The organism is Pseudomonas sp. CAN1 (genome assembly GCF_030462585.1).
In the GTDB taxonomy this organism is placed as follows: domain Bacteria; phylum Pseudomonadota; class Gammaproteobacteria; order Pseudomonadales; family Pseudomonadaceae; genus Pseudomonas.
In genome coordinates, this window is sequence record NZ_JASMRU010000008.1 from 1 (window position 1) to 113,945 (window position 113,945).

104 protein-coding genes, 1 tRNA gene and 1 pseudogene are annotated in these 113,945 nt (G+C 65.8%); 39 read left to right on the forward strand and 67 right to left on the reverse strand.

Annotated features, from left to right (window positions below):
* From QO207_RS13325 to QO207_RS13335, 3 genes and pseudogenes are all read left to right on the forward strand, one after another.
* A pseudogene (locus QO207_RS13325) lies at positions 1-286 on the forward strand (hypothetical protein); the annotation flags it as partial.
* A gap of 272 nt (positions 287-558) precedes the next feature.
* Positions 559-1,932 carry an MFS transporter gene (locus QO207_RS13330; RefSeq protein WP_301532868.1) on the forward strand — a complete coding sequence of 458 codons (1,374 nt, stop codon included), beginning with the start codon at positions 559-561 and terminating at the stop codon, positions 1,930-1,932.
* Between the two features lie 79 nt (positions 1,933-2,011).
* Entirely contained in the window at positions 2,012-3,250 is a 1,239-nt protein-coding gene (locus QO207_RS13335; protein ID WP_301532869.1) for an OprD family porin, read from the forward strand.
* Positions 3,251-3,298: 48 nt separating this feature from the next.
* On the opposite strand, the gene QO207_RS13340 is transcribed toward QO207_RS13335, so the two are convergent.
* Entirely contained in the window at positions 3,299-3,631 is a 333-nt protein-coding gene (locus QO207_RS13340) for a DUF5629 family protein (protein WP_301532870.1), read from the reverse strand.
* Between the two features lie 166 nt (positions 3,632-3,797).
* Here QO207_RS13340 and QO207_RS13345 point away from each other — a divergent pair, with 166 nt between their 5' ends.
* Together QO207_RS13345 and QO207_RS13350 are read left to right on the forward strand one after the other, a co-directional pair.
* On the forward strand, positions 3,798-4,751 hold the full coding sequence (locus tag QO207_RS13345) for an aldo/keto reductase (RefSeq protein WP_301532871.1): 954 nt from the start codon (positions 3,798-3,800) through the stop codon (positions 4,749-4,751).
* A gap of 181 nt (positions 4,752-4,932) precedes the next feature.
* The gene (locus QO207_RS13350) at positions 4,933-5,898 is read left to right on the forward strand and encodes a sulfotransferase (protein ID WP_301532872.1); all 966 of its coding nucleotides are present in this window, start codon (positions 4,933-4,935) and stop codon (positions 5,896-5,898) included.
* 5 nt (positions 5,899-5,903) lie between these two features.
* On the opposite strand, the gene QO207_RS13355 is transcribed toward QO207_RS13350, so the two are convergent.
* From QO207_RS13355 to trmJ, 21 genes are all read right to left on the reverse strand, one after another.
* Positions 5,904-6,698 carry an amidohydrolase gene (locus QO207_RS13355; protein ID WP_301532873.1) on the reverse strand — a complete coding sequence of 265 codons (795 nt, stop codon included), beginning with the start codon at positions 6,696-6,698 and terminating at the stop codon, positions 5,904-5,906.
* Positions 6,686-7,834: a pyridoxal phosphate-dependent aminotransferase gene (locus QO207_RS13360; RefSeq protein WP_301532874.1), complete on the reverse strand. Its 1,149-nt coding sequence runs from the start codon at positions 7,832-7,834 to the stop codon at positions 6,686-6,688. Before QO207_RS13360 ends, QO207_RS13355 begins: the two co-directional genes overlap by 13 nt.
* Positions 7,835-7,914: 80 nt before the next feature.
* Positions 7,915-9,402: a ribosome biogenesis GTPase Der gene (gene der, locus QO207_RS13365; protein WP_045210518.1), complete on the reverse strand. Its 1,488-nt coding sequence runs from the start codon at positions 9,400-9,402 to the stop codon at positions 7,915-7,917.
* An 83-nt stretch (positions 9,403-9,485) separates the two neighbouring features.
* A complete protein-coding gene (gene bamB, locus QO207_RS13370; RefSeq protein WP_301532875.1) occupies positions 9,486-10,628 on the reverse strand; it encodes an outer membrane protein assembly factor BamB in 1,143 nt (380 codons plus the stop codon).
* A gap of 1 nt (position 10,629) precedes the next feature.
* Positions 10,630-11,274 (reverse strand): tetratricopeptide repeat protein, encoded by a 645-nt coding sequence (locus tag QO207_RS13375; RefSeq protein WP_301532876.1) that lies wholly within the window; start codon positions 11,272-11,274, stop codon positions 10,630-10,632.
* 23 nt (positions 11,275-11,297) lie between these two features.
* Positions 11,298-12,587 (reverse strand): histidine--tRNA ligase, encoded by a 1,290-nt coding sequence (hisS, locus tag QO207_RS13380; RefSeq protein ID WP_301532877.1) that lies wholly within the window; start codon positions 12,585-12,587, stop codon positions 11,298-11,300.
* An 18-nt stretch (positions 12,588-12,605) separates the two neighbouring features.
* Positions 12,606-13,718, reverse strand: coding sequence for a flavodoxin-dependent (E)-4-hydroxy-3-methylbut-2-enyl-diphosphate synthase (ispG, locus tag QO207_RS13385; protein WP_301532878.1), 1,113 nt, complete (start codon positions 13,716-13,718; stop codon positions 12,606-12,608).
* A gap of 1 nt (position 13,719) precedes the next feature.
* The gene (locus QO207_RS13390) at positions 13,720-14,742 is read right to left on the reverse strand and encodes a RodZ family helix-turn-helix domain-containing protein (RefSeq protein ID WP_301532879.1); all 1,023 of its coding nucleotides are present in this window, start codon (positions 14,740-14,742) and stop codon (positions 13,720-13,722) included.
* A complete protein-coding gene (pilW, locus tag QO207_RS13395; RefSeq protein ID WP_301532880.1) occupies positions 14,739-15,497 on the reverse strand; it encodes a type IV pilus biogenesis/stability protein PilW in 759 nt (252 codons plus the stop codon). Before pilW ends, QO207_RS13390 begins: the two co-directional genes overlap by 4 nt.
* Positions 15,498-15,513: 16 nt before the next feature.
* A complete protein-coding gene (gene rlmN / locus QO207_RS13400) occupies positions 15,514-16,662 on the reverse strand; it encodes a 23S rRNA (adenine(2503)-C(2))-methyltransferase RlmN (protein ID WP_301532881.1) in 1,149 nt (382 codons plus the stop codon).
* 27 nt (positions 16,663-16,689) lie between these two features.
* A complete protein-coding gene (gene ndk, locus QO207_RS13405; protein WP_024762960.1) occupies positions 16,690-17,121 on the reverse strand; it encodes a nucleoside-diphosphate kinase in 432 nt (143 codons plus the stop codon).
* A gap of 249 nt (positions 17,122-17,370) precedes the next feature.
* Positions 17,371-17,571 carry a Fe-S cluster assembly protein IscX gene (gene iscX, locus QO207_RS13410; RefSeq protein WP_296283592.1) on the reverse strand — a complete coding sequence of 67 codons (201 nt, stop codon included), beginning with the start codon at positions 17,569-17,571 and terminating at the stop codon, positions 17,371-17,373.
* A gap of 14 nt (positions 17,572-17,585) precedes the next feature.
* Positions 17,586-17,924, reverse strand: coding sequence for an ISC system 2Fe-2S type ferredoxin (gene fdx, locus QO207_RS13415; protein WP_253444818.1), 339 nt, complete (start codon positions 17,922-17,924; stop codon positions 17,586-17,588).
* Between the two features lie 6 nt (positions 17,925-17,930).
* Positions 17,931-19,790: a Fe-S protein assembly chaperone HscA gene (gene hscA / locus QO207_RS13420; RefSeq protein ID WP_301532882.1), complete on the reverse strand. Its 1,860-nt coding sequence runs from the start codon at positions 19,788-19,790 to the stop codon at positions 17,931-17,933.
* Between the two features lie 44 nt (positions 19,791-19,834).
* Positions 19,835-20,356, reverse strand: a complete 522-nt coding sequence (gene hscB, locus QO207_RS13425; protein WP_301532883.1) for a co-chaperone HscB — start codon at positions 20,354-20,356, stop codon at positions 19,835-19,837.
* Between the two features lie 8 nt (positions 20,357-20,364).
* Entirely contained in the window at positions 20,365-20,688 is a 324-nt protein-coding gene (gene iscA / locus QO207_RS13430; RefSeq protein WP_184591201.1) for an iron-sulfur cluster assembly protein IscA, read from the reverse strand.
* Positions 20,689-20,714: 26 nt separating this feature from the next.
* Positions 20,715-21,101, reverse strand: coding sequence for a Fe-S cluster assembly scaffold IscU (gene iscU / locus QO207_RS13435; RefSeq protein ID WP_192435189.1), 387 nt, complete (start codon positions 21,099-21,101; stop codon positions 20,715-20,717).
* Between the two features lie 27 nt (positions 21,102-21,128).
* Complete coding sequence (locus tag QO207_RS13440; RefSeq protein ID WP_169937046.1) at positions 21,129-22,343, reverse strand: IscS subfamily cysteine desulfurase; 1,215 nt, start codon at positions 22,341-22,343, stop codon at positions 21,129-21,131.
* A 28-nt stretch (positions 22,344-22,371) separates the two neighbouring features.
* Positions 22,372-22,866: a Fe-S cluster assembly transcriptional regulator IscR gene (gene iscR, locus QO207_RS13445; RefSeq protein ID WP_088419609.1), complete on the reverse strand. Its 495-nt coding sequence runs from the start codon at positions 22,864-22,866 to the stop codon at positions 22,372-22,374.
* Positions 22,867-23,006: 140 nt separating this feature from the next.
* Entirely contained in the window at positions 23,007-23,786 is a 780-nt protein-coding gene (gene cysE, locus QO207_RS13450; RefSeq protein ID WP_301532884.1) for a serine O-acetyltransferase, read from the reverse strand.
* Complete coding sequence (gene trmJ / locus QO207_RS13455; RefSeq protein WP_301532885.1) at positions 23,779-24,558, reverse strand: tRNA (cytosine(32)/uridine(32)-2'-O)-methyltransferase TrmJ; 780 nt, start codon at positions 24,556-24,558, stop codon at positions 23,779-23,781. The genes cysE and trmJ overlap by 8 nt, the downstream gene beginning before the upstream one ends.
* Before the next feature lie 146 nt (positions 24,559-24,704).
* On the opposite strand from trmJ, the gene suhB reads away from it, so the two are divergent.
* Entirely contained in the window at positions 24,705-25,520 is an 816-nt protein-coding gene (gene suhB, locus QO207_RS13460; RefSeq protein WP_301532886.1) for an inositol-phosphate phosphatase, read from the forward strand.
* A gap of 219 nt (positions 25,521-25,739) precedes the next feature.
* On the opposite strand, the gene QO207_RS13465 is transcribed toward suhB, so the two are convergent.
* The 6 genes from QO207_RS13465 to queA all read right to left on the reverse strand — a co-directional run bounded on the left by QO207_RS13465 (position 25,740) and on the right by queA (position 31,844).
* Positions 25,740-26,276 (reverse strand): glycine zipper 2TM domain-containing protein, encoded by a 537-nt coding sequence (locus QO207_RS13465; RefSeq protein ID WP_301532887.1) that lies wholly within the window; start codon positions 26,274-26,276, stop codon positions 25,740-25,742.
* 158 nt (positions 26,277-26,434) lie between these two features.
* A complete protein-coding gene (gene secF / locus QO207_RS13470; protein ID WP_301532888.1) occupies positions 26,435-27,352 on the reverse strand; it encodes a protein translocase subunit SecF in 918 nt (305 codons plus the stop codon).
* Between the two features lie 10 nt (positions 27,353-27,362).
* A complete protein-coding gene (gene secD, locus QO207_RS13475; protein WP_301532889.1) occupies positions 27,363-29,225 on the reverse strand; it encodes a protein translocase subunit SecD in 1,863 nt (620 codons plus the stop codon).
* 64 nt (positions 29,226-29,289) lie between these two features.
* On the reverse strand, positions 29,290-29,631 hold the full coding sequence (yajC, locus tag QO207_RS13480) for a preprotein translocase subunit YajC (RefSeq protein ID WP_017522301.1): 342 nt from the start codon (positions 29,629-29,631) through the stop codon (positions 29,290-29,292).
* Between the two features lie 38 nt (positions 29,632-29,669).
* Positions 29,670-30,788, reverse strand: a complete 1,119-nt coding sequence (gene tgt / locus QO207_RS13485; RefSeq protein ID WP_301533073.1) for a tRNA guanosine(34) transglycosylase Tgt — start codon at positions 30,786-30,788, stop codon at positions 29,670-29,672.
* Between the two features lie 12 nt (positions 30,789-30,800).
* Positions 30,801-31,844 carry a tRNA preQ1(34) S-adenosylmethionine ribosyltransferase-isomerase QueA gene (gene queA, locus QO207_RS13490; protein WP_301532890.1) on the reverse strand — a complete coding sequence of 348 codons (1,044 nt, stop codon included), beginning with the start codon at positions 31,842-31,844 and terminating at the stop codon, positions 30,801-30,803.
* A 105-nt stretch (positions 31,845-31,949) separates the two neighbouring features.
* Here queA and QO207_RS13495 point away from each other — a divergent pair.
* Positions 31,950-32,035: transfer RNA gene (locus QO207_RS13495), tRNA-Leu, on the forward strand.
* A 44-nt stretch (positions 32,036-32,079) separates the two neighbouring features.
* Here the strand turns inward: QO207_RS13495 and QO207_RS13500 are convergent.
* Positions 32,080-33,630, reverse strand: a complete 1,551-nt coding sequence (locus QO207_RS13500) for an EAL domain-containing protein (protein ID WP_301532891.1) — start codon at positions 33,628-33,630, stop codon at positions 32,080-32,082.
* Between the two features lie 193 nt (positions 33,631-33,823).
* Between QO207_RS13500 and QO207_RS13505 the strand changes: the two genes are divergently transcribed.
* Positions 33,824-34,339 (forward strand): RDD family protein, encoded by a 516-nt coding sequence (locus tag QO207_RS13505; RefSeq protein ID WP_301532892.1) that lies wholly within the window; start codon positions 33,824-33,826, stop codon positions 34,337-34,339.
* A gap of 93 nt (positions 34,340-34,432) precedes the next feature.
* On the opposite strand, the gene lptG is transcribed toward QO207_RS13505, so the two are convergent.
* Positions 34,433-35,500 carry an LPS export ABC transporter permease LptG gene (lptG, locus tag QO207_RS13510; RefSeq protein ID WP_301532893.1) on the reverse strand — a complete coding sequence of 356 codons (1,068 nt, stop codon included), beginning with the start codon at positions 35,498-35,500 and terminating at the stop codon, positions 34,433-34,435.
* Entirely contained in the window at positions 35,493-36,617 is a 1,125-nt protein-coding gene (gene lptF, locus QO207_RS13515; protein ID WP_301532894.1) for an LPS export ABC transporter permease LptF, read from the reverse strand. Before lptF ends, lptG begins: the two co-directional genes overlap by 8 nt.
* A gap of 190 nt (positions 36,618-36,807) precedes the next feature.
* Between lptF and QO207_RS13520 the strand changes: the two genes are divergently transcribed.
* From QO207_RS13520 to rlmF, 11 genes are all read left to right on the forward strand, one after another.
* Complete coding sequence (locus tag QO207_RS13520) at positions 36,808-38,298, forward strand: leucyl aminopeptidase (protein WP_301532895.1); 1,491 nt, start codon at positions 36,808-36,810, stop codon at positions 38,296-38,298.
* Between the two features lie 34 nt (positions 38,299-38,332).
* Positions 38,333-38,761, forward strand: coding sequence for a DNA polymerase III subunit chi (locus QO207_RS13525; protein WP_024762886.1), 429 nt, complete (start codon positions 38,333-38,335; stop codon positions 38,759-38,761).
* A 19-nt stretch (positions 38,762-38,780) separates the two neighbouring features.
* Positions 38,781-39,152 (forward strand): DNA polymerase III subunit chi, encoded by a 372-nt coding sequence (locus tag QO207_RS13530; RefSeq protein ID WP_301532896.1) that lies wholly within the window; start codon positions 38,781-38,783, stop codon positions 39,150-39,152.
* A 792-nt stretch (positions 39,153-39,944) separates the two neighbouring features.
* Positions 39,945-42,794 (forward strand): valine--tRNA ligase, encoded by a 2,850-nt coding sequence (locus QO207_RS13535; protein WP_301532897.1) that lies wholly within the window; start codon positions 39,945-39,947, stop codon positions 42,792-42,794.
* A gap of 84 nt (positions 42,795-42,878) precedes the next feature.
* Positions 42,879-43,169, forward strand: a complete 291-nt coding sequence (locus QO207_RS13540) for a nucleotidyltransferase family protein (protein ID WP_253444882.1) — start codon at positions 42,879-42,881, stop codon at positions 43,167-43,169.
* Positions 43,162-43,524, forward strand: a complete 363-nt coding sequence (locus QO207_RS13545) for a DUF86 domain-containing protein (RefSeq protein WP_301532898.1) — start codon at positions 43,162-43,164, stop codon at positions 43,522-43,524. Before QO207_RS13540 ends, QO207_RS13545 begins: the two co-directional genes overlap by 8 nt.
* A 128-nt stretch (positions 43,525-43,652) precedes the next feature.
* Positions 43,653-45,308: a thiamine pyrophosphate-binding protein gene (locus QO207_RS13550; protein WP_301532899.1), complete on the forward strand. Its 1,656-nt coding sequence runs from the start codon at positions 43,653-43,655 to the stop codon at positions 45,306-45,308.
* A 111-nt stretch (positions 45,309-45,419) separates the two neighbouring features.
* The gene (locus tag QO207_RS13555) at positions 45,420-47,249 is read left to right on the forward strand and encodes an SLC13 family permease (RefSeq protein ID WP_301532900.1); all 1,830 of its coding nucleotides are present in this window, start codon (positions 45,420-45,422) and stop codon (positions 47,247-47,249) included.
* A 34-nt stretch (positions 47,250-47,283) separates the two neighbouring features.
* Complete coding sequence (locus QO207_RS13560; RefSeq protein WP_301532901.1) at positions 47,284-47,580, forward strand: winged helix-turn-helix domain-containing protein; 297 nt, start codon at positions 47,284-47,286, stop codon at positions 47,578-47,580.
* A 10-nt stretch (positions 47,581-47,590) separates the two neighbouring features.
* Positions 47,591-48,169 carry a VTT domain-containing protein gene (locus tag QO207_RS13565; RefSeq protein WP_301532902.1) on the forward strand — a complete coding sequence of 193 codons (579 nt, stop codon included), beginning with the start codon at positions 47,591-47,593 and terminating at the stop codon, positions 48,167-48,169.
* Positions 48,170-48,221: 52 nt separating this feature from the next.
* Positions 48,222-49,223, forward strand: a complete 1,002-nt coding sequence (gene rlmF, locus QO207_RS13570) for a 23S rRNA (adenine(1618)-N(6))-methyltransferase RlmF (RefSeq protein WP_301532903.1) — start codon at positions 48,222-48,224, stop codon at positions 49,221-49,223.
* A 133-nt stretch (positions 49,224-49,356) separates the two neighbouring features.
* Here rlmF and QO207_RS13575 read toward each other — a convergent pair whose 3' ends face one another.
* Positions 49,357-50,880 (reverse strand): MFS transporter, encoded by a 1,524-nt coding sequence (locus QO207_RS13575; protein ID WP_301532904.1) that lies wholly within the window; start codon positions 50,878-50,880, stop codon positions 49,357-49,359.
* Between the two features lie 158 nt (positions 50,881-51,038).
* Between QO207_RS13575 and QO207_RS13580 the strand changes: the two genes are divergently transcribed.
* The gene (locus QO207_RS13580) at positions 51,039-51,929 is read left to right on the forward strand and encodes a LysR family transcriptional regulator (protein WP_301532905.1); all 891 of its coding nucleotides are present in this window, start codon (positions 51,039-51,041) and stop codon (positions 51,927-51,929) included.
* A 19-nt stretch (positions 51,930-51,948) separates the two neighbouring features.
* On the opposite strand, the gene QO207_RS13585 is transcribed toward QO207_RS13580, so the two are convergent.
* The gene (locus QO207_RS13585; RefSeq protein ID WP_301532906.1) at positions 51,949-52,491 is read right to left on the reverse strand and encodes a hydrolase; all 543 of its coding nucleotides are present in this window, start codon (positions 52,489-52,491) and stop codon (positions 51,949-51,951) included.
* Between the two features lie 37 nt (positions 52,492-52,528).
* A complete protein-coding gene (locus QO207_RS13590; protein WP_301532907.1) occupies positions 52,529-53,251 on the reverse strand; it encodes an energy transducer TonB in 723 nt (240 codons plus the stop codon).
* Between the two features lie 158 nt (positions 53,252-53,409).
* Between QO207_RS13590 and QO207_RS13595 the strand changes: the two genes are divergently transcribed.
* Entirely contained in the window at positions 53,410-54,645 is a 1,236-nt protein-coding gene (locus QO207_RS13595) for a dienelactone hydrolase family protein (RefSeq protein ID WP_301532908.1), read from the forward strand.
* A gap of 29 nt (positions 54,646-54,674) precedes the next feature.
* Positions 54,675-55,484 carry a hypothetical protein gene (locus tag QO207_RS13600; protein WP_301532909.1) on the forward strand — a complete coding sequence of 270 codons (810 nt, stop codon included), beginning with the start codon at positions 54,675-54,677 and terminating at the stop codon, positions 55,482-55,484.
* A gap of 116 nt (positions 55,485-55,600) precedes the next feature.
* Here the strand turns inward: QO207_RS13600 and QO207_RS13605 are convergent, their stop codons facing one another.
* The 4 genes from QO207_RS13605 to sbcD form a co-directional block, all read right to left on the reverse strand.
* Complete coding sequence (locus QO207_RS13605) at positions 55,601-56,353, reverse strand: Dps family protein (RefSeq protein WP_301532910.1); 753 nt, start codon at positions 56,351-56,353, stop codon at positions 55,601-55,603.
* Between the two features lie 138 nt (positions 56,354-56,491).
* Positions 56,492-56,947 (reverse strand): aminoglycoside 6'-N-acetyltransferase, encoded by a 456-nt coding sequence (gene aac(6') / locus QO207_RS13610; RefSeq protein WP_301532911.1) that lies wholly within the window; start codon positions 56,945-56,947, stop codon positions 56,492-56,494.
* A complete protein-coding gene (locus tag QO207_RS13615; protein ID WP_301532912.1) occupies positions 56,947-60,411 on the reverse strand; it encodes an SbcC/MukB-like Walker B domain-containing protein in 3,465 nt (1,154 codons plus the stop codon). Before QO207_RS13615 ends, aac(6') begins: the two co-directional genes overlap by 1 nt.
* On the reverse strand, positions 60,408-61,628 hold the full coding sequence (gene sbcD / locus QO207_RS13620) for an exonuclease subunit SbcD (protein ID WP_301532913.1): 1,221 nt from the start codon (positions 61,626-61,628) through the stop codon (positions 60,408-60,410). Before sbcD ends, QO207_RS13615 begins: the two co-directional genes overlap by 4 nt.
* Before the next feature lie 133 nt (positions 61,629-61,761).
* Here sbcD and QO207_RS13625 point away from each other — a divergent pair, with 133 nt between their 5' ends.
* The 4 genes from QO207_RS13625 (at position 61,762) to yejK (ending at position 64,874) form a co-directional block, all read left to right on the forward strand.
* The gene (locus QO207_RS13625; protein ID WP_301532914.1) at positions 61,762-63,123 is read left to right on the forward strand and encodes a TAXI family TRAP transporter solute-binding subunit; all 1,362 of its coding nucleotides are present in this window, start codon (positions 61,762-61,764) and stop codon (positions 63,121-63,123) included.
* 117 nt (positions 63,124-63,240) lie between these two features.
* Positions 63,241-63,480, forward strand: coding sequence for a CopG family ribbon-helix-helix protein (locus QO207_RS13630; protein ID WP_301532915.1), 240 nt, complete (start codon positions 63,241-63,243; stop codon positions 63,478-63,480).
* Positions 63,470-63,754, forward strand: a complete 285-nt coding sequence (locus tag QO207_RS13635; RefSeq protein WP_301532916.1) for a type II toxin-antitoxin system RelE/ParE family toxin — start codon at positions 63,470-63,472, stop codon at positions 63,752-63,754. Before QO207_RS13630 ends, QO207_RS13635 begins: the two co-directional genes overlap by 11 nt.
* Before the next feature lie 112 nt (positions 63,755-63,866).
* Positions 63,867-64,874 (forward strand): nucleoid-associated protein YejK, encoded by a 1,008-nt coding sequence (yejK, locus tag QO207_RS13640; protein ID WP_138216162.1) that lies wholly within the window; start codon positions 63,867-63,869, stop codon positions 64,872-64,874.
* Positions 64,875-65,031: 157 nt separating this feature from the next.
* On the opposite strand, the gene QO207_RS13645 is transcribed toward yejK, so the two are convergent.
* From QO207_RS13645 to QO207_RS13670, 6 genes are all read right to left on the reverse strand, one after another.
* Entirely contained in the window at positions 65,032-65,940 is a 909-nt protein-coding gene (locus tag QO207_RS13645; protein ID WP_301532917.1) for a hypothetical protein, read from the reverse strand.
* Between the two features lie 125 nt (positions 65,941-66,065).
* Positions 66,066-67,001, reverse strand: coding sequence for a glutathione S-transferase family protein (locus QO207_RS13650; protein ID WP_301532918.1), 936 nt, complete (start codon positions 66,999-67,001; stop codon positions 66,066-66,068).
* 92 nt (positions 67,002-67,093) lie between these two features.
* Positions 67,094-67,783: a CatB-related O-acetyltransferase gene (locus tag QO207_RS13655; RefSeq protein ID WP_301532919.1), complete on the reverse strand. Its 690-nt coding sequence runs from the start codon at positions 67,781-67,783 to the stop codon at positions 67,094-67,096.
* 160 nt (positions 67,784-67,943) lie between these two features.
* Positions 67,944-68,243 (reverse strand): GIY-YIG nuclease family protein, encoded by a 300-nt coding sequence (locus QO207_RS13660; protein WP_301532920.1) that lies wholly within the window; start codon positions 68,241-68,243, stop codon positions 67,944-67,946.
* The gene (locus QO207_RS13665; protein WP_301532921.1) at positions 68,240-68,941 is read right to left on the reverse strand and encodes a glutathione S-transferase C-terminal domain-containing protein; all 702 of its coding nucleotides are present in this window, start codon (positions 68,939-68,941) and stop codon (positions 68,240-68,242) included. Before QO207_RS13665 ends, QO207_RS13660 begins: the two co-directional genes overlap by 4 nt.
* 72 nt (positions 68,942-69,013) lie before the next feature.
* Positions 69,014-69,496: a nuclear transport factor 2 family protein gene (locus QO207_RS13670; RefSeq protein ID WP_301532922.1), complete on the reverse strand. Its 483-nt coding sequence runs from the start codon at positions 69,494-69,496 to the stop codon at positions 69,014-69,016.
* A gap of 124 nt (positions 69,497-69,620) precedes the next feature.
* Here QO207_RS13670 and QO207_RS13675 point away from each other — a divergent pair, with 124 nt between their 5' ends.
* Entirely contained in the window at positions 69,621-70,577 is a 957-nt protein-coding gene (locus QO207_RS13675; RefSeq protein WP_301532923.1) for a GlxA family transcriptional regulator, read from the forward strand.
* A gap of 124 nt (positions 70,578-70,701) precedes the next feature.
* Here QO207_RS13675 and pcsA read toward each other — a convergent pair whose 3' ends face one another.
* The 5 genes from pcsA to QO207_RS13700 all read right to left on the reverse strand — a co-directional run bounded on the left by pcsA (position 70,702) and on the right by QO207_RS13700 (position 75,962).
* Positions 70,702-71,418, reverse strand: a complete 717-nt coding sequence (gene pcsA, locus QO207_RS13680; RefSeq protein WP_301532924.1) for a phosphatidylcholine synthase — start codon at positions 71,416-71,418, stop codon at positions 70,702-70,704.
* A 318-nt stretch (positions 71,419-71,736) separates the two neighbouring features.
* Positions 71,737-72,513, reverse strand: a complete 777-nt coding sequence (locus tag QO207_RS13685; protein ID WP_301532925.1) for an amino acid ABC transporter ATP-binding protein — start codon at positions 72,511-72,513, stop codon at positions 71,737-71,739.
* Between the two features lie 12 nt (positions 72,514-72,525).
* A complete protein-coding gene (locus QO207_RS13690; RefSeq protein ID WP_192435276.1) occupies positions 72,526-73,623 on the reverse strand; it encodes an amino acid ABC transporter permease in 1,098 nt (365 codons plus the stop codon).
* 7 nt (positions 73,624-73,630) lie between these two features.
* On the reverse strand, positions 73,631-74,815 hold the full coding sequence (locus QO207_RS13695) for an amino acid ABC transporter permease (RefSeq protein ID WP_301532926.1): 1,185 nt from the start codon (positions 74,813-74,815) through the stop codon (positions 73,631-73,633).
* Positions 74,816-74,933: 118 nt separating this feature from the next.
* Positions 74,934-75,962, reverse strand: a complete 1,029-nt coding sequence (locus tag QO207_RS13700; protein ID WP_301532927.1) for an amino acid ABC transporter substrate-binding protein — start codon at positions 75,960-75,962, stop codon at positions 74,934-74,936.
* Between the two features lie 525 nt (positions 75,963-76,487).
* Here QO207_RS13700 and QO207_RS13705 point away from each other — a divergent pair.
* From QO207_RS13705 to QO207_RS13745, 9 genes are all read left to right on the forward strand, one after another.
* A complete protein-coding gene (locus QO207_RS13705; RefSeq protein WP_301532928.1) occupies positions 76,488-77,141 on the forward strand; it encodes an alpha/beta hydrolase in 654 nt (217 codons plus the stop codon).
* 31 nt (positions 77,142-77,172) lie between these two features.
* Positions 77,173-79,065: an acyl-CoA synthetase gene (locus QO207_RS13710; protein WP_301532929.1), complete on the forward strand. Its 1,893-nt coding sequence runs from the start codon at positions 77,173-77,175 to the stop codon at positions 79,063-79,065.
* 151 nt (positions 79,066-79,216) lie between these two features.
* Positions 79,217-80,155 (forward strand): GGDEF domain-containing protein, encoded by a 939-nt coding sequence (locus tag QO207_RS13715; protein WP_301532930.1) that lies wholly within the window; start codon positions 79,217-79,219, stop codon positions 80,153-80,155.
* 90 nt (positions 80,156-80,245) lie between these two features.
* Positions 80,246-81,403 carry a dipeptidase gene (locus QO207_RS13720; RefSeq protein ID WP_301532931.1) on the forward strand — a complete coding sequence of 386 codons (1,158 nt, stop codon included), beginning with the start codon at positions 80,246-80,248 and terminating at the stop codon, positions 81,401-81,403.
* 96 nt (positions 81,404-81,499) lie between these two features.
* Positions 81,500-83,068, forward strand: coding sequence for an ATP-dependent RNA helicase RhlB (gene rhlB, locus QO207_RS13725; RefSeq protein WP_301532932.1), 1,569 nt, complete (start codon positions 81,500-81,502; stop codon positions 83,066-83,068).
* 321 nt (positions 83,069-83,389) lie between these two features.
* Positions 83,390-85,348, forward strand: coding sequence for a methyl-accepting chemotaxis protein (locus QO207_RS13730; protein ID WP_301532933.1), 1,959 nt, complete (start codon positions 83,390-83,392; stop codon positions 85,346-85,348).
* Positions 85,349-85,559: 211 nt separating this feature from the next.
* On the forward strand, positions 85,560-86,507 hold the full coding sequence (locus tag QO207_RS13735) for an ornithine cyclodeaminase family protein (RefSeq protein ID WP_301532934.1): 948 nt from the start codon (positions 85,560-85,562) through the stop codon (positions 86,505-86,507).
* 13 nt (positions 86,508-86,520) lie between these two features.
* Entirely contained in the window at positions 86,521-87,651 is a 1,131-nt protein-coding gene (locus QO207_RS13740) for an FAD-binding oxidoreductase (RefSeq protein ID WP_301532935.1), read from the forward strand.
* A gap of 89 nt (positions 87,652-87,740) precedes the next feature.
* Positions 87,741-88,364 (forward strand): transcriptional regulator, encoded by a 624-nt coding sequence (locus tag QO207_RS13745; protein ID WP_301532936.1) that lies wholly within the window; start codon positions 87,741-87,743, stop codon positions 88,362-88,364.
* Between the two features lie 887 nt (positions 88,365-89,251).
* Here the strand turns inward: QO207_RS13745 and QO207_RS13750 are convergent.
* The 9 genes from QO207_RS13750 to QO207_RS13790 form a co-directional block, all read right to left on the reverse strand.
* A complete protein-coding gene (locus QO207_RS13750; protein ID WP_301532937.1) occupies positions 89,252-90,028 on the reverse strand; it encodes an ABC transporter substrate-binding protein in 777 nt (258 codons plus the stop codon).
* A gap of 750 nt (positions 90,029-90,778) precedes the next feature.
* Complete coding sequence (gene moaA / locus QO207_RS13755; protein WP_301532938.1) at positions 90,779-91,765, reverse strand: GTP 3',8-cyclase MoaA; 987 nt, start codon at positions 91,763-91,765, stop codon at positions 90,779-90,781.
* A gap of 116 nt (positions 91,766-91,881) precedes the next feature.
* Positions 91,882-92,700 (reverse strand): peptidylprolyl isomerase, encoded by an 819-nt coding sequence (locus QO207_RS13760; protein ID WP_301532939.1) that lies wholly within the window; start codon positions 92,698-92,700, stop codon positions 91,882-91,884.
* A gap of 103 nt (positions 92,701-92,803) precedes the next feature.
* Positions 92,804-93,490 (reverse strand): respiratory nitrate reductase subunit gamma, encoded by a 687-nt coding sequence (gene narI, locus QO207_RS13765; protein ID WP_301532940.1) that lies wholly within the window; start codon positions 93,488-93,490, stop codon positions 92,804-92,806.
* A gap of 2 nt (positions 93,491-93,492) precedes the next feature.
* Positions 93,493-94,233: a nitrate reductase molybdenum cofactor assembly chaperone gene (narJ, locus tag QO207_RS13770; protein ID WP_301532941.1), complete on the reverse strand. Its 741-nt coding sequence runs from the start codon at positions 94,231-94,233 to the stop codon at positions 93,493-93,495.
* Positions 94,234-94,238: 5 nt separating this feature from the next.
* Positions 94,239-95,774 (reverse strand): nitrate reductase subunit beta, encoded by a 1,536-nt coding sequence (gene narH / locus QO207_RS13775; protein ID WP_301532942.1) that lies wholly within the window; start codon positions 95,772-95,774, stop codon positions 94,239-94,241.
* A gap of 11 nt (positions 95,775-95,785) precedes the next feature.
* Positions 95,786-99,565 (reverse strand): nitrate reductase subunit alpha, encoded by a 3,780-nt coding sequence (locus QO207_RS13780; protein ID WP_301532943.1) that lies wholly within the window; start codon positions 99,563-99,565, stop codon positions 95,786-95,788.
* A gap of 96 nt (positions 99,566-99,661) precedes the next feature.
* Entirely contained in the window at positions 99,662-101,065 is a 1,404-nt protein-coding gene (locus tag QO207_RS13785) for a NarK family nitrate/nitrite MFS transporter (RefSeq protein ID WP_301532944.1), read from the reverse strand.
* Between the two features lie 12 nt (positions 101,066-101,077).
* The gene (locus QO207_RS13790; protein ID WP_301532945.1) at positions 101,078-102,379 is read right to left on the reverse strand and encodes a NarK/NasA family nitrate transporter; all 1,302 of its coding nucleotides are present in this window, start codon (positions 102,377-102,379) and stop codon (positions 101,078-101,080) included.
* Between the two features lie 173 nt (positions 102,380-102,552).
* Between QO207_RS13790 and QO207_RS13795 the strand changes: the two genes are divergently transcribed.
* From QO207_RS13795 to QO207_RS13805, 3 genes are all read left to right on the forward strand, one after another.
* Positions 102,553-104,415, forward strand: a complete 1,863-nt coding sequence (locus QO207_RS13795; RefSeq protein ID WP_301532946.1) for a histidine kinase — start codon at positions 102,553-102,555, stop codon at positions 104,413-104,415.
* Complete coding sequence (narL, locus tag QO207_RS13800; protein ID WP_301532947.1) at positions 104,412-105,065, forward strand: two-component system response regulator NarL; 654 nt, start codon at positions 104,412-104,414, stop codon at positions 105,063-105,065. Before QO207_RS13795 ends, narL begins: the two co-directional genes overlap by 4 nt.
* Before the next feature lie 336 nt (positions 105,066-105,401).
* Positions 105,402-105,770 carry a putative zinc-binding protein gene (locus QO207_RS13805; protein ID WP_301532948.1) on the forward strand — a complete coding sequence of 123 codons (369 nt, stop codon included), beginning with the start codon at positions 105,402-105,404 and terminating at the stop codon, positions 105,768-105,770.
* 139 nt (positions 105,771-105,909) lie between these two features.
* Here QO207_RS13805 and QO207_RS13810 read toward each other — a convergent pair whose 3' ends face one another.
* From QO207_RS13810 to QO207_RS13850, 9 genes are all read right to left on the reverse strand, one after another.
* Positions 105,910-106,383: an SCP2 domain-containing protein gene (locus tag QO207_RS13810; RefSeq protein WP_301532949.1), complete on the reverse strand. Its 474-nt coding sequence runs from the start codon at positions 106,381-106,383 to the stop codon at positions 105,910-105,912.
* The gene (locus QO207_RS13815) at positions 106,377-107,267 is read right to left on the reverse strand and encodes a U32 family peptidase (protein WP_301532950.1); all 891 of its coding nucleotides are present in this window, start codon (positions 107,265-107,267) and stop codon (positions 106,377-106,379) included. The genes QO207_RS13810 and QO207_RS13815 overlap by 7 nt, the downstream gene beginning before the upstream one ends.
* Positions 107,268-107,277: 10 nt before the next feature.
* Positions 107,278-108,273: a peptidase U32 family protein gene (locus tag QO207_RS13820; protein WP_301532951.1), complete on the reverse strand. Its 996-nt coding sequence runs from the start codon at positions 108,271-108,273 to the stop codon at positions 107,278-107,280.
* Between the two features lie 55 nt (positions 108,274-108,328).
* Positions 108,329-109,564, reverse strand: coding sequence for a gephyrin-like molybdotransferase Glp (glp, locus tag QO207_RS13825; protein WP_301532952.1), 1,236 nt, complete (start codon positions 109,562-109,564; stop codon positions 108,329-108,331).
* On the reverse strand, positions 109,561-110,115 hold the full coding sequence (moaB, locus tag QO207_RS13830) for a molybdenum cofactor biosynthesis protein B (protein ID WP_301532953.1): 555 nt from the start codon (positions 110,113-110,115) through the stop codon (positions 109,561-109,563). Before moaB ends, glp begins: the two co-directional genes overlap by 4 nt.
* Before the next feature lie 518 nt (positions 110,116-110,633).
* Positions 110,634-111,086: a molybdopterin synthase catalytic subunit MoaE gene (moaE, locus tag QO207_RS13835; RefSeq protein WP_301532954.1), complete on the reverse strand. Its 453-nt coding sequence runs from the start codon at positions 111,084-111,086 to the stop codon at positions 110,634-110,636.
* A 4-nt stretch (positions 111,087-111,090) separates the two neighbouring features.
* A complete protein-coding gene (locus QO207_RS13840; RefSeq protein WP_301532955.1) occupies positions 111,091-111,339 on the reverse strand; it encodes a MoaD/ThiS family protein in 249 nt (82 codons plus the stop codon).
* Complete coding sequence (moaC, locus tag QO207_RS13845; RefSeq protein WP_301532956.1) at positions 111,336-111,827, reverse strand: cyclic pyranopterin monophosphate synthase MoaC; 492 nt, start codon at positions 111,825-111,827, stop codon at positions 111,336-111,338. Before moaC ends, QO207_RS13840 begins: the two co-directional genes overlap by 4 nt.
* 427 nt (positions 111,828-112,254) lie before the next feature.
* Positions 112,255-113,646 carry a PhoH family protein gene (locus tag QO207_RS13850; protein WP_301532957.1) on the reverse strand — a complete coding sequence of 464 codons (1,392 nt, stop codon included), beginning with the start codon at positions 113,644-113,646 and terminating at the stop codon, positions 112,255-112,257.
* Positions 113,647-113,945: the final 299 nt, after the last annotated feature.

Below are 113,945 nucleotides of genomic sequence, written 5' to 3' on the forward strand. Positions count from 1 at the left end.
GCCGAAAGCCTGGATGGTCGGCATCGGCCTCACTCTGCTGATCTTCGTCCTGGCCTGGTTCCTGCCGGACAACTTCCCCGCCGCACCGATCAACATCGCCGCGGTCTTCGCCATGCACCAGTACGCCAAGCAGAACACCAGCGACGCGCTCGACCGCCACGCCGCGGCCGGCGGCGGCTACCTGTCCAACTGGCGCGCCTTCGGCGTCAGCCTGCTGTTCCTGATCGTCATCATGGCCCTGGTCTTCGCCGTCGCCTTCCTGCTGGCCCTGACCGGCCACGCCTGATCCCGCTGCGTCCTCCCGCCTAAAGATTCCCCCTAGGTTGCTAGGGGGAAGTCTCCGCAATGCTGGTACTCGCCCCGATTACCCCTGCCTCTGCCCTTCCCTAGTCTTGCGTGCACTGCCGTGAAAGCGGCAGGCAAACAAAAAACCGTGTCACGCAATCAGACACATTCGGCTGCCCCTGCCTTGCGTACAGAGGCGCCTGGTTACCTACAACAACAACGAGCTCGACGTGCTTGGCCATCTGCCGTCACCCGCTTCAGGAGCCAGTAACCGTGAACCCGCAATCCCACCCGAAATCCGTCCAGACCTCGCGTTATTCCTGGTATGTCGTCGTGCTGTGCATGGTGGCGTACATCTTCTCCTTCGTTGACCGGCAGATACTCTCGCTGATGATCGAGCCGATCAAAGCCGACCTGCAGATCAGCGATACCCAGTTCAGCCTGCTCAGCGGGCTGGCCTTCTCGCTGTTCTACGCCTTCATGGGCCTGCCCATCGCCTATCTCGCCGACCGCTCCTCGCGGGTGAAGATCATCGCCATCGGCGTGGCCTTCTGGAGCATCGCCACCGCCGCGTGCGGGCTGTCGAAGAACTTCCTGCAGATGTTCCTGGCGCGCATGAGTGTCGGCGTCGGCGAGGCCGCGCTGACGCCAGCGACCTACTCGATGCTCGCCGACCTGTTCCCCAGGGAGAAACTCGGCCGCGCGCTCGGGCTGTACTCCATGGGCGCCTTCCTCGGCGGTGGCCTGGCCTTCCTGGTCGGCGGATACGTGATCGAGGCGCTGCGCGACGTGCCGGCCATCGACCTGGGCTGGCTGGGCCAGGTGCGTTCCTGGCAGATCGCCTTCTTCATCGTCGGCCTGCCCGGCGTACTGGTGGCGCTGCTGATCGCGCTGACCATCCGCGACCCGGCGCGCAAGGAAGCGAACCCGCAGCACAAGGCAACCATCGGCGACGGCCTGCACTTCCTGCGCCGCCACCGCGCGACCTTCACCTGCCACTACCTGGGCTTCTCCTTCTTCGCCATGTGCCAGTACGCGCTGATGGGCTGGGCGCCGGCCATGTACATCCGCCAGTACGGCCTGACGCCGCTGGAGGTCGGCTATATCCTCGGTGGCATCCTGCTGGTGCTCAATACCGCCGGGGTGTTCTGCGCCGGCTGGCTGGTGGACGTGCTGCAGAAGCGCGGGCGCAGCGACGCCGCGATGATCAGCGGCATGCTCGGCGCGGCCTGCACCATTCCCTTCGTCATCGGCTCGGTGACGGCCGGCAGCCTGCAGCTGTCGGTGCTGCTGATGGGCCCGGCGATGTTCTTCTGCGCGTTCTGCATCTCCACCTCGGCGGCCGCCATGCAGGTGCTCACGCCCAACCGCCTGCGCGCGCAGGTCTCGGCGCTGTTCCTGCTGGTCTCCAACCTGATCGGCCTGGGCGTCGGCACCACCCTGGTGGCACTGCTCACCGACCAGTACTTCAAGGACCCGAAAGCCGTCGGCTCGTCCATCGGCATCATCGTCACCCTCGCCGGGCTGCTCTGCCTGTGGCTGCTGGGCAACGGGCGCAAGCACTTCCGCCGCAGCCTGGGCGAGGAGCAGCAAGCCTCGCCCGAAGCCGCTGCGCCTCTTGGCAGCAACACCGCCACCGCGAACTGACCGCCCGCCTCGACAAGACGTAAGCCCGTTCGCCGGCGTGGCGCCCCGCGCCCCGGCGAACGCTGGCCAGGAGATGACGATGTTCCGTATTCGCTTCACCGGTGCGCTGCTCTGCGGCGCGCTGATGCCCCTCTGCGCCCAGGCCGAGTTGATCGACGACAGCCGCCTGGACACCACCCTGCGCAACTTCTACATGCTGCGCGACTATCGCCAGGACAACGCCGCGCAATCCCAGGCCGGCAGCTGGTCCCAGGCCGTGCTGGCCAGGTTCAGTTCGGGCTTCAGCGAAGGCACCATCGGTGTCGGCGTGGACTTCACCGGCTTCTATGCCCTGAAGCTGGACGGCGGCGCCGGCACCAGCAACGACAGCAACCTGCCCTATGACCGCAGCAGCGGCGAGCCGATGGATGACTTCAGCCGCGGCGGCGCCACGCTCAAGCTGCGCTATTCGAAGACGACGTTGAAGGTCGGCCTGCTGGAACCGCGCCTGCCGGTGATATTCCAGGATGATGTGCGCGTGCTGCCGCAGACCTTCCAGGGCGTGATGCTGGAATCGAAGGAATCGGAGCGCTTCAAGTTCACCGCCGCGCAGCTGTGGAACACCAGTACCCGCGCCTCCAGCGACCGCGAGTCGTTCTACCTGGCCACCCGTCCCGCCAGCCAGGACAGCAACAAGCTCAACCTGGGCGGCGTCGATGCGCAGTGGACGCCCGGCCTGTCCACCAGCTACTACTTCGCCCAGCTGGAAGACATCTACGACCAGCACTACGTCGGCGCCAACTTCAAGCAGCCGCTGGGCGAGAACACCGCGCTGCTGGGTACCCTGAGCTACTTCCACAACGAGGAATCCGGGCAGACGCTGGCTGGGCGCATCGACAACCGCGCCTATGGCGCACGGCTCGGCGTCAAGCATGGCGGCCACACGCTATCGGCCACCTACCAGCGCATGCTCGGCGAGGACATGTTCCCCATGCTGCTGGGCAACACACCGCAGCCGTACCTGGTCAACTGGGTCACCAATGGCGGCTTCTTCTGGGCGCAGGAGCGCTCCTACCAGCTGCGCTACGACTACGACTTCGCCAGCCTCGGCCTGCCCGGCCTGACCCTGATGACGCGCTACACCAAGGGCACCGACATCTCGCGGCCAGGCCGGAGCGACGGCCATGAATACGAGCGTGATACCGATGTCGGCTACACCGTGCAGAGCGGGCCGCTGAAGACACTGTCGTTCCTGATGCGCACCTCCACGGTCCGCAGCAGCTACTCCAGCGACTACGACGAGGTGCGTTTCATCACCAGCTATCCGCTGGCGTTCTGAGCAATGAAAAAGGCCCCTCGCGGGGCCTTCTTCGTTGTCAGGGGGCGCTTACTCGTCGTCGCCGCTGGCGGCGACTGCGCCAAGGCAGCAGAGCCGGTGCTGCTGGTCACCGGCCTGGAGCAGCCAGGTCTCGTCGTCGGCCTGGTAGCTGGCCTCCATGACCTGGTTGTAGCTGAAGCGCCACTCCCGGCGATCGCGGCCGTCGATGGACTCGATCTGCAGTACCACGTCCTCGCTGGCGAACGGCTGGTCGGCGTGGGCCGCGGCGTCGGCCTGGTCCAGCAGTGCCTCGTTGAGCTCGAACTGCCAGGCGTGCAGACCGTCGATCAACAGCATGTCGGCGGTTTCCAGCTGGTCCAGCAGGTAGGGAGTCGTGGTCATGACGGGCACTCGGCAATAGGGCAGGCCGCCATGATAGACCAGCTGGCGTGCGGTTGCCGGCCAATCCGCCCCGCGGCAAGCGGCAGCCCGTCTACACTGAGGGTTCCCGCACATCCCCTGAGCCGTACATTCCCTGACCCGTACATCCCTTGAGGAGTCAAAGCAGATGCGTACACGCGAACTCGGACATTCAGGCCTGAAGATTCCCGCGCTGGTGTTCGGCGGCAATGTGTTCGGCTGGTCTGCCGACGAGGCCACTTCCTTTCGCTTGCTGGACGCGCTGCTGGACGCCGGGCTCAACTGCATCGACACCGCCGACGTCTACTCGCGCTGGGCGCCGGGGCACGAGGGCGGCGAGTCGGAAACCCTGATCGGCAAATGGCTGAAGAAGAGCGGCAAGCGCAACCAGGTGGTCATCGCCACCAAGGTCGGCATGGACATGGGCAACGGCCACAAGGGGCTGTCGGCGGTGTACATCGAACAGGCCCTGGAGCGCTCGCTCAAGCGCCTGCAGACCGACTACATCGACCTCTACCAGTCCCACTGCGACGACCCGCATACCTCGCTGGAGGAAACCATGGGTGCCTTCGCCGAAGCCGTGGAGCGCGGCAAGGTACGGGTGATCGGCGCCTCCAACTTCGACGCCAAGCGCCTGCGCGAAGCCCATGAACTCTGCACCCGGCTGAAGCTGCCGCAGTACCAGAGCCTGCAGCCCAACTACAACCTGTATGACCGCGCCAACTACGAGACCCAGCTGGAACCGACGGTGCAGCAACTGGGCCTGGGGGTGATCAACTTCTACTCCCTGGCCGCCGGCTTCCTCACCGGCAAGTACCGCCGCGAGGACGACCTGGGCAAGAGCAGCGTGCGCGGCTACAAGGTGAAGAACTTCATGAACGAGCGCGGCTTCGCCATCCTCGACGCGCTGGAGGAAGTGGCCGGCGAACTGCGCGCCACGCCGACCCAGGTCGCCCTGGCCTGGCTGATGGCCCGCCCGAGCATCACCGCGCCGATTGCCAGTGCGTCGAAGCTGGAGCAGTTGCCGGACCTGATCGCGGCCGTGGAGTTGAAGCTCGGTGACGAGGCGATACAGCGGTTGAATACAGCCAGCGCTTACTGAGAACACCGCCTGAAGGATGGGTGTAGCCGGACTTTCCGGCGCACAGGCTCGAGGACAACGCCAGCTGCATCCATCCTGCGAATGAGCCTACCTGTTTGAGGGCAGCGCGTGCCGGCGCTGCTTGCTCCCGTGAAGTGATCCCCCCTAATCTTCGGCTACCGGACAACTGGATGGGGGAAAGATGGAACGTAGCAGCGTATCCGCTCCGCGCCGCATTTGGCAGGCACTGAAACCGCGACCGCAGAATCTCGGGACAGAACAAGAACAGGACCAGGTAAAGCCATCGGAACAACCACTCTCGATGGTGGCTCTGGATCAACAGGGATTGTTCGTCATTGGCGCCGCCAGAAGCGGCACGACGGTCTTCCAGAATGCGCTGAACAGTTCATCGGAGATCTTTCTGCTCGGCGAGCCCGTCCTGCAGAAGGACCCCGGTACTGCAGACTTCGCCGCACGCTACAACGCCATGCACAGGTCCTGGGGCAACCAGGAGAACAAGAGCAGCTTCTGCCCGCCTCTGCTCACCGCTGACGGCACGTGGCAGGACTACCTCACGCAGCTGGCGACCCTCTATCGCTATGTCGGCAGCAAGATCGTGGTGAATCCCGAGCACGCCAGGCAGACCTGCCAGGAGCTGTTCGAATTCCACTGCCGACACTTCTACCGCTCGCACTACGTCTTCACTTTCCGCAATCCCATCGATGTGCTCATGTCGACCCGAGGGCTGGCAGAGCTCCTGGGCAGCAAGGCGGAAAGCTACGAAGTCGTGCTCAAGAGTTTCCTGCACGTCATTGCGCTGTACATCCGCTTCCTGCGCAACCTGCCCAATGTCGCCGCCGTCTTCCATGAAGACATCGGCCAAGAGGTTTTCCAGCGCACCGGAGAATGGCTGGGGGCAGACCTGGACAATGCGTCGGAGTACTACGATCAAACCCGTGTCAGGCACTACACCCTGGAAGAAGTACCCGAGCACTCGCGCGAATTGGCCATCAGCGTCATTGAAATCTACCAGGACCTGCGCGGGCAGAATGCGGAAGGGGTTCGGCTAGTACAGCTCGAACAGAATTCCAACCACATCCTGGCCACGCACTTCACCCCGCTGGGCGCCCTGCACAAGCGAATCGAGCAGATCCTCGGCACGCCCTGAGTGCATCAGGGCTGGATGCTGAACTCGTCCGCGTCGAGATTCGCCGGGAAGCGCTCGCGGTAAGCCGCCAGCTCCGTAGCGCTCAGGGCGATCTGGAACACGCCGTCGGCGCTGCCGGCGGCCAGCAGGTTGTCGCCCTGGAAGTCCAGCACCTGGCTGTCGCCGGAATAGGCGTGGCCCTTGCCGTCTTCGCCCACGCGGTTGACCGCCGCGACATAGCAGAGGTTTTCGATGGCACGCGCCGGCAGCAGGCGGTTCCAGTGCTGGCGGCGCGCGGCCGGCCAGTTGGCGGTGTAGAGCAGCAGGTCGGTGTCCTGGGCATCGCGGCTCCACACCGGGAAGCGCAGGTCGTAGCAGACCAGCGGGCGAATCCGCCAACCCTTCCACTCCAGCAGAACCTGCTGCTCGCCCGGCGTGTAGTGCTTGTGCTCGCCGGCCATGCGGAACAGGTGGCGCTTGTCGTAGTGCTGCATCTCGCCGTCCGGGCGCGCCCAGAGCAGGCGGTTGCGGTGGCTGCCATCGGCGGTGCGGATGATCACGCTGCCGCAGATGACCGCATCCAGTTTCGCCGCCTGCTCGCGCAGCCAGGCGTAGGTCGCGCCCTCCTCCGCTTCGGCCAGCGCTTCGGAATCCATGGAGAAGCCGGTGGTGAACATCTCCGGCAGGATCACCACGTCCGCGCCACGGGCGCTTTCCAGCAGCGCGTCGAAGCGCTCACGGTTGGCCTTGGCGTCGTGCCAGACCAGGGTGGTCTGCACGAGTGCCAGCTTGAGGTCGGCCAGTTTGCTCAGATCGCGCATAGTCGTTCCGCTGCCTGACGCAGCGTCTCCTCTTTCTTGGCGAAGCAGAAGCGCACCAGGCGCATGTCCGCTGGCGGCTGCTGGTAGAAGACCGAGACCGGAATGGCGGCCACACCGTGCTCGGTGGTCAGCCATTCGGACATGGCGACGTCATCGAGGTCCGGGCGGATCGCCGAGTAGTCGACCACCTGGAAGTAGGTGCCGGAGGCGCGCTGGAAGGTGAAGCGCGAGCCCTCCAGCAGGTCGCAGAACAGGTCGCGCTTGGCCTGGTAGAACGCCGGCAGCTCGCGCAGGTGTTCGGGATGCGCGGCCATGAAGTCAGCCAGCGCATACTGCAGCGGGGTCACACCGCAGAAGTTCACGTACTGGTGAATCTTGCGCATCTCCGCCGACAGCTCAGGCGGCGCCACCACGTAGCCGGTCTTCCAGCCGGTGACGTGGTAGGTCTTGCCGAAGGAGCTGATGACGAAGGCGCGCGGGTACAGCTCGTCATGGGCCAGCACGCTGGCGTGCTGTACGCCGTCGTAGATCAGGTGCTCGTAGACCTCGTCGCTGATCACGTAGATCTCGCGGTCGCGGATCAGCTCGGCGAGGCGATCCAGATCGGCGCGGTCGATCAGTGCGCCACTGGGGTTGTGCGGGCTGTTGAGGAAGATCAGCCGCGTGCGCGGGGTGATGGCGTCGGCCAGGCGCTGCCAGTCGATGCGGAAGTCCGGCTGGCTCAGCGCGACATGCACGCAGCGGCCGCCGGCCAGCTCCACCGAGGGCTCGTAGCTGTCGTAGCAGGGGTCGAGGACGATGGCTTCGTCGCCGGCGCGGATCAGCGCCTGCACCGCACAGAAGATGCCCTCGGTGGCGCCGGGAACGATGGTCACTTCGGCGTCAGCACTGACATTGCGGCCATACAGGCTGGCCACCTTGAGCGCGACCTGTTCACGCAGCGCCGGCAGGCCGGTCATCGGACAATACTGGTTGTGCCCGGCCATCACGTGGCGACCGACGGCTTCGAGCAACGGGGCCGGGCCGGGGAAGTCCGGGAAGCCCTGGGAGAGATTCAGCGCTCCGCTTTGCGCGGCGAGCTGGGACATGCGGGTGAAGATGGTGGTGCCGACATTCGGCAGTTTGCTGGTAAGCATGGCGTGACTACAGGCTGCAGGCGATGAGAGGGAGTCCCTACTCTATCGCCTGCGGCTTGCGGTCTAAAGCCTGACAGACGTTATTTACGCTTGTCCTTCTTCTTCTTCTCGGCCTTCTTGTGGTGCGACATCAGGCGGCGCTTCTTGTTGACCTGGCGATCGGTGAGCTGGGTCTTCTTGCCCTCGAACGGGTTGTCACCGCCCTTGTACTCGATGCGGATCGGCGTACCGACCAGCTTCAGCACACGGCGGAAGGTCTTCTCCAGATAGCGCGTGTAAGCCTTGGGCACCGCGTCCACCTGGTTGCCGTGGATCACGATCAGCGGCGGGTTGGCCCCGCCCAGGTGCGCGTAGCGCAGCTTGATGCGACGGCCATTGACCATCGGCGGCTGGTGGACCTGGATGGCGTCTTCGAGAATCTGCGTGAGCTTGCTGGTGGGCCAGCGGGTCACGGCGGAACGGAAGGAGTCCTGCACCGACTTGTACAGGTGGCCGACGCCGGTGCCGTGCAGCGCGGAAATGAAGTGGATGTCGGCGAAGTCGGCGAACATTAGCCGGCGTTCCAGCTCGGTCTTCACGTAGTCGCGCTCGGCCGATTCCATGCCGTCCCACTTGTTCAGCGCGATGACCAGCGCGCGGCCGGTCTCCAGCACGAAGCCGAGCAGGTTGAGGTCGTGCTCGACCACGCCTTCGCGGGCGTCCATGACGAAGATGACCACGTTGGCGTCCTGGATCGCCTGCAGGGTCTTCACCACGGAGAACTTTTCCACCGCCTCGAAGATCTTGCCGCGGCGACGCACGCCGGCGGTATCGATCAGGGTGTACTTCTCTTCGTTGCGCTCGAAGGGAATGTAGATGCTGTCGCGGGTGGTGCCGGCCTGATCGTAGACGATCACCCGCTCTTCACCGAGCATGCGGTTCACCAGCGTGGACTTGCCGACGTTGGGGCGACCGATGATGGCGATCTTGATGCCATCCTTCTCGCTCGGGCCGGGGATGCGCTTGGCCTCCTCGCCTTCAGCGACCTCTTCCAGCTCGCTGGGCAGGTCGTTGTCTTCGGGCGCTTCCGGCTCGGGGGCGAACATCTCGCCCAGGGCTTCCTGGAGCATCTGGGTGATGCCACGGCCGTGGGCGGCGGCGATCGGGATCGCGTGGCCCAGGGCCAGCGGGCTGAACTCGGCGCGAGCGATGTCCGGGTCGACGGTATCGACCTTGTTCGCCACCAGGTAGGTGCGCTTGTTCTTCTTGCGCAGGTGCTCGCCGATCATCTCGTCGGCGGCGGTCAGGCCGGCGCGGGAGTCGACCATGAACAGTACGGCATCGGCTTCTTCGATGGCCTGCAGGGACTGCTCCGCCATCTTCGCATCGATGCCTTCCTCGTCACCGGAGATACCACCGGTATCGATGACGATGAATTTCTTGCCCTGCCACTTGGCCTCGCCGTACTGGCGGTCTCGGGTCAGCCCGGCGTACTCGGCGACGATGGCGTCGCGGGTGCGGGTCAGGCGGTTGAACAGGGTGGACTTGCCGACGTTCGGGCGGCCCACCAGGGCTATAACGGGAACCATGAGGCTCTCCAGGAAATTTGATTTTCAGAAAACACGACGGCCGCTGCCGTTTTTCACGGCAGCGGCCGGCAGTAACACTCAGCTTAGCGGAGCGTGTAGGCGACCAGCTTGCCGCTGTTGCCGAACACGTACATCCAGTTGCCGACTACCAGCGGGCGAACCCGTACACCATCGCCATCGACCTTCTCGCGGCCAACGAAGCGACCGTCCACCTGGCTGAGCAGGTGCACGTAACCTTCCAGGTCACCGACGACCACGTTGCTCGACAGCACGGCCGGGGCGGACAGCTGGCGGCGGGCCAGGGCGTCGTTGCTCCACAGCGAGGACGAACCACGGGAATCGAGGCTTTCCACGGTACCGCTGGCCTGGCTGATGAACACGCTGCCAGTACCTTCGGCGACGCCGACGTAGCTGGAAGCTTCACGCTGCCACAGCACGCGACCGCTGCTCACGTCCAGCGCGGCAGCGCGGCCCTGATAGCTGGCCACATAGAGAACGTTGTCGATCAGCAGCAGGCCGCCGTCGATGTCGACCACGCGATCCAGTTCGGAACGGCCTTGCGGAATGGCGACGCGGGTTTCCCAGGCCGGCAGACCACGCTCGACGTCCACGGCAACGACCTTGCCGCTGGCCAGACCGGCCAGCGCCAGGCGGCCGGCGATCAGCGGAGCGCCGGTACCGCGCAGGGTCAGTACCGGTACGGTGCCTTCGTAGATCCAGCGCTGGTTGCCGGAGGAGGCGTCGAAGCCGATCAGCTTGTCGTCCTGGGTCTGCACCACCACCACGTCACCGTTGGTGGCCGGGGCGGCGAGGACTTCGCTGCTGACCTTGGAACGCCACTTCTGCTCGCCGGTGCCGGAGTCCAGGGCGATCACGTCGCCACGCAGGGTGCCCAGCAGGACCATGCCGTTACCCACGCCAACGGCGCCGGAGACCGGCAGGTCGAGGTCTTTCTTCCACAGCACTTCGCCGCTTTCGCGCTGGATGGCCATGACGCGGCCTTCGGCGGACGCGGCGTAGATGGTCTGGCCATCCACGGCGGGCTCGAGCAGGTTGTACAGGTCGCCCTGGCCATCACCGACCGAACGGCTCCACTGCTTCTCCAGGCGAACCTCTTCCTTGAAATCGGTGAGTTCAGCCGGCGGCAGTTCTTTCTTGCTATTGCTGCTGCAACCCACAGCCAACAGGGTCAGTGCCAGCAGTGCAACGTGTTTCCAACGCAACATCTCAGGCGTCTCCCTTGGCCAGGTCGTCGAGCTTCATCTGCAGGGCGCCGACAGCGGCGTCTTCGGGCAGTGCAGCCTTGGCTTTTTCGTAGGCGGTACGGGCATCGTCGGCACGCTTGAGCTGCACCAGCAGGTCGCCGCGCAGTTCTTCGCGAGTGGCCACATAGGCCTTGTCGACATTGCCGTCGAGCAGCTTCAGACCGTCTTCGGCCTTGCCCTGGGCAGCCAGGACACGGGCGAGGCGCTGGCGAGCCAGCTCACCGAGGGTGGCGTCCACCGGCTTGTCGACGATGGCCTTGAGTTCGAGAGCGGCGTCGTCCAGCTTGCCGCTGTCCACCGCGACCTTGGCGACGAACAGGCGGCCGTACTGGGCGTACGGGGTGCCGGCGTATTCGCTGGTCAGCTTGCCGGCGAGCTCGGCTACCTTGGCGGTATCCGGCTGGCCGGCCGGGTTCAGTGCGGTTTCCAGCAGGGCCTGGTAAATGATGGAAGCACCCTGGGACTGGTTGTTCTGGTACTTCTTCCAGGCCTGCCAGCCAAACACCACGATCAGCGCCAGAGCGGCACCGGTCAGCAGGGGCATGCCGTTACGCTGCCACCAGTCCTTGATGTCGGCGATCTGTTCTTCTTCGGTACGGTTACTCACCCCAATACTCCTATCCGCTCGATTCAGGCCTGCTTGAGGCAGGCAGCCAGGTGCTCGGGCAGAGCATCCCAGGCGATATTCTGTTGTTCGCCCTCGCCACGCAGGGGTTTGAAACCTACCACGCGGTTGGTCACTTCGTCGTCACCCAGAATCATGGCGAATTGTGCGCCACTCTTGTCGGCCTTCTTGAACTGACTCTTGAAGCTGCCGGCGCCGGCGTTGACCAGCAGGCGAATGCCCGGAATGGCCTCGCGCAGCTGCTCGGCCAGGGTCAGCGCGGCCAGCTCGGCGGTCTCGCCGAAGGCACAGACGAAGAGGTCGGCCGGGCGGTTCAGTTCGGCCGGCACCACACCCAGGGTTTCCAGCAGCAGCACCAGGCGTTCGACGCCCATGGCGAAGCCCACGCCCGGAGTCGGCTTGCCGCCGAACTGGCTGACCAGGCCGTCGTAGCGGCCCCCGCCGCAGACGGTGCCCTGGGCGCCGAGCTTGTCGGTGACCCATTCGAAAGCGGTGCGGCAGTAGTAGTCCAGGCCACGCACCAGCTTCTGGTTGATCTCATAGCGCAGGCCGACAGCATCCAGACGAGCCTTCAGGCCCTCGAAGTGGGCGAGCGACTCTTCGTCCAGGTAGTCGTGCAGGCTCGGCGCGCCGACCAGCAGGGCCTGGGTAGCCTCTACCTTGCTGTCGAGGATGCGCAACGGGTTGGTGGTCATGCGGCGCTGGCTGTCTTCGTCCAGCTGGTCGAAGCGCTCCTGCAGGTAGGCCACCAGGTCGTCACGGTAGCGCGCACGCGCTTCGCTGGAGCCCAGGGTGTTCAGCTGCAGGGTCACGGCGTCGGCCATGCCGAGCTTCTGCCACAGGCGCCAGGTGAGGATGATCAACTCGGCGTCGATGTCCGGGCCGGGCAGGTTGAAGACTTCCACGCCAATCTGGTGGAACTGGCGGTAGCGGCCCTTCTGCGGCTTCTCGTAGCGGAACATCGGGCCGGTGTACCAGAGTTTCTGCACCTGGCCGCCACCGGAAAGACCGTGCTCCAGCACGGCGCGCACGCAACCTGCGGTGCCTTCCGGACGCATGGTCAGGGATTCGCCGTTGCGGTCGAGGAAGGTGTACATCTCCTTGTCGACCACGTCGGTGCCTTCGCCGATACCACGGGCGAAGAGTTCGGTGAACTCGAGGATCGGCAGGCGGATCTCGCTGTAGCCATAACCGTCCAGCAGGCCGGCGAAGGTGCGTTCCAGATAGCGCCAGGCCGGGGTCTGGTCCGGCAGGATGTCGTTCATGCCACGGATGGCTTGCAGGGACTTGCTCACTTAGGATCCTTGTTGCGGTCAGCCGCGCACGATCAATGCGGCGTCGGCTTCGGCCTTCTCGGCCGCTTTTTCGCGGATCAGCCGTTCCAGCTCATCCACCAGGTTATCGTTCTGCAGTTTCTGCGCCGGCTTGCCGTCGATGTAGATCAGGTTGCTCGGGGAGCCGCCGGTGAGGCCGATGTGCGCCTCCTTGGCTTCGCCCGGACCGTTGACCACGCAGCCGATCACGGCGACGTCCAGCGGTACCAGCAGGTCTTCGAGGCGGCCTTCCAGCTCGTTCATGGTCTTCACCACATCGAAGTTCTGCCGCGAGCAGCTCGGGCAGGCGATGAAGTTGATGCCACGGGAGCGCAGGCGCAGCGACTTGAGGATGTCGAAGCCGACCTTGATCTCTTCCACCGGGTCGGCGGCCAGCGAGATGCGGATGGTGTCGCCGATGCCTTCGGCGAGCAGCATCCCTAAGCCCACGGCCGACTTCACGGTGCCCGAACGCAGGCCTCCGGCTTCGGTGATGCCCAGGTGAAGAGGCTGTTCGATCTGCTTGGCCAGCAGGCGGTAGGCGGCCACCGCCATGAACACGTCGGAGGCCTTCACACTGACCTTGAAGTTCTGGAAGTCCAGGCGGTCGAGGTGATCGACGTGGCGCATGGCCGACTCCAGCAGGGCCTCGGGGGTCGGCTCGCCGTACTTCTTCTGCAGGTCCTTCTCCAGCGAGCCGGCGTTGACGCCGATGCGGATCGGGATATTGCGCTCGCGGGCGGCGTCCACCACGGCCTTCACGCGGTCTTCGCGACCGATGTTGCCGGGGTTGATACGCAGGCAATCGACGCCCAGTTCGGCGACGCGCAGGGCGATCTTGTAGTCGAAGTGGATATCGGCCACCAGCGGGACTTTCACCTGCTGCTTGATCTTGCCGAAGGCTTCGGCGGCGTCCATGTCCGGCACGGAGACGCGCACGATGTCGGCGCCGGCGTCTTCCAGGCGACGGATCTGCGCGACGGTGGCGGCCACGTCGAGGGTATCGGTGTTGGTCATGCTCTGCACGGCGATGGGGGCATCCCCACCCACCGGCACGTTACCGACCCAGATCTTGCGGGACAGGCGACGTTTGATCGGAGACTCGCAATGCATCTTACTGTCCACCCAACTTCAGGCGTGCGGTACCACCGCGCGCCGGCGTGACTTCGACGGGCTGGCCGTTGTAGCTGACCTGGGCGCCCTGGGCGAAGCCCAGGCGCAGCTGGACCGGCGCCTTGGCCGCGACTTCCAGCGAATCACCCTTGCGCTTGAGACCCTCCAGCACGACCTTGCCATCGGCATCGGTCACCTGGGTCCAGCAATCGGCGACGAATTGAACCTTGACCACGCCCTGTCCGGCGGAAGCGACCACTGGAGCGGCCGGAGCCTCGACCGGGGCTGCCGGAGCGGCAGGCGCCACGGACGGCTGCACAGCCGGTTGCTGGCCAGCAGGGGCCTGGGTCGGAGCGGTTTCGGCCACGACAGGAGCACCCGGAACAGCAGGCGCAGCCGGGTTGCTGGCGGCAGGCGGAGTACCCTCGGCCGGCGCCTCGGTAGCGGCGTTATCACCGACCGGCTCGGACGGTACGGCCRGGGTGTTGGCCTGGTCCTCGGCGACAGCCTGGTCTTCCGGCTCGTCGAGGGTGTGGATCTCGGTGGTGCCGTCGGCGCTCTCGACCTCGACGTGCTCCATGTTCAGGCTGCCKGTCTCGGCCGGGCGCGAAGCGCGCTCCTGCCACCAGAAGTAGCCAAAGCCCATCAGCACGGCCAGCAGGACCAGGCTGAACAGGCGCAGCAAGTTGCGCGACAGGCGTACCGGCTCGACCACGCGGCCGAGTGCCTGGACATTGCTGCCACTGGCGTCGGTGCCGGTGTACTGGTCGAAGGCGGTGACCATCTGGGCCTGGTCCATGCCCAGCAGCTTGGCGTAGGCGCGGATATAGCCGCGGGCGAAGGTGTGCCCCGGCAACTGCTCGAAGGAACCCTGCTCCAGCGAACGCAGGGCGTTCTCGGTCAGGTTCAGCTGGCCGGCGACCTGCGTGGTGCTCCAGCCCTTGTTCTCGCGCGCCTGGCGCAGCGTTTCGCCAGGGTTGGCGCGGGTCGTGCCGATGATCTCGGGCTGCGACGTATTCATCATTTTTCCGCCTGGTATGCCTGGTATTCGGGAGAAGCGGGATACAGGCGCTTCAGCTGCAGGCCGAAGCTCGCTGCGGTATCCCGGTCTTCGAAGATCTTCGCCAGTCGAATCCCCAGCAGCAGGCTGCGCGCGGTCTGCGGGCCCTGCTTGAGGTATTCCTCGTAGAAGGTGCGCGACGGTACGTATTCGCGATCCTGGTAGTTCAGGTCAGCCAGCTCGATCAGCGCGACCGGGGCATTGCGATTCAGACGCACGGCCTTCTCGAAGAATTCCTTGGCCTGGGCACGATTGTTGAGCTTCATGCTCACCAGACCGAGGTTCTCGAAGATGCGCGAGCGCTCGGAGTAAAGGCCGTCTTCAGTGGCCTTCATGTAAGTGTCGTAGGCTTCCTGATAGCGCTTCTGCTCGAACAGGAAGCTGGCATAGTTGTTCAGGATGCGCGCATCGCCGGAACGGGCGGACAGCGCCTTGCGGTACTCGCTCTCGGCGAGCTTGGGCTCCATCTCGGTCTGGTAGACCACGGCCAGGGCGGCGTGGGCGTCGGCGCTGGAGGAATCCAGTTCGAGCGCCTGGCGCAGCGGCACCTTGGCCTGCTCGGTGTTGCCCATCTGCAGGTAACCGATGCCGAGCTGGATGTAGGCGTCACGCGCCTCGTTCCGGCCCTTGTCGGTCTTCAGGGGATCCTGTTTACCAGTCGTCACGCAACCCGTCAGCACGGTTGCCAACAGTACGAACAGCGCGGCGCGCAGGGTCATCGGAATCCTCCCTAGTTCAGTTTCGATTGCCAGTGGGCGCGGCCTGATCGGCATCGGCGGCCAACTGACGTACGGCAATATAGCGTTCGCTGCGGCGGGTGCGGTCCATCACCTGGCCGACCAGCTGACCACAGGCGGCGTCGATATCGTCGCCACGGGTGGTACGAACGGTCACGTTGAAGCCGCTCTTGTGCAGCATGTCCTGGAAACGGCGGATGGCATTGTTGCTCGGCCGCTCGTAGCCGGAGTGCGGGAACGGATTAAACGGAATCAGGTTGATCTTGCAAGGGAAATCCTTGAGCAGTGCGATCAGTTGCTCAGCATGCTCGGGCTGGTCGTTGATGCCGGCCAGCAGGGTGTACTCGATCGTCAGCACGCGTTCCTTCCCCAGGCGCGTGATGTAGCGATAGCAGGAATCGAGCAGCATCTCGAGCGGGTACTTCTTGTTGATCGGTACCAGCTTGTTGCGCAGTTCGTCGTTGGGTGCGTGCAGCGACAGGGCCAGGGACACGTCGGTGACCTCGGCGAGCTTGTCGATCATCGGCACCACGCCGGAGGTGGACAGGGTCACCTTGCGCTTGGAAATACCGTAGCCGAGGTCTTCCATCATGATGCTCATGGCGCTCACGACGTTGTCGAAGTTCAGCAGCGGCTCGCCCATGCCCATCATCACCACGTTGGTGATGGCACGGTCGATCTTGCCCGGGATAGTCCCGAACGACTGGTTGGCGATCCACACCTGGCCGATGATCTCGGCGGAGGTCAGGTCGCTGTTGAAGCCTTGCTTGCCGGTGGAGCAGAAGCTGCAGTCCAGCGCGCAACCGGCCTGGGACGACACGCACAGGGTGCCGCGGCCGCCCTGCGGGATGTACACGGTCTCGACGCAACTGCCCGAGGCCACGCGCACCACCCACTTGCGGGTACCGTCAGCCGAGATGTCCTGGCTGACGATCTCCGGGGGACGAATTTCGGCAACGGCCTCGAGCTTTTCGCGTAAGGCCTTGCCGACGTTCGTCATGGCGCCGAATTCAAGGGCACCAAAGTGGTGAATCCATTGCATCACCTGGCCGGCGCGGAAGCGCTTTTCACCGATGGACTCGAAGAATTCCTCGAGCTGGGGCTTGGTCATGCCCAGCAGGTTGGCCTTTACAGCGGTATCAGTCATGGATTCACCCTCGCTCATTCGCCTGGATCAGCGAATGCGCTCGCACACCTCGGTGCTGGAGAAGAAGTAAGCGATTTCGCGGGCAGCCGAAGCTTCCGAGTCGGAACCGTGTACGGCGTTCTCGTCGATGGAAACGGCGAAGTCGGCGCGGATGGTGCCAGCGTCGGCTTTCTTCGGATCGGTGGCGCCCATCAGTTCACGGTTGCGCAGGATGGCGTCTTCGCCTTCCAGAACCTGAACAACGACCGGGCCGGAGGTCATGAAGGAAACCAGGTCCTTGAAGAAGGGACGCTCTTTGTGCTCGGCGTAGAAACCGCCAGCTTCGCGCTCGGACAGCTGAACCATCTTCGAAGCGACAACGCGCAGGCCGGCTTTTTCGAAGCGGGTCAGGATTTCGCCGATGACGTTCTTGGAAACGGCGTCGGGCTTGATGATGGAGAAGGTACGTTGCAGGGCCATGGAAATAACTCCGAAAAGCAAGGTTGGTAATGCCAAGAAGCCCCTGGCGTGGCCAGGAGCTCCTGCGATTCTAGGGTTTGCCGCGCTGCGCCACGGTGGACGAAAGCCGCGAAACCGGCCCGACTGCGACAGGGCCGACGGCTGGAAAATTCCCCTGGGGAAATTTTCGACAGCTCACCTAAAGATAAAACCCGCGAATTATACGCGGGTTCATGACAAATGGGTACGCGGCTCTAGCGAGCCGCGCCCTCAGTCGGCTTCTTCGATCCAGGCGGCCTGAATGGCCTCCAGGACCTTTTCCCCACCACGGGAAGGATCGTCGCTGAACTCCGGCAATGCCAGCACCCAGCGGTGCAGATCGACGAAATTCACGTAGCGCGGATCGACGTCCGGCTTGGTTTCGGTCAGCTGGATGGCGATTTCGAGCACATCAACCCATTTCAGACTCATGCGAGCGCTCCGCTTCAGTGACCTTCGGACACCTGGTTGATGGTGTATTTCGGGATTTCCACCACCAGATCGGTGTCACCGACCACGGCCTGGCAGGACAGGCGCGAATCCGGCTCCAGGCCCCAGGCCTTGTCCAGCATGTCGTCTTCCAGCTCGTCGGAGGCCTCCATGGAGTTGAAGCCTTCGCGCACCACCACGTGGCAGGTGGTGCAGGCGCAGGACATCTCGCAGGCATGTTCGATCTCGATGCCGTTGCGCAGCGCCGCCTTCATGATGGTTTCGCCCGGCTGGGCTTCGATCACCGCGCCTTCGGGGCAGTGTTCGGCGTGGGGCAGAAAGACAATCTGCGGCATCTTCGCTTATTCCTCGATTTCGTTGAGCCGGCGACCGGCCAGTGCGGCTTTGACGGTGGCGTCCATACGGCGCGCGGCAAAGGCGTCGGTCAGCTGGGACAGACGCTTGATCTGTAGTTCGATGGCAGTGGCATCGCTGCCGGTGGCCAGCTCGCGCAGCGAGTCCATGCCGGCATCGATAACCAGGCGCTCGTCTTCGTCGAGCAGGCGCTCACCGTCGGCGTCCAGCGCGGACTGCACGGCCTCCAGCAGACGCTGGGCCTCGACCTGCTGCTCGCGCAGGGTACGGGCGGCCATGTCATCACCGGCGTACTGGAAGGAATCCTGCAGCATGCGGGCGATTTCGCCATCGGTCAGGCCGTAGGACGGCTTGACCTGGATGCTCGCCTCGACACCCGAGGACAGCTCGCGGGCGGAAACGCCCAGCAGGCCGTCGGCATCGACCTGGAAGCTGACGCGGATCTTCGCCGCGCCCGCCACCATCGGCGGAATGCCGCGCAGCTCGAAGCGCGCCAGGGACCGGCAGTCCTTGACCAGCTCACGCTCGCCTTGCAGCACGTGAATCATCATGGCCGTCTGGCCATCCTTGTAGGTGGTGAACTCCTGGGCGCGAGCCACCGGAATGGTGGTGTTGCGCGGAATCACCTTCTCCATCAGCCCGCCCATGGTTTCCAGGCCGAGCGACAGGGGAATCACGTCCAGCAGCAGCAGCTCTTCACCGCGCTGGTTGCCGGCCAGGGCATCGGCTTGAATGGCAGCGCCGATGGCAACTACCTGATCCGGGTCGATATCGGTCAGCGGCTCGCGACCGAAAAGGCCGCCCACCAGCTCGCGCACGCGCGGCACGCGGGTGGAACCGCCAACCATGACCACGGCACTGACCTCTTCCAGCTCGACGCCGGAATCACGCACTGCGCGGCGGCAGGACTTGAGGCTGCGCTGGATCAGCGGATCGATCAGGGCCTCCAGCTGCGCGCGGGTCAGCTCGCCGGCCCAGCTGTCGTAGGCAACGGCAGCGCTGGCGCTGTCGGTCAGGGCTTCCTTGGCCGCGCAGGCAGTCTGCAGCAGGCGGCGCTGGGCACCCGGGTCGAGGTCGGCCGAGATACCGGCCTGCTCGATGATCCAGCCAGCGATGGCATGGTCGAAATCGTCACCACCCAGGGCGGTATCGCCACCGGTGGCCAGAACTTCGAAGACGCCACGAGTCAGGCGCAGGATGGAAATATCGAAGGTACCGCCGCCCAGGTCGTAGATGGCGACCAGGCCTTCGGCGTCCTTGTCCAGGCCGTAGGCCACGGCAGCGGCGGTCGGCTCGTTGAGCAGACGCAGCACATGCAGGCCGGCCAGACGCGCAGCGTCCTTGGTGGCCTGGCGCTGGGCGTCGTCGAAATAGGCGGGAACGGTGATCACCGCGCCCACCAGCTCGCCACCCAGGGTGGATTCGGCGCGCTGGCGCAGGACACGGAGGATTTCTGCCGAGACTTCCACCGGGCTCTTGGCGCCCTGGACAGTCTCGATGAAGGGCATGTGCGATTCGCCCTGGGTGAAGCGGTACGGCAGTTGGCCGCCCAGTTGCTTCACGTCTTCCAGGCCACGGCCCATGAAGCGTTTGACCGAGATGATGGAGTTCAGCGGGTCCTGCGCGGCGGTGGCGCGAACGCTCTCGCCTACCTCGATGCGGTCGGCGAGGTAACGCACCGCCGAGGGCAGGATCACTTCGCCGCGCTCATCCCGCAAGGGTGCTGCGACGCCGCTGCGCACGGCAGCGACCAGGGAATTCGTGGTGCCCAGGTCGATCCCCACGGCCAGGCGACGCTGGTGTGGCTGGGGAGTCTGTCCGGGCTCGGCGATCTGCAGTAGGGCCATGCGGTTTCTAATCAGGCTATCGGGCGCGGCAGCTGCCACGCGGATTAATCGTCGAGTCGCTCTTCCAGCTGCCGCACTTCCTGCGCCAGCTTGTCGAGGAACTGCATGCGACGCACCAGGCGTTCGGCCAGCTCGCGGCGGGCGGCATCATCCCAGCAATCGGCGAAATCCGCTTCCAGCTGCTGCTGGGCGGACTTCAGCTGACGCTTGAACTGCGCCACGCCATCGAGATCGGCGCTGTCCTGCAGGTCTTCCAGGTCCTCGCGCAGCTGCATCTGCTGCAGGAGGAACTCCGGGTCCTGCACCGTGGCTTCCAGCGGCAGCGAGTCACCGCGCAGGGCCAGCAGGTACAGGGCACGCCGCGGGACGCTCTTCAGCGTCTGGTAGGCATCGTTGAGCTCGGCGGCCTTGGCCTGCGCCAGTCGCTGCTCGCGCTCGGAAGCATCGGCGAAACGGTCCGGGTGGACGGTACGCACCAGCTCGCGGTAGCGATTGCCGAGGGCTTCCAGATCGATCCGGAAGCCCGGCTGCAGGTCGAACAGCGCGAAGTGACAGGGACTACCCACACCCGGCCTCAGACGTTGAAGCTTTCGCCGCAGCCACACTCACCGCGCACGTTCGGGTTGTTGAACTTGAAGCCCTCGTTGAGGCCTTCCTTGGTGAAGTCCAACTCGGTGCCGTCGAGGTAGACCAGGCTTTTCGGGTCGATGATGACCTTCACGCCGTGGCTCTCGAAGACCTGGTCCTCGGCTGCCAGTTCGTCGACGAACTCCAGCACGTAGGCCAGCCCGGAACACCCGGTGGTACGCACACCAAGACGAATGCCCTCGCCCTTGCCGCGCCCGTCGAGAGAGCGGCGAACGTGGTTGGCGGCGGCTTCGGTCATGCTGATGGCCATGGGAACTCCTTACTCAACGAATCGCTTCAGAGCAGACCTTTCTTCTGCTTGTAGTCGCGCACGGCCGCCTTGATGGCGTCCTCCGCGAGTACCGAGCAGTGGATCTTCACCGGCGGCAGGGCCAGTTCTTCGGCGATAGTGGTGTTCTTGATGGATTCGGCTTCGTCCAGGGTCTTGCCCTTCATCCACTCGGTGGCGAGGGAGCTGGAGGCGATGGCCGAACCGCAACCATAGGTCTTGAACTTGGCGTCTTCGATGACGCCCTGCTCGTTGACCTTGATCTGCAGGCGCATCACGTCGCCGCAGGCCGGCGCGCCGACCATGCCGGTGCCGACGTCCGGGTCTTCGGCATTGAGCTTGCCGACGTTGCGCGGGTTTTCGTAGTGGTCGATGACCTTTTCACTGTAAGCCATGGCTAATCCTCACTTCTACGGGGCGGGTCAGTGGGCCTGCCATTCGACCTTGGACAGGTCGACACCCTCTTTGAACATATCCCACAGCGGCGAGAGTTCACGCAGCTTGGAAACGGCTTCCACCACCTTCTTGGCGGCGTAATCGACCTCTTCTTCGGTGGTGAAGCGACCGAAGCTGAAACGGATGGAGCTGTGCGCCAGTTCGTCGTTGCGACCCAGGGCGCGGAGCACGTAGGACGGCTCCAGCGAGGCCGAGGTGCAGGCGGAACCGGACGAGACGGCCAGGTCCTTGAGCGACATCATCAGCGACTCGCCTTCGACGTAGTTGAAGCTGACGTTGAGGATGTTCGGCGCGTAGGAAACCGGGCTGCCATTGAGGTACAGCTCTTCCAGGTCCTGTACCTGATCAAAGAAGCGCTTGCGCAGGCCTTCGATGCGGGCCATTTCCTGGTGCATTTCTTCCTTGGCGATGCGGAAGGCTTCGCCCATGCCGACGATCTGGTGGGTCGCCAGGGTGCCCGAACGCATGCCGCGCTCGTGGCCGCCACCGTGCATCTGGGCTTCCAGGCGTACACGCGGCTTGCGGCGCACGTACAGCGCGCCCATGCCCTTGGGACCGTAGACCTTGTGGGCAGAGAAGGACATCAGGTCGACCTTGAGTTTCTCCAGGTCGATATCCACCTTGCCGGCCGACTGTGCAGCGTCGACGTGCAGCAGGATGCCGCGCGAGCGGGTCAGCTCGCCGATGGCGGCGATGTCGTTGATGCTGCCGACTTCGTTGTTCACGTGCATGACCGAGACCAGGATGGTGTCGTCACGCAGGGCGGCCTCGACCATCGCCGGGGTGATGATGCCCTCGGGGGTCGGTTCCAGGTAGGTCACTTCGAAACCTTCGCGCTCCAGCTGGCGGCAGGTATCCAGGACCGCCTTGTGCTCGATCTTCGAGGTGATGATGTGCTTGCCCTTGGTCGCGTAGAAGTGCGCGACGCCCTTCACGGCCAGGTTGTCGGACTCGGTGGCACCGGAAGTCCAGACAATCTCGCGGGGGTCGGCATTGACCAGCTCGGCGACCTGGCGACGGGCGTTCTCGGCCGCTTCCTCGGCCTTCCAGCCGAAGAGGTGGGAGCGCGAGGCCGGGTTGCCGAAGTTGCCGTCAACCAGCAGGCAGTCGGCCATTTTCTGAGCGACACGCGGATCCACCGGGGTGGTGGCGGAGTAGTCGAGGTAAATCGGCAATCTCATCAGGTAACTCCTACAGGCGGGCGTTCGCTCAGTCGATGGCGGACGCTTCAATCTTGTCGAGGCGCAGCGGCTTGCTGCCCGAGCAGCGACGCTCGTCCTGGCGCTGGGCGACCTCTTGAACTTCGCGGCGCTCGACCAGGTCGGCCAGGCTGATGCCGCTGAGGAACTCGTGAATCTGCTGGCTGAGGTCGCACCACAGGTGGTGGGTCAGGCAGGTATCGCCGGAGTGGCAGTCGCCCTGACCCTGGCAGCGGGTGGCGTCGACCGACTCGTTGACCGCATCGATCACCTGGGCGACGTGGATGCCGGTCATGTCGCGCGACAGCTGGTAGCCGCCGCCCGGACCACGCACGCTGACCACCAGGTTGCCACGGCGCAACTTGGCGAACAGCTGTTCCAGGTAGGACAGGGAGATACCCTGGCGCTCGGAGATATCGGCGAGAGAAACCGGGCCACGCTGGGCGTGCAACGCCAGATCGAGCATGGCGGTGACGGCATAGCGGCCTTTGGTGGTCAATCGCATGGGAACATCCGGAAGAATCGCTGGTATGGCGGAAGTATGCTCTTTTCCGACTATTTAAGTCAACTATAAGACCTATTACTTTAGTCGGATTTAGCCAGCGAGCGGCGCCGTATTCTAGCAGCAATGCTGGCGTCGGCGCATCACTGCACCGACTTGCTGCTCTCTTCGTCCTTGACCCCGGCGAAGTCCTCTTCCCGCAGAACAGGAAGATCTTTCGCACAGTAATCACTGCCCAGAGCTGTCAGCGCCTTGCACATGCCCTCCAGCCGACCATCGACCGCCTGCAGGTGGTCGAGCAGTTGGCCGATGGCGCGAGCCACCGGGTCGGGCATGTCCTGGCTGACGCCATAGGCATCGAACCCGAGCTTTTCTGCCATGGCCTGGCGCTTGGCGGCCTGATCCGCGTCATCCTTGACGATGATGCGACCGGGGATACCCACAACGGTGGCACCGGGCGGTACCTCCTTGGTCACCACCGCGTTGGAGCCGACCTTGGCGCCGGCACCCACGGTGAACGGGCCGAGCACCTTGGCACCCGCCCCCACCACCACACCATCAGCGAGGGTCGGGTGGCGCTTGCCCTTGTTCCAGCTGGTGCCACCCAGGGTCACGCCCTGGTAGATGGTCACGTCATCGCCGATCTCGGCGGTCTCGCCGATGACGATACCCAGGCCGTGATCGATGAAGAAACGCCGGCCAATCTTCGCGCCCGGATGGATCTCGATACCGGTCATCCAGCGACCGAAGTTCGACACCATGCGCGCCAACCACTTCCAGCCGGACGTCCACAGGGCATGCCCCAGGCGATGCAGCCAGACGGCATGCAGGCCCGGATAGCAGGTGAGCACCTCGAAGGCGTTGCGCGCCGCAGGATCTCGATGGAATACGCTTTGAATGTCTTCGCGTACACGCTCAAACATCTTCATCACTCCGCTTGGAAAGCTCCCCGCGGGCAGCTTTCTGTGTCTCGGTGAGAATACCCCGCAGGATATTCATCTCCAGCTTGCTGATACCGCTGCGGCCATACAGGCGGCGCAGGCGCGACATCAGGTGGCGCGGTTTCTGCGGGTCGAGGAAGTCGATATCGACGAGGGTCGCCTCCAGGTGCGCATAGAAGCGCTCCAGCTCATCGGAGGTCACCGGAACGCTGTTGAGCATCGCGGTCGACTCGACCTTCTCCTGCTTGGTCGGCTGCCCCTGAACGGCCAGCCAGGCCATGCGTACCTCGTAGACCAGCACCTGCACTGCCGTCGCCAGGTTCAGCGAGCTGAACTCGGGATTGGCCGGGATGTGCACGTGGAATTGACATCGCTGCAGCTCTTCATTGGTCAGGCCGGCGTATTCACGACCGAACACCAGCGCGACCTCACCACCCTGCTGGACATGCTCCAGACTGGTGGTGGCGCACTCGCGGGGATCGAGCAGCGGCCAGGGGATGCGGCGGTCGCGCGCGCTGGTGCCGAGCACCAGGCTGCAGCCGGCCAGGGCATCTTCCAGGGTCGGCACGACCACGGCGGCATCGAGGATGTCATCGGCGCCGGAGGCGCGGGCGCGGGCCTCGCTGCTGGGGAAATCCATCGGATCGACCAGCACCAGGCGCGACAGACCCATGTTCTTCATCGCACGGGCGGTACCGCCGATATTGCCGGGATGGCTGGTGTTGACCAGCACCACGCGAATTTTGTCGAGCAACGCGCGACTCCACACAAAAGCGAAAAAGGGAGGGAATCCTACCGCAGCAGTGGGGCTTGCGCCACGCAGGCGACAAGGCGCTCTATGAACGCCGTGGCTTTCTGCTAGAATGTTCGGCTTTCTTTAACGACCCAGGTGACCTCTCCATGCAGCCTATGCTGAATATCGCCCTGCGCGCCGCTCGCAGCGCCGGTGAACTGATCTTCCGCTCCATCGAACGCCTGGATACCCTGTCGGTCAACGAGAAAGAAGCCAACGACTACGTCACCGAAGTCGATCGCGCCGCTGAACTCTCCATCGTCACCGCCCTGCGCAAGGCCTACCCGAACCACGGGATCATGGGCGAAGAAGGCGGCATGCTCGAAGGCAGCGGCGAAGGCGCCGATTACCTGTGGATCATCGATCCGCTGGACGGCACCACCAACTTCATCCACGGCGTTCCGCACTACGCCGTCAGCATCGCCTGCAAATACCGCGGCCGCCTCGAGCATGCCGTGGTCCTCGACCCGATCCGCCAGGAAGAATTCACCGCCAGCCGTGGCCGTGGCGCCGCCCTGAACGGCCGCCGCCTGCGCGTCAGCAACCGCAAGAGCCTGGAAGGCGCCCTGCTCGGCACCGGCTTCCCGTTCCGCGACAGCCAGATGGACAACCTGGACGCTTACCTGGGCATGTTCCGCAGCCTGGTCGGCCAGACCGCCGGCATCCGCCGCGCCGGTGCCGCCAGCCTGGACCTGGCCTACGTCGCCGCCGGTCGCTACGACGCCTTCTGGGAGTTCGGCCTGTCCGAGTGGGACATGGCAGCGGGCGCCCTGCTGATCCAGGAAGCGGGCGGCCTGGTGAGCGATTTCACCGGCAGCCACGAATTCCTCGAGAAGGGCCAGATCGTCGCCGGCAACACCAAGTGCTTCAAGGCCCTGCTGACCAGCATCCAGCCGCACCTGCCGACCTCGCTCAAGCGCTGAGCCTGAGCCTGTGAAAAAGCCCGGCGATGCCGGGCTTTTTTGTGCTTGCCAGAAAGCCCCCTGCCCCGCCCTTTGTAGGAGCGAGCTTGCTCGCGAACCGCCCGAGCGGGGGACTCCAGGATGAAGAGCTTCGCGAGCAAGCTCGCTCCTACGAAAAGCTTCAGAGCAAAAGAAAAAGGCGCCCACTGGGCGCCTTTTCCATTCACTCCTGGCGACTGCTTAGTTCTGACCCAGGATCAGGCGGCCGCTCTTGTCGACCGGAATCTGCGAGCCCGGATCGCGATCCATGCGGACCTGCCCGGCCTTGCCGTCAAGCATGTATTTCACGTCATAGCCGACCACCTTCTCGCTGGTGTCGTTGACGGTGCTGCAGCGCGTTTCGTTGGTGGTGTAGGTGTCACGCTCCTGCATGCCTTCCTGCACCTTGTTGCCGGCGTAGCCACCGCCGATGGCGCCGGCCACGGTGGCGATCTTCTTGCCGTTGCCGCCGCCGATCTGGTTGCCCAGCAGGCCGCCAGCGATAGCGCCAATGGCGGTACCGGCGATCTGGTGGGTGTCCTTGACCGGACGCTGGTGGGTCACTGCCACGTCCTTGCAGACCTGACGCGGATTCTTGATGGTTTCCTTGACCGGCTGAACAGCGAGCACCTCGGCGTATTCGGGCCCGCGATCCACCAGACTGTAGGTAGCCACGGCGCCACCGGCAGTCACGCCCACAGCGCCCAGCACGGTACCGATTAGCAACGATTTGTTCATACGACTCTCCTGGACTTTCTTCTCATTCGGGCTTTGCCCTTTACCCTGCCTTGGAAGGGGAATTTCTCCAGAAAGTTCCCACAACTTCGCGCTACAGATCACACAAACGAAAACTCCCGCCGAAGCGGGAGTTTTCTCTGGACGCTGCGAACGCTCTATTACGGGCGCTCGTCGGCTTCCTTGCTCGGCGGAGGAATCAGGTCCTCGCTGGACAGGTTCAGCCAGATCAGCACCACGTTGGCGATGTAGATCGACGAGTAGGTACCCGCCATCACGCCGACGAACAGGGCGATGGAGAAGCCGAACAGGTTGTCGCCGCCGAAGAACAGCAGCGCAGCGATCGCCAGCAGGGTCGACACCGAGGTGGCGATGGTCCGCAGCAGGGTCTGGCTGGTCGAGATGTTGATGTTGTCGATCAGGCTGGCCTTGCGCAGCACGCGGAAGTTCTCGCGCACCCGGTCGAAGATCACGATGGTGTCGTTCAGCGAGTAGCCCACCACCGCCAGCACCGCAGCAAGCACGGTCAGGTCGAAGGTGATCTGGAAGAACGACAGCACGCCCATCACGATGATGGCATCGTGGATCAGCGAGAGGATCGCCCCCAGGGCGAACTTCCACTGGAAGCGGAAGCCGACGTACAGGAGGATGCCGCCCAGCGCCAGGAGCATGCCGAGGCCGCCCTGGTCGCGCAGCTCTTCACCCACCTGCGGGCCGACGTACTCGACGCCATTGACCTTGGCCGGGTTGGAAGTGTCGGCCTTCTGCAGCGCAGCAGCGACCTTCTTGCCCAGCTCCGGGTCTTCGCTGGGCATACGCACCAGCACATCCTTCGTATCACCGAAGCTCTGCACCACGGCTTCGTGGTAGCCGGCAGCGACCAGTTGCTCGCGTACCTTGGCCAGGTCCGCAGGCTGCTCGTAGCTCAGCTTGATCGACGTACCGCCGGTGAAGTCGAGGCCGAAGTTGATGCCCTTGACGAACCAGCTGCCGAGGGCGATCAGGGTCAGGATCAGGGTGGCGGCGAACGCAATATTGCGAACGCCCATGAAGTTGATAGTACCGATCTTGATATTCATCTCTGGCCCCTTAGATCCACAGCTTCTTCACGTCGCGACCGCCGTAGATCAGGTTCACCATTGCGCGGGTGACCATGATGGCGGTGAACATCGAGGTGAGAATACCCAGGGACATGGTCACGGCGAAGCCCTTCACCGGGCCGGTGCCCATGGCGTAAAGGATGCCGCCGACCAGCAGCGAGGTCAGGTTGGCGTCAATGATCGCGGTGAAGGCGCGGTTGAAGCCTTCGTGGATCGCGCGCTGGGTCGACATGCCTGATGCCAGCTCTTCCCTTATTCGGGAGAAGATCAGCACGTTGGCGTCCACCGCCATACCCATGGTCAGTACGATACCCGCGATACCCGGCAGGGTCAGGGTCGCACCGAGGATCGACATCAGCGCCACCAGCATGACCATGTTGAAGGCCAGGGCGACGGTGGCGATCACGCCGAAGAAGCGGTAGATGACGATGATGAACAGGGAAACGAAGACCATGCCCCACAGGGATGCATCGATACCCTTGGCGATGTTGTCCGCACCCAGGCTCGGGCCGATGGTGCGCTCTTCGGCGAAGTACATCGGCGCGGCCAGACCACCGGCGCGCAGCAGCAGGGCCAGTTCCGAGGACTCGCCCGGAGCATCCAGGCCGGTGATGCGGAACTGGTTGCCCAGCGGCGACTGGATGGTCGCCAGGCTGATGATCTGCTTCTCTTCCTTGAACGCCGGAACCGCGACTTCCTGCTCGACGCCATCGACTACCTGCTTGGCGTAGCGGGTGATCGGCTTCTGCTCGATGAACACCACGGCCATGCTGCGGCCGACGTTGTTGCGGGTCGCACGGTTCATCAGCTCGCCGCCGTGGCCATCCAGACGGATGTTCACCTGCGGGCGGCCGTTCTCGTCGAAGCTGGCGCTGGCGTCGGTGACCTGGTCACCGGTGATGATCACGCCACGCTCCAGCATCGCCGGCGGACGGCGCGGCTCACGGAACTCGAGGGTTTCGGTGGTGGACTTGAGTGCGTCCGGCTCGGCGGCCAGGCGGAACTCCAGGTTGGCGGTCTTGCCGAGGATACGCTTGGCTTCGGCGGTGTCCTGCACGCCCGGCAGCTCGACGACGATGCGGTTGGCGCCCTGGCGCTGCACCAGCGGCTCGGAAACGCCCAGCTCGTTCACGCGGTTGCGGACGGTGGTGAGGTTCTGCTTGATCGAGTATTCGCGGATTTCCGCCAGCTTGGTCGCGGTCATGGTCAGGCGCAGGACCTGCATGCCGTTGCGCTCGCTCTGGTTGACCTCGAAATCGCGGTAGTCCTTGGCGATGATCGCCTTGGACTTGTCCAGGTCGGCCTCTTCAGTGAAGCCCAACTGGATGCCGCCRTCCTGCACCGGCAGGCTGCGGTAGCGCACGCGCTCTTTACGCAGCGCGCTCTTGATCTCGCTTTCGTAGACCTTCATGCGGGCGTCGACGGCCTTGTCCATGTCCACTTCCAACAGGAAGTGCACACCACCGGACAGGTCGAGACCCAGCTTCATCGGGTGGGCAGCGATATTGCGCAGCCAGTTCGGGGTGGTCTGGGCCAGGTTCAGGGCGACTACGTAGTCGTCACCCAGCGCGCGGCGGACGATGTCCTTGGCCGGCAGCTGGTCTTCCTGCTTCACCAGGCGGATCAGGCCGCTGTTCTTGCCCAGCGAGCCGGCCTTCACGGCGATGCCCGCGTCGGCCAGCGCCTTGCTGGCCTTGTCGACGTCGGCCTGGGAAATCTGCAGCGCGGTGCTCGCGCCGCTGATCTGGACGGCCGGATCGTCCGGATAGAGGTTGGGTGCGGAATAGATGAAACCGACGGCCAGGACCGCCAGGATCAGCAGATACTTCCACAGGGGATACTTGTTGAGCATGACACCGCCCGTTATGACGCGGGGCGCATCTTGCGCCCCGTCGGTTGGGTTTCTAGGTGGAGGATCAGATCGCCTTCAGGGTGCCTTTCGGCAGGGTGGCGGCGATCGCGGCCTTCTGGAACTTCAGCTCGACGTTGTCGGAAACCTCGACGACGACGAAGTCCTCGGCGACCTTGGTCACCTTGCCGGCGATACCGGCGGAAGTGACGACTTCATCGCCCTTCTGCAGGCCGGACAGCAGGTTCTTGTGCTCTTTCGAGCGCTTGGCCTGGGGACGCCAGATCATCAGGTAGAAGATGACCAGGAAACCGACCAGGAAAATCCACTCGAAACCGGTGCCGGCGGGGCCTGCAGCAGCGGCGGGGGCTGCGGCGTCAGCGTAGGCAGCGGGGATCAGAAAACTCATTGGAAACTCCTGTCACAAAGCTTTTTCGATAGGAAAGGTCAGTCCGCCAGCGGCGGCACGGGAAGGCCGCGCTTGGCGTAGAAGGCGTCGACAAAGTTCGCCAATGTACCCTGTTGGATTGCCTCGCGCAAACCAGCCATAAGCCGCTGATAATGCCGCAAGTTGTGGATGGTATTGAGCATGCTGCCGAGCATTTCGCCGCACTTGTCCAGGTGGTAGAGGTAGGCGCGGGAGAAGTGCTTGCAGGTGTAGCAATCGCAGCTCGGGTCCAGCGGAGACTCGTCGTGCTTGTGCACCGCGTTGCGAATCTTGATCACCCCGGTGTCAACGAAAAGGTGGCCATTGCGCGCGTTTCGGGTGGGCATGACGCAGTCGAACATGTCGACGCCGCGGCGCACACCTTCCACGAGGTCTTCGGGTTTGCCCACACCCATCAGGTAACGAGGTTTGTCAGCCGGCATGTGCTGCGGCAGGAAGTCCAGCACGCGGATCATCTCTTCCTTGGGCTCGCCCACCGACAGGCCGCCAATGGCCAGGCCGTCGAAGCCGATTTCCTGCAGGCCTTCGAGGGAGCGCATGCGCAGCTCTTCGTGCATGCCGCCTTGGACGATGCCAAACAGCGCCGACGGGCTGTCGCCGTGGGCGGTCTTCGAGCGCTTGGCCCAGCGCAGCGACAGTTCCATGGAACGCTTGGCCACGTCGAATTCCGCCGGGTACGGGGTGCACTCGTCGAAGATCATCACGATGTCGGAGCCCAGCGCACGCTGCACGGCCATGGACTCTTCCGGGCCCATGAAGACCTTGGCGCCGTCCACCGGCGAGGCGAAGTACACGCCCTCCTCCTTGATCTTGCGCAGCGCGCCCAGGCTGAACACCTGGAAGCCGCCCGAGTCGGTGAGGATCGGTCCTTTCCACTGCATGAAGTCATGCAGGTCGCCGTGCTTCTGGATCACTTCGGTGCCCGGACGCAGCCACAGGTGGAAGGTGTTGCCGAGGATGATCTGCGCGCCGATGCCCTCGATGTCGTGCGGGAGCATGCCCTTCACCGTGCCGTAGGTGCCCACCGGCATGAAAGCCGGCGTTTCCACCACGCCGCGGGGGAAGGTCAGGCGGCCGCGACGGGCCTTGCCTTCGGTGGCCAGCAGTTCGAATTTCATGAAGCTCATGGATCAGTCCTCGGGGCCGCGCGGTGCCGGATTGCGGGTGATGAACATGGCGTCGCCGTAACTGAAGAAGCGATAGCCCTGCTCCACCGCGGCCGCGTAGGCAGCCATGGTCTCCGGGTAGCCGGCGAAGGCCGAAACCAGCATCAGCAGCGTGGATTCGGGCAGGTGGAAGTTGGTGACCAGGGCGTCGACCACGTGGAACGGCCGCCCGGGGAAGATGAAGATGTCGGTGTCGCCACTGAACGGCTTGAGCACGCCATCGCGGGCGGCGCTTTCCAGCGAACGCACGCTGGTGGTGCCGACGGCGACCACCCGGCCACCGCGCGCCTTGCAGGCGGCCACGGCGTCGACCACGTCCTGGCTGACTTCCAGCCATTCGTTGTGCATGTGGTGGTCTTCGATGCGCTCCACGCGCACCGGCTGGAAGGTGCCGGCGCCGACGTGCAGGGTGACGAAGGCGGTGTCCACGCCCTTGGCGCGGATCGACTCCAGCAGCGCTTCGTCGAAGTGCAGCCCGGCGGTCGGTGCCGCCACGGCGCCGGCACGCTCGGCGTAAACGGTCTGGTAGCGCTCGCGGTCGGCGTCTTCATCCGGACGATCTATATAGGGCGGCAGCGGCATGTGGCCGACGCGCTCCAGCAGCGGCAGCACGTCTTCGCTGAAGCCCAGCTCGAACAGCGCATCGTGGCGCTGCAGCATCTCGGCCTCGCCGCCACCGTCGATGAGGATCTTCGATCCCGGCTTGGGCGACTTGCTGGAACGCACATGGGCCAGCACGCGATGGCTGTCCAGCACACGCTCCACAAGGATTTCCAGCTTGCCGCCAGAAGCTTTCTGGCCGAACAGGCGGGCAGGAATCACCCGGGTGTTGTTGAACACCATCAGGTCACCCGGCTTGAGGAAGCCGAGGATGTCAGCGAATTGCCGATGGCTGAGCTCGCCGCTCGGACCGTCCAGCACCAGCAGACGGCTGGAGCTGCGTTCAGGTAGCGGATGGCGGGCGATCAGCGCCTCGGGCAGGTCGAAATGAAAGTCAGCGACGCGCATGGGGGAGCTTTCTCGAAGGGGCGCACATCTTACTGGATATGCCGATTTCTGACCATGCAAGCCGATTGACCGGCGCAGAGCGCCTCCCTATACTGCCGCGCCATTGCCTCGGTGGCGGAATGGTAGACGCGGCGGATTCAAAATCCGTTTCTGGCGACAGAGTGAGAGTTCGAGTCTCTCCCGGGGCACCATCCTTCCTCTTCTATGCGGAAGGACCACCTTGAAAGCCCGCTGCTCAGCGGGCTTTTTCGTTTCTGGCGGCCAGGGCCTCGATGAAGGCCGGCAACGCCATCGGCCTGCCGAACAGGTAGCCCTGCAGCACGTCCACCCCGCGCTGCGCCAGGTAATCCCACTGCTCCTGCGTCTCCACCCCCTCAGCAACGATGCGCAGCTCCAGCTTTCCGCACAGCTCGACGATGCTGTCGAGGATGTGCAGGGACAGGGCATCCACGCCGATCATCGCGACAAAGCTCTTGTCGATCTTCAGCGCATCCACCTGGAAGCGGTGCAGGTAGGCGAGGCTGGAATTGCCGGTGCCGAAATCGTCGATGGCCAGGTAGACGCCCAGCGAGTGCAGCTTGTCGAACAGTTCGTCGGTCACGGTGCTGGAGTCGATCAGCTCGCGTTCGGTCAGCTCCAGGGTCAGCTCCGGGCGATGCGGCAGGAAACGCGCCTGGAATTCCCGGCAATCGTCGAACAGGCCCGGCTCGGCGCAATGCCGCGCGCTGATGTTGAAGCCCAGGTGGAAGCCCTCGCCGAGCAATTGACCGTGAGGGGCCAGCGCATCGGCGACCTGGTGCATCAGGTCGCGGGTCATCGGCACGATCAGCCCGGAGCGCTCCGCCAGAGGGATGAACAGGTCCGGACCGACCATGCCTTCGCGCGGATGTATCCAGCGCATCAGCACTTCCGCGCCGATCCAGTGGCCATCGAGCGCATCCACCAGCGGTTGCAGGTAGGGCACGAATTCGCCAGCGAGCAGCGCGCGCTCCAGCTCCAGGCTCGGCGTGGCGGAACGCCCCCAGAGCCAGAAGCAGGCGTAGCCGGAGACGCCGCCGAGCATCAGCATCAGCGCCACCAGCGGCAAGGCGTCCTCGCGGATGTGCTGCCACTGCGCGCCGGCCGGGAAGCCGCCTATCACCGAATAGGGGTACTTCTGCGAATGGGCCTCGACATGCCCCAGCGGCAGTGCCGCCGGCTTGCCGTCGAAGACCCTGCCCTCCTCGTCCATCCACTGTCGCCCTACCTGCAACTGCAGGTCGCTGCGCTGGTCGACCAGTTGCAGGGTATTGCTCAGGTAACGGCCATCCACCGTCGCCAGCGCCGCATGGTTGCCCAGCACACGACGCAGCACCAGTAGCGCGGAATCCGGGGTCACGCTGTTGCCGGCCATCAGCCGCAACCGCCCCTCGGCGTAAAGCGACGGGTCCAGCCGCTCCTCGAACTCGCCGAACAGGGAAGTGCAATAGATGTCGTCGTCACGGGTCAGGTTGACCGAGCGGACGAACGGCACCACCGCCACCTGCTCGCGCAATACCTGGGTGGCCTGGTCGCAAGGCTCCTCGGCGTGCAGCAACGCCACCTGGGCGGCACCACGGGCGTTGTCGAGCATCACGTCGAACAGCCGCAAAGCCTCGTTGGACGCTGTCTGGGCTTCGGCAGTCAGCGCGCGCAGGGCCTGCCAGTAGATGATCAGGCTGCCCAGAACCAGCGGCAGTGCTGCCATGGAGAGCGCGAACACCAGGCGAGGCAACAGCCGGCGTCGGGTATAACTGCGTAACGGCATCCTTGATCCCTGCTCGACGGGCGCCGCGACCTGCGACGCATTGCCACTCCCCCGCGGGCAGCCGGCCCCTTCAGCTTAGAACAGCGTCCGCCGGGGCACGCCCGAAGTGCGGAATCCGTATAATCCCCGCCCCATCGCTCCGCCCATTACAGAAACCACCCGCCACAGAAACTGTCCGCCACAGAAGAAGCCCATGCCCAAGCCGCAGCAGCTCCAGCCCGCGGGAAACTTCCCGCCCGCCACGCTCATCCGCCGTTTCGCCGCGATGTTCTATGACTTCCTGCTCTGCGTGGCGTTGATGATGGTGGTGACCCTGGTCTACCAGCAGGGCCTGCTGCGCCTGATCTACGGTAGCGAGAAACTGCGCCTGCTCGCCGACCAGGGCGGGCTGATCGGCGACCCGCTGCTGTCGAGCCTGCTGTTCATCAGCGTGTTCGCCTTTTTCGGCAAGTTCTGGACCCACAACGGCCAGACCCTGGGCATGCAGGTCTGGGGCATCCGCGTGCAGAACGCCAATGGCTCGCACATCAGCCTGATGCAGGCACTGCTGCGCTTCGTCATCGCCATCGGCTCCTGGGCCTGCCTGGGACTGGGCTTCCTCTGGATGCTCTGGGACAAGGACAAGCGCACCTGGCAGGACCGCTACTCGGAGAGTGTGGTGGTGCAGATTCCCAAGGATGTGCGCAAGGCGACACAGGGCCGGAGCTGACTCCCGAGTTCCAGGCACAAAAAAGCCGGCGATTGCCGGCTTTTTTGTTTTTAGTAGGAGCGAGCTTGCTCGCGAACCCATCCGGATCAGGCCCTAGCCCGCCCGTCGCAACAGCCACATACCGAGCACCGCGCAGATCGCCGCCGGCACCACCACCGCCAGCAGCGGCGGGAAGTTGAACACCTGGCTGGACGGGCCGAGCAGGTCCTGGGCGATGCGGAAGGTGAAGCCGACCAGCACGCCGGTGAACACCCGCTGGCCGAGGGTCACGCTGCGCAGCGGGCCGAAGATGAAGGAGATCGCCATCAGCACCAGCGCGGCGGTCACCAGCGGCTGCAGGATCTTGGTCCAGAACGCCAGCCAGTAACGGTTGGAGCTCAGCCCCTGGTCCTGCAGGTAGTGGATGTAGCTCCACAGACCGGTGATCGACAGGGCGTCGGGCTCCATCACCACGGTATTGAGCAATTGCGGGGTGAGCTGGATATTCCATGCCTCACTGGCCTGAGTAACCACTTCGCTGCGCTTTTCCGCACTATGCAGCACGGTGGTCGTCACATCCTGAAGGACCCACTGACCTTCCTGGAACACGGCCTGGCGGGCGAAGCTGGCGGTCTGCAGGCGACGACTGTCGTCGAAGTCGTAGCGGGTCACGCCCAGCAGCACGCCGTCCGGGCGCACCACGTTGATATGGATGAACTCGCGACCCTGGCGATGCCAAAGGCCGGATTTGGAGCTCTGCGCGCCGTTGCCGCTCTGGGCCAGAGCGCGGCCACTCTGGGCCATGGTCTCGGTCACCGGCACCACGTACTCACCGACCAGGATGCCGGCAAACATCAGCACCAGCATCGGTTTCATCACCGCCCAGACAATGCGCTGCAGGGAAACACCCGCCGCGCGCATGATGGTCAGCTCGCTGTTGCTCGCCAGGGTGCCAAGGCCGACCAGGCAGCCGATCAGCGCGGCCATCGGCAGCATGTCGTAGCCGCGGCTCGGGGCGGTCAGCAGGACGAACTTGAGCGCCTCCATCAGGGTATAGCTGTCGTCGAGCTGCCCCAGCTGGTCGACGAAGGCGAACAGCTCGGCCAACCCGAGAATGACCCCGAGCACGGCAAGAATGGAGATGAAAACGGTAGTGCCGATGTAACGGTCCAGCTTACGCATGCTTCGGCACTCCGCCCGATTTAGCCCGTCGGGCGGCCAGCTTCAGCCGTAACGGCTCCCAGTACAGCAACAGCAGGCCGATGGCCAGGAAGATCCCGTGGATCCACCACAGGCCAAGGGCCATGGGCACCTTGCCCTTGTCGAGCATGCCGCGACCGGCGATCAGCAGGGCCAGGTAGGCCATGTACAGCAACACGGCCGGCAGCAGCTTGAGGAAGCGCCCCTGGCGCGGGTTGACCCGCGACAGCGGCACGGCGAGGAAGGTCACCACGAACACCAGCAGCGGAATGGAGATGCGCCACTGCAGCTCCGACTGCATGCGCGGGTCCTTGCTGCCGATCAGCTCAGAGGTGGGAATGGCGTCACGATCGTCGATCTCGCTGCTCACTTCCGGCTTGGGCAGCAGCACGCCATAGGTGTCGTACTTGATTTCGCGGTAGTCCGCCTGGCCCGGCGTACCGTCATAGCGGTAGCCGTCCTTGAGGATCAGGTAGCGGCTGCCATCCGGATGGATTTCCTGCACGCCGGTTTGTCCGACCAGCACCGAGGTGCCGCCGTCCTTGCCGTTGCGCGGGCGGTTCTTGTCGGAGATGAACACCCCGCCCAGCTCGGTCCGCTCGTTGGCCAACGTCTCGGTGTAGGTCACCCGCGTGCCGTCGCGCATCGACTGGAAGCGCCCCGGCGCCAGGGTGTCGAATTCGGTCATGGCGTCCTGCTTGTTCAGCAGCAGCTGCATCTGGGTGATGCCCTGGGGCGCCAGCCAGAAGCTCAGCCAGGCCACCAGCAGGGCGATGAACAGCGCCGGCGCCAGGGTGATGGCCAGCAGGCGCTGCTGGCTCATGCCGGTGGCGGTGAGCACGGTCATCTCGCTGTCCAGGTACAGGCGGCCATAGGCCAGCAGGATGCCGAGGAACAGGCCCAGCGGCAGGATCAGCTGCAGGAAGCCCGGCAGGCGCACGCCCATGATCATGAACAGCGAACCCGGATCGAGCAGCCCTTGGGCCGCCTGCGCCAGGTACTTGATGAAACGGCCGCTCATGATGATGACCAGCAGCACGGCGCTTACCGCACTCATGGTGATCAGCACTTCACGGGACAGGTAACGGAAGACAATCAAACCGGACACTCCAGGGTTGTCACGCTCAGGCGGCTACGCTCAAACTAGCCGCCGTGAAGCATTGCCGGGTGCGCGCGGACGCGACCCAGCGCAAATAGCCGGCATTATCCTGCGATTCGCCAGGCCTGTCACTGCGCAGTCCACCTTCATTCGCAGACCATTCTGCTCTTTGTCCCGGGGACACTCAGTCATGGAATTCCTTGTAAAAAGCGTAGGTCCGGAAACTCTCAAGACCGCCACCCTGGTCATCGCCGTAGGCGAAGGCCGCAAGCTCGGCGCTACTGCCAAGGCCGTCGACGATGCCACCGGCGGTGCCATCGCCAATCTGCTCAAGCGTGGCGACCTGGCGGGCAAGGTCGGCCAGACGCTACTCCTGCAAGATTTACCCAACCTTAAGGCCGAGCGCGTCCTGCTGGTCGGCGCCGGCAAGGAGCGCGAACTCTCCGACCGCGCCTACCGCAAACTGGTTTCCGCCGTCCTCAACAATCTGAAGAACCTGGGTGGCGCCGACGCCGTCCTGACCCTGGGCGACCTGGCCGTGAAAGGCCGCAATGCCCACGGCAAGGCCCGCCTGCAGGTGGAAACCCTGGCCGACGGCACCTACGTCTTCGACCGCTTCAAGAGCCAGAAGGCCGAAGCGCCGAAGCTGAAAAAGATCACCCTGCTCGCCGCCAAGGCCGACGCCGCAGCCGTCGAGCTGGGCGCCAAGGAAGCCCAGGCCATCGCCAACGGCATGGCCCTGACCCGCGACCTGGGCAACCTGCCGCCGAACCTCTGCCACCCGACCTTCCTCGGCGAACAGGCCAAGGCGCTGGGCAAGGAGTACAAGGGCCTGAAGGTCGAGGTCCTCGACGAGAAGAAACTGCGCGAACTGGGCATGGGCTCCTTCCTCGCCGTCGCCCAGGGCAGCGACCAGCCGCCGCGCCTGATCGTGCTGCAGTACAACGGCGCGAAGAAGAAGGACGAGGCCCCGCATGTGCTGGTCGGCAAGGGCATCACCTTCGACACCGGCGGCATCAGCCTCAAGCCCGGCCTGGGCATGGACGAGATGAAGTTCGACATGTGCGGCGCCGCCTCCGTGTTCGGCACCTTCCGCGCCGTGCTGGAGCTGCAGCTGCCGATCAACCTCGTGGGCGTCATGGCCTGCGCCGAGAACATGCCCAGCGGCGGCGCTACCCGTCCGGGCGACATCGTCACCACCATGAGCGGCCAGACCGTCGAAATCCTCAACACCGACGCCGAAGGCCGCCTGGTGCTGTGCGACGCGCTGACCTACGTCGAGCGCTTCAAGCCGCAGTCGGTGGTGGACATCGCCACCCTCACCGGCGCCTGCATCGTCGCCCTGGGCTCCAACACCACGGGCCTGATGGGCAACAACGACGCACTGGTCAAGCAACTGCTCAAGGCCGGTGAAGTCGCCGACGACCGCGCCTGGCAGCTGCCGCTGTTCGACGAGTACCAGGAGCAGCTCGACAGCCCCTTCGCCGACATCGCCAACATCGGTGGGCTGAAGGCCGGCACCATCACTGCCGGCTGCTTCCTGTCGCGCTTCGCCAAGAAGTTCCACTGGGCGCACCTGGACATCGCCGGCACCGCCTGGATCAGCGGTGGCAAGGACAAGGGCGCCACTGGCCGCCCGGTGCCGCTGCTGACCCAGTACCTGCTGGACCGCGCCAAGTAATGGCACAGTGCAACCTGCCGATGGGATCGAACGCATGACGCGTGTGGATTTCTACGTCATTCCCAGTGCCGATCCCGACGCACGCCTGACCATCGCCTGCCGCCTCGCCGAAAAGGCCTGGCGGCAAGGCATGCGCATCTTCGTGCTGTGCAGCGACGAGGCCCAGCGCGATGCGCTGGATGCCCGGCTGTGGAACTTCCGCGGCGAAACCTTCATCCCACACAATGCGGTGGAAGAAGACGCCGACTCGCCGATCGTGCTCGCCCTCGGCGAGCCGCCGGAGAGCCACCGGGACCTGCTGATCAACCTGACCCTGGCCATTCCCGCCTTCGTCGACCGCTTCAACCGGGTCGCCGAACTGGTGATCGAGGAACCGGCGATTCGTCAGGCCGCGCGGGAGAATTTCCGTCGCTACCGCGAGCAGGGCTATCCTTTGCAGGATCACCGTCTGCCGCGCCCTTGAGAGCGTCTCCGCCAAGACCATGGACAACCGCAAGCCCCCGCACGACCCCGACCATCTGCTGGAAGACCTGAAGAAGATCCAGGACCTGCTGGACGAGTCGGGCGCCGAGCCGCCACTGCTCACCGAATCCTTCGAGCCGGACAACATCCCGCTGCTCTCCGACATCGTCACGCCCGCCCCGCAGGCGCCTGAGCCCGCAGCCTCTCAGCCCGAGGCCCCGAAGGCCTCGCCGGCCGCCAGCGAACTGCACCGCCTCGACCTGGAATTGCGCGCCGCGGCCCAGCTGATCCTGCAGGACGTCCTCGACGACTTCGCCCCGCAGATCGAAGCCGAGCTGCAGCGCCGCCTGGAAGCGCGCATGCAGCGCCTGCTGGCTCAGCGCAAAAGCTGACGGCTCTATACGGTTCGCCCCAGCCTCCGCACGGCCTCGCACCCATCGCGGACAGAGTCCGCTCCTACGCACCCTTTGCCTGTAGGGGCGAGGGGGACGCCATCGTTATTGCTCGCGAACCGGGCTTCGCAGCGGGGGTTTGTTCGCGAGCAAGCTCGCTCCTACGAAAAGTTCATCCGCACAAGCTCTGGCTCTGGCTCTGGCTCTGGCTTTTAAAGGCTTCCAGAGAAACATCCGCACGCTCCGGAATGCCCCTTTCAGGAGGCCTCGTTGAAGTGGAGTTTCAGGGGTTGAGCGGCATGGATGCCGCGAGAGCCGCGATGGGCCAGGGATGGCCCTTCGCGGCGTGCCCCTGAAACTTCGCTTCAACGAGGGTATTTTTCGCCTAGGCGAAAAACCGGATGGAGGGGCAAGACCTTTTGGTTCCTTTTGGGGCGTTTGCCAAAAGGGACTCGCCCGAGGGGGCGAAACAAGATGCTCACGCGCACGCCGAAGCGACGCCGAAGCGACGCCGAACACCCAGAGCAAAAGCATCGCGGAGAAGCTCCGCTCCTACAAAAGCCCAAAAGCCCAAAAGCCCAAGCCAGCCTGCCGACGATCGCGGGCAGGGCAGGCCCGCCCCTTCCCACCCTACGAGCCGCCACGGGCCAATCGCGGACGGAATCCGCTCCTACGCCCATTAGAACGATGGTGCAGCGGGCACGCCTCCACCCACACCGGTGGCCTCATCTCCCCGCCTCCCGCTATACTCAGCGGTTTTCCGTCTAGCCTTATCAGGGTCCCGCCGCGCTCATGGACAAGACCTACCAGCCCCACGCCATCGAATCCCACTGGTACCCCCTCTGGGAAAAAGAGAACTACTTCGCCCCGCAAGGTTCCGGCGAGCCGTACACCATCATGATCCCGCCGCCGAACGTCACCGGCAGCCTGCACATGGGCCACGGCTTCAACAACGCCATCATGGACGCGCTGATCCGCTACCGCCGCATGCAGGGCCGCAACACCCTGTGGCAGCCGGGCACCGACCACGCCGGCATCGCCACCCAGATGGTGGTGGAGCGCCAGCTGGCTGCGCAGGGCATCGCCCGTCACGACCTGGGCCGCGAGAAGTTCCTGGAGAAGGTCTGGGAATGGAAGGACCAGTCCGGCGGCACTATCACCCGCCAGATTCGCCGCCTGGGTTCCTCCGTGGACTGGTCGCGCGAGCGCTTCACCATGGACGAAGGCCTGTCCAACGCCGTGAAGGAAGCCTTCGTGCGCCTGCACGAGGACGGCCTGATCTACCGTGGCAAGCGCCTGGTCAACTGGGACACCAAGTTCCACACCGCCATTTCCGACCTCGAAGTGGAGAACCACGACGAGAAGGGCCACCTCTGGCACCTGCGCTACCCGCTGGCCGACGGCAACAAGACCGCCGACGGCAAGGACCACCTGGTCGTCGCCACCACCCGTCCGGAAACCGTGCTGGGTGACAGCGCCGTCGCCGTTCACCCGGAAGACGAGCGCTACGCCGCCCTGATCGGCACCTTCATCGACCTGCCGCTGGTGGGCCGCCGCATCCCGATCATCGCCGACGACTACGTCGACCGCGAGTTCGGCACCGGCTGCGTGAAGATCACCCCAGCCCACGACTTCAACGACTATGAAGTCGGCAAGCGCCACGACCTGCCGCTGATCAACATCTTCGACAAGGACGCCGCCGTCCTCGCCGTCGCCCAGGTGTTCAAGCTCGACGGCAGCGTCAACCCCGACCTCGACGCCAGCCTGCCCGCCGCCTACGCCGGTCTCGACCGCTTCGTCGCGCGCAAGCAGATCGTTGCCGACTTCGAAGCCGCCGGCCTGCTCGAGAAGATCGACGACCACGCGCTGAAAGTGCCCAAGGGCGACCGCTCCGGCACCGTCATCGAGCCGTGGCTGACCGACCAGTGGTACGTCTCCACCAAGCCGCTGGCGGAACCTGCCATCGCCGCCGTGGAAGACGGCAGCATCCAGTTCGTGCCCAAGCAGTACGAGAACATGTACTTCAGCTGGATGCGCGACATCCAGGACTGGTGCATCAGCCGTCAGCTGTGGTGGGGCCACCGCATTCCGGCCTGGTACGACGACGCCGGCAACGTCTACGTCGGCCGCAACGAGGCCGAAGTGCGCGCCAAGCACAACCTGGGCGACGCCAACCTGCGCCAGGACGAAGACGTCCTCGACACCTGGTTCAGCTCGGGCCTGTGGACCTTCTCCACCCTCGGCTGGCCGGAACAGACCGAATACCTGAAGACCTTCCACCCCACCGACGTGCTGGTGACCGGCTTCGACATCATCTTCTTCTGGGTTGCGCGCATGATCATGCTGACCATGCACCTGATCAAGAATGGCGATGGCAGCGCGCAGATCCCGTTCAAGACCGTCTACGTCCACGGTCTGGTGCGCGACGGCCAGGGCCAGAAGATGTCCAAGTCCAAGGGCAACGTGCTCGACCCGCTGGACATCGTCGACGGCATCACCCTCGACGCGCTGCTGGAGAAACGCACCAGCGGCATGATGCAGCCCAAGCTCGCCGAGAAGATCGCCAAGCAGACCAAGGCCGAGTTCCCCGAAGGCATCGCCAGCTACGGCACCGACGCCCTGCGCTTCACCTTCTGCTCGCTGGCTTCCACCGGTCGTGACATCAAGTTCGACATGGGCCGCGTCGAGGGCTACCGCAACTTCTGCAACAAGCTGTGGAACGCCGCCAACTTCGTCATCGAGAACACCGATGGCAAGGACACCGGCGTCAATGGCGAGCCGGTCGAGCTGTCCTCGGTGGACCGCTGGATCATCTCCGCCCTGCAGCGCACCGAGATCGAAGTCGCCCGTCAGCTCGACGCCTTCCGCTTCGACCTGGCCACCCAGGCCCTCTACGAGTTCATCTGGGACGAGTACTGCGCCTGGTACCTCGAGCTGGTCAAGCCGGTGCTGTGGGACGAGAACGCGCCGATCGAACGCCAGCGCGGCACCCGTCGCACCCTGGCGCGCGTGCTGGAAACCGCACTGCGCCTGGCGCACCCGTTCATGCCGTTCATCACCGAGGAAATCTGGCAGCGCATCAAGACCGCCGCTGGCAAGAGCGGTGACACCCTGATGCTGCAACCCTGGCCGATCGCCGACGAAGCGAAGATCGACGCCGCCGCCGAAGGCGACATCGAGTGGGTCAAGGCCCTGATGCTGGGCATCCGCCAGATCCGTGGCGAGATGAACATCTCCATGGCCAAGCGCATCGACCTGGTGCTGAACAACGCATCGCCCGAGGACCACCGCCGCCTGGCCGACAACGAGCCGCTGCTGATGAAGCTGGCCAAGCTCGAGACCATCCGCGTGCTGGACGAAGGCAAAGAGCCACCGATGTCCGCCACTGCGCTGGTCGGCGACCTGCAGGTACTGGTACCGATGGCCGGGCTGATCGACAAGGCTGCCGAGATGGCGCGCCTGGACAAGGAAATCCAGCGCCTGGAAGGCGAAGTCAAACGCGTGGGCGGCAAGCTGTCCAACGAAGGCTTCGTCGCCAAGGCCCCGCCGGAAGTGATCGAGAAGGAACGCGCCAAGCTGGCCGAGGCCGAACAGGCCGTGACCAATCTGGTCCAGCAGCGCGAGAAGATCGCCAGTCTGTAAGCGTCAGCACAAGGCCCGCCAATGCGGGCCTTGTGCTTTTTGCTTGTGCTACCTTCAGGCGTATTCCCTGATCCGGTAACCAACATGGACCGCCACCACACTCTGACCCTGCTGGAAAGCTGCAAGCCAGAACTGGCCAACCGCTTCGGTGTGGTCAGGCTGGCTCTGTTCGGCTCGACCGCTCGCGACAACGCAGGACCGGACAGCGATGTGGATATTCTGGTCAGCTTCGACGGCCCTGCGACCTCGGAGCGCTACTTCGGCGTGCAGTTCTACCTGGAAGACTTGCTGGGCAACAGGGTCGACCTGGTAACCGAAAAGGCGCTGCGCCCGGAGCTACGCCCCTTCATCGAAGCGGAGGCGGTGAATGTCTGAACGTCCCGAGCGAGTCTGGTACTTCTATGTCGATGACATGATTACCTGTGCGGAGAAGGTCCTCACCTACTGCCAGGGTCTGGACAAGCCGGCCTTCGTCGATAACCCGCTGGTGTATGACGCAACCTTGCGCAACCTGGAGATCATCGGCGAAGCGGCGACGCGCATTCCCGATGATGTCCGCCAGGCATTTGCACAAGTGCCGTGGCGGATGTTGGTCGCGACCCGCAACCGGCTCATCCACGGCTACCTGGGCATCGACAACGACACCTTGTGGAGCATCGTCCGCGACGAGGTCCCGACGCTCCTCGCCCAGTTGCGAGAGCTACGCCAGCAACAGCCTGGGCATCGATAGCGGGCTGCCGCCGAAGCATTCCTCAGCGGAATGACCTTGCGAAGAATGCTCGCTTGGATCACCGCGCCGCTTCGCCGAAGATCGGGACACAGCTGCGCCCTGCTCTCCAGCCAAGGAACCCCGAGCCCATGTCCGATACTTCGGCCCGCAACGGCGGCCAGATCCTCGTCGATGCCCTGCTGCGCCACGCGGTGGATACCGTCTACTGCATCCCCGGCGAAAGCTACCTGCCGGTGCTCGATGCCCTGCACGACGCGTCCAGCATCCAGACCATCGTCACCCGCCACGAAGGCGCTGCCTCGAACATGGCCGACGCCTACGGCAAGCTCACCGGCCGCCCCGGCATCTGCTTCGTCACCCGTGGACCGGGCGCGACCCACGCCGCCAATGGCGTGCACACGGCGATGCAGGACTCGACGCCGATGATCCTCTTCATCGGTCAGGTGGAAAGCGCCTTCAAGGGCCGCGAAGCATTCCAGGAAGTGGACTACCGGCAGATGTTCGGCGGCCTGGCCAAGTGGGCCACCGAGATCGATGACATCCGCCGCCTCCCCGAGATCGTCGCCCGCGCCTTCCGCGAGGCGCAGTCCGGGCGGCCCGGCCCGGTGGTGATCGGCCTGCCGGAGGAAGTGCTGTTCGGCGCGGCGCAGGTGGCCGATGTGCAGCCGACACCCATCACCCGCCCGGCGCCCGACGTCGCAGCCATGGCCGAACTGCGCGAACGTCTGAGCAAGGCCCGGCGCCCGCTGCTGATCGTCGGCGGCACCGGCTGGACACCGGAGGCCTGCGAGCAGGTGCGTGCCTTTGCCCGCGCCAATCGCCTGCCGCTGGTGGCCTCGTTCCGCCGCCAGGACCTGATCGACAACCGCGACGAACAGTACGCCGGCCAACTCGGCTTCGGCGCCTCGCCCAAGCTCACTGCACGTGTGCAGGAGGCCGACCTGCTGCTGGTGCTGGGCTCGCGCCTGAGCGAAACGCCCAGCGCCGGCTACACCCTGATCCAGAGCCCGCGCCCGCAGCAGGAGATGATCCATGTCTACGCCGACGCCAGCGAACTGGGCCGCGTCTACCAGGCGGACCAGGGCATCCAGGCCGGCATGCCGGAGATCGCCGCCGCCCTCGCCGGCCTCGCGCCCATTGCCGACGCGCCCTGGGCCGAATGGACCGCCGCTGCCCGCGCCGACTACCTCAACTACATCACCCCGCCGCAGAACGCAGAACCGCCGCAGGGCGTGGACCTCACCCAGGTCGTCCAGTACCTGAACGAGACGCTGCCGGATGATGCCGTGATCAGCAACGGCGCCGGCAACTATGCCGTCTGGGTGTATCGCTTCTACCGCTATCGCTCGCCACGCAGCCAGCTCGCTCCCACCAATGGCGCCATGGGCTACGGCTTCCCCGCCGCCATCGCCGCCAAGCTGCGCGATCCGCAGCGCAGCGTGGTGTGCTTCGCCGGCGACGGCTGCTTCATGATGTACCCGCAGGAGCTGGCCACCGCCGCGCAGTATGGCGCGGCGCTGACCGTCATCGTGGTCAACAACGGCATGCTCGGCACCATCCGCATGCACCAGGAGCGCGAATACCCTGGCCGCATCAGCGCCACCGAGCTGCGCAACCCCGATTTCGTCGCCCTCGCCCAGGCCTTCGGTGCCCATGGCGAACGGGTCGAGCGCACTGAGGATTTCGCCGCCGCCTACGAGCGCGCCCAGGCCAGCGGCAAGCCCGCGCTGATCGAACTGCGCACCGATCCGCAGCAGATCACTCCAGTCGCTCGACTGCCATAAGGGCCTTTCGCTTCACCCGCAGCGCCGCAGGCTTCGCTAAGCTGCACCGGATCAAGGCATTGCGCCCGCGCCAGCGGGCACAATGGCGCCGGATATCCGCAAGGGAAGCGCATGAGTCTGCAACTGATCTGGGTCCTCGCCCTGCTCGCCACCGCCGTCGGGCTGTTCGTCATCAACCGCCCGCGCATGGACGTGGTCGCCCTGCTGGTGATGGTCGCCCTGCCGCTGTCCGGCGTGCTCAGCGTGCAGGAGTCACTGGCCGGCTTCGCCGATCCCAACGTCATCCTGATCGCCGCGCTGTTCGTTATCGGCGAGGGGCTGGTGCGCACCGGTGTGGCCTACCGCATCGGCGAATGGCTGACCCGCCGCGCCGGCGCCAGCGAGACGCGCCTGCTGGTGCTGCTGATGCTCGCCGTGGCCGGGCTCGGCTCGGTGATGAGTTCCACCGGCGTGGTCGCCATCTTCATCCCGGTGGTGCTGAGCATCGCCGCGCGCCTGCACGTATCGCCGCGCCGGCTGATGATGCCGCTGAGCTTCGCCGGGCTGATCAGCGGCATGCTCACCCTGGTCGCCACCGCGCCCAACGTGGTGGTGCACAGCGAGCTGGTGCGCGAGGGCTCGAAGGGTTTCGGCTTCTTCAGCTTCACGCCGTTCGGTCTGGTCGTACTGGTGTTCGGCGTCGGCTACATGCTGGTGGCGCGGCGCTGGCTGGGCGATGACACCGGCGACGACGGGCAGAGCGTCAAGCGCCGCACCCTCGGCGACCTGATTCGCGACTACCAGCTCGCCGGCCGCGAGCGCCGCCTGCGCATCCGCCCCGATTCGCAGCTGGTGGGCAGGAGCCTGGGCGACATCGAACTGCGCGCCCGCGCCGGCACCAACGTGGTGGCCATCGAGCGCATGGTGCACTTCCGCCTGAAGATCCTCAGCCCCAGCGCCAACATCGTGCTGCACGCCGGCGACGTGCTGCTGGTGGACATCTACGGCGAGCGCAACGACCTGCTCGGCATGTACCACGAGTTCGGCCTGGAGCCACTGAGCCTGCAGGGCGACTACTTCACCGAGCGCGCCCATGAGGTGGGCATGGCCGAGGTAACCATGCCGCCGGAATCCGTGCTGCTGGGCAAGAGCGTGCTGGACCTGGAGTTCCGCAGCCAGTTCGGCCTCAACGTGGTCGGCCTGCGACGCAACCGCGAGGCGCTGGTGGAAGGCCTACTGGACGCCAAGCTGAAGGTCGGCGACACCCTGCTGGTGATCGGCGGCTGGAAGGAAATCCGCCAGCTGCAGGCGCGCGCCCGCGACTTCCTGGTGCTCAGCCTGCCAGCCGAGGTGGACGAAGCCGCCCCCGCGGCCAGCCAGGCGCCCCACGCGCTGTTCAGCCTGGCGGTGATGGTGATCCTTATGGTCAGCGGGCTGGTGCCCAACGTCATGGCGGCGCTGATCGCCTGCCTGCTGATGGGCTCGTTCCGCTGCATCGACATGGACAGCGCCTACCGCGCCATCCACTGGCAGAGCCTGCTGCTGATCGTCGGCATGCTGCCCTTCGCCCTGGCGCTGCAGAAGACCGGCGGCATCACCCTGGCGGTGAATGGGCTGGTCGGCGCCCTAGGCGGCGCCGGGCCCTACGCCATCCTCGCCAGCCTGTTCGTGCTCACTGCGGTGATCGGCCTGTTCATCTCCAACACCGCCACCGCCGTGCTCATGGCGCCGGTGGCGATCGCCACGGCCAAGGCTCTGGGCGCCTCCCCGGAAGCCTTCGCGATGATCGTCGCACTGGCCGCTTCGGCCGCCTTCATGACGCCGATTTCCTCGCCGGTGAACACCCTGGTGCTGGGCCCGGGGCGCTATCGCTTCGGCGATTTCGTCAAGGTTGGCGTACCCTTCACGATTCTGGTGATGATCATCAGCGTTGTGCTGGTACCCTGGCTGCTGCCGCTGTAGCCGTCCATTTAAAGATCGCCAAGGATTCGTCTCGATGGAAGTGAGCAAGACCAAAAGCAGTTTCTACCGCCGCCTCTACGTGGCCTGGCTGATCGACAGCGGCACCGCCACCAGCGTCCCGGCGCTGATGGAGGCCACCGGCATGCCCCGGCGCACCGCCCAGGACACCCTGGCCGCGCTGGCCGACCTGGACATCGACTGCGCCTTCGAACAGCACGACGGCGAGCGCAACAACGCCGGCCACTACCGCATCCGCGACTGGGGCGCCATCGATCCACGCTGGATCGCCGCGCACCTGCCGCGGATCAAGGACATCCTGCAGTATCCCTGAGCCCGCCCGCATGCTTGCCGTCCCCCCCGCCCTCTGGCGCTTGCGCCGACTGATCCTGCTGCTCGCCTTCGCCCTGGTGCTGGTCCTGCTCTACCGGGCCAGCGGGCTGCACGAGGAATTCAGCCTCGACTACCTGCGCAGCGAGCTGACCGACAACCGCCTGCGCGGCCTGCTGCTGTTCGTCGGCCTGTTCGCGCTGGGCAACCTGCTGCACATCCCCGGCCTGCTGTTCCTCGCCGCCGCGGTGCTGGCCATGGGCAAGCTCTGGGGCGGGCTGATCACCTATTGCGCGGCGGTGTTCTCCTGCGGCTTCACCTTCCTGATCATCCGCGCCGTGGGCGGCAACGGCCTGCGCCTGCTGAACAACAAGGTCACCCGCGCGGTGTTCCGCCACCTCGACCAGCGCCCGGCGACCAGCGTGTTCCTGTTGCGCCACGCCTTCATCACCTCGCCGACGCTGAACTACAGCCTGGCGCTATCAGGCATCGGCTTCTGGCCCTACATGCTCGGCACCCTGCTCGGCCTGCCGATCCCGCTGCTGCTCTGCTGCCTGCTGTTCGACCGCCTGGGCAACGTGCTGCTCGGCTGAAGCGCGCATCTGTGGGAAAATCGCCCTCCGCTTCCCTGCCCCGCGCGCCCTCATGTCGAAAGCACCCAGATCGCCCAAACGCCCCGCCGCCCCGGCCAAGCCTGCCCAGCCCCTGCGCGACCCCGCCACCAAGCGGCCGAACCTGCTGCATCCGCGCAACCGCCACCAGGGGCACTACGACTTCCCGGCGCTGATCGAGGGCTGCCCGGAGCTGGGCCGCTTCGTCATCACCAACCCCTATGGCAAGCCGAGCATCGACTTCGCCAGTCCCGAGGCCGTGCGCGTGTTCAACCGCGCGCTGCTGAAGGCACAATACGGCATCGGCCAGTGGGACATTCCTGCCGGCTTCCTCTGCCCGCCGATCCCTGGCCGCGCAGACTACGTGCACTACCTGGCCGACCTGCTCGCCGAGGAAAACGGCGGCAACGTGCCACGCGGTCCTGAAGTGCGCGTGCTGGACATCGGCGTCGGCGCCAACTGCATCTACCCGCTGATCGGCCACCGCGACTACGGCTGGCGCTTCCTCGGCTCGGACATCGAAGCGGCCGCCCTCGCATCAGCCCACGCCATCGTCAGCGGCAATCCGGGCCTTGCCGAGGCTATCGAGTTGCGCCAACAGCACGACCCCAAGCACATCTTCCGCGGCCTGCTCGGCGCCGATGAGCGCTTCGACGCGACCCTGTGCAACCCGCCCTTCCACTCCTCGCCGGAAGAGGCCAGCAGCGGCAGCCGGCGCAAATGGAAGAACCTCGGCAAGCTCGACCCCTCGCGCCAGCTGCCCAAGCTGAACTTCGGCGGGCAGAGCAACGAGCTGTGGTGCGAAGGCGGCGAGATCGCCTTCCTGCGCAAGCTGGCAGCGGAAAGCGCCGAGGTCGGCCAGCAGGTGCGCTGGTTCAGCTCGCTGGTGTCCAAGGCCGGCAACCTCGACGACTTCCGTCGCGCGCTGAAGAAGGCCGGCGCCATTTCCATTCGCACTGTGGACATGGCCCAGGGGCAGAAACAGAGCCGCTTCGTGGCCTGGACCTTCCTCGAACCGGAACATCGCCGCTACTGACTCATACCGCCAGCGCCCCACGTCCCCGAAGCAAAGCCCCCGAGCACAACCGTAGGGCGCATAACGCGGCACGCGTTATCCGCCGTCAACCACCGCGTATGGACCAGCGGATAACCGCAAACGGTGATTCGCCCTACGCCTCAGCGACGAGTGCCGGAGCCCGCTCCCGCCCCAGCAGCACGAATACCAGCCCGGCAACGATCAGGGTCACGCCCGCCAGCACTTCCAGCACCCGGCTGAACACCGCGACGTAATCGCTGCGCAGTTGCTCGGGTGCCAGCTGGGGCAACTGCTCGACCACCGCCGCCAGGTTGCCGATGGCCAGCTGGTTGGCGCTCATCAGTCGCTCCGTCGTGGCCAGGCCCAGTGGCTCTAGTTGCGCCGCGATCAGGGTCGCCAGCAAGGCGCCAACCACGGCGATGGCCACCGCATCGGCGGAGACCCGCACGGTGTTGAAGATGCCTGTCGCCATTCCGGCTCGCTCACGCTCGACCACGCTCACCGCCAGGCCGTCCATCAGCCCCCAGGGCAGACCGATACCAATGCCGATCAGCAACAACGGCATATCCGGCGCGGCACCCGTCGCCAGGTTGCGCGCCAACCACAGCAGCCCGCCTGAAACGATCAGCAGGCCGAACGCCGAGAGGCTGCCAGCGCTGAAGTGCTTCGCCAGCAGCGCCGCCAGAAAAGGCACCACCAGCAGCGGCGCCGACAGCGCCAGCATGGTCCAGCCGGCCTGCAACGCACCCTGCCCTTCGATGCCGATGAAGCGCCCCGGCAGCAGCACGATCAGCACCACGTAGGCGAACGCTGGCGACGCACCCAGCAGTTGCACGCCAACGAAACGCCATTGGCTGAACAGCGACAAGTCCAGCAACGGCCGCTGCACACGGCGCTCGACGGCAACGAACACGACCAGCAATACGCCGCTCAACACCAGCGTGGCGATCACCGCGAAGCTAGCCCAGCCCTGCTCCGGCGCCAGCAGCAGGCCATAGGTGAACAGGCTGAGTGCGGCGGTGAAGCTCAGCGCGCCGGGCCAGTCCAGGCCATGCGCCTGCGGGTCGCGGGTTTCGCGGCAGAAGCGCACGACCACCGGCACCGAGGCCAGCGCGCACACCGCCGGCACCAGGAACACCCAGCGCCAGCCCGGCCCATCGGTGAGCCAGCCGGCAAGCAGCGGGCCGAAGGCCAGGCCGACGCCGAAGGTGGTGCCCAGCAGACTGAACACCCGCGTACGGATCGGCCCGTCGAACTCCTGCGCCAACGCTGCCATGGCGGCGGCGAAGGCCGCCGAACCGCCCGCGCCCTGCACCAGGCGCAATACGTCGATGGCCGCCACCGAACCGGCCAGCGGGATCGCCAGGGTGGTCACGCAGAACAGCGCCAGGCCGATCAACCAGATGCGCTTGCGCCCGTAAACGTCGGCCAGGCTTCCGGCCGCCATCATCGCCGCGCCGTAGGCCAGCACGTAGCCGTTGACGATCCAGTTCAGCGCCACCGCCGAACCGCCGAGCTCGTGGGCAATGGCCGGCAGCACCACGGCCGGGCCGGTGAAGCACAGGGGAATCAGCACCGCCGTCAGGCTGGCGGCGAGCAACAGCAGCCAGCGCGAGGCCTCGGAGCGGTTTTCAGGGGTGTCGTGGGAAGGGTTCATGGTGGGTCCGCAATCAATCGAGGAAGACCGGCCCAAAGCTAATCAACCCGGTATTGCGGAAAAACAGGCTAGGATTCCGAACAAAACGGACATAAATGTCCGCAATCGATCTCTCATCGCGCGGCACAATGGCGGCCCGCCCGCACGGAATCCCAACCATGGACAGCCTCAACGGCCTGCGCGTGTTCCTCCAGGTCGCCGACTCCCTGAGCTTCGCCCAGGCCGCGCGCCTGCTCGGTCTCTCCGCCTCGGCGGTGGGCAAGAGCATTGCGCGCCTCGAAGAACGGCTGGGCGTACGCCTGTTCCACCGCAGCACACGCAGCCTGAGCCTCTCCAACGAAGGCCAGCTGTTCCTCGAACGCTGCCGGCGCATCCTCGACGAGCTGGAAGCGGCGGAGCAGGAACTGGCGCTGTCCACCCAGCAGGCCCGCGGCCGCCTGAAGATCAGCATGCCGCTGGTGGCCGGGCTGCTGCCGCAGGTGCTGCCGGAATTCCTCCGCTGCTACCCGCGCATCCAGCTGGACATCGACTTCACCGACCGCCTGGTGGACGTCATCGAGGAGGGTTTCGACCTCGTGGTGCGCGGCGGCGAACTGCGCGACTCGCGGCTCAAGGCGCGCAAGCTGGGCGACTTCAGCCTCATGCTGGTGGCCTCGCCCGGCTACCTGCGCCAGTACGGCACGCCGCGGCGGCCAGCGGACCTCAACCAGCACCTGTGCCTGCACTACCGCTACCCGAGCAGCGGGCTGGTGCAACGCTGGCCGCTGCAGCTCGCCCCCGGAGAAGCGGAGCCAAGCCTGGACGGCGGGCTGATCTGCAACACCGCCGACATGCTGATCAACGTCGCCAGCCAGGGCATGGGCATCGCCTGCCTGCCCGACTTCGCCGTGCGCGGCGCACTGGCCGAAGGCAAGCTGGTGCAGGTACTAGCCGAGCACACCACGCACCTGGGCAGTTTCCACGCGCTGTGGCCCGCGGGCCGGCGCATGCCGCTGAAGCTGCGGGTGTTCCTCGACTTTCTCGGCGACCGCCTGTTCGTCACCCGTTGAGAGTGGGCCCACAGTCAGCTCAGCGGATGAACTGCCTGCTGATCTCGCGGAAGACTTCCGTCCCCGCGCGCTCCAGCCACTCGAAGGCGACCATTTCCCGCGAGACGATCACCGCGCCGGCCTGACGCATCCGCTCCAGGGCCAGCGCCTTGTCCTGCGGGCGGCGCGAGCCGACGGCCTCCGCCACCACGAACACCTCACGGTCTTCCGCCAGCAGGCCGAGCACCGTCTGCAGCACACAGACGTGCGCCTCGGTGCCACACACCACGAACTGCCGGCGCTCGCCGCCGGGCCTCTGCAACAGGCCGGGATCGGTGACGGCGGAGAAGGCGATCTTCTCCAGCACCTCGCCCTCGGCCAGCTCGTCGCGCAGCGCCGGCAGCGTCGGGCCGAGGCCCTTGGGGTACTGCTCGGTGGCCAGCACCGGCACGCCCAGCCGCCGCGCGACGGCCAGCAGCCAGGCGCTGTGTTCGAGCACCGTCTCGTTGTCGTGGATGGCCGGGAACAGGCGTTCCTGGATGTCGATGATCAGCAGGCAGGCGGTTGGCGCGCGCATCAGCATGGCAAGGCTCCTCGCAGGTCGAGCCTGTGTTTTCGACTCAGGAGCCGGTGCTGTCAACCTGTACGCGGCGCATCTCCTCGGCGAGCACATCGGAATAGACCGCGTCAGGCTGCTGCTGGCAGCGCTCCAGCACCTGCGGCAGAGCGGCGTCGAAGCGCTTGCCGATCAGCCGGTTCTTCTCCACATCCAGCTTGCCGCTGAGCTGGGCGAGCAGCAGCGCGCCGCTGGTCATGCGGAAGGTCGCCAGTTGATCCAGCGGCCGATCGGGGTAGGCCTGGTGGAACTCCGCGTACTGGCTGCTGATGGCGCTACAGGGCTGGGCGAGGAGTTCGCGCACAGTGTTCGCCAGGCTCTCCTCGGGGTTCCCCGCGGCCTTGTCCGAAGGCAGCATCGGCGTGCCGGCTTCGGCCTGCTTGAACTCGAAGGTCTTCACCACCTGCCGTGGCGCGGGATATTTGACGGTCGGCTGCCAGGGCTCGAAGCGCCATTGGGAGACACGTTCGCGCACGGCTTCGGCCAGCGCAGGGTTGCTCGACTCGACGATCTGCACGTTGGCGACCTCGCCGCTGACCTCGATCTCGAAGCTGGTCTTCACCCGGCCATCGATGCCGCGCGGCTGGAACTGCTGCGGGTATTCCGGCGCAGCCATGTAGCGCGGCACCAGGCGCGGCGTCTCGTCCTTCGGCGCGCTGCTGCAGGCGCTCAGCGCCGCCGCTGCCAGCAGCAAGGCGAGGCGCCCGATGCCAGTCGTTGTGTCCATATGCTTCGCTCCTGAAAGTCCTTTTTCGTCAGGGGCGCGATGGTAGCCCCGCGCTGCTTTGCCTCACAAGCCGCGTTGCCCCTTGGCAGGCGCCGCTCAAGCACGCACCCTATGCGGCGCCAGAACAACACAACAACGAGCCTGGGAGACAAGGGAACATGGGCAAGAGCATCAGCATCGCCGCGCGTGACGGCAGCGGCAGCTTCAGCGGTTATCTCGCGGTACCGGCCAGCGGGCACGGCCCCGGCGTGGTGATCGGCCAGGAGATTTTTGGCGTCAACGCCAACATGCGCAGCATCGCCGACAGCTATGCCGAAGAAGGCTATGTCGCCCTGGTCCCTGACCTGTTCTGGCGCCTGCAGCCGAACCTGGAGCTGGGCTACAGCGAGGCCGAGTTCGGCCAGGCCATCGGCCTGTTCCAGCGCTTCGACGTGGACAAGGGCGTGGACGACATCGCCGCCGCCATGGACGCCCTGCGTGCCCTGCCGGAGGTCGCGGACCGTGGCATCGGCTACGTCGGCTTCTGCCTGGGCGGCAAGCTCGCCTACCTCACCGCCACGCGCACCGACGCTGCCTGCTCGGTGGGCTACTACGGCATGGGCATCGAGCAGATGCTCGACGAGGCGCAGAACATCCAGGGCCGCCTGGTGCTGCACTTCGCCGAGCAGGACGTGTACTGCGACGCCAGCGCCCGCGCCGCCATCGGCGAAGTCCTCGGCAAACTGCCGAAGGCGGAAATCTACAGCTACCCCGGCGTCGACCACGCCTTCGCCCGCCCGGGCGGCATGCACTTCGACAAGCCCGCCGCGCTGATGGCCCACGAGCGCAGCATCGGCGCACTGAAGCGCGAGATCGGTCCGGACTTCGACCTGTCGCAGCTGTGGGAAGACCACATCCACCACGAATTCGCCGCCCGCGACGTGCCCGCCACCATGGCGACCATGGTCGCCCAGCCCTATGTCAACCACATCCCGACCATGACCGGCGGCGTCGGCCAGGACGAACTGGCGCGCTTCTATCGCAACCACTTCGTCCACGGCAACCCGCCGGACATGAAGCTGGTGCCGATCTCCCGCACCGTCGGCGCGCTGCAGGTGGTGGACGAATTCGTCATGTGCTTCACCCACACCAGCGAGATCGACTGGATGCTCCCCGGCGTGGCGCCCACCGGCAAGTACGTGGAAATCCCCATGCTCGGCGTGATCCGCTTCCGTGGCGACAAGCTGTGCCACGAACACATCTACTGGGACCAGGCCAGCGTGCTGGTGCAGATCGGCCTGCTCGACCCCGCCGGCCTGCCGGTGGCCGGCGTGGAGACGGCGAAGAAGCTGCTCGACGAGAGCCTGGAATCCAATACCCTGATGAGCAAATGGAAGGACAGCGAAGGCCGCTGAGCCTCCTCGATGAACCCAAGGAGCACCTGATGCACAGCATAGGGAAATGGACCTGCGCCGCACTGCTGGCAATTGCCGGCAGCGCCGGTGCGGCGGAGCGCAGCGCGCAACCCTGCACCGACGCCACCCTGCAGACCCTGGCCGGCCTGCTCGGCCAGCAGGGCTGGCAAGTGCCCGGGCCGGACGCCAGCACGCCGGTAGTGGCGGCTGCCTGCAAGCCCTGGCCGGACGATCCGAAACTCGAAGTGGTGGCCGTCGCCTACAGCAAGGCAGGCGACAACACCGAGTCGGGCGAGCGCAGCCTCAACCTGCTGGTCGGCCAGCTCGATACCGGCAACGGCAAGCTGGTGACGCGCAACGATGACAGCATCGAAGAGGACGCCATGGTGGAGATCGACAGATCGAGCCTCTGGCTCGACACTGCGCGTTATCGCCTGGCACCGGAGGTGCGCGGCTTCGGCCTGATCATCGGCAGCGTGGCGCGCGGCGCGAGCTGCCCGGACGCTTGGTCCTACGACGACTTCAGCCTCTACGCGCCGCAGGGCGACCAGTTCAAGCCAGTATTCCGCACCTACCTGCGGCAATGGACGACGCTCGAAGGTGTGGTCTGCGGCAGCGACAGCAAGCTGGTTACCGAACGCTCGCAACTGACCCTGGACATGGGCAAGGCCAGTCACCATGGATTCGCCGACCTGATCGTGACCTCGAAGGTGCAGCGCGAGCAGGACGGCGAAGACGTCGGCGCGCCGAAGACCGTGCGCAAGACCGTCAGCTACGACGGCACGCGCTATCCGTTCGAGGAGTTCTCCACCTTCTGGCAGAGCAACCCGGCCCGGTAGGAGCGAACTCCGTCCGCGATAGGTGTCCGGCGTGCCTCGGTCTTTCCCATTCCGGCAGCCATAAAAAACGCCGTGTCCCTGGCAGGAGCACGGCGTTCTTTCTAACAGCTCAAGGCTCAGTGCCCGGTGTTATCCCCACGGCGACTGGTCTCGAACAGGAACCAGGTGCGCTGTTCGGTCTCGTCGATCCAGTTCTCGATCAGGCTGGCGGTGGCGATGTCATGGTACTCGTCGCACAGGTCATGGACCTCGCGCATGTAGGAGGTCAGCGATTTATTGTCCTCCTGCAGCTCGGCCAGCATGTCCAGCGGCTGGACGAACTCGGCATCGTTGTCGAGGATGCGCTTGAGCCGCGCGATGTGGCCGATGGAGCGAATGGTGTTGCCGCCTATCTTGCGGTTGCGCTCGGCAATCGCATCGGTCATCGCGAAGATTTCGGTGGCGTGGTCGTCCAGCAGCAGGTGGTAGTCGCGGAAGTGCGGACCGCTGACGTGCCAGTGGAAGTTCTTGGTCTTCAGGTACAGGGCGAACACGTCCGCCAGCAGGCGGTTGAGCGCGGCGGATAGATCGCGGGTGGCGAGTTTGCTCAGGTCCGACGGCGTGGCCAGCGCCGGAGCACGGCGCGGCACAACCTTGGCGGCAGCCGGTTTGGCGGCTGGCTTGGCAGCGGCAGGCTTCGCAGCAGCAGCCTTTGCCGCAGCGGGCTTGGCTGCTGCAGTCTTGGCGGCCGGCTTGCTGGCCGCAGGTTTTGCGGTGGAAGGCTTGGCGGCGGCAGGTTTGGCTGCCGGTTTGCTGGCCGCTTTCGCAGCCGGCTTCGCGGCGGGTTTAGCCGCTGCGGGTTTCTTCGGAGCCGATGCGGATTGCTTCATCACAAATCACCTCTACGAAAGATCACGTGAATGCCGACTTGGGCAGATACGGCTGCGTTGCGCGGTCTTGAGCCTATCTCGCCCTGCGTCGATTGCAAGTTGACAGCACTGCGCCGCACGCGTTCCGACGGATGTGGCTCAATCGTGGATCGGCTTGCGGAAGTACACGACGCGCTCGGTTTCGATGAACCCCAGGGCACGATGCAAGGCATGGCTGGCGGTGTTGTCGAGGGCCGCGTCGGAAGCGAAACCCACGCAGCCTTGCGCGCGGCCCCAGGCCTGCACCACCCGCACCAGAGCCCGCGCCACGCCTTGCCGGCGGGCGTCTTCACGGACGTAGATACCTTCGAGGAAGAGCACCGGCGAGCCGTCCGTGCCATTCACGTAATCGCTGCGCACCGAGGCTTCCGCCAACCCAAGCGCCCTGCCCTGCTCATCGCGGAGCAACCAGGCGCCGAAGCGTTGCGGCTGCGCGAGAATGTCGCGCGCCTCTTCGAAGAATTCCTCGGCGTGATCGCCCGGCCAGAGTTGCAGGCGCAGGTCGATCCAGTCGGCGAGATCGTTCTCGTCGCAATGGCGCACCGACATGTCCATCAGGCTTTCTCCGACTCGATTCGCTCCGGGTTGTACCGGAAGCGCGCGTCGAGCTGGCTGTAGCCCATGCCGACGCCCTTGTGCACCTTGAGCTGCACCGGGATGCGCTCCTTCAGCGCCTCGACGTGGCTGATCACGCCGATGGTCTTGCCGCTGGCGTTGAGGCTGTCGAGGGCATCCAGTGCGACCTCCAGGGTCTCGCCGTCGAGGGTGCCGAAGCCTTCGTCGAGGAACAGCGAATCGATGCTGGTCTTGTGGCTGACCAGGTCGGACAGCGCCAGCGCCAGCGCCAGGCTGACCAGGAAGCTCTCGCCGCCGGACAGCGTCTTGCAGTCGCGCGCGGTGTCGCCCTGCCAGGTGTCCACCACCTCCAGCTCCAGCTCACCGTCGCTGCGCCGCGCCAACTGGTAACGGCCGTGCAGGCGCTGCAGCTGGCGGTTGGCGAGGTGCACCAGATGATCGAGGGTCAGGCCCTGGGCGAAGCGCCGGTAACGCGCGCCATCGGAGGCGCCGATCAGGCTGTTGAGGCGCTGCCAGAGGTCGTGCTCCTCCTCCTGCCGGGCGATTGCGGCGAACAGGCTCTGCTGGCTGGCGCGGCGGTTGTCGTCACCCTGAAGCTGGGCGCGAATCTCGCCCTGGCGCTGGCCGAGTTCACGCAGCTGCGTGGCGAGTGCCTGCAACTGCTGGTCGAGCTCTTCCAGCGGCAGTTCGCCGTGGGGCTCGGCCTGCAGGCGTTCGACGTCCTGAGTCGCGGCAGCACGCAGGGTGACGGCTTCGGTGATGGCGGTTTCCAGACGCTGACGCAGCTGGCTGAGTTCGCTGCGCTGGGCATCATCCAGCAGCGCGGCGAGGTAAGCCGATTCATCGGCAAAGGGACTCGTCGCCAGTGCCTGCTGCCAGCTCGCCAGACGCTCGGCCAGGCGCGCCTGCTCCTGTTCCATCCGTTCTGCCAGCGATTGCTCGCGGCCCTGCAAGGCGTCGGCCTGGCGCTGGGCGGCAGCCAGTTGCTCCTCGGCGTGCGCCAGTGCCTGCTGCGGCGCGGCATGGGTTGCCAGTGGCTGGCGCGCATCGAAGCCTGCGGTCTGCCAGCGCTGCTGCCATTGTGCGGCGAGCTGTTGCGCCGCATGGGCAGCCTGCTCGGCATCACGCTCGGCCGTGGCCAGTTCCTGGCTGCGCTGCTGATCCCGCTGCCATTGCTGCCATTCCGCCGTGCGCTCGGCCAACCACTGCTCGCCGTCTTCCGGCACGTCGTAGCCGAGCTCACCCAGCGCGGTTGCCAGTGACTGGTCCTGCTGTTGCAGGTCCGTGCGTTGAACCGCGAGTTGCTGCGCACGCTCTTCCTGGCGCTGGCGTTCGTGGGTCTGCTGCTGGTCGAACAGCGCCAGTTGCTGCGCTGCCTCGGCGTGGTCGCGCTCGGCGCGCTGGCGTTGATGTTGCGCCTGTTGGAGCTGGACACGCTGCCCTTCCAGCGTTTTCAGTTGCTGCTGCAGGGCGGCCAGCGACGCCTCATGGCGCGCACGTTCAGCGCCGAGCTGCTGGTCGTCCGGCAGCGCGAGACCCTGCGCTTCACATTGTTGCTGCCACGCTTGCTGGTGCTGCACCAGCGCTGCCTGGGCTTCATCCATTTGGCGCTGGCCTTGCTGCAATTGCGCATCCAGCTCGGCCAACTCGCCGCGCAGGGCGATGCCCTGGCTTTCCAGTTCGGCCAGCTGTTGGCGCGCCTGCTCCAGCGCCTTCTGCGTAGAGGACACATCCAGCGCCTGGTAAGCCGCCACCGCCGGGTGTTCATGCGAGCCGCACAGCGGGCAGGCTTCACCGGGCTGCAACTGCGTGCGCAGGTGTTCCAGCTGATGGATGCGCTGCTCCTGCTGCAGGAGTTTTTCCTTGTCGGCGAGCTGCTGCTTGGTCGCCTGATAACGCTCGCGCAGCGCGACGATGGCCGTGTCGCGCTCGGTCTTTTTCTGGCGCAGCGCATCCAGCTCGGGCTGCCAGCGCGCAACTTGCGCGGCGGCCTGGGCGCGGGTCTGGGCCAGTTGTTCCAGACGGTCGAGCCCACGGCTTTGCAGCTGCGCCTGTTGCAGATGCTCACGCAGGTCCGCTTCCGTGGCACCACCGAGCAAGGCATCGAGCTGCTGCTGATGCAGCTTCTCCTGCGTGCCGGCCGCGTCGAACTGCTCCTGCATGAAGGCGACGTTGCCCTGTAGCGTCTGCCGCTGCGCAGTCGCTGCCTGCAATGCCTGATCGGCCGCCTGCGCCTGCCGCTGCAAGTCGTCGATGGCCTGGGCCAGGCGCGAGCGCTGGGCGAACTGCGCGCGCCAGCCGCCGAGCAGCTCGCCCAGTTTCGCGCGCTGCGGATGCTGGGCGAGTCGCACCTGGAGTTCCTGGCGCTGCTCGCTGACGGCCTTGTACTCAAGCTCACGCGCACCCTGCGCCTGCTGCGCGTATTGGCTGGCTGCCCAGAGGGCCTGGGCAACCGCTTCGCGGTTGGTTGCCTGCTGTGTGCGATTGTCCTCCAGCGCCGCGCGGCCCTGTTCGACGCTCTCGTGGCTGCTGCGCCAAGCCTGGTGCAACGGCTGCAAGCGGGCGGCGGGCTCACTGTCCGCCAGCCGTTGCAGATCGGGCTGCGCCTGCTCCAGCGCCTGGCGTGCGCCGATCTCCTTCGCGCCGGCCTGCTCGACCTGTTGCTGCGCGCGGGTCAGGTCCTCGCGCCAGCGACGCTGTGCCTGGAGGGCTGCGTGCTGGGCCTGCAAGGCGGTTTCCTGCACGGCGGCATCGCGGCCCTGCTGCTCCAGTTCGCTGCGCTGTTCAGCGCTCAGCAGTTCGAAGCCATCGGATCGAGCTTTAAGTTGGTCCAGCGCAGCTCGCATCTCACGAGTTCGATCAAATACGCGCTTGGAAATCAGCCCATAGATTTCCGTGCCGGTGAGTTCCTCCAGCAGCTCCGCGCGCTGGTTGGCGTTGGCTTCGAGGAAGGCGGCGAAACCGCCCTGGGCCAGCAGCATGGATTTGGTGAAGCGCTCGAAGTCGAGGCCGGTCAGCGTCTCGGTCTGCTTCAGCTTGTCGTTGATCTTGTCGGTGAGGATCTGCCCCTCGCCAGTGGCGCGGTCGATGCGCACCAGCTCCACCTTCGGCGCCTGCAGCGCGCCTTCGGCCTTGTCACGGGCGCGGCGCTGGCTCCAGAAGGCGCGGTAAGGCTGACCCTTCACCTCGAATTCCACCTCGGCGAGGCAGTCGGCGGTGTGCCGGGTCATCAGCTCGTTGCCGCTCTGCGACAGCACGCTCATGCGCGGCGTACGGTGGTAAAGGGCGAGGCAGATGGCATCGAGCAGCGTGGTCTTGCCCGCCCCGGTCGGCCCGGTGATGGCGAACAGGCCGTTGCCGGCGAAGGGCTCGGCGCTGAAGTCGATCTTCCATTCGCCCTTCAGCGAGTTGAGGTTCTTCAGGCGCAGGCTGAGGATTCTCACGGGCGCTCCTCCTGCAGTTCGGCGACGACTTCCCGGTAGAGCCCGGTCAGACGCTCGCGCAACGGCGCCTCCAGGTCCTCGGCGTCCAGGCGCTGGCGGAACACGTCTTCGGGGCTGAGTTCGTCGAGGGTTTCCTTGGCCTCGCTGAACAGCGTCGCCTGTGAAGTACCGCGCTCGCGGCGGGTGCGCAGGACGATCACCGGCAGCTCCTCGCAGAGCTTCTCGACGCGCAGCTGGATGTCGGTCAGGTAGTCGTCGGTGTGCACCATCACTTCCAGCCAGACCGGCTGCTCCGCGCTGCCTTCGCGGGCGACGCGGGCCAGTTCGGCGGGCAGCTCGGCAAGGCTGCCGGACACCGACTTCAGCGGCTGGAAGCGCGGCACCGGCAGCACAGTGACGCTTTGCAGGCCGCTGTCATCCAGGTCCACCAGCAGCACTTCCTTGCCCTGGGTCGCCTCGTCGAAGCTCAGCGCGATGGGCGAGCCGCAGTAGCGGATGTGCTCCAGGCCGCCGACCTTCTGCGGCCGGTGGATGTGGCCGAGGGCAATGTAGTCCGCCGCCGGGAAGGCGCTGGTGGGGAAGGCCTCCAGGGTGCCGACGTAGATTTCCCGCACCGATTCGCTGGCGCTGGCACCGACCGTGGTGAGGTGGCCGGTGGCAATGATCGGCAGGTGCCGGCCGAGCTTTTCCCGCTCGGCCTCGGCGCACTCGAACAGCTCGCGGTAGTGCATCTGGATCGCCTGTTGCAGGGCCAGCTGCTTGTCCTGCGCACTCTGCCCGGCCTGGCTGGTGAGCACGTCGCGCGGGCGGATGAAGGGGATCGCGCAGAGGATGGCACCGGGCTGGCCGTCACGTTGCGGCAGCACCAGCAACTGGCGGTCGAGGTCGGTGCCGACGGCGGCGATCACCTGGGTATCGAGGCAGGCCAGCAGGTCGCGGGACTCTTCCAGCATCGCCACCGAGTCGTGGTTGCCACCCAGCACCACCAGGCGCGCGCCGGTATCGCGCAGCTCGACGATGAAGCGGTTGTACTGCTCGCGGGCATAGCTGGGCGGCGCGCCGGTGTCGAACACGTCGCCGGCGATGATCACCGCATCCACGGCCTGCTCGCGCACCTGTTCGACCAGCCAGGCGCAGAACGCCTGGTGCTCGGCCTCGCGGCTCTTGCCCATGAAATGCTGGCCCAGGTGCCAGTCGGAGGTGTGGAGAATGCGCATGCCGTGAAGTCCGCAGCCGTATTTCGAGGCTTGCGATGATAGCGGCTTCCGCCTTCGCCATGGCGGATTCGCCGGCCGCCCTCGCCCAGGCTGGCTATCTTTTCAGGACAGCACCTCGCCACAAGGACTTTCCATGCAACGCCTTCTGAACATGCTCAAGGACCTCGCCATCCTGGTGCGCGCCAACCTCTGGCTGGTGCCGGTGCTGGCCGCGCTGGTCGCTGCGGTCTTCTACTTCGTCGCCCCACCGCCACCGATGAGCGCCACCCTGGCCACTGGCGCGCCGGGCGGCGGCTACGCAGTGTTCGGCCAGCGGCTGAAGGAAGAACTGGCCAAGCAGGGCTTCGACCTGCAACTGGTGCGCACCGCAGGCTCGCGGGACAACCTCGGCAAGCTGCTGGATGGCAAAAGCGGCGTGGACCTGGCGCTGGTGCAGAGCGGCCAGGAGCAGCAGCTCGAAGCCAAGCAGCGCGCGCATCTGCAGACCCTCGGTGCGATGTTCCAGGAGCCACTGTGGCTGTTCCAGCGCCGCGAAGCGAAGATCGACCGCCTGGCCGACCTGCTCAACCTGCGCGTGGCCATCGGCAGCGCCGGCAGCGGCACCGAAGCGGTGACCGAGGCCATCCTCAAGGCCAACGAGATTCCCACCGACCCGCTGCCCGCCGGCTGGCAGGCCCACGGCGGCAACGCCGTGGCCAACCAGTTGCTGGCCGGCGAGCTGGACGCGGCCTTCTTCGTCGGCCCGGCGGAGAACCCGCTGGTGCAGCGCCTGGCCGCCAGCCCCGAGCTCAAGCTGACCGGCTTTCGCCGTGCCCACGCGTACGAGGCGCGGATTCCCTTCCTCAAGCGCGTCGACGTCAGCGAGGGGCTACTGAACCTGGCGCAGAACGTACCGGACCAGGACCTGGCCACCCTCTCGCCGGTCGCCACCCTGGTGGTCAACGGCGACTTCCACCCGGCGCTCACTCCGCTGATCCTCGAAGCGGCACGCACGGTGATGAAGAGCGGCACCCTGCTCGACCCGGCCGGCGCCTTCCCCAGCGCCGAGCCGCGCACCCTGGCCCTGCAGGAAGACGCCGAGCGCTACTACAAGAGTGGGCCGCCGCTGCTGCAGCGCTTCCTGCCGTTCCGCATCGCCTCCCTGGCGGACCGCTACATCATCCTGCTGATTCCCTTCATCGCCATTCTCATCCCGCTGCTCAAGTCCATCGGCCCGCTGTACCGCTGGCGCATCCGCGCGCGCATCTACCGCTGGTACCGCTACCTGCGCGAGATCGACCGGCGTCTCGACGAACGCACCGGCAGCGCCGAGCTGAGCACCGAGATCGAACGCCTGGAGCAGCTGGAGGCCGAGCTGGCCAAGGTCGAGGTGCCGCTGTCCTACTACAACGAGCTTTACGAGCTGCACCTGCACCTGAACTACGTGATCCGCCGTTTGCGCCAGCTGCGCCGCAACCGCCGCGAGCGCGACGAGGGGCTGGTGCCGGCGGATTGAGCCGACAGCGGCATGGGAATCCACTGCAGCCGATGGACGCATGCAGCACCTGTAGTAGGTTGTAGTATCTTGTAGTAATAGCCACTACACCCCATGCCACTACACCCGAGGTGCTCCATGCCCGTCATGTCCCTGCGCCTGTCGGACGACCAGTCCGAAACCCTCGCCAAGCTGGCCGAGGCCACCGGTCGCAGCAAGAACTTCCTTGCCGCCCAGGCGCTGGAGGAATACCTGGCCCGCGAATCCTGGCAGATCGGCGAAATCCAGCAGGCAATAGCCGAGGCGGATGCCGGCGACTTCGCCAGCGACGCCGAGGTAAAGGCCATTCTCAACAAGTGGGCGCGCGATGCGGATTGAGTGGCTGCGCAACGCCCTGCGCAACCTCGACAGCGAAGCCAGCTATATCGCCCAGGACAACCCCGCAGCAGCGCGGGCCTTCGTCAGTGCCGTACTGGCCGACGTCGAACTGCTCGCAGCCAACCCTGCAGCCGGGCGCGAAGGCCGTGTGCCCGGCACCCGCGAATGGGCGATGAGTGGTCATCCCTACCTGATCCCCTACCGTATTCGCGGGGGCCGCTTGCAGGTGCTGCACATCTTCCATACCCGCCGCCTGCCACCGGTTCGCTGGTAAGCGTCGCGCATCCCGCCGCCGGGTCGGGTAAACTCTGGCGTTTTCCAATCCGCCCGCCCCGCCGCCGCTTCGATGCGCGCGGCGCCGCCGGCACTGAACATCCGGGTCCGCCATGCCGATTCGTCACGCCATCGTCCACCTGATCGACAAGAAGCCCGACGGCAACCCCGCGACGCTGCACGCGCGCGACGCCGAGCTGGGCGACTCCCAGGCCATCGAGAACCTGATGGCCGACCTCAACGAGAGCTACAACGCCAAGCCGAACAAGGCCTGGGGTCTGTTCCAGAGCGAGTCCGGCGCCTACCCGTTCAGCGGCTGGCTGAGCGAGTACCTGGACAGCGGCAAGGACTTCGTCGCCTTCTCCAAGCAGGCGGTGGAGCACCTGAAGACGCTGATGGAAGAATCCAACCTCTCCACCGGTGGCCACGTGCTGTTCTGCCATTACCAGCAGGGCATGACCGACTACCTGTCCATCGCCCTGCTGCACCACAGCGAAGGCGTGGCGGTGACCGACGCGCTGGAAGTGACCCCGTCGCGCCACCTGGACCTGGGCCAGCTGCACATGGCCGCGCGGATCAACATCTCCGAGTGGCAGAACAACAAGACGTCCAAGCAGTACATCTCGTTCATCAAGGGCAAGGGCGGCAAGAAGGTCTCGGACTACTTCCGCGACTTCATCGGTTGCACCGAGGGCGTCGACGGCCCGAGCGAGACGCGTACCCTGCTCAAGGCCTTCAGCGACTTCGTGGAAAGCGAAGACCTGCCCGAAGAACAGGCCCGCGAGAAGACCGACGTGCTGGTGGACTACGCCACCAGCCAGGCCAAGATCGGCGAGCCGATGGCCCTGGACGCGCTCTCCGAGCTGATGGACGACCAGGCGCCGCGCGCCTTCTACGACTACATCCGCAACAAGGACTACGGCCTGTCGCCGGAAATCCCGGCGGACAAGCGCACCCTCAACCAGTTCCGCCGCTTCACCGGCCGTGCCGAGGGGCTGTCGATCAGCTTCGAGGCGCACCTGCTGGGCAGCAAGGTGGAGTACGACGAGGCCCGCGACATGCTGATCATCCGCGGCCTGCCGACCCAGTTGCAGGACCAGCTCAAGCGTCGCAAGGACTGAGGTCCGTGCGCTGACGAAAAAGCCCATCTCGCGATGGGCTTTTTTGTGCCTGACGATTTATCGCTGGGCGGTTCGCGAGCAAGCTCGCTCCTACGAAAAGCACGCCGATGCCTACCTGTAGGAGCGAGCTTGCTCGCGAACCCGCATTGCAGAGGACTCAGCAGGCCCAGTCGATTTTCATGTCGCGAAAATCCAGCTGGGCGTTGCCGCTGCCGAAGTTGTAGCCGCCCAGGTATTCCTCGAAGCCGATGTAGAAGGCGCTGACATCCGGCATGCCCTGCACCGGGCGCATGGTGCCGCCGATGTGGTTGGGCTGGTGGCCCTGGCTCCAGGGGTGTTCGCGGTAATTGTCGCGGTGGATGTCGTTGTTTTCCCAGTAGTAGAACTGCTGGTAGTCGGTCTCGCCGTATTCGTCGGGCTTGATCCCGGCATTCGGGTCGCTGGCGCGTGGGGTCCAACGCAGCAGGTAGCGGACGTCCAGGCCCGGCTGGGGGATGCCGCCGAACAGCCGGTGGAGGAAATCCCCTTCGCGCACGTGCTCGGTGAAGCTGCTGGCTGAGCCGCCCTTGAGCCACAGGGGCGCTTCGGTTTCCGCCAGCAGGGCGTTGCCCGCCGGCAGTTGCGGCGGCTGGCAGGGCGCACCGTTGAATTCGGCCTCGGTCAGCAGGATCACTGCGTAAGCGCCACCGAGGATGTCTTCCATGCGGTGCAGGCGCGGGTGGCTGGCGCGGCCGGCCTGCCAGAACGGCAGCAGCTGCGCATCAGTCGGAGCCTGCTCGCCCGGCGAGACGATCTGTTCGGCAATGCCATCCACGCTGTTCGGGCCGCCGTCGTTCTGGTCCGGAGAGAGCGAGAAGAAGCTCAGCGCGACGATCTCCGGCCCATGCACCCGGTAGTCCTCGGGCAGGCGCAGGGTGAAGCCGTGCATCAGCGGGTAGCCGGTGTCCGGGTCCAGCGGCCACTGCTCGGGCGTGATGCCCGGCGGCAGGCCGAAGCACCAGCCTTGGAGTTCCTCTCCGGCGGCGGGGGTGGAGTGTTTCAGCAGTTCGAGATCGTAGGCGTGCATGCGCGGCGTCCTTTGTCGTGCAATGAGAGATGCACCTTAGACGCCCGTTGCAGGCACCTCAAGCGACCAGCGCACAGTCCTCCCGGCCGGGTGGGCACCGCCAGTGCGGCGGCGCCCAGGCTGGATCAGAGTGCGCGGATGGCGAAGCCGATGCGCGGGAAGTGCACGTGGACGGTGCCGGCGCGCGGGTCCTCGCGGCGCAGCACCAGGCTTTCCAGTCCGGCATGCACCAGCTCGCCTTCCACCGGGTCGCAGCCGTAGTCGGTGGCGGCGATGGCCACACGCTGGCCGATCTGCAAGCCGTTGGGATCGACGAAGCCGTCCTGCGGCAACGCCGCCGGCTGGCTGTCGCGGGCTACATTGATGGCCTCCTCGGCGCTCATCTCACTGGGCGAGCCATGGCCGAAGCCGAGCACGCGGCCGAGCCAGGCACTGACCGCCGGGTAGGCGTCCACCAGCGGCGAGGTCACCGGCGTGGCCTTGACGAACCACAGGCAGTGGGCCAGGGAGAAGTCGGCGATGGAGGGCTCGCCGAAGAGGAAGTCGCCCTCTTCGCGGGACAGCTGCTCCTCGATACGCGCCATGAACGCCGGCCACTGGTGCTTGGCCTGTTCAGCCGACAGCTTGCTCGCCGTGCCGCCGCTGAACAGCTGGCTGCGGTCGGCGACGAAGGCCTTGAGGAATTCCGGCGGCAGCTTGCCGAAGCGCATGGCGATGGATTCGGGCTGGAACACCAGGCTGACGGCATGCTGGAAGATCACCGAGTCGACCCACAGGGCGAAGCTCGCGCTGGTGAATTCATGGCCTTCCGGGAACAGAGCCGGCACGGCCTTCTCCTGCTCCAGGCGGCGGGCAATCAGCGCGGTGTCGCAATAGATGTCGGCGCCGACCTGCAGCACCGGGGTCTTGCGATAGCCGCCGGTGAGCGGCATCAGGTCCGGCTTGGGCATCAGCGGCGGGATGTGCACCGAGCGCCAGGACAGCTGCTTGTAGCCCAGCATCAGACGCGCCTTCTCGGCGAAGGGCGAGGTCGGGTAGTGGTGCAGGATCAGCTCGGACATGGGTGGCTCCTGGGGGGCTCTTGGATGGCTTCGCCGCCCAGCTTAACCGCTCGCCCCGGCCCCTCACAGCGCTCCCCATGAATGATGGGGTATCAGGCTTCCTGGCAGCCGCTGCGGCGGACGATGATCCTGCGGTACTGCGCCTGCGGCGCGTTCTGCCCTTCGAGTGCGTCGAGGAAGGCCTCCGGGCGGTCCATCGGCAGGCTGGTGAGGAAGGCGGTCTCCAGCTCCCACCAGCGCGACGCCAGCAGGCGCTCGATGATCTGCGGCGAATGGCGGTAGCGCACCACCCTGGCCGGAGTGCCCACCACCACGGCATAGGGCGGCACGTCCTGGGTGACCAGCGCGCGGGTGCCGACTATGGCCCCGGTGCCGACCTTCACGCCCTCCATGATCATGGCGCTATGGCCGATCCAGACGTCGTGGCCGATCTCGGTAAGGGTCTGCGGTGGGTCGTACCGCAGCGCCGCAACCTCGTGCTGGAACGGATGGGTGCTCACCCAGTCGCTGGGATGAGTGTTCTTTTCCTGGCCGATGTAGCAGTCCGAACCGATGGAGCAGAAGCGGCCGATGGAGCTGACCAGGTTCAGGTGGCCACCGCTGCGCACGTAGGAGTGCGCACCGATTTCCAGGCGCGCCGGCGTAATGCGCAGGGCGCCGATTTCGACGCGCTCTTCCATCACCAGCGTGGTCCGGCTGCCCAAGCCCGCCGGCCCTTCGGCGAGCTTGCAGCCATGGCGGCGAATCCAGCGCTTCCACCAATGGTTCTTCAGCGACTTCACGAACGACCTCAAGGCAGGCCCGCCACGCTCGGGAGCGCCATGGGCGGGCGAATCAGCTATATCCGGGGCGTAGCGCCCGCGGCGGGAAGCCGGCAGCCTAGCGTGCTGAAGAGAAAAATCCCACAGATAACGACCGGAACGTCCTACAACCAGGAACGACTCAGCAGACGGCAGGTTCCGCTGCCACCAGTGCTGGAGGCTGGGCGATGACCAGCGCCTCCTTGGCCTTCTTGGTCAGCGCCTTGATCGCCCGCTCGCGGCGCAGGGCGTCGCCCTTGCCGGGGCAGGCCTCTACGTAGACCAGCGCCTGGGCCGGGCTGGAGTGGAAGAAGCGCGCGCCCTTGCCGGTGCGGTGGGTTTCGAAGCGGCGCTGGGCGTCATCGCTGATGCCGCAATAGAGCGCGCCGTTCTCGGCGCGCACCAGGTAGACGAACCAGGGTTTGGGTGCGGCGACGGTCACGACGCCCAGACCCGCGCCTGCATGCGGTCGCAGTAGGCGACCAGGCGCTCGTAGCTGCGCGCCATGTCGTTGAGCGGGGTTTCCAGGGTGCTGAGGATTAGGTTGGCCAGCACGCCGTAGGTGGCGGCATCAGCGCTGCACGGCTTGGCGCCGCCGAAGTACGGCAGGTCACCGAGCATGCCGTCGAGGGCTTCGAGGTCATCGCGGGCAAAGCCCAGCAGTTCCTCGCGGCTGTGGCGCAGCAGGCCGCGGCCCTTGAGGTCGCCGCGGATCTTGCGTTGCAACATGGCGCCCACCACTGGCCGCAGCGGTGCGGGCACGCCACGGAACATCACATCTTTCACCTGGCGGAAGCCCTGCTCGTCGAGCCAGCGGAAGTACACCAGCAACGGCACCAGGTGCTCGTCGCACAGGCGGGTGATCGACACCGCCCAGCCACGGCCGCGGGCGTCGAGGCCGGCGTCGAGGTCGAATTCGTAGTACTGCTGCAGGGTGCGCATGATGATCGCCGTGTCGGCGATCGACTTCCCGTCCAGGGTGATGAAGGGCAACTTGCCCTTGGGGCCCTTGCGCGGGTCCATCACGTGCTTGATCTGGTACTCCAGCCCGGCGAGGCGGAGGAAGGTCTCCAGCTTCAGGCAGAAGGGGCTGACGTTGGGTACGTTGAAGGCGGGCGGGAACTGGAAAAGTGTGATCATGGCGGCGTCCGGCTTTCAGTCGCCTGTCATTTAAGCCTATCCCGCCGCCACGGGCGAGCCTTGCGGCCCGCTTCAGGCCTTCGCCGGCTGGCGCTGGCGGTACAGCGCGAGCCCTTTGGCGGCCTGTTTGCGGATCGCCGCCTGTACCGGAGACGCCCAGCCCAGTAGGGCTCCCTTGGCGCCGAGGGCCTGCCGCGACCAGCGCCAGAGGTCGAAAGTGTCGACGTGTCGGCAGATCTTCCCGTCGCGGAATTCGAAGCGCGCCTGGATGCGATTGACCACACGGCGACCGGTCTGGCTGAAGGTATAGGACGCCACCCAGCGTGCGGAACCACGCGTGTCATCTGCTTCCACGCCCTCATAGGTGAGCGAGAAATCCTCGGCGCGGGCGGTGAGCATGCGCCACATGTCGCCGGCCTCGGCGCCGTGCAGGYCGGTGAATACCGGGTCGCTGAACTGCACGTCGGCGCTGTAGCACGCGGCCATGGCATCGCCATCGCGGCGCTGGAAGGCCTGGTAGAAGCGTTCGATCAACTGGGCGTTGGGGTGGGCCATGGCGGACTCGCAGCAGAGGGGATGGGCAGAGTTTCACGCGGGAGGCGACTGGACACCATTGGCAATATCGACAACATTATGATCAATAACGCCACTCTATCCCGCCACTGCAGAGCGAGACGCCATGTTCAGGATAGCCCTGTTCGTCTGCCCGCAAACCCTGTGTTCCAGCCTTGGCCTGGCCATGGACAGTTTCCACCTGGCCAACCGCCTGGCCGGTGAGCGCCGCTTCGAGGTGCTGCGGGTCAGCGCCGACGGCGCGCCGGTGTCACTGCCCTTCGGTCGCGTGGAAGTCGAGGGCGGCCTGGAGCTGGCCGCCCGCTGCGACCTGCTGCTGATCCCGGCGACCGGCGCGGACATCACCACCACCTTCGCTGCCAACCAGCCGCTGCTTGCCTGGATGCGCCAGGCGCCGGCCAGCGTGCAACTGGGCAGCCTGTGCAGCAGCGCCTTCCTGCTGGCCGAAGCCGGCGTGCTGGACGGCCGCCGCGCCACCACGCACTGGGCGCTGGAAGCGGCGTTCCGCGAACGTTATCCCCTGGTGCGCCTGGATATCGACGCCCTGTGCACCGACGACCACGGCCGCCTCTGCTCCGGCGGCGCCCAGGCTGGGCTGGACCTGTGCCTGTACCTGATCGAGCGCCACGCCGGCGCGGCACTGGCGCGGCGCGCAGCGGCGACCCTGGTGTTCGAGCATGGCCGCGGCCGCCAGCGGCGCTTCACCCCGCTGCTGCCCGACCCGCTACCGCCCGGCTCGCCGCTGGAGCCGCTGCTGGCCTGGCTGGAAGACAACTACGCGCAGCCCTTCGACCTGGCCAGCCTGGCGCAGCGCGTGCACTGCTCCACGCGCACGCTGTTGCGGCGCTTTCGCGAGCAGGTGGGGATGTCGCCGAACGATTACGTGCAACGCCTGCGCATTGCTTCGGCGCAGGAGGCGCTGGGTGATCCGGGCCGTTCCCTGGAGCGCATCGCCAGCGATGTCGGCTACGCCGACCGGGCGAGCTTTGCGCGGCTGTTCAAGCAGGTGTGCGGGGAGACGCCAGGAGCCTTCCGGCAGAGACTGATGGGGCGGCAGGCTTAACGCCCGACTTCACCCTGAAACGCTGTAGGAGCGTGGGGGACGCCTAGTTCTTGCTCGCCAACCATTTCCCGGCCACACCTGCGCTGGGCGGTTCGCGAGCAAGCTCGCTCCTACGAAGAGCTGATCAGTGGAACCACTCCATCGCCGTGCGCCATACGCAGACGCCGACGAAGTACGCAGAAGCCGCGAACCACAAGCCCAGCAGCCAGGACTGGTCCACCGGATGCTGGAGGATCAGCAGCGCGCTGCTGAGCATCCAGACGAAGGTCACGGCGATGTTCAGCGGCATGAACTGGCGTACGCGGAAGGGGTGCAGGAACTTCATGCGGGTCAGGGTCAGCGCAGCCAGAACCAGCACGGTGACGAAGCTCACCCAGGGGTTCAGGTCGAGCACGAAGAAGTACACCGCGACCACGTTCCACGCGGCCGGGAAGCCGACGAAGTAGTTGTCCTTGCTCTTCATGTTGACGTTGCAGAAGCAGAACAACGAGGACACCAGGATCAGCCCCACCGCCAGCAACTCGGTGTGCACCGGCAGCGGCACGTAGCGGTAGATGAAGATCGCGGGGATGAAGACGTAGGTCAGGTAGTCGATCACCAGGTCCAAGGTCGAGCCATCGAAGTGCGGCAGGACCGCCTTGACGTCGAACTTGCGCGCCAGGGTGCCGTCCAGGCCGTCCACCAGCAGCGCCGCACCCAGCCAGAGCAGGCAGGCCTGGGGCTTGTTGTCGACCAGCGCGAGGAGCGCCAGCAGCGCGAGGATGACACCGCTGGAGGTCACCGCGTGGGCGCCCCAGGCCTTGGCTTTGCTGAGGTTCAATGGCGATAGGATCAGGTTCACGTCGGCTCTCTTCCTTTGGACGGCGGATGCAGGGGAGCTATCTGAAACGGTAGCCCATCCCTGACAAACCACTGCACATGGGAACACCGATGGGGCGGCCGAGTTCAGCCGGTTTTCCCGATGCGCACCTTGCTGCGGTGGAACCGGCAGCATACGCCGTTGCGGCGGGGGCTTGCCATCGGGGGAGACGAGCGTGACGGGCTGATCTGATAACGCGAGGAAAGCGCTGTAGGAGCGAGCTTGCTCGCGAACCGCCCAACGAAGGTGCCGCCGGGGAATCCGTTCGCGAGCAAGCTCGCTCCTACGAAAAGCCCGCTGTCAGTGCAGGATCTGACTGAGGAACAGCTTGGTGCGGTCCGACTGCGGGTTGTCGAAGAACTGGTCCGGCGGCGCCTGTTCGACGATCTCGCCCTTGTCCATGAAGATCACCCGGTTCGCCACGGTGCGGGCGAAGCCCATCTCGTGGGTTACGCAGAGCATGGTCATGCCGCTCTGCGCCAGGCCGATCATGGTATCGAGCACTTCCTTGACCATTTCCGGGTCGAGCGCCGAGGTGGGTTCGTCGAACAGCATGATCTTCGGCTTCATGCACAGCGCGCGGGCAATCGCCACGCGCTGCTGCTGGCCGCCGGAGAGCTGGCCGGGGAACTTGTGCGCCTGCTCCGGGATGCGCACGCGCTCCAGGTAATGCATGGCGACTTCCTCGGCCTGGCGCTTGGGCATCTTGCGCACCCACATCGGCGCCAGGATGCAGTTCTGCAGCACGGTCAGGTGCGGGAACAGGTTGAAGTGCTGGAACACCATGCCGACTTCGCTGCGGATCGCCTCGATCTGCTTGAGGTCGTTGGTCAGCTCGGTGCCGTCGACCACGATGCTGCCCTGCTGGTGTTCCTCCAGGCGGTTGATGCAGCGGATGGTGGTGGACTTGCCGGAGCCGGACGGCCCGCAGAGTACGATGCGCTCGCCCTGCTTGACCTCCAGGTTGATGTCCTTGAGCACGTGGAACTGGCCGTACCACTTGTTCACGCCCTTCATGGTGATCATCACATGATCGCCGACGGCCGGCTGTGCGGTCTTTTGGGTGGCTTCAGACATGACGATTCACTCCTAACGCTTGTGGCCGGTGTCCAGCTTGTGCTCCAGGTGCATGGAGTAGCGGGACATGCCGAAACAGAAGATCCAGTAGACGACCGCAGCGAACACATAGCCTTCGGTGGCCATGCCCAGCCAGGCCGGGTCCGCGGTGGCGCGCTTGATGCTATTCAGGAAGTCGAACAGGCCGATGATGATCACCAGGCTGGTGTCCTTGAACAGTGCGATGAAGGTGTTGACGATGCCGGGGATGACCAGCTTGAGCGCCTGCGGCAGGATCACCAGGCCCATGGTCCGCCAGTAGCCCAGGCCCATGGCGGCCGCGGCTTCGTACTGACCCTTGGGAATGGCCTGCATGCCGCCGCGCACCACCTCGGCGATGTAGGCGGCCTCGAACAGCACCACCATCACCATCGCCCGCAGCAGCTTGTCCAGGTTCATGCCCTCGGGCAGGAACAGCGGCAGCATCACCGAGGACATGAACAGCACGGTGATCAGCGGCACGCCGCGCCAGAACTCGATGGTAGTGACGCAGATGACCTTGATCGCCGGCATCTTCGAGCGCCGCCCGAGCGCCAGCAGGATGCCCAGCGGCATCGCCCCGCAGATGCCGACCGCAGCGATCACCACGGTGAGCATCAGCCCGCCCCAGGAACTGGTCGGCACAGTTTCCAGGCCCAGAAAGCCGCCATGCAGCAGCCAGTAGGCGACGATCGGCAGCGCCACCAGGAAGCCCAGGCCGTACTTGGCCTTATGCAGGAAGCGCTTGAGGAACAGCGGCGCCGCGCCGAACACCACGAACAGTACGGTGAGGTCCACGCGCCAGCGCAGCTCCTCGGGGTAGAAGCCGTACATGAACTGGCCGAAGCGCGAGCCGATGAACACCCAGCAGGCGCCCTCGCGGGAGCAGTCGGCGCGGGTTGTGCCGGTCCAGTCGGCCTTGATGATCGCCCACTCCAGCAGCGGCGGCAGGATCAGGTAGACCAGGTACAGGCCGACCAGGGTCAGCAGGGTGTTCAGCCAGCTGGAGAACAGGTTGGCGCGCAGCCAGCCGAGGACGCCCACGCTCATCGCCGGTGGCGGCAGGTCGGGCTTGAAGGTATGAGTTGCCATCTTCTGCTTACCTCTCGACCAGCGCGATGCGCTTGTTGTACCAGTTCATCAGCAGCGAAATGCTGATGCTGATGGCCAGGTACACGCTCATGGTGATGGCCATGGTTTCGATGGCCTGGCCGGTCTGGTTGAGCACCGTGCCGGCGAACAGCGAGACCATGTCCGGGTAGCCGATGGCGGCCGCCAGCGAGGAGTTCTTCGCCAGGTTCAGGTACTGGCTGGTCAGCGGCGGGATGATCACCCGCAGCGCCTGCGGGATGATCACCAGGCGCAGGGTCTGCCCCGGGCGCAGGCCGAGGGAGCCGGCGGCTTCGGTCTGGCCATGGCTGACCGCCTGGATGCCGGCGCGCACCGTCTCGCCGATGAAGGCGGCGGTGTAGACCGACAGCGCCAGCACGATGGACACCAGTTCCGGGATCACCACCCAGCCGCCGCGGAAGTTGAAGCCCTGCAGCACCGGCACGTCCCAGTGGAACGGCGCACCAGCCACCAGCGACACCAGTCCGGGTATCAGGATCAGCAGCGCCAGGCCGCTGAGGAATACCGGGAAGGCCTTGCCGGTGGCATGGCGGCGGGCCTTGGCCCACTTCCAGATCACCGCCCAGCCGACGATGGCCAGGATCACCGCGACGATGAACGGGCCGAGGCCGTCGGCGGCGATCGGCGCAGGCATCTGCAGGCCTCGGTTGTTGACGAAGAACAGGTCGCCGAAGCTGATGCTCTGCCGCGGGCCCGGCAGCGGGCCGAGCACGGCGAAGTACCAGAAGAAGATCTGCAGCAGCGGCGGGATGTTGCGGAAGGTCTCGATGTACAGGGTCGCCAGCTTGCGAATCAGCCAGTTGGGCGACAGCCGCGCCACACCGAGGATGAAGCCGATGACGGTGGCGAAGAAGATCCCCACCACGGTGACCAGCAGCGTGTTCAGCAGGCCGACCATGAACACCCGTCCGTAGGTGTCGCTTTCGCTGTAGTCGATCAGGTGCTGGGAGATGCCGAAGCCGGCGCTGTGGTCGAGAAAGCCGAAACCGGACTGGATGCCGCGGTGGGCGAGGTTGGTCTGGGTGTTGTCGAAGAGGAACCAGCCGACCGCCAGGACAGCGATGACGGCGATGATCTGGAATGCCCAGCCACGCACGACGGGATCGTTGATCGATACCCCCCGCGGGCGCTGGGCCTTGATGGAATTCTGCATGTAAGCCCTCTCGGAAGGCCGCCGGGCGACCACGGGGCTACGCCCGCGATCGCCCGGAAGGCTTCACGTCGATCGAAACAGACCGGCGCCCACACTCCGGGCGCCGGCTTGGGTCAGGTCAGCGCACCGGCGGTGCGTATTGCAGACCACCCTTGTTCCACTGGGCGTTGAGGCCACGCTTGATCTTCAGCTCGCTGCCGTCGCCGACGTTGCGGTCGAAGATCTCGGCGTAGTTACCCACTTGCTTGACGATCTGCACCGCCCAGTCCTTGGGCAGCTTGAGGTCCTTGCCGTAGTCACCCTCGGCGCCGAGCAGACGCGCGACATCCGGGTTCTTGGTGCTCTTGGCCTGTTCCTCGACGTTCTTCGAGTCGATGCCCAGCTCCTCGGCGTTGAGCATCGCGAAGAGGGTCCAGCGGGCGATGTCGAACCACTCCTCGTCACCCTGGCGCACGGCCGGGCCGAGGGGCTCCTTGGAGATCACTTCGGGCAGCACTACGTAATCGTCCGGCGCCGCCAGCTTGATGCGCTGGGCGTAGAGCTGCGACTGGTCGGAGGTCAGCACGTCGCAACGGCCGGACTCCAGCGACTTGGCGCTCTCGTCGGAGGTGTCGTAGGTGATGGGGGTGTACTTGAGGTTGTTGGAACGGAAGTAGTCGGACAGGTTGAGCTCGGTGGTGGTGCCGGCCTGGATGCACACGGTGGCGCCGTCCAGGGCCTTGGCGCTGGAAACGCCAAGCTTCTTGTTCACCAGGAAGCCCTGGCCGTCGTAGTAGGTCACGCCGACGAAGTTCAGGCCCATGGCGCTGTCGCGGGAGCTGGTCCAGGTGGTGTTGCGCGAGAGGATGTCGATTTCGCCGGACTGCAGCGCGGTGAAGCGCTCCTTGGCGGTCAGCGGGCTGTACTTGACCTTGCTCGCGTCGCCGAACACGGCGGCGGCCACGGCACGGCAGACATCCACGTCGATGCCCTTGTACTGGCCCTTGGCGTCCGCGTAGGAGAAGCCCGGAAGACCGTCACTGATACCGCACTGCACGTAGCCTTTCTTCTTCACAGCATCCAGGGTGGCGCCCGCGTGAGCGAGGCCGCTGACGCCGAACACGGTGGCGACGGTCAGCACTGCCAGGGTGGATTTCACCATCTTCATCGATCTTCTCCGTTGCTTTTTTAGTGTTTTGGAGTCCCGGTTCCACCGCCGTACCCTCGTGAGGCACAAGCAAGACATCAAACGGGATGGAGACCTGGAGGTGAGTCTAGACGGCTTGGGAAAATTCCTTCGCCAAGCCGCGAACACACCTCCGAGCGCGCAGGTCCTGCGCGCTGGAACGGGTCATCAAGGGATCATTGCGTGTGAAGGCGAAGGCCCGCCGCGCCGGCTGTTGACCGCAGCCGGCGCGGCGGGCAATGAAGCAGCCCAAGGCCTGGGTGGCGCCACTTCCGGTACAGCTTTCCGGATGGGGTCGGTAGAGTGTTACCGGAAGTGGGGCCGCACGACCTGCCGTGAGTGATAGCAAGGCGCGTACCAGCCTCGGAACCTTCACGCAAATTCGTGCAGTCAAGTCCCACAAGTTATGGCGATGCGACATCTTCTTGCATGGCCGACCTACCCGATCCTGCCCGATCCTACCCGCAGCGCCCCATCCCAGAGCGGCTGCCCCATCCTGGAGCGAACATGACCCAGCCCCTGATCCTCGACCCGTCCCAACCAGCCGACTCCTGCGTCATTTGGTTGCACGGCCTGGGTGCCGACCGTTACGACTTCGAGCCGGTAGCACAAATGCTGCAGCGCAGCTTCACCCGCACGCGCTTCATCCTCCCGCAGGCGCCGACCCGCCCGGTGACCGTGTTCAACGGCATGCCGGCGCCCAGCTGGTACGACATCCTCGCCATGGCCCCGGCCCGCGCCATCGACGAAGCGCAGCTGGAGGCCTCGGCCGACAGCGTGATCGGGCTGATCCAGGGGCAGATCGACCAGGGCATTGAAGCCAAACGCATCATCCTCGCCGGTTTCTCCCAGGGCGGTGCCGTGGTGCTGCACACCGGCTACCTGCGCTGGGACGGCGAACTGGGCGGGGTCATGGCGCTGTCCACCTATGGCCCGACATTCAGCGAAGGCATAAGCCTGCCGGCTACAAAAAGACAACTGTCCGCGCTCTGCCTGCATGGCACTTTCGATGACGTGGTGGCGCCGGCCATGGGCCGCGCCGCATACGACTTCCTGCAGGCCAACGAGGTGCCCGCCCAGTGGCGCACCTACCCGATGAGCCACGAAGTGAGCAACGAGGAACTCGGCGATATCGGCGCCTGGCTGCGGGAGCGCCTGTGATCCCCTGACCCTGCGGAGAACAAGAAGAAGCATGAACGCCCCGATCAGCAGCCTGCGTGACGTCGAAGCCCTGGAACAGGTCCCCCTGCAAGACCGCGACCTGCCGCCCAATACCTATGAACTGCTGCGCCGCTCGGCCGAGCAGTTCGGCCCGTCCACTGCCCTGACCTGCCTGCTGCAGGGCTCGGCGGCCGAGGAGCCGGTGCGGGTGAGCTACGCGGAGCTGTTCGCCCGCGTCACCCAGGCGGCCAACGCCTTCCACCGCCTCGGCGTACGGCCGGGCACCTCGGTGTCGTTCCTGCTGCCCAACCTGCCGCAGACCCACTACGTGATCTGGGGCGGCGAAGCGGCGGGGATCGTCAACGCGATCAACCCGCTGCTCGACCCCGAGCACATCGCCGAACTGATCCGCGCCGCTGATTCGCGGGTGCTGGTGACCCTGGCGCCCTTCCCCGGCACCGAGCTGTGGGACAAGGTCGCCGGCCTGCGCGAGCACCTGCCGGAGCTCAACGCCATCGTCACCGTCGACTTCGCCAACCTGCTGCCCGAACCGCAGCGCTCGGCGATCAAGGCCGCCCGCGGCGCACTGCCCGAGGGCGTGCTGGACTTCGACGAACTGCTCGCCCAGTGCCCGGCGGACCACCTGGAAAGCGGCCGGGTGATCGGCCCGGACGAAGTCGCCTCCTATTTCCACACCGGCGGCACCACCGGCACGCCCAAGCTCGCGCCGCACAGCCATTTCAACGAAGTGGCGATGGCCGAGATCATGGGCCTGAACTCCGACTACGACGGCCACGACGTGCTGCTCTGCGGCCTGCCGCTGTTCCACGTCAACGGCGTGATGGTCAGCGGCCTCGCGCCCTTCATGCGCGGCGGCGAAGTGCTGCTGGCCGGCCCCCAGGGCTACCGCAACCCGACGCTGATCCAGGACTTCTGGAAGCTGGTGGAACGCTACAAGGTCACCAGCTTCAGCGGTGTGCCGACCATCTATGCCGCCCTGCTGCAAGTGCCCAGCGAGGGCCGCGACCTCTCCAGCCTGCGCTTCGCCCTGTGCGGCGCAGCGCCCATGCCAGTGGAGCTGATCCGCCAGTTCGAAGCCAAGACCGGCCTCAAGGTCATCGAAGGCTACGGCATGACCGAAGGTACCTGCGGCACCAGCTGCAACCCCCGTGGCGGCGAGCGCCGGCCCGGCTCCATCGGCCTGCGCCTGCCCTACTGCGAGCTGAAGTCGGTGGTCCTCGACGGCGACGGCCAGTACCTGCGTGACGCCGCCGTGGACGAGATCGGCAACATCTGCCTGCGCGGCCCGACCATCTTCAAGGGTTACCTGCAGGCCAGCAAGAACAAGGACATCTGGGTCGACGGCGACTGGTTCAACACCGGCGACCTGGGCCGCATCGACGCTGACGGCTACATCTGGCTCACCGGCCGCAGCAAGGACCTGATCATCCGCGGCGGGCACAACATCGACCCGCAGATGATCGAGGAAGCCCTGCATCGCCACCCCGCCGTGGCCATGGCCGCCGCCGTCGGCAAGCCTTGCCTGAAGGCCGGCGAACTGCCGGTGGTTTACATCCAGCTCAAGCCCGGCGCGCAGGCCAGCGAAGCCGAGCTGCTGGAACATGCCGCCCGGCATGTGCCCGAGCGCGCGGCGGTGCCCAAGGACGTCTGGCTGCTGGACGCCATTCCGGTCACCGCGGTGGGCAAGACCTTCAAGCCGGCGCTGCGCCTGGACGCCATTCGTCGCGTACTGGAAGACGAGACCCGACACCTGTCCCCGGCACCGCGCATCGAGGTGGTCGCCGATGACCGCCATGGGCAGAAAGCCCGCCTGTTCGTCGGCGCCCTCGCCCCAGACTTGCGCGCCGCACTGGCCGATCGCCTGGGCGGTTACGCGGTACACATGGAGCTGCTGGAAAGCTGATGAAACACCCGGCCGACCGCCGGTCGGCCGGGTCTGAGTGCGAATTGCCAGTACCCGAATCTCGCCGATACTCAGGGCTCAATGTGCGAAATGGACTACAGGGAGAGTCAGTCGTGCGCATCTTCAGCCTCCGTCCGCCCACCGCTGCGCCATGAAAGCCGCGCAGTGGAACGAGGACGTCCGCCAACTCCAGCATTTGCGCCTGTTCCAGAACGTGGCCGCGGCCAACCTGGAAACGCTGCTCAAGGARTTCCGTGCCTGTGAACTGGAGCGCGGGGAAATCCTGCTGTCGCCGTTCAACCGCAACCATTTCCTTTATATGGTGCTCTCCGGGCACCTGGCCGTGTACCTGGGCTCGCTGGACAACCAGCCGGTGACCACCCTGCGCCCCGGTGAATGCGCCGGCGAGATCAGCTTCATCGACAGCGACCACCCTTCTGCCTACGTGGTCGCCAGCGAGCCGACCACCGTGCTGCGCCTGCACCGCGAGGCGCTGATCGGCCTGTTCGAGCAATCCCCGCAGATCATGCAGAACCTCCTCTCGGTCCTCTGCGAGCGGGTGCGCCAGGGCAACCGGATCATCCTCGACACCGAGCAGAACGCCAACATCGACACCCTCACCGGGCTGTTCAACCGGCGCTGGCTGGAGCACATCTACGACCGCGAGAGCACCCGCTGCGCCTTCAACGAGCAGCCGCTGTGCATGCTCATGCTCGATGTCGACCACTTCAAGAACTACAACGACGAGCACGGCCACCTGTCCGGCGACTACGCGCTCTGCCTGGTCGCCCACACCCTGCGCAGCCAGCTGCGGCCCAAGGACAGCATGGCGCGTTACGGCGGCGAGGAGTTCGTCATCCTCCTGCCGGAAATCGCCATCGAGGAAGCCCGCCGCATCGGCAACCGCCTGCGCCAGAGCCTGGAACAGGTCGCCTCCTTCTATTCCCCGGTGGGCATCCTGCCCGGCGTCACCGTGTCCCTGGGCCTGGCCCAGATGGACTTCCAGGAAAACCTGCCAAGCCTCATCCAGCGCGCCGACGGTGCCCTCTACGAGGCCAAGCAGAAGGGCCGCAACTGCCTCTGCGGTTGAGCCTGCTCACCTGCGCCCGCCCTTCTGCTAGATTGCGCCCCAGCCAAGCTCAGACAAGAGCACCCATAACAACAAAGCCGGGAAGCTGACATGCGCAAACTCCTGATCATCCTGCTGGTCCTGCTGGTCGTCGGCCTGGGGATCTTCTTCAACCTGCCGGGCTACATGGACCGCAAGATGAACACCGTGGCCAGCCCGCCACCCTACCCCGCCTCGCCGCAGGCCCAGGCGCTGCACCAGAGCCTGTTCGTCGCCGACCTGCACGACGACGTCCTGCTCTGGGACCGCAACCTGCTGGACCGCCACGACCATGGCCACACCGACCTGCCGCGCCTGCTCGAAGGCCACGTCGGCCTGCAGGTGTTCTCCACCGTCACCAAGACCCCGCGCGGCCTGAACTACGACAGCAATGGCGACGACAGCGACAACATCACCCCGCTGGTGATCGCCCAGCGCTGGCCGGCGCGCACCTGGAACAGCCTGCTGGAGCGCGCGCTGTACCAGGGCGAACTGCTGGACAAGGCCGCCGCCGACAGCAATGGCCGGCTCACCCTGATCCGCAGCCGCGACGACCTCACTCGCTACCTCGCCGCCTGGCAGAAGGACCCCAAACAACTTGCTGGCGTGCTCGCCACCGAGGGCCTGCATCCTCTGGAAGGCAAGCTGGAGAACATCGACCGCATGTACGACGCGGGCTTCCGCATCATGGGCCTGACCCACTTCTTCGATAACGAAGTCGGCGGCTCCGCCCACGGCCTGAAGAAAGGCGGCCTGACCGAGTTCGGCCGCGAAGTGATCCCGCGCCTGGAAGACAGGAAGATGCTGATCGACCTGGCCCACGCCTCGCGCCCGCTGATCGACGACGTGCTGGCCATCGCCAAGCGCCCGGTGATCGTCTCCCACACCGGCGTTGCCGGCACCTGCCCCGGCCCGCGCAACCTCACCGACGCCCATCTGCGCGGCATTGCCCGCACCGGCGGGGTGATCGGCATCGGCTACTGGGACGGTGCGGTCTGCGAAACCTCCGTGGAGGCCATCGTCAAGGCCATGCGCTACGCCGCCGACAAGGTCGGTGTAGAACACGTGGCGCTGGGCTCGGACTTCGACGGCGCGGTGAATGCCCCCTTCGACACCACCGGCCTCGCGCAACTGACTCAAGGCCTGGAGAAAGCCGGTTTCAGCGAGCAGGACATTGCCGCAATCATGGGCGGAAACGTCCGCCGGCTGCTGCTGGAGAACCTTCCGTAGGCCAAGTCAATAGGCAGAATGCCCGTGGCACTTCGCCCTGCGGGCATCTTGCATTACACTGGCGGCCGTTCATTCCTTAACCAGTACGAGACCAACGTGCTCAAAGCACTCAAGAAAATCTTCAGCAAGGGTGATGGCGAGCAGCCCGTCACCACGCCGGCAGCCCCCGCACCCGCTGCCTCCGAGCCCGCCCCGAGCGGCGAAAAGCGTCCTCGCAAACCGCGTAATCCGCGCCCACCCCGCGATGCAGCCGCGACCACCGACGGCGCCGAGAAGCCGGCCCGCGGTCCGAAGAGTGACAAACCCCGCGCCGAGCGTTCCGACAAGGGCGAACGCGGCGAGAAACGCGAGCATGCTCCCAAGCAGGAGCAGGCCAAGGCCGAAGGCGCCGACAAGCCCCGCGAGCCGAAACCGCGCCGCGAGCGCAAGCCGCGCCCGCCGGTGGTGGACAACTGGAAGCTGGAAGACTTCGTAGTGGAGCCTGCCGAAGGCAAGACCCGCTTCCACGACTTCAAGCTCGACCCGCGTCTGATGCATGCCATCCATGACCTGGGCTTCCCCTACTGCACGCCGATCCAGGCGCAGGTTCTGGGCTTCACCCTGCGCGGCCAGGACGCCATCGGCCGCGCCCAGACCGGCACCGGCAAGACCGCCGCGTTCCTCATCTCGATCATCACCCAGCTGCTGCAGACCCCGCCGCCGAAAGAGCGCTACATGGGCGAGCCGCGTGCGCTGATCATCGCGCCGACCCGCGAGCTGGTGGTGCAGATCGCCAACGACGCCATCGGCCTGGCCAAGTACACCGGCCTGAACGTCATGAGCTTCGTCGGCGGCATGGACTTCGACAAGCAGCTGCGCACCCTGGAATCGCGCTTCTGCGACATCCTGGTCGCCACCCCCGGCCGCCTGCTGGACTTCAACCAGCGCGGCGAGGTGCACCTGGACATGGTCGAGGTGATGGTGCTGGACGAAGCCGACCGCATGCTCGACATGGGCTTCATTCCCCAGGTCCGCCAGATCATCCGCCAGACCCCGTACAAGGGCGAGCGCCAGACCCTGCTGTTCTCCGCCACCTTCACCGACGACGTGATGAACCTGGCCAAGCAGTGGACCGTCGACCCCGCCATCGTCGAGATCGAGCCGGAAAACGTCGCCAGCGATACCGTCGAGCAGCACGTCTATGCCGTTGCCGGCAGCGACAAGTACAAGCTGCTGTACAACCTGATCGCCCAGAACGACTGGACCCGCGTGATGGTCTTCGCCAACCGCAAGGACGAAGTGCGGCGCATCGAGGAACGTCTGACCAAGGACGGCATCAGCGCCGCCCAGATGTCCGGTGACGTTCCGCAGCACAAGCGCATCAAGGTCCTGGAAGGCTTCCGTGAAGGCAAGATCCGCGTCCTGGTCGCCACCGACGTTGCCGGCCGTGGCATCCACGTCGACGGCATCAGCCACGTGATCAACTTCACCCTGCCGGAAGACCCGGACGACTACGTGCACCGCATCGGCCGTACCGGCCGTGCCGGCAGCACCGGTACCTCCATCAGCTTCGCCGGCGAGGACGATGCCTTCGCCCTGCCGCCGATCGAGGAACTGCTGGGCCGCAAGATCAACTGCGAAATGCCGCCGACCGAATTGCTCAAACCGGTCCCGCGCAAGCACTGATACTGCGCAACAGTGAAAAAGGCGAAGCCACCCAGCTTCGCCTTTTTTGTTTCCGCCAGCGTTACGTCCGGTGACGCCCGCCCTTCGCTTTCTCCCGCATCAGCGTTCATCCCCGCCCTAGAGCCCCGCGTTATTCCCGCCGGACCCGCTGGGACGACCGTACGGCGTTCCCCCGCAAACAATGGCACCGCGCCATCTCCCAAGGGAAACCAGCCCCGCCCCGGCACCTTCCCGCTCAGTTTTATTTACAGACGTAAAAAAATTCGCACGCTTCTTGCAAAGCACGCGAGAACAATTCCAAGAACTCGTCGGAATCCTCCCATGCCCTTGCGCGCCAAACTTGCTCTGAGTTTCCTCTCGGTCGGCCTGATTCCTGTGCTGGTGATGGCCATCGTGGTCTACCTGCAGGCCAGCCGGGCCCTCGAAGAACAAAGCCTGAACGCCCTGGAGGCGGTCGCCAGCATCAAGCAGCGGCAGCTGATGGATGCCTGGAAATCTCGCAACGACCAGCTCAGCAGCCTCGCCACCAACCTGGGCAGCAACTACGCCGGGCTGGACAGCGAGTCCCTGGTCACCACCGCCAACTACGACCGGCCGGTGTTCGAGAACTTCATCAAGACTTTCGGCTACCGCGAGCTGCGCCTGGTCGCCGGCGACGGCACCGTGGTCTTCAGCCTCGGCCGCGGCGTCGACTACCAGCAGAGCATGGACGCACCGAAATGGCGCGACACGCCGTTCGGCAAGTTCATCCACGGCGCGCTGAGCAGCGGCAAGCCGAGCATCAGCGATCTGGAAACCGCCCTCGACGATCCGCAGCCGGTGCAGTGGCTGGCCGCGCCGATCAAGGACAACGGCAAGCTGCAACTGCTGCTGGTGCTGGAACTGCCGCTAACCGCGATCAACGAAGTGATGCAGAACCGCCAGGGCCTGGGCGAAGCCGGGGAAACCTACCTGGTGGGCGGCGACGGCAGCCTGCGCTCGGATTCCGCGCGCTTCACCGAGCACCACGTGCGCCGCGACAAGGAAGCGCCGGTCGCCCTGCCCGGCCAGGCCATCGAGAAAGCCCTGGCCGGCGAACATGGCCGCCTCGCCGAGCCCGGCCTGAGCAACGAGACGGCGCTGAAATCCTTCGTCCCGCTGAACCTCGACGGCCTGCACTGGGCACTGGTAGCCGAGATGGACCAGGCCCAGGCCTTCGCCCCGGTGCGCAAGCTGATGTGGCAGATCCTCGTGCTCGGCGTACTCACCCTGCTGGGCGTCGCAGCCGGAACCTGGCTGGTCAGCCGCAGCGTGATGCGCCCGCTGGGCGGCGAGCCGGCGAGCATGGCCGCACTGGCCCAGCGCCTGGCCAGCGGCGAGCTGCGCCTGAGCGATGACGCCAGCGCCAGCAGCGGCCTGATGCAGGCCCTGCGCGAGATGACCACGGCCTGGCGCCAGGTGGTCGAGCGCCTGCGCCAGGCCAGCGAGGCCGTGGGCGACGCCAGCGGCGACATCCTCGATGCCGCCGGGCGCACCAGCAACCACCTCGACCAGCAGCAGGAAGCGCTGGAGATGGTGGTGAGCGCCGTCGACCAGATGGCCGCCACCGTGCAGGAGATCGCCGGCAGCGCCAGCCGCAGTGCCGATGGCAGCGCCGCCGCGCGGCAAGCCTTCACCGCCATGCAGGGCACCCTGCAGCACATGATCGGCCGCCAGGACCAGTTGCTGGTCGGCCTGCGCCAGGCCGACGGCGTGGTGCAGACCCTGGCCGGCGAGAGCCAGCAGATCGGCTCGGTGCTGGACGTGATCCGCTCCATCGCCGAGCAGACCAACCTGCTCGCCCTCAACGCCGCCATCGAAGCCGCCCGCGCCGGTGAGGCGGGCCGCGGCTTCGCCGTGGTCGCCGATGAAGTACGCAGCCTCGCCCAGCGCACCCGCAGCGCCACCGACGAGATCGTCGCCATCGTCGGCAGCCTGGGCGATTCCTCCGTGCAGGCGCAGTCGAGCATGAGCGGCGCGAGCGAGCAGGCGCACACCCTGGAGCACGACACCCAGGCCGTGCTGCAAGCGCTCGGCGCCCTCGACGAGTCCCTGCAGGGCGTCCACGCCATGGCCTTCCAGATCGCCGCCGCTGCCGAGGAGCAGGCCGCCACCACCCAGGAGGTGAACCAGCACATGCACCGCCTGAGCGACATGACCGTGGAGAACCGCAAGACCGCCGCGCACACCCGCGACTGCGGCGAACACCTGCGTCGCGTGGCCGGCAGCCAGGAAGAGCTGGTGGCGCAGTTCAAGCTCTGACCTCAGCCCCACTGCGGGGCTGAACGCTTTTGTAGGAGCGGAGCTTCTCCGCGATCCGGCCGCCAGGCCGGCATTCAAGCCAATGCACCGCTATCGCGGTGATCGCGGACAGGGTCCGCTCCTACGAGGAGCCCCACCCGACCACCCGCCCTTGCCGACAAAGACAGCAGAGTCCAGAATGGAAAAATAAATCCATACCTGGAGTCTCGCCATGTCCGCCGCCACGCCTTTCACCCTCAACCAGGCTGACGCCGAACGCCTGCTGGAACAGGTCGACGTGCTCCAGGCGATGCGCGGCATGTTCGTCGAGCTGGCCGCCGGCAGCGCCGTGCAGCCCGCGCAGCAGCTGGTGGAATTCCCCAACGGCGGCGGCGACTTCATCAACTACCTGGGCGTGCTGGCCTCGCAGCAGGTCTACGGCGTGAAGACCTCGCCGTACATCGTGCGCCAGCCCAAGTCGCTGGTCACCGCGTGGAGCCTGCTGATGTCCATGGACAGCGGCCAGCCGCTGCTGCTGTGCGACGCCGGCAGCCTGACCACCGCGCGCACCGCCGCCACCACTGCCCTGGCGGTGCAGGAGCTGGCCCGCCCGGACGCCAAGCGCCTGGCCATTGTCGGCAGCGGCCCGGTGGCCCGCGCGCACCTGCGCTACGCAGCCGGCCTGCGTGACTGGCAGAGCATCCGCGTCTACTCGCCGAACCTCAGCGCTGGCGTGCTGGCCCAGTTCGGCGCCATCGATGCCCGCGCCGAACCGGCCACCAGTGTCGAAGCCGCCGTGGCCGACGCCGACGTGGTACTGCTGTGCACCTCCTCCGGCACTCCGGTGCTCGACCCGGCGATCCTGAGCAAACCGGCTCTGATCACCTCCATCAGCACCAACGTCGCCCGCGCCCACGAAGTGCCACCGCAGTCGCTGGCACAGATGCACGTGTACTGTGACTACCGCGCCACCACCCCGGCGTCCGCCGGCGAGATGCGCCTGGCCCGCGACGAGCACGGCTGGGATGGCGCCATCCGAGGCGACCTGCCGGAACTGGTCAGCGGCCAGGCCGCCAAGCCGGACTACCAGCGCCACGCCTTCTTCCGCTCCATCGGCCTGGGCCTGGAAGACGTCGCTCTGGCCAATGCGCTCTACCATCTGCAGCTGAAGAACGCCTGAGCCGGAGACCCACATGATCGAAGTCGACTTCCTCATCATCGGCGGCGGCATTGCCGGCGCCTCCACCGGCTACTTCCTCTCTCGCCACGGCAAGGTTGCCGTGCTGGAGCGCGAGTCCCACGCCGGCTATCACTCCACCGGCCGCTCGGCAGCGCTGTACACCGTCGCCTATGGCACGCCGCAGGTGCGCGCCCTGACCGCCGCCAGCCGCGCCTTCTTCGACAGCCCGCCCGAGGGCTTCGCCGAACACCCGATCCTCACCCCGCGCGGGGAGATGACCGTGGACTTCGAAGGCAACCCGGAAGAACTGCAGCGCCAGTTCGCCAGCGCCCGTGACAGCGTGCCGGAGATGCGCCTGCTCGATGCCGACGAAGCCTGCGCCATCGTCCCGGTGCTGCGCCGCGAGAAAGTCCATGGCGCAATGCTCGACCCCAGCGCCGCCGACATCGACACCGACGGCCTGCTGCAGGGCTATCTGCGCGGTATCCGCCGCAACGGCGGTAGCGTGCAACTGGACAGCGAAGCCCTGGAGATCAATTACATCGACGGCGCCTGGGAAGTGCGCTGTGCGCAGCAGGCCTACCGTGCGCCGGTGCTGGTCAACGCCGCTGGCAGCTGGTCCGACAAGGTCGCCGAACTGGCCGGCGCGGCTCCCCTGGGCCTCACGCCCAAGCGTCGCGCGGCGTTCCTGTTCAGCCCCCCGGAAGGTGTCGACAGCCATGCCTGGCCGGTGCTGGTGAGCCTGGACGAATCCTTCTACTTCAAGCCCGACGCCGGCATGCTGCTCGGCTCGCCGGCCAACGCCGACCCGGTGGAGCCCCACGACGTGCAGCCCGAAGAGCTGGACATCGCCCTGGGCATCTACCAGATCGAGGAACACACCACCCTCAGCATCCGCCGCCCCAGCCACACCTGGGCCGGCCTGCGCTCGTTCTTCGCCGATGGCGACCTGGTCTCCGGCTACGACCCGGCCACCCCCGGCCTGTACTGGGTTGCCGGGCAAGGCGGCTACGGCATCCAGACCTCGGCGGCGATGGGCGAGGCCAGCGCTGCGCTGATCCGCCACGAGGCCCTGCCCGAGCACCTGACGCACCATGGCCTGAGCGCAGAAATGCTCTCCCCGGCACGCCTGCTGGCCGAGTGAGCCGCCGCCCGTGACAGCCCGCGGGCGCTTGCGGCACACTCGCCAGCGCCCGCTCCACCGCCCGTCTCACCGCACCGGAAGCCTTGCCCATGACCGCCGCTGATCCGCTGGACAACTACAAGGCCATTGCCGACGCCATCGCCGCGCTGTTCTTCCCCCATGCCGAAGTGGTCATCCACGACCTGCGCAACCAGCGCGTGGCCTACCTGGCGAACAACATCTCCAAGCGCGAGATCGGCGACGACTCGGCGCTGGAAGACATGCTCGAAGGCGGTCACGACGAACGCAACATCGGCCCCTACGAGAAGCTCAACTGGGACGGCCAGAAGATCCGCTCCATCAGCACCGTCCTGCGCGACGCCAAGGGCGAGCCGCTGGCGGTGCTGTGCATCAACCTCAACATCACCCTGTTCGAGACCGCCAAGGCGGCACTCGACCTGTTCCTCTCCTCCAGCAAGATCATCCCGCAGCCGGACGCGCTGTTCCGCGATGACTGGCAGGAGCGCATCAACACCTTCCTGCATGGCTGGCTGCAGCAACGCCAACTGAGCCTCTCCACCCTCAGCCGCGACCACAAGCGCGAACTAGTCCTGGCCCTGCATGCCGAGGGCGCGTTCAAGGGCAAGAGCGCGGCCAACTATGTGGCCAACGTGCTGAACATGGGCCGGGCGACGGTGTACAAGCACCTGAAGGAGTTGAAGGAGGAGGTCTGATTCCTTCCTCCCTCGCCTGCCTCCACCTGTAGGAGCGGACCTTGTCCGCGAAATCCCCCGCGGCGGAACGCGCCCCTCCCATGGCCCACCGCAGGTTGGCGCCGACACCGTAGGAGCGAGCTTGCTCGCGAACTGCACACTGCCGCCGTCACCGGCGAATGCTTGCAATCCCTTGGGGCCGGCGCGTCAGGATCGATGGGTATCGCTTCGCTCCACGCCATCCTACGGCGAGGTTTTCCTATTTCCGCCGTGCAGGTGGGTGGATTCGCGGACAAGGTCCGCTCCTACGGAAAGCGGGTACGTCGGCGCGGGGATGGTTCGCGAGCAAGCTCGCTCCTACGAAAAGCTCATGCGCCGCTCTGGCTCCTGCTCTGAAAGGGTTCCAGAGAAATGTCCGCGCACTCCGAACGCCCCGTTCAGGAGGCCTCGTTGAAGCGGAGTTTCGGGGGTTGAGCGACATGGATGTCGCGAGAGCCGCGATGGGCCAGGGATGGCCCTTCGCGGCGTGCCCCTGAAACTTCGATTCAACGAGGGAATTTTTCGCCTAAGCGAAAAACCGGATGTCCGGGGCAAGACCTTTTGGTTCCTTTTGGGGCGTTTGCCAAAAGGGACTCGCCCGAGGGGGCGAAACACAGAGTCCGTGCACAAACCGAAGCAACGCTGGAACACCCAACCGGAAGCAGGAAAATCACGGACATGGTCCGCCCCTACAAGGGGCGTCGTATTGCAGAATGTCCTGGTAAGCAAGGAGTTGGCCGCGGAAGATTTCGCGGACAAGGTCCGCTCCTACGGGGAAATCCCGTGCCAAGCGGTTCGCGAGCAAGCTCGCGCAGGCGCAAAGCAGAAGGCCGCCCGAAGGCGGCCTTTGCAACAGCGAGACGGAAAGATCAGTCCCCGTAGATATCGCTCTTGAAGTACTTGCCTTCGATTTCCTTGTACTTGCCATTGGCGCGCAGTGCGTCGATGGCGGCGTTGAGCTGGCCGACCAGCTCGGTACTGCCCTTGCGCACCGCAATACCGGCGCCCTCGCCGAAGTATTTCGGGTCCTTGAACTCCGGCCCGATAAAGGCGAAGCCCTTGCCGCGCGGGGTTTCCAGGAAGCCGATCTCCAGCGGGATGGAGTCGGCGAAGGTGCCGTCCAGGCGCCCCGCCAGCAGGTCCAGGTAGATCTCGTCCTGGCTGGTGTAGCGCACCACGTTGGCGCCGGCCTTGCCCAGTATCTCGGTGGCGAAACGGTCGGCGGTGGAGCCGCGCTGCACGCCGATGTTCTTGCCCTTGAGCTGGCTGAACTGCTCGTCCAGCTGCGAGCCTTCCTTCATCACCAGGCGGCCCGGGGTGAAGTAGTACTTGTGGGTGAAGTCCACCGAGTGCTTGCGCTCTTCGGTGATGGTGATGGAGGACAGCGCGGCGTCGATCTTGCGCACCTTCAGCGACGGGATCAGGCCGTCGTATTCCTGCTCGACCCACTGGCACTTGCGCTTCATCTCTTCGCACAGCGCGTTGCCGATGTCGTAGTCGAAGCCGGCGATGCCGCCTTCCGGGGTCTTGTAGGCGAAGGGCGGGTAGGCCGCCTCGATGCCGATGCGCAGCGGCTTGTCGTCGGCATGGGAGAAGGTGGCGAAGGCGGCCAGCATCAGGCCGCCCAGCAGGGCTTTGCGATTCATCGATGAACTCCGTTGTGTGGTCGCCGGACTGGCACCGGCCATGGCAATGGGTATCGGCAGTGGCAGCTTCGTCCAGGGGCGCGATGCACAAGCTCGCAGCGGCATTGCCTTGCCCTCACCCAGGCGAACGATTTCTTCTTCTGATGCGTTCACGCGCAGGCGCGCGTAAACATAAAATCCAATCTGGACTAAAAAGTACACAACGTCAATCGCCCGCGCTGCGGCCGCGACCGTAGGGCGCATAACGCCCCAGGCGTTATCCGCCGGCCTTGGCCATGGAGGCCGGGACGGCGGATAAAGCGTTCCGCTTTATGCGCCCTACGGTGTGCGAGGTGTACTGCGGCAGGGCGGCGCACTCTCCTTTGCGGCCGGGCTGCTACTCCTTCGGAGGGATGTAGAGGACTGCGCTGCAACCGTAGTCTGGAGGCGTTCCACAGCAATCCGAGGAGGATTCGGACCGACGCTTTCGCATGATTCACCAGAGCTTCCATGGTTATTTTTGGCTGATGCCCAGAGCCCCGCGATACGCTCATGTCGCCGGGGCTTTTTTATGTCTGCTACCAAGGTTGGGTTTGGGGTAGGAGCGAGCTTGCTCGCGAATCGCACGGCACCGGAATCCCCGGCAGAAGGCGTTCGCGAGCAAGCTCGCTCCTACAGAAGTCGGTCGGCACGGAACTCCATGGGTGGAGTTTTTCTATTCAGGAACGCAAGGCACGCGGCAGGCATCCTGCCCGCCGAGGGAGGTCGGTTTCAGCCGCCGCTGAGGTTCATGAAGCGCAGCACCTGCACGTCACCCACGGTGAATTCGTGGCGTGCCGGCTTGCGCTGCAGGGCGCCGCGCAGGGCTTCGAGGATCGGCTCGTCGTGGATCGGATGGCGGCGCAACAGGCCGCGCAGGTCCAGGGAGTTCTCGTGGCCCAGGCACAGCAGCAGGCGGCCTTCGGCGGTCAGGCGCAGGCGGTTGCAGGTGGCGCAGAAGTTGTGCGAATGCGGCGAGATGAAGCCGATGCGCGTACCCGGATGCTGCGCCAGGCGCACGTAGCGTGCCGGGCCGCCGCTGTGTTCGGCGCTGTCCAGCAGCTCGTGGTGCTCGGCGATCAGCGCGCGGACCTCGTCGCTGGAGCAGAAGCTTTCTTCACGCTCGCGGCCGACCTGGCCCAGCGGCATCTCCTCGATGAAGCTGATGTCCAGCCCGTGGGCGATGGCGTAGTCCACCAGTGCCGGCACTTCGTCGGCATTGCGGCCCTTCATCACCACGCAGTTCAGCTTGATGTGCTCGAAGCCGGCCTGCTGGGCGGCGTCGATGCCACGCAGTACTTGTTCCAGGCGCCCGGTGCGGGTAATGGCGGCAAAGCGTTGTGCATCCAGGGTGTCGAGGCTGATGTTCAGGCGCGTCAGGCCCGCTGCGTGCAGGTCACCGGCCAGCTTGCCGAGCTGCGAGCCGTTGCTGGTCATGCACAGTTCGCGCAGGCCGGGCAGCGCCGCAAGGCGTTCGCAGAGGTGGACGATACCGGGGCGCACCAGCGGTTCGCCGCCGGTAAGACGCAGCTTCTTCACGCCGCGCTCGACGAAAATGCGTGCGACCCGCTCGATCTCTTCCAGGGTCAGCACCTGCTGGCGCGGCAGGAAGCGCATGTTTTCCGACATGCAGTAGACGCAGCGGAAGTCGCAGCGGTCGGTTACGGACAGGCGCAGGTAGTCGATCTTGCGACCCTGGCCGTCGATCCATTCGGACATGGTGTTTCACTCCGGCCGGCCTTCACTACCCAGGGTGAAAGCCGAAATTCATGGCCGTTTCCGAAGCCCCTCTCCCCGCTGGGGGAGGAATTGGGAGAGAGGGGCCCGGAACCGGTTCACTGCACCAGCGGCGACTCTGCTCCGTCGAAGACGAAGCCGTCGATCTGCGCTTCGCCGGCCAGCACGCTGATGTACTGGCTGACCGCACGCTGCAGCACCTGGGCGCGCAGGTAGCCGGCGATGCGCGGGCGCGCTTCGGCGAAGTCCAGCGGCTCGCCACCCTCGCGCTCAATCAGCTCGACCACATGCAGGCCGTAGCGACTTTCCAGCGGATGGCCGAGTAGGCCGGGTTGCTGTTGCAGCAGGCGTTTCTCGAACTCGGGGACGGTCTGCCCCGGTTCGATCCAGCCCAGGTCACCGCCGTCGTCCCTGGACGGGCAGTCGGAGAAACGCATCGCCTTTTCGGCGAAACGCTCGGGGTGTTCACGCAGTTCAGCCAGCAGTTCCTCGGCCTGTTCGCGGGCCTTGGCGCGGCCTTCCAGGTCGTCCGGTGCGCAGCCCAGCAGCACGTGGCGCAGACTCATGCGCCAGGGCGCGGTCAGGCGGGTGGGGTTGGCTGCGTACCATTGGCGGCAGCTGGCTTCGTCGGCTTCGGGCACGCCGACTTCGCGGTCGATCAGGGCGCGAATGCGCGCTTCTTCCAGCGCCTCGCCCTCTTCCGCTTCAGCCTCAAGGCCCAGCGCGTCAGCGCGCTGCACCAGCAGCTGGCGTACCACCAGCGCGCGACAGGCGGAGTACAGGGCTTCGGCGTGGCTGGCGGCCGGGTGGTATTGCAGCTCGCGGGCCAGTTCGTCCTCGGCAATGGCAACGCCGTTGACTTCGATTTTCGGCAGGTCGACGTGATCGACCTTGGCTTCGTAGTGGGAGCAACTCATTTCGCTTACCTCCGGTAACCCTCTCCCCTGCCCTCTCCCTGAAGGGAGAGGGGGAAGAGCTTCAGGTGGGGCGGACGACGCACCAGCGTCATCCGCCGCTTCTTCACGCTGCGCGACGTTTGGTACGGACCACCTGGTAGCGGCGGCCGAAGTACCACACCGGGGCGCTGACGATGTGCACCAGACGGGTGAAGGGGAACAGCACGAACAGGGTCAGGCCGAGGGTCACGTGCAGCTTGTAGACCAGCGATACCGGGGCGATGGCCTCGGCGGCAGCCAGCGGCTGGAAGGTGACGATGGACTGCGCCCAGTTGGCCAGCATGACCATCACCGAACCATCCAGGTGATGGGTGGAGGCGACGATGGTGGACAGGCCGAGGATCAGCTGGGCGTAGAGCACCAGCAGGATCATCAGGTCCGACGCGTTGCCGGTGGCGCGTACGCGCTCATTGGTCAGGCGGCGCAGGATCAGGCCGGTCAGGCCGATGAAGCAGAGGATGCCGAAGAAGCCGCCGGAAACCATCGCCAGCAGTTGCTTCTGCTCGGTGCTGATCAGGTGCTCGTAGACCGCGTGCGGAGTCAGCAGGCCGACGAAGTGACCGGCGAGGATGAACAGCACACCGACGTGGAACAGGTTGCTGTAGACGCGCATGCCCTTCTTGCTCAGCATCTGGCTGGAGCCGGCTTTCCAGGTGTATTGCGAGAGGTCGAAGCGCGCCCAGCTGCCGATCAGGCAGATGGCCAGCGCGACGTAGGGATAGATCCCGAACGCTAGAAGATCGAGGGACATGTTCAGACTCCTTCTCTGGCCGCCCGGTACTGCACTTGCGGCACCGGCTGGGCGACCCACTGCATGGGTTGTTCGGCGGCGTTGGAGACGCGCCGGGCGCTGGTGGACGGGCAACCGGCGGCGGGCTCGGTAAAGCTCACCGGGGTTTCCTCCCAGGCCTTGTCGATGGCTTCCAGGCTGTCGTCGCGCACTTCCTGCTCGCGGTCGCGCTTGAGCGCGCCGAGGTCAGGCTGCTCGCCGGACAGCTCCAGCAGGCTGTTGAAGATCGCCGCGTAGGCGCTGCCGCGCTCTTCCAGGCGCAGGGCAATCAGCGCGAGGATGTGGGCGACTTCAGCCAGGCCCACGCGGGCCGACTCGGCGTCCTGCAGGGCGAGGAACTCCAGGTACAGCGGCAGGTAGTCCGGCAGCTCGTTGACGTCGATCACCAGGCCCGCCTGGGTGTAGCGGTCCATCAGGTCGACCATCGCCTGGCCACGGTCACGGCTTTCGCCGTGCACGTGTTCGAACAGCAGCAGGGAGACCGAGCGACCGCGCTCGAACAGCCCGTCGTAACGGGCCTGGACGTCGAGGATGTCGCCCTTGCACAGCTCGTTGAGCAGCGCGGCGAGGCCGTCGCGCTGTTTTTCCGAGAGGTCGCAGGTGCGGATCAGGGCGTGCAGCGCCAGGCTTTCCTCGCGCAGTTCGACGCGCGGGTAGTCGAGCATCAGCGCGCTGAGCTTGAGCAGTTGGCTATGAGTGTCCATCACTGTCACTCCTGTATCTGCACGGTCTGGATGACGTTGCGCTTGTCCACGGCCTTGCCGCCGAACAGGTTCACGCCGGAGTTGCTGGAGCAACCGTTGCCGAAGCTGAAGCCGCAACCCGAACGCTCGGCGAAGGCATCCGACAGCGCTTCCTCGCGGTGGGCAGTCGGAATGACGAAGCGGTCTTCGTAGTTGGCGATCGCCAGGTAGCGGTACATCTCTTCCACCTGGTTCACGGTCAGGCCGACCTTCTTCAGCACTTCCAGGTCCTGCTTGCCTTCCACGTGCTCGGAACGCTTGTAGGCGCGCATGGCCAGCAGGCGCTTGAGGGCCAGCAGCACCGGAGCGGTGTCGCCGGCGGTCAGCAGGTTGGCCAGGTACTGCACGGGGATGCGCAGGGACTCGACGTCCGGGATCACCCCGTCGCTGCCGATGTGGCCTTCGGAGGCGGCGTTCTGGATCGGCGACAGCGGCGGCACGTACCACACCATCGGCAGCGTGCGGTATTCCGGGTGCAGCGGCAGGGCCAGTTTCCAGTCCATGGCCAGCTTGTACACCGGCGACTTCTGCGCGGACTCGATGACGCTGTCCGGTACGCCGTCCTTGCGCGCCTGCTCGATCACTTTCGGGTCGAACGGATCGAGGAAGATTTCCAGCTGCTTCTGGTACAGGTCGCGCTCGTTCTCGCAGGTGGCCACTTCGTGGATGCGGTCGGCGTCATACAGCAGCACGCCGAGGTAGCGGATGCGGCCCACGCAGGTTTCCGAGCAGACGGTCGGCTGGCCGGCCTCGATGCGCGGGTAGCAGAAGATGCACTTCTCGGATTTGCCGCTCTTCCAGTTGAAGTAGATCTTCTTGTACGGGCAGCCGCTGATGCACATGCGCCAGCCGCGGCACTTGTCCTGGTCGATGAGGACGATGCCGTCTTCCTCGCGCTTGTAGATCGCGCCGCTCGGGCACGAGGCCACGCACGCCGGGTTCAGGCAGTGCTCGCACAGGCGCGGCAGGTACATCATGAAGGTGTTTTCGTACTCACCGTAGATGTCCGCCTGAACCTGGTCGAAGTTCTTGTCCTTGCGGCGCTTGGCGAACTCGGTGCCGAGGATTTCTTCCCAGTTGGGGCCCCATTCGATCTTGTCCATGCGCTGGCCGGAGACCAGCGAGCGCGGACGGGCAACCGGCTGGTGCTGGGCCTTGGGCGCGGTGTGCAGGTGCTGGTAGTCGAAGTCGAAGGGCTCGTAGTAGTCATCGATTTCCGGCAGGTCCGGGTTGGCGAAGATGTTCGCCAGCACGCGGAACTTGCCGCCGATGCGCGGGACGATGGAGCCGTCGGCATTACGCTTCCAGCCGCCCTTCCACTTCTCCTGGTTCTCCCATTCTTTCGGGTAACCGATGCCGGGCTTGGTTTCGACGTTGTTGAACCAGGCGTACTCGACGCCTTCGCGGCTGGTCCAGACGTTCTTGCAGGTGATGGAGCAGGTGTGGCAACCGATGCATTTGTCGAGGTTCAGCACCATGCCGACTTGCGAACGAATTTTCATGGCAGTAATCCTCAAATGTCCTGGGGCAGCGGTTGCGGCAGAGCGTCACCGCCCAGTCCGCCGTGCTCCGGCTCGTCGAGCCAGTCGACCTTGTTCATCTTGCGCACCACGACGAATTCGTCGCGGTTGCAGCCGACCGTGCCGTAGTAGTTGAAGCCCCACGCCTGCTGGGCGTAGCCGCCGATCATGTGGGTAGGCTTGAGGACCACGCGGGTCACCGAGTTGTGGTGGCCGCCGCGGGTGCCGGTGGTTTCGCTGCCGGGCAGGTTCACGATGCGCTCCTGGGCGTGGTACATCATCACCATGCCGTCCTTCACGCGCTGGCTGACCACGGCGCGGCAGGTCGCGGCGCCGTTGGCGTTGAAGACCTCGACCCAGTCGTTGTCCTCGATGCCCACGCTTTGCGCGTCGTGCTCGCTCATCCAGATGATCGGGCCACCGCGCGACAGGGTGAGCATCAGCAGGTTGTCGCTGTAGGTGGAGTGGATGCCCCACTTCTGGTGCGGGGTGATCCAGTTCAGGGTGATCTCGGCGTGACCGTTGGGCTTCTTGTTGAACAGCTTGTCGGTGCTGCGGGTGTTGACCGGCGGCCGGTAGCTGACGAAGCCTTCGCCGAAGGCCTGCATCCAGGGATGATCCTGGTAGAACTGCTGGCGACCGGTGATGGTGCGCCACGGGATCATCTCGTGGACGTTGGTGTAGCCGGCGTTGTAGCTCACGTGTTCATCTTCCAGGCCCGACCAGGTAGGGCTGGAGATGATCTTGCGCGGCTGCGCCTGGACGTCGCGGAAGCGGATCTTCTCTTCTTCCTTGGGCAGCGCCAGGTGGGCGTGCTCGCGGCCGGTGAAGACCGACAGTGCTTCCCAGGCCTTCACGGCGACCTGGCCGTTGGTTTCCGGCGCCAGGGCGAGGATCACCTCGGCGGCGTCGATGGCGCTTTCGATGCGCGGACGGCCTTCGCTGATGCCGGTCTCGGTGACCTTGTGGTTCAGTTCGCCGAGCAGCTTGATTTCCTTGTCGGTGTTCCAGCCGATGCCCTTGCCGCCGTTGCCGAGCTTGTCCAGCAGCGGGCCGAGGGAGGTGAACTTCTTGTAGGTGTTGGGGTAGTCACGCTCGACCACGTGCAGGGTCGGCATGGTGCGGCCGGGGACCGGTTCGCACTCGCCCTTCTTCCAGTCGCTGCCGCCGAACGGCTGCGCGAGTTCGTTGGCGGTGTCGTGCAGCAGCGGCACGGTCACCAGGTCCTTCTCCACGCCCAGGTGGCCGACGGAGACCTCGGAGAACTTCTTGGCAATCGCCTTGTAGATCTCCCAGTCGCTCTTGGCTTCCCAGGCCGGGTCGGTGGCGGCAGACAGCGGGTGGATGAAGGGGTGCATGTCGGAGGTGTTGAGGTCGTCCTTCTCGTACCAGGTCGCGGTCGGCAGGACGATGTCCGAGTACATGCAGGTGGAGGACATGCGGAAGTCCAGGGTGGTGACCAGGTCCAGCTTGCCTTCGGCGCCTTCGTCGACCCAATCCACTTCGCCCGGGCACGGACCGCCGTCCTTGCCGAGGTCGGCGTTCATCACGCCGTTCTTCGCGCCCAGCAGGTACTTGAGCATGTACTCGTGGCCCTTGCCCGAGGAGCCGAGCAGGTTGGAGCGCCAGATGAACATGTTGCGCGGGAAGTTCTGCGGATCATCCGGGGCTTCGCTTGCCACGCGCAGGTTGCCGGACTTGAGTTCGCGGACCACGTAGTCCTGCACCGGGATGCCGGCACGCTCGGCGTCGGCGGCGATATGCAGCGGGTTGCGGTTGAGCTGCGGGGCGGACGGCAGCCAGCCCATGCGTTCGGCGCGGATGTTGTAGTCCAGCGCGTGCTCGGGGAACTGCTTGGTGTCGGCCAGCGGCGAGAGGACTTCGTGCATGGAAATCTTCTCGTGGCGCCATTGCGAGCTGTGCAGGTAGAAGAAGCTGGTGCCGTTCATCTGCCGCGGCGGACGGCTCCAGTCGGTGCCGAAGGCCAGCGGGACCCAGCCGGTCTGCGGGCGGAGTTTTTCCTGGCCGACGTAGTGCGCCCAGCCACCACCGCTCTGGCCGATGCAGCCGCACATCATCAGCATGTTGATGACTGCGCGGTAGTTCATGTCCATGTGGTACCAGTGGTTCATCGCGGCGCCGATGATGACCATGGCCTTGCCGTGGGTCTTGTCGGCGCTGTCAGCGAACTCGCGGGCCACCTGGATGGCGCGGGCAGCCGGTACGCCGGTGATGCGGGCCTGCCAGGCCGGGGTGTAGGGCACGTCGGCGTCGGTGTAGGAAGCGGCCACGTTGCCGCCGCCCAGGCCACGGTCGACGCTGTAGTTGGCCATCTGCAGGTCATACACGGTGGCGACGCGCAGGGTCTGGCCGTCGGCGCCGGTGACTTCGCGGAACGGTACGCGGCGCACCAGCACCTCGTCGTTTTCCACGCCCTTGAAGTGCGGGTGCTCCTGGCCGGCGAAGTACGGGAAGCCGACGTCGCAGGCCTTTTCCGGGCCGTCGATCAGGGTCAGCGCCAGGCGGGTTTCATGCTTCGCGCCGCCTTCGGTTTCCTCGATGTTCCACTTGCCCGACTCGCCCCAGCGGTAGCCGATGGCACCGGTGGGCGAAACCAGCTGGCCGGAGATTTCGTCCAGGCCGATGGTCTTCCACTCGGGGTTGTTTTCCTGGCCGAGGTTGTTCGCCAGGTCTGCCGCGCGCAGGTAGCGGGTCGGCTTGAGCACGCCGTCGGTGTGCGGTTCGAGCAGCACCAGCATCGGCATGTCGGTGTACTGGCGGCAGTAGTCGACGAAGTAGGCGCTGGGTTTCTCGAGGTGGAATTCCTTGAGGATGACGTGACCAAAAGCCATGCCCAGTGCAGCGTCGGTGCCCTGCTTGGGGTTGAGCCAGAGGTCGGTGAGCTTGGCCACTTCGGAGTAGTCCGGGGTGACGGCCACGGTCTTGGTGCCCTTGTAGCGGACTTCGGTGAAGAAGTGCGCGTCGGGGGTACGGGTCTGCGGGACGTTGGAGCCCCAGGCGATGATGTAGCTGGAGTTGTACCAGTCGGCCGATTCCGGCACGTCGGTCTGCTCGCCCCAGATCTGCGGGCTGGCCGGCGGCAGGTCGCAGTACCAGTCGTAGAACGACAGGCACACGCCGCCGATCAGCGACAGGTAACGGGCACCCGCGGCGTAGCTGACCATGGACATGGCCGGGATCGGCGAGAAGCCGACCACGCGGTCCGGACCGTAGGCCTTGGCGGTGTAGACGTTGGCGGCGGCGATGATCTCGGTGACCTCGCTCCAGCTCGAACGAATGAAGCCACCCAGGCCGCGTTCGCTCTTGTAGCTCTTCGCCTTGACCTTGTCCTCGACGATGCTGGCCCAGGCGTCCACCGGGTCGTTGTGCGCAGCGCGGGCTTCACGCCAGAGCTTGAGCAGCGGCTTGCGCACCTTGGGGTATTTCAGGCGGTTGGCGCTGTACATGTACCAGGAGTAGCTGGCGCCACGGGGGCAGCCGCGCGGCTCGTGGTTGGGCAGGTCCGGGCGGGTACGCGGGTAGTCGGTCTGCTGGGTTTCCCAGGTGATCAGGCCGTTCTTCACGTAGATCTTCCAGGAGCACGAGCCGGTGCAGTTCACCCCGTGGGTAGAGCGAACGATCTTGTCGTGCTGCCAGCGCTGCCGGTAGCTGTTTTCCCAGGCACGGCTTTCGTTGGTGACTTCGCCATGACCATCGGCGAATTCACCCTGCTTCTTCTTGAAGAATTGCAGGCGGTCGAGTAGGTAACTCATCTGTATCTCCTCACCCGGTCTGCGCCGGGCGTTCAAACGCTAATCAAGCTTGCGGAACGGTGGGATGGCGGGCGCACGGTGCGCCCGCCACGGCAATCAGCAGGGGCTCTCGGCACCCTTGCGCGCGTACCACCACCAGGTGGCGACGATGCAGCTCACGTAGTACGCGACGAACACATAGAGGGCGCCCTCGGCGCTGCCGGTCATGGCCAGCGAGGTGCCGAACGCCTTGGGAATGAAGAAGCCGCCGAACGCGCCGATGGCAGCGGAGAAACCGATCACCGCGGCCGATTCCATGCTGGCGCTCTTGGCCGCCTGGGCCTCGGTGCAGCCGCCCTGCTTCAGGCGTGCGGCCCACTCGTTGCGGAAGATCACCGGGATCATGCGGAAGGTGCTGCCGTTGCCGATGCCGGCGAAGAAGAACAGCCCGATGAAGGAGCCGAGGAAGCCGAAGAAGCTGCCCGCCCCGTTGGCGCCCGGCAGGAAGCTGATCACTGCGAACACGCCGGCAACCATGGCCGCGTAGTTCCACAGGGTGATGCGTGCGCCGCCGAACTTGTCCGCCAGCCAGCCACCCAGCGGGCGGCTCAGGGCGCCGACCAGCGGGCCGAGGAAGGCGTATTGCAGCGGGTTGATGTCCGGGAACTGGGTCTTGCTGAGCATGGCGAAGCCGGCGGAGAAGCCGATGAACGAGCCGAAGGTGGCCACGTACAGCCAGCACATCAGCCAGTTGTGCTTGCGCTTGAAGATCACTGCCTGGTCGCGGACCGAAGCCTTGGCATCAGCGATGTCGTTCATGCCGAACCAGGCAGCCACGGCCACCACGGCGATGAAGGGCACCCAGATCCAGCCGGCGTTCTGCAGGAACAGGCGGCCACCGTCGGACAGCTGCTGCGGCTCGCCACCGAAGGCGCCGAACAGGCCACCGGCCACCGCCAGGGGTACGGCGAACTGCATCACCGAGACGCCCAGGTTGCCCAGGCCGGCGTTCAGGCCCAGGGCGGTGCCTTGCGAATTCTTCGGATAGAAGAAACTGATGTTGGACATGCTGGAGGCGAAGTTGCCGCCGCCGAAGCCGCACAGCAGGGCGATGGTCGCGAACACCCAGTACGGGGTGGTCGGGTCCTGCACGGCGAAGCCCAGCCACAGGCAGGGGATCAGCAGCGAGGCGGTGGACAGTGCGGTCCAGCGGCGGCCGCCGAACACCGGCACCATGAAGGAGTAGAACACCCGCAGGGTGGCGCCGGAGATCGACGGCAGCGCGGCGAGCATGAACAGCTGTTCGTTGCTGAAGCTGAAGCCGGCGGCGTTCAGGCGCACGGTGACGGTGCTCCAGATCATCCATACGGCGAAGGCCAGCAGCAGCGCGGGGATCGAGATCCACAGGTTGCGCGCGGCGATGCGCTTGCCGGACCGCGCCCAGAACTCGGGGTCCTCCGGGCGCCAGTCGATCAGCAGCGGACCGCTGGCGGCTTTGAGTTGAGTGTTGATCATGCCCATGACGGCACTACCTCAGGAGTGGCTGGAAGGAATGGGGGTAGCGTCGACGTCGGCCGCCCGGGCCTGGCCATCGAGGCGTTGCTGCTGTTTGATCGCGTAGTGCATCCAGACCATGCAGATCACGGTCAGGCCGAACAGCAACATGAAGCAGGAGGAGCGCACGCCGATGCGGTCGGCGGCGTAGCCGAACAGGATCGGCAGGCAGAAGCCGCCGAGGCCGCCGATGACCCCGACCATGCCGCCGACGGTGCCCATGTTCTGCGGGTAGTAGTCGTGGATGATCCGGTACACGCTGGCCTTGCCGAAGCCCTGGGCGATGCCGACGACGAACACCAGGAAGGTGAACAGCCAGACGTTCAGGCCGATGCCGAGGCTGACGTCACCCTTGATGCCGTGGATGGTCATGGTGGTCGGCGGGTACGAGAGGAAGAACAGGCAGACCAGGCAGATCCAGAACACGCCCCAGTTCACCGCGCGGGCGCCGTAGTTGTCGCTGAACCAGCCGCCCAGGGCGCGGATCAGGCCCGACGGCAGGGTGAACAGCATGGTGATGAAGGAAGCGGTGCGCAGGTCCAGGCCGTACTCGGCGATGTAGTACTTGGGCAGCCACAGGGCCAGGGCGACGAAGCCGCCGAAGACGAAGAAGTAGTAGAGGCCGAAGCGCCAGACGCGCAGCTCACCCAGCGGCGCCAGCTGCTTGGCCAGGGTCGGCCGCGGACGGCTCRAGTCGGCTTCGCCACCCTTGGTGTGGGCCGGATCGGTCCAGGTGCAGAACCAGAACAGCAGCGCGGTCACCAGCATGGCCACCGAGTAGATCTGCGGAACCATGCGCCAGCCGAAGGCGACCACGATCATCGGCGCCACCAGGTTGGTGATCGCAGCACCGGCGTTGCCGGCACCGAAGATGCCCATGGCGGTGCCCTGGCGATCCTTCTCGAACCACGAGGAGGTGTAGGCGATGCCCACCGCGAAGGAGCCGCCGGCCAGGCCGACGAACAGGCCCAGCACCAGGTAGTGCCAGTACAGCGTGGCGAAGGCCAGGCCGTAGATCGGGATAGCCACCAGCAGCATGTGGATGAAAAACACGATGCGCCCGCCGAAGCGGTCGGTGATCAGCCCAAGGGGCAGGCGTACCAGCGAGCCAGTGAGGATCGGCAGTGCCACCATCAGGCCGAACTGCGCCTCGGACAGCCCCAGCTCTTCCTTGATGCGGATACCGATGATCGAAAACATCGTCCAGACCGCGAAGTTCACGGCGAACGCCAGTGTGCTCATGCCGAGCACGGAGTACTGTTTCTGACGGTGGGACAACATGGCTAAGCTCACTTCCAAACGTTCTTTGCACGCACGTTAGGTAAGGAGGAGTCGCCTTCTCTTGATCGCCATCAATGAGCCAACGGGCGATTCATGAGCAGATGCGCGCCGCTACCTCCTAGTGGGTATCCCCGAGATGAATGCTTAAGGCATTGTTTTTAAAGGCTTTTGTAATGAAAACCGAACACCCCGCCGCGCCCTCTCCCAGCGACCGACTCTTTGTGGGTAGTCCCCCCGCCGGACGCACGTCCCTGCGCAAATCCATCGTCGTGCGCTTCGGTTGCTACCTCACCCTGCTGGTGTCCCTGGCCCTGGCCGGGATGTTCAGCGCCCTGCTGTTCGCCGACTACTCGCACCAGGACGCGGCGGTGATCAACCAGGCCGGCTCGCTGCGCATGCTCACCTACCGCCTGGCGCTGGACCCTTCGCCGATCAACCGCCAGGCCCTGCAATCGACCCTCGCCGCGCGCCTGGACAACGATGAGATCACCCGCCTGCTGCGCCGCTCCGGTGCCGACGCGCCGATTCGCCAGCAGCACGACCAGCTGCGCGAGGAACTGCAGAACCTCGACCTCTCCGAAGCCCCGGCGCTAGCCACCCTGGACACCTTCGTCAGTCACATCGACGGCTTCGTCGGCACCCTGCAGCGCAATGCCGAGTACCGCTCGCAGATGCTCAGCACGGTGCAGGGCCTGTGCCTGTTCCTCAGCCTGCTGGTGGTATTCATCAGCCTCTATGACCTGAGCTACCACGTGGTCGGCCCGCTTCGCGAACTGACCACCACGGCCCGGCGCCTGGGCGAAGGCGACCTCGAAGCGCGGGTCAGCAGCAGCGGCGAAGACGAACTCAGCCAGCTGGGCGAGCGCTTCAACCAGATGGCCGAGGAACTGCAGGCCAGCTACCGCGAGCTGGAAGCACGGGTGGAGGACAAGACCCGCGACCTGTCCAACAGCCACCAGCGCCTCGAACTGCTCTACGACAGTGCCCGCCGCCTCGGCCAGGACCCCTACGACGAACGCTCGCTGCAACCGCTGCTGAACCAGCTGGAGCGCGTGCTGCAGGCCGGCAAGGTGACCCTGTGCCTGAACAAGGACGGCGTCGAGCGCGCCTACACCTCGCTGACCACCGACGGCATCAGCGGCGGCTTCTGCCTGCAGGGCAATTGCGGTGACTGCCGCGCCCAGGCGGACAACTGCAACAACCCGATCCGCGGCATCAACCCGTTGCTGATGCAGCCGCTATCCATCGGCGAACACCGCTTCGGCGAGCTGTTCATCGAGACCCCCGACGGCCACCTGGAAGACTGGCAGCAGCAGTTCGTCGAAGGCTTCTGCGACAACATCGCGCGCACCTTCGCGCTGTCCCTGCAACAGGAGCAGGAGAACCGCCTGGCGCTGTTCGCCGAGCGCAGCACCATCGCCCGCGAGCTGCATGATTCGCTGGCGCAGTCGCTGTCCTACCTGAAGATCCAGGTCAGCCGCCTGGCCACCCTGCTCAAGCGCGACGTGCCGCCGGAGAAGATCGACGAGACCTTGGGCGAACTGCGCGAAGGCCTCAACAGCGCCTATCGCCAACTGCGCGAGCTGCTCACCACCTTCCGCCTGAGCCTTGAGCAGTCCAGCCTGGAGGCGGCGCTGGTGAAGACCGTGGAAGAGTTCGGCGAGCGCGGCGGCCTCTCCATCGAACTGGACAACCGCCTGGCACACATCCCGCTCAACCCCAACGAGGAAATCCACATCCTGCAGATCGTCCGCGAAGCGCTGTCCAACGTGGTCCGCCACGCCCAGGCCAGCCACGCGACAGTCAGCCTGGCCGAGGATGCCGGCGGCGACGTGTGCATCACCGTGGACGACGATGGCGTCGGCTTTGACCCAGGGCAGAGCCGTACCGGGCACTATGGGCTTAGTATCATGCGTGAGCGCAGCCACACCCTTGAAGCCAGCTTCGACATCGCCCCGCGCGAGCCGAAAGGCACCCGCGTCAGCGTGCGCTTCACCCACAAACCCCTCGCGCAGTACCCGGAGACCACCCCATGACGGCCACCACCACCGAAGAGCGTGCACGCATCCTGCTGGTCGACGACCACCCGATGATGCGCAAGGGCGTGATCCAGCTGCTGGAGTTCGAGGACGACCTGGAGGTGGTGGGCGAAGCCGGCAGCGGCGAGGAAGCCCTGCGCATGGCCGCGGAGCTTGAGCCGGACATGATCCTGCTCGACCTCAACATGAAGGGCATGACCGGCCTCGACACCCTGCGCGCCATGCGCGAGAACGGCGAGGTCGCGCGCATCGTGGTGTTCACCGTCTCCGATGATCGCAACGACGTGATCAACGTGCTGCGCGCCGGCGCCGACGGCTACCTGCTCAAGGACATGGAACCCGAGCGCCTGCTGGAGCACATCCGCCAGGCCGCCACCGGCCAGCTCACCATCAGCCCGCAGCTGACCCAGGTACTGGCCCAGGCCCTGCGCGGCGACGACCGGCCCAAGGGCATCGAGGAACTCACCGACCGCGAACGGCAGATCCTCCGCCAGCTCGCCCACGGCTACAGCAACAAGATGATCGCGCGCAAACTCGACATCACCGAAGGCACGGTGAAGGTCCATGTGAAGCGTGTGCTGCACAAGCTGGGCATGCGCTCGCGCGTGGAGGCGGCGGTCTGGGCGGTGGAGAACCACCTCGTCTGACCGTCCCCACCGCGCGCCCTGTAGGAGCGGGCCATGCCCGCGCTAGCGCATCGCGCGCTCCTGCGTCAGGCGTCGCACATCGGTGTTTACCGTCGAAATCGCCTCCATCCGCGATGGATTTCGCGGACAAGGTCCGCTCCTACGAAGAGCTGATCCTGCACGTAGGGTGCATAACGCCCCAGGCGTTATCCGCCAGCAACCCGCACGACGGCGGATAAAGCGTTCCGCTTTATTCGCCCTACCCAACAGGTAGTAGTCCGCCCGCCGGCTTGATTCAGATCATGTCGCACCAGCCCACAGCGGCAGGACACTGCGGGACTCGCCCCGGAGGTCCCCATGCCACCCTCGCCGCACCTGCCCCTCGTGTATTCCTGTTCCGGCTGCTCCAACCTCGCGCAGTTGGCCAATGACCTCGCCCTGCGCCTGGACCGTGACGGCCTGGCGGAGATGTCCTGCATCGCGGGAGTCGGCGGCGACGTGCCGGCGCTGGTGAAGAAGGCCTGCTCCGGCCGGCCGATCATCGCCGTGGACGGCTGCCACCTGCACTGCGTGCAGAACTGCCTGGCGCGCCACGGGGTGAAAGCCGCGCACGAAATCACCCTGACCGAATACGGCCTGAAGAAACGCTACGGCCAGGACGCACCGGTACAGGACTTCGAGATGCTCTACGAGGAACTGCAGTTTCTCGTGCGTGCTCAACCCTGAGCCGCCCCATCCAGATCAAGCACAAGCTCGCAGCACGAACTCAGACGTAGGATGGGTGGAGCTTGCGATACCCATGCTGTCCCGGCACGGCAATCGATGGGGATCGCTGCGCTCCACGCCATCCTACGGGGAGCACGACTCAGGCGTTCTCCTGCACCACCCGACTGGCGCGGCGCATGGCGCTCCACAGCCAGCTCGGCAGGCTATCCGGGTCGAGGCTGTCGATCAGGTTCTTCACTGCCAGCCCCAGCTCGGTATCGCCCTCGATCACCAGGCGACGGCGGAAGAACAGCGTGTCCGGGTCTTCCTGCCGGCCCGCAAGCAACAGGAAGTCGCGCCAGCTGCCACGGATGGTCACGCTGGGCGCGCAGGCGTCGGCGAAACGCAGGCCTTTACGGTCGTGGGTGAAGCTCCAGGCCAGACCGAGATCGCTCACTTCCAGACGCAGCCAGTGCCCGTCGAGGATGTCGAAGGCACCGTCCGCTAATGGCTCGGCAAAGAGGCGGTTGGCGGCTCGTTGCAGCACCAGGCGCTGCAGCCCCGAAGGGACTCGTGCAGCCAGCGGCAGAAGGCGATCGGCAGCGCGCAGGGCGCCGGTTTCCAGAGTCAGCACAGGTTCACCTCATCGCTGCGCAGCATGCCCGGTCGGCCATGCCAGTATCCGTTGCAACCCTCCACCGCCAGCGGCGGCGTGGCGCCCTTGCGCACGCGGTCGAAGGCCTGCACCACTTCCAGCATGCCTTCGGCACGGGGGCTCAGGCGCAGCAGGTCGGCGCCGCTGTCACGCAGCGAGGCATAGTCCGCCAGCAGGTTGCTGGACTCGCCAGACATGGTCTGGATGCCGTTGAGGGTGAACAGCGGCATGCCCTCCTGGCTGAGCATCGACATGCCCTCCGGATAGTTCAGGCAGCAGAACTGGCAGTCGTCCTTGGGCCGGTTCTCTGCCCGCGCGGTGAAGCAGCGCGCCGAATAGGCCAGCGGCAGATGGCCGTAGGCGAACACCTCGGTCTCTACATCGTTGATGCCCAGTTCGTGGGCCTGCTCGATCACCGCGTGAATCTGCTCGCCGGAGCACTCCACCGGCGGCACCCAGCGGCGCAGGCCAGCAGCGTGCAACTCAGCCAGCGTGTGGCCGTTGTAGACGTTGAGCGCCGGGCCGCCGACGAACTCGACGCCCAGGCCGGAGAGAATCTGCACCGCGCCCATGTCGCAGGCCTCGACGCGCAATTCGCCGTTGGCGCACAGCCGGCGCAGCGATGACAGCTCGGAAGCCGCCTCGATCAGCGCGAGCCCCGAGATGAGGATTTCCGCCCCGCTCTGCTGTTGCAGTTCCCGTCCCAGCCCCAGCCAATTGTCGAGCGACATGGCGCGGCGTTTGGAGCAGACGGTTTCGCCGATGTAGATGGCGTCCAGCGGCTGTTCGGCCATCTGCGCATAAAAATCCAGGAGTGTCCGGCGGTCCCAGTAGAACAGCACCGGTCCCAGGCTGAGTTTCATCACGAGGTCCTCACTGCCAGGAGCGATGGTAGGCGCCCAGGGTCGTCTGGTGGCCTTCGGAAAGCTTGTCCAGGGCGTCCTGCCACTGCGTCAGCGCACGGTAGTTCTCCGGCGCGCGCTGCCACGCATCCAGCGCCTGGCGCCAGACGCGGGTGACCTGCTCGACATAGGCCGGGCTGCGTTGCCGGCCCTCAATCTTCACCGCTGCCACGCCGATCTCCGCCAGCTGCGGAATCAGGTCGATGGTGTTCAGGCTGGTGGGTTCTTCCAGGGCGTGGAAACGCTCGCCGTTGACCACGAAACGGCCTTTGCACAGGGTCGGGTAGCCCGCCGGCTCGTCCGGCGCGTAGCGGTCGATCAGCACGTCGTTGAGACGCGAGGTCAGCCCCTCGGGCTCCTCGCTCCAGCGCACCGCCTTGGCCGGCGAGCAGACGCCACAGAGATTCGGCGATTCGCCAGTGACGTAGGACGACAGGTGGCAGCGCCCCTCGGCCATGATGCACAGGCTGCCGAAGGCGAAGACTTCGATGGGCACCGGGCTGTTCGCCGCCACCTGGCGCACCTGCGCCAGCGACAGCACGCGCGGCAGCACGGCGCGGCGGATGCCGTAGCGCTCGTGGTAGAACGCCAGCGCCGCCACATTGGTGGCCGAGCCCTGCACCGAGAGATGCAGCGCGAGGTTCGGGTGGCGTTTGGCGGCATAGCCGAGCACCGCGCAGTCGGCGGCGATCAGCGCATCCACGCCCAGATCGGCGGCGTGGTCCACCGCGCGTTGCCAGCGGGCCCAGCCGGCTGCGCCGGGATAGGTGTTGACCGCCACGTACATCTGCTTGCCGGCGCTGTGGATCAGCTCCACGCCCTGGCGCAGCTGGCGGTCATCGAGGTTGAGGCCGGCGAAATGGCGGGCGTTGGTGTCGTCGCGAAAGCCGACGTAGACCGCGTCGGCGCCCTCGCGCAGGGCCGATTTCAGGGCGGGCAGACTCCCCGCCGGGCAGACCAGTTGCATGTTTCCCCCGGGCAATGCGGAGGCCGCCGGCCCCCGCCGGCAGCCGGGAACGGCGTCAGGCGCCGAGTTCGCTGAAGGACAGGAAGGGCAGCGGCTCGCCGGCGTGCAGGATGCGTCCGGCCTCCACTATCGCCAGGCCATCGGCCCAGCTCGCCGCGCGCAGCATGGCCGAGCCCTGCTGCGGATGCAGGCAGATACGGGCCACACCGCGGCTGTCCAGTTCCAGGCGCGCGCGCAGGTATTGGCGGCGCGAGTTGGCCGTGGGCCAGTCGAAGCCCGCCGGCAGCGTCACCGGCAAGGTATCGATTGCGCAACGCCCCTGGGCACGCCAGAGGAACGGCCGCGCCACCACCAGTGCGGTGACCAGCGCAGCGGCCGGGTTGCCCGGCAGGCCGATCCACGGCTTGCCGGAAATGCTGCCGAACGCCAGCGGTTTGCCCGGCTGCATCTTCAGCTTCCACAGGTGCAGTTCGCCCAGTTCGCGGATCGCCTGCTTGAGGTAGTCGCGGTCGCCCACCGACACCCCGCCGCTGGTGATCAGCACGTCCCATTCGGAAGCGGCGAGGCTCAGCGCATCGCGGCTGGCCGCCAGGGTGTCGGCGAGCACGCCGTAGTCGTGTACTTCCATGCCCCAGCCGCGCAGCAGCGCGCCGATGCTGAAGCGGTTGGCGTTGTAGATCTGCCCTGGTGCCAGTGGCTCACCCGGCTCACGCAGCTCGTCGCCGCTGCTCAACAGGCAGACGCGCAGCGGGCGGTACACGCTGATGCGGTCCAGGCCGACGCTGGCCAGCAGGCCGAGGTCCTGGGCGCGCAGTTTCTGCCCGGCGCTCAGCAGGGCGTCGCCTGCGCGGAGTTCTTCACCGCGACGGCGCACATGGCTGCCGTGCTCGACAGCCGGCACCTGCAGGTAGTCGCCGTCAGCCTGGCAATCTTCCTGGGCGATCACGCTGTCGGCTCCCGGCGGCAACGGCGCGCCGGTGAAGATGCGCATGGCCTCGCCGGGCTGCAGCTCGACCTGGGCGGCGTCGCCGGCGGCGATGTAGCCGGCGATCTTCAGTCGTGCACCGGATGCGCCGCTATCGGCGCTACGCAGGGCGTAGCCGTCCATTGCGCTGTTGTCCCACAGCGGCAGGTCGATGGGCGCTTGCACGTCCTCGGCCAGGACCCGGCCCAGTGCACTCTCCAGGTCGACCTGCACAATGGGTGGCGTCTTCGGCACGAACTCCATCAGCGCGGCGATGGCCTCGTCCACTGGACGCAGGCCGGCGCCGGAACAGCCACAGCCACTCATGACCGTGTACCGCAGGCCATTGCCGGGCGCTCGGGCTGGCGCTTGAGGTGGGGGACGAAATTGCAGGGCTTGGTGCGGCTGTCGAGCTGGTGCACGAGGATCTTTTCCCAGGCGGTCAGGCAGGCGCCGGTGGAGCCCGGCAGGCAGCAGACCAGGGTGCCATTGGTGACGCCAGCGAGGGCGCGGGACTGCAGGGTGGAGGTGCCGATTTCCTCGCGGGAAATCTGCCGGAACAGCTCGCCGAAACCGTCCGCCGTGCGTTCGAGCAGCGGGGCGACGGCTTGCGGGGTGTTGTCGCGGGCGGTGAAACCGGTACCGCCGGTGATCAGGCCGACCTGGATTTTCGCATCGGCAATCCAGGCCGAGACCACGGCGCGAATCTGGTAGATATCGTCGATCACCAGGCGGCGTTCGGCGAGGACGTGGCCGGCGCGCTGCAGGGAGGTGACCAGGGCCTGGCCGGAGGTGTCGTTGTGCAGGTTGCGGGTATCGCTGACGGTGAGGACGGCGATCTGGAGCGGCTGGAATTCCGCGGTGCTGAGATGGCTCATGAGGGGCTCTCCGGGACGGAGCAAAAAGGGCTGCTGCCAGCCTGCGCCCCTTCCCCTCCAGCGCCCATTCCTCCTAGGAGGTACTGCCCCGGCTCGTGCGGGGCATCGCCCTCATCGCACGGACGGCACTTGTAGGAGCGAGCTTGCTCGCGAACCGCACTCTGCCACCCTCCACGGCAGAACACTCATGCTGGCGGCGCAGGGGAGTCGATGGGTATCGCTGCGCTCCACGCCATCCTACGTTTGTGCTCCGCCCTGATGTCGGTGTGGAGGGGACCTCCCATCGCGGACAAGGTCCGCTCCTGCGTGAAGTTCTGCGCAGGAGCAGCCCTCTCCCCCGCCCTCTCCCTGAAGGGAGAGGGAGCTATCAGTGCCGGCTGACACTGCGGTTTCAGTCGGCACCGAGCCAGTCCCCTCTCCCTTCAGGGAGAGGGTTAGGGAGAGGGGAAATCCAAGGCACGATCTATCAGAAGAAGACAGTTGCTCCTACAAAAGCGCTGACGCTGGTGCCTGCCGGCTCAGCCCTCCCAGCGCTCGGCAGCGGACTTGTCGCTGCAGCGGCCTTCGACCCAGCGCGGGCCGTCGCTGGTGTCTTCCTTCTTCCAGAACGGCGCGCGGGTCTTGAGGTAATCCATGACGAAGTTGCAGGCGTCGAAGGCCGCCTGGCGGTGGGCGCTGGCAGCACCGACGAAGACGATGGGCTCGCCCGGTTCCAGACGGCCGATGCGGTGGAGGATTTCCAGGCGCAGCAGCGGCCAGCGCTGGTTGGCCTCGATCTCGATTTTCGCCAGCGCCTTCTCGGTCATGCCGGCGTAGTGTTCGAGGAACAGGCCGGCAACCTCGCGGCCATCATTGAAATCACGCACGTAGCCAACGAAGCCGACCACCGCGCCGACGCCGACGTTGGCGGCATGCATCGCGTTGAGTTCGGCGCCCGGATCGAACGCCGCCGGCTGGACGCGGATCGCCATGGCTTCAGCCTCCGGTAACGGTGGGGAAGAACGCCACCTCGTCGCCGTCGGCGAGGGGCTCGTCCAGGGAGCACAGCTCCTGGTTGCGCGCGCACATCAGGTTCTGCTCGCCGAGCACTTCCCAGACGCCGCCACGCTCCAGCAGCAGGCGCCGCAGGTCGTCGAGGTTGGCCAGGTTGTCGCTCCAGTTCAGCTGCTCGCCGTCCAGGCCGAGGGCTTCACGGTAGCGGGCGAAGTACTGCACGCGGATCATGGGGTGTCTCCTGCTGCGCTTTCTGTAGCAACGTAGTGGCCGCTTTTACCGCCGAGCTTCTCCAGCACACGAACGCTGTCGATGGTCATGCCGCGGTCAACGGCCTTGCACATGTCATAGATGGTCAGCGCGGCGACACTGGCGGCGGTCAGCGCTTCCATCTCCACGCCGGTCTGCCCGGCCAGCTTGCAGCGGGCGACGATGTGCACGGTGTCCTCACCCTCGGCGGCCAGTTCGACCTTGACGCTGGTGAGCAGCAGCGGGTGGCACAGCGGGATCAGTTCGTGGGTGCGCTTGGCCGCCTGGATGCCGGCGATACGCGCCACGGCGAACACGTCGCCCTTGGGATGGCCGCCGTCCTGGATCAGTTGCAGGGTCGACGGGAGCATGCGCACCCGGGCTTCGGCCACGGCCTCACGGGACGTCACGGCTTTCTCGGTGACATCGACCATGTTGGCGCGGCCCTGGGAATCGAGATGGGTCAGCACGGCTGGGAACTCTCCGGGGGATCAGGGGAACAGTGTACTCCCCGTGTGCGCGGCCGGCGGAACGGCGGACGGCGCGTTGGGGGGAGGATTGTATACAAGAATAGGTATGCGCGGCTTGGCCGATGTAGCGGGAGCTGGGCGGGTTCGCGAGCAAGCTCGCTCCTACGAAAAGCCCATTGGCACGCCGCCTGAACTGTAGGAGCGAGCTTGCTCGCGAACAGGCTACCCGGCTGACTGCTCGACTGCCGACACTGCCCAACGATCCCCTCGACCACTTGCGGGGGAGGGTCAGGGAGAGGGAGCGGAAGTTGCCCCAACGCTGAGGCATGGCTGAACGCCGCCCCTCTCCCCAGCCCTCTCCCTGAAGGGAGAGGGGGTTATCTGGAGCAAGGGAGGAAGTCAGCAGAAGCCGGTTACCGCATGCCGACTACAGATGTGCCTCGGCAAACTCCGCCAGCACCGAGCGCGGTACCCCTTGCAGGGTCACGTGCACGCCGTGGGGGAAGTCCTTGAAGCGTTCGGTCAGGTAGGTCAGGCCGGAGCTGGTGGCCGACAGGTAGGGGGTGTCGATCTGCGCCAGGTTGCCCAGGCAGATCACCTTCGAACCGTTGCCCGCGCGAGTGATGATGGTCTTCATCTGGTGCGGGGTGAGGTTCTGGCATTCGTCGATCAGGATCAGGCTCTGCTGGAAGCTGCGGCCGCGGATGTAGTTCAGCGACTTGAACTGCAGCGGCACCTTGCTGAGGATGTAGTCGACGCTGCCGTGGGTGCACTCGTCGTCCGAATGCAGGGCTTCGAGGTTGTCGGTGATCGCGCCGAGCCAGGGCTCCATCTTCTCCGCCTCGGTGCCGGGCAGGAAGCCGATGTCCTCGTCCAGCCCCTGCACGCTGCGGGTGGCGATGATGCGCTTGTAGCGCTTGGTGACCATGGTCTGCTCGATGGAAGCCGCCAGGGCGAGGATGGTCTTGCCCGAGCCCGCCGCACCGGACAGGTTGACCAGATGGATGTCCGGGTCGAGCAGCGCGTACAGCGCCAGCGACTGGTACACGTCACGCGGGCGCAGGCCCCAGGCCTCCTGGTGCAGCAGCGGCTCCTGGTGCAGGTCGAGGATGGTCAGCTCGTCCTGGTGGATGCCCTTGATCCAGCCGACGAAACCCTGTTCATCGACGATGAACTCGTTGATGTGCACCGCCGGCAGGTTGTCGGTGAGTTGCACGCGATGCCAGGTGCGCCCGTGGTCCTGGCGGGTCTCCACCTTGCTCACGCGGTCCCAGAACGAGCCGCTGAGGGAGTGGTAGCCACGCGACAGCAGGTTGATGTCGTCGACCAACTGGTCGGTGTGGTAATCCTCGGCGAACACCCCGCAGGCACGCGCCTTCAGGCGCATGTTGATGTCCTTGGTGACCAGCACCACGCGCTTGCTGCTGTGGCGGCTCTTCAGTTCCACCAGCTGGTTGATGATCTTGTTGTCGTTGAGGTGCTCGGGCAGCCAGGTGATCGGCTCCGCGCGCTTGCTCATGAGGATCGACAGGCTGCCGCACGGCCCGCTCTTGCCGCGCTGGATGGGTACGCCGGTCTCCACTTGCTCGGGCGAGGCTTCGCCCAGTACCGAGTCGATCAGGCGGATCGCCTGGCGACATTCGGCGGCCACGGTGTGTTTGCCGGTCTTGAGCTTGTCCAGTTCCTCCAGCACCGTCATCGGGATGGCGACATGGTGCTCCTGGAAATTCAGCAAGGCGTTGGGATCGTGGATCAGGACGTTGGTGTCGAGGACGTACAGGGTGGGCTGGGTGGGGCGGGAGCGTCCGTGGTCATCCATACGCAGGTCACCTCTTGTAGGAGCGTTACGACGGAATGCCTTTACAGCGCTCCGCCGTGCGGTGAGCCACCGTCTCCGGTTCCTGGATTCAGGGCAGGTTCCGGAGTACTGCAAGAAGAGACGGGCCGGGCCGGGGCCGCCACCTGTCTGCAGGGTTCGGCGGTCTACGTCTCAACAAATACAGGAAAAAACATGACGATAAAAAGTCTTTTTCCTTCCTAAGAAGGTTTTTTTCGTCGTACGACGAAATACCTTGGCGGCGACCTCGGACAGCGCTAGTTTTAGGGGTCCCACCTGCC

Bases quoted from the DNA above. Each gene is read 5' to 3' on its own strand.
- QO207_RS13335 (WP_301532869.1), top strand. From the start codon at position 2,012: ATGTTCCGTATTCGCTTCACCGGTGCGCTGCTCTGCGGCGCGCTGATG.
- QO207_RS13340 (WP_301532870.1), bottom strand. From the start codon at position 3,631: ATGACCACGACTCCCTACCTGCTGGACCAGCTGGAAACCGCCGACATG.
- QO207_RS13345 (WP_301532871.1), top strand. From the start codon at position 3,798: ATGCGTACACGCGAACTCGGACATTCAGGCCTGAAGATTCCCGCGCTG.
- QO207_RS13350 (WP_301532872.1), top strand. From the start codon at position 4,933: ATGGAACGTAGCAGCGTATCCGCTCCGCGCCGCATTTGGCAGGCACTG.
- QO207_RS13355 (WP_301532873.1), bottom strand. From the start codon at position 6,698: ATGCGCGATCTGAGCAAACTGGCCGACCTCAAGCTGGCACTCGTGCAG.
- QO207_RS13360 (WP_301532874.1), bottom strand. From the start codon at position 7,834: ATGCTTACCAGCAAACTGCCGAATGTCGGCACCACCATCTTCACCCGC.
- der (WP_045210518.1), bottom strand. From the start codon at position 9,402: ATGGTTCCCGTTATAGCCCTGGTGGGCCGCCCGAACGTCGGCAAGTCC.
- bamB (WP_301532875.1), bottom strand. From the start codon at position 10,628: ATGTTGCGTTGGAAACACGTTGCACTGCTGGCACTGACCCTGTTGGCT.
- ispG (WP_301532878.1), bottom strand. From the start codon at position 13,718: ATGCATTGCGAGTCTCCGATCAAACGTCGCCTGTCCCGCAAGATCTGG.
- pilW (WP_301532880.1), bottom strand. From the start codon at position 15,497: ATGACCCTGCGCGCCGCGCTGTTCGTACTGTTGGCAACCGTGCTGACG.
- rlmN (WP_301532881.1), bottom strand. From the start codon at position 16,662: ATGACTGATACCGCTGTAAAGGCCAACCTGCTGGGCATGACCAAGCCC.
- ndk (WP_024762960.1), bottom strand. From the start codon at position 17,121: ATGGCCCTGCAACGTACCTTCTCCATCATCAAGCCCGACGCCGTTTCC.
- iscX (WP_296283592.1), bottom strand. From the start codon at position 17,571: ATGAGTCTGAAATGGGTTGATGTGCTCGAAATCGCCATCCAGCTGACC.
- fdx (WP_253444818.1), bottom strand. From the start codon at position 17,924: ATGCCGCAGATTGTCTTTCTGCCCCACGCCGAACACTGCCCCGAAGGC.
- hscA (WP_301532882.1), bottom strand. From the start codon at position 19,790: ATGGCCCTACTGCAGATCGCCGAGCCCGGACAGACTCCCCAGCCACAC.
- iscA (WP_184591201.1), bottom strand. From the start codon at position 20,688: ATGGCCATCAGCATGACCGAAGCCGCCGCCAACCACGTTCGCCGCTCT.
- iscU (WP_192435189.1), bottom strand. From the start codon at position 21,101: ATGGCTTACAGTGAAAAGGTCATCGACCACTACGAAAACCCGCGCAAC.
- QO207_RS13440 (WP_169937046.1), bottom strand. From the start codon at position 22,343: ATGAGATTGCCGATTTACCTCGACTACTCCGCCACCACCCCGGTGGAT.
- iscR (WP_088419609.1), bottom strand. From the start codon at position 22,866: ATGCGATTGACCACCAAAGGCCGCTATGCCGTCACCGCCATGCTCGAT.
- cysE (WP_301532884.1), bottom strand. From the start codon at position 23,786: ATGTTTGAGCGTGTACGCGAAGACATTCAAAGCGTATTCCATCGAGAT.
- suhB (WP_301532886.1), top strand. From the start codon at position 24,705: ATGCAGCCTATGCTGAATATCGCCCTGCGCGCCGCTCGCAGCGCCGGT.
- QO207_RS13465 (WP_301532887.1), bottom strand. From the start codon at position 26,276: ATGAACAAATCGTTGCTAATCGGTACCGTGCTGGGCGCTGTGGGCGTG.
- secF (WP_301532888.1), bottom strand. From the start codon at position 27,352: ATGAATATCAAGATCGGTACTATCAACTTCATGGGCGTTCGCAATATT.
- yajC (WP_017522301.1), bottom strand. From the start codon at position 29,631: ATGAGTTTTCTGATCCCCGCTGCCTACGCTGACGCCGCAGCCCCCGCC.
- tgt (WP_301533073.1), bottom strand. From the start codon at position 30,788: ATGAAATTCGAACTGCTGGCCACCGAAGGCAAGGCCCGTCGCGGCCGC.
- queA (WP_301532890.1), bottom strand. From the start codon at position 31,844: ATGCGCGTCGCTGACTTTCATTTCGACCTGCCCGAGGCGCTGATCGCC.
- QO207_RS13500 (WP_301532891.1), bottom strand. From the start codon at position 33,630: ATGCCGTTACGCAGTTATACCCGACGCCGGCTGTTGCCTCGCCTGGTG.
- QO207_RS13505 (WP_301532892.1), top strand. From the start codon at position 33,824: ATGCCCAAGCCGCAGCAGCTCCAGCCCGCGGGAAACTTCCCGCCCGCC.
- lptG (WP_301532893.1), bottom strand. From the start codon at position 35,500: ATGCGTAAGCTGGACCGTTACATCGGCACTACCGTTTTCATCTCCATT.
- QO207_RS13520 (WP_301532895.1), top strand. From the start codon at position 36,808: ATGGAATTCCTTGTAAAAAGCGTAGGTCCGGAAACTCTCAAGACCGCC.
- QO207_RS13525 (WP_024762886.1), top strand. From the start codon at position 38,333: ATGACGCGTGTGGATTTCTACGTCATTCCCAGTGCCGATCCCGACGCA.
- QO207_RS13530 (WP_301532896.1), top strand. From the start codon at position 38,781: ATGGACAACCGCAAGCCCCCGCACGACCCCGACCATCTGCTGGAAGAC.
- QO207_RS13535 (WP_301532897.1), top strand. From the start codon at position 39,945: ATGGACAAGACCTACCAGCCCCACGCCATCGAATCCCACTGGTACCCC.
- QO207_RS13540 (WP_253444882.1), top strand. From the start codon at position 42,879: ATGGACCGCCACCACACTCTGACCCTGCTGGAAAGCTGCAAGCCAGAA.
- QO207_RS13545 (WP_301532898.1), top strand. From the start codon at position 43,162: ATGTCTGAACGTCCCGAGCGAGTCTGGTACTTCTATGTCGATGACATG.
- QO207_RS13550 (WP_301532899.1), top strand. From the start codon at position 43,653: ATGTCCGATACTTCGGCCCGCAACGGCGGCCAGATCCTCGTCGATGCC.
- QO207_RS13555 (WP_301532900.1), top strand. From the start codon at position 45,420: ATGAGTCTGCAACTGATCTGGGTCCTCGCCCTGCTCGCCACCGCCGTC.
- QO207_RS13560 (WP_301532901.1), top strand. From the start codon at position 47,284: ATGGAAGTGAGCAAGACCAAAAGCAGTTTCTACCGCCGCCTCTACGTG.
- QO207_RS13565 (WP_301532902.1), top strand. From the start codon at position 47,591: ATGCTTGCCGTCCCCCCCGCCCTCTGGCGCTTGCGCCGACTGATCCTG.
- rlmF (WP_301532903.1), top strand. From the start codon at position 48,222: ATGTCGAAAGCACCCAGATCGCCCAAACGCCCCGCCGCCCCGGCCAAG.
- QO207_RS13575 (WP_301532904.1), bottom strand. From the start codon at position 50,880: ATGAACCCTTCCCACGACACCCCTGAAAACCGCTCCGAGGCCTCGCGC.
- QO207_RS13580 (WP_301532905.1), top strand. From the start codon at position 51,039: ATGGACAGCCTCAACGGCCTGCGCGTGTTCCTCCAGGTCGCCGACTCC.
- QO207_RS13585 (WP_301532906.1), bottom strand. From the start codon at position 52,491: ATGCTGATGCGCGCGCCAACCGCCTGCCTGCTGATCATCGACATCCAG.
- QO207_RS13590 (WP_301532907.1), bottom strand. From the start codon at position 53,251: ATGGACACAACGACTGGCATCGGGCGCCTCGCCTTGCTGCTGGCAGCG.
- QO207_RS13595 (WP_301532908.1), top strand. From the start codon at position 53,410: ATGGGCAAGAGCATCAGCATCGCCGCGCGTGACGGCAGCGGCAGCTTC.
- QO207_RS13600 (WP_301532909.1), top strand. From the start codon at position 54,675: ATGCACAGCATAGGGAAATGGACCTGCGCCGCACTGCTGGCAATTGCC.
- QO207_RS13605 (WP_301532910.1), bottom strand. From the start codon at position 56,353: ATGAAGCAATCCGCATCGGCTCCGAAGAAACCCGCAGCGGCTAAACCC.
- sbcD (WP_301532913.1), bottom strand. From the start codon at position 61,628: ATGCGCATTCTCCACACCTCCGACTGGCACCTGGGCCAGCATTTCATG.
- QO207_RS13625 (WP_301532914.1), top strand. From the start codon at position 61,762: ATGCAACGCCTTCTGAACATGCTCAAGGACCTCGCCATCCTGGTGCGC.
- QO207_RS13630 (WP_301532915.1), top strand. From the start codon at position 63,241: ATGCCCGTCATGTCCCTGCGCCTGTCGGACGACCAGTCCGAAACCCTC.
- QO207_RS13635 (WP_301532916.1), top strand. From the start codon at position 63,470: ATGCGGATTGAGTGGCTGCGCAACGCCCTGCGCAACCTCGACAGCGAA.
- yejK (WP_138216162.1), top strand. From the start codon at position 63,867: ATGCCGATTCGTCACGCCATCGTCCACCTGATCGACAAGAAGCCCGAC.
- QO207_RS13645 (WP_301532917.1), bottom strand. From the start codon at position 65,940: ATGCACGCCTACGATCTCGAACTGCTGAAACACTCCACCCCCGCCGCC.
- QO207_RS13650 (WP_301532918.1), bottom strand. From the start codon at position 67,001: ATGTCCGAGCTGATCCTGCACCACTACCCGACCTCGCCCTTCGCCGAG.
- QO207_RS13665 (WP_301532921.1), bottom strand. From the start codon at position 68,941: ATGATCACACTTTTCCAGTTCCCGCCCGCCTTCAACGTACCCAACGTC.
- QO207_RS13675 (WP_301532923.1), top strand. From the start codon at position 69,621: ATGTTCAGGATAGCCCTGTTCGTCTGCCCGCAAACCCTGTGTTCCAGC.
- QO207_RS13685 (WP_301532925.1), bottom strand. From the start codon at position 72,513: ATGTCTGAAGCCACCCAAAAGACCGCACAGCCGGCCGTCGGCGATCAT.
- QO207_RS13690 (WP_192435276.1), bottom strand. From the start codon at position 73,623: ATGGCAACTCATACCTTCAAGCCCGACCTGCCGCCACCGGCGATGAGC.
- QO207_RS13695 (WP_301532926.1), bottom strand. From the start codon at position 74,815: ATGCAGAATTCCATCAAGGCCCAGCGCCCGCGGGGGGTATCGATCAAC.
- QO207_RS13700 (WP_301532927.1), bottom strand. From the start codon at position 75,962: ATGAAGATGGTGAAATCCACCCTGGCAGTGCTGACCGTCGCCACCGTG.
- QO207_RS13705 (WP_301532928.1), top strand. From the start codon at position 76,488: ATGACCCAGCCCCTGATCCTCGACCCGTCCCAACCAGCCGACTCCTGC.
- QO207_RS13710 (WP_301532929.1), top strand. From the start codon at position 77,173: ATGAACGCCCCGATCAGCAGCCTGCGTGACGTCGAAGCCCTGGAACAG.
- QO207_RS13720 (WP_301532931.1), top strand. From the start codon at position 80,246: ATGCGCAAACTCCTGATCATCCTGCTGGTCCTGCTGGTCGTCGGCCTG.
- QO207_RS13730 (WP_301532933.1), top strand. From the start codon at position 83,390: ATGCCCTTGCGCGCCAAACTTGCTCTGAGTTTCCTCTCGGTCGGCCTG.
- QO207_RS13735 (WP_301532934.1), top strand. From the start codon at position 85,560: ATGTCCGCCGCCACGCCTTTCACCCTCAACCAGGCTGACGCCGAACGC.
- QO207_RS13740 (WP_301532935.1), top strand. From the start codon at position 86,521: ATGATCGAAGTCGACTTCCTCATCATCGGCGGCGGCATTGCCGGCGCC.
- QO207_RS13745 (WP_301532936.1), top strand. From the start codon at position 87,741: ATGACCGCCGCTGATCCGCTGGACAACTACAAGGCCATTGCCGACGCC.
- QO207_RS13750 (WP_301532937.1), bottom strand. From the start codon at position 90,028: ATGAATCGCAAAGCCCTGCTGGGCGGCCTGATGCTGGCCGCCTTCGCC.
- moaA (WP_301532938.1), bottom strand. From the start codon at position 91,765: ATGTCCGAATGGATCGACGGCCAGGGTCGCAAGATCGACTACCTGCGC.
- QO207_RS13760 (WP_301532939.1), bottom strand. From the start codon at position 92,700: ATGAGTTGCTCCCACTACGAAGCCAAGGTCGATCACGTCGACCTGCCG.
- narI (WP_301532940.1), bottom strand. From the start codon at position 93,490: ATGTCCCTCGATCTTCTAGCGTTCGGGATCTATCCCTACGTCGCGCTG.
- narJ (WP_301532941.1), bottom strand. From the start codon at position 94,233: ATGGACACTCATAGCCAACTGCTCAAGCTCAGCGCGCTGATGCTCGAC.
- narH (WP_301532942.1), bottom strand. From the start codon at position 95,774: ATGAAAATTCGTTCGCAAGTCGGCATGGTGCTGAACCTCGACAAATGC.
- QO207_RS13780 (WP_301532943.1), bottom strand. From the start codon at position 99,565: ATGAGTTACCTACTCGACCGCCTGCAATTCTTCAAGAAGAAGCAGGGT.
- QO207_RS13785 (WP_301532944.1), bottom strand. From the start codon at position 101,065: ATGGGCATGATCAACACTCAACTCAAAGCCGCCAGCGGTCCGCTGCTG.
- QO207_RS13795 (WP_301532946.1), top strand. From the start codon at position 102,553: ATGAAAACCGAACACCCCGCCGCGCCCTCTCCCAGCGACCGACTCTTT.
- narL (WP_301532947.1), top strand. From the start codon at position 104,412: ATGACGGCCACCACCACCGAAGAGCGTGCACGCATCCTGCTGGTCGAC.
- QO207_RS13805 (WP_301532948.1), top strand. From the start codon at position 105,402: ATGCCACCCTCGCCGCACCTGCCCCTCGTGTATTCCTGTTCCGGCTGC.
- QO207_RS13815 (WP_301532950.1), bottom strand. From the start codon at position 107,267: ATGAAACTCAGCCTGGGACCGGTGCTGTTCTACTGGGACCGCCGGACA.
- QO207_RS13820 (WP_301532951.1), bottom strand. From the start codon at position 108,273: ATGCAACTGGTCTGCCCGGCGGGGAGTCTGCCCGCCCTGAAATCGGCC.
- glp (WP_301532952.1), bottom strand. From the start codon at position 109,564: ATGAGTGGCTGTGGCTGTTCCGGCGCCGGCCTGCGTCCAGTGGACGAG.
- moaB (WP_301532953.1), bottom strand. From the start codon at position 110,115: ATGAGCCATCTCAGCACCGCGGAATTCCAGCCGCTCCAGATCGCCGTC.
- moaE (WP_301532954.1), bottom strand. From the start codon at position 111,086: ATGGCGATCCGCGTCCAGCCGGCGGCGTTCGATCCGGGCGCCGAACTC.
- QO207_RS13840 (WP_301532955.1), bottom strand. From the start codon at position 111,339: ATGATCCGCGTGCAGTACTTCGCCCGCTACCGTGAAGCCCTCGGCCTG.
- QO207_RS13850 (WP_301532957.1), bottom strand. From the start codon at position 113,646: ATGGATGACCACGGACGCTCCCGCCCCACCCAGCCCACCCTGTACGTC.